This window comes from Enterococcus mundtii, assembly GCF_003957375.1.
In the GTDB taxonomy this organism is placed as follows: Bacteria; Bacillota; Bacilli; order Lactobacillales; family Enterococcaceae; genus Enterococcus_B; species Enterococcus_B spodopteracolus.
This window is the reverse complement of the sequence record NZ_CP025473.1, coordinates 1,399,557-1,514,899: the sequence shown is the minus strand read 5'-3', so window position 1 is coordinate 1,514,899 and position 115,343 is coordinate 1,399,557. Positions and strand designations below refer to the sequence as shown.

Genomic DNA, 115,343 nt, shown 5'->3' with positions numbered 1-115,343 from the left:
CCAGCAGCTGGAATGGATGTTTTTAGTATTCAATTCATCTTGCTTCTTGTAGCCATTGTAACAATCAGCTCATTCGGAGTAGCTGGTGTCGGTGGTGGGGCAACCTTTGCCTCATTGATCGTATTAGGTTCAATGAACTTACCAGTAGCAATCGTTGGTTTAGTTATCTCCGTTGAACCATTGATCGACATGGCTCGTACAGCTGTCAACGTAAGTGGTAGTATGGTAGCAGGTATTGTTACAAGTGCACGTATCAATGATCTTGATCGAGATGTGATCAAAGATGAAGCAAAAGTCGTTGACGTGAATGCTTAATAAAAAAAAACGAAAAGCGAGAGCGAAATGCTCTCGCTTTTTTTACTCTGTAAATATATTCCGAAAAGTGAAAACGTAAAATAATTGATACAAAAATCTATAAAAATATAAGGTAACAAAAACTATCTAATACAATTCTCATCCACCGAAGGGTTATGTATTGCTATAATGAATGTGTAAGCGTTCTATACAGCCTATATTATTCGAGGAGGAACATTCAGCAATGATTCTTCGCAAGTCCAACAGTCCACTTCAAGAATCACCAGTGCAACCACCCCTTAAACCAAGTATCATCGATTCAAAATGACACACGTCCCACGCTTATTGGAAATCTAGAGATTCAAAGTAATCTGACATCCGTCAAAAACTCAGCCAGACAAATCGCTTCAGCCATCTCAGGCGCTGCTGATCATTTGTAAACTGTTGCTCAAGGGTTTTCTACGTTAAATGCTCAATTAAGTTGATAACTTTTTAAGGAGAGACGCTAATGGATCAATGAATCCGAACTCGGCCAAGTCTTAATGGTCTTAGACTTTACGTATGCGTCTTACAAAGTATTGACGACCACTGGTGTGAAGCAGGTGGAGAGTGGTAAGATTGAGGAGGTAGGTGGGGCGATATCAGATGTTAAAATAAAAAAACCTCTTAGTAAAATTAATCAATCACATATAAATAAACATAATATTAATTCTCTCAAGAAACACTCACTGTTTTTAACTGAAAATTAATTAACTGAAAGTTAGATGGAACTAGCTTTTTCAATTCTAATTGGACTAGTGAAGATATAAAAAATATACAGAAATTGCTTATAATGATTTATTGTGATAAGGAAAGAAGGAAGATACTTTTCTATATAAGATAAATTATGCTAAACTAGCTAGGACGAAAAAAGTGGAGGAATGAATAGATGTTTACAAATGAAATGAAAATCATGTTATACGTAGATGACGTTGAAAAAAGTGCAGATTTCTGGCAACAGATCGGTTTTGTTGTGTTGGATCGTCAAGAAATGGATGGTACATTGATCATTGAGGTTGCTCAATCAAAAGATGCAGGTACTGCGTTTGTTTTATATGATCGTGAATTTATCGAACAGCATTCACCAGGTACAGCGAGTGGGGCACCTTCTTTGATGTTTTATAGTGAGGATATTTTTGATTTATACAAAAAGATGCAACAATTAGCAGTGACATTAGGTGATTTAGTCCATGTAGGTGAAGAATATGTATTCAATTTTGCAGATCCCGATGGCAATTACTTTGCTGTGACAGGAAAATAATTTACTTACTAATAATGAAGCAAGAACTCCGACTGAAATTTTAGTCGGTTTTTTTGTGTCTTCAAATACATAAATTACAATATTTATATTATGTAAACTATACTTGCGCAAAAATACACAAGCAGAAATATCGTCATTTCATCTATACTTCTTTATACTGTTATGGAATGAATTGAAGGAAGGAAGTAACTAAATGGATTACCAAGTACTACTATATTATAAATATACAACAATCACAGATCCTGAACTTTTTGCGAAAGAGCATCTTGCTTTTTGTCAATCACTAAATTTAAAAGGGCGTATCCTTGTCGCAGAAGAGGGGATCAATGGGACAGTTTCTGGAACAATCGCAGAAACTGAGGCATATATGGAAGCGATGTTGGCAGATGAACGTTTTGCTGACACATTTTTCAAAATTGATCCTAGTGAGGGTCATGCATTCAAAAAAATGTTTGTTCGTGCGCGTCCTGAATTAGTTTCACTAAAACTAGAAGATGACATTGATCCAAAAGAAATGACCGGCGCTTATTTGTCGCCTAAAGAGTTTAAAGAAGCGATTCTTGATGAAGATACGGTTGTGATCGATGCACGAAATGACTATGAATATGATCTAGGGCATTTTAGAGGAGCAGTTCGTCCTGATATCCGTAGTTTTAGAGAACTGCCACAATGGATTCGTGATCATAAAGAAGAATTTATGGAAAAACGGGTCGTGACTTATTGTACAGGTGGGATTCGCTGTGAGAAATTTTCTGGGTGGTTAGTGAGAGAAGGATTCAAAGATGTCGGTCAATTGCATGGGGGGATTGCGACATATGGTAAAGATCCAGAAGTCCAAGGAGAACTATGGGATGGCAAAATGTACGTTTTTGACGAGCGTATCGCTGTCGATATCAATCGCGTAGATAAGCAGATCGTTGGGAAAGACTGGTTTGATGGTACTCCTTGTGAACGTTACATCAACTGTGGAAATCCAGAGTGCAATCGTCAAATGTTAGCCTCAGTGGAAAACGAAGAAAAACATTTAGGCTCATGTTCAGTAGCATGTGCTAAACATCCGCATAATCGCTATGTTAAAGAAAGAAATCTATCTGCGGAAGAAATCGACGCTCATTTAGCAGCATTTGTATAATTTTTCTAAAAATCAAAGCAGACGTAGTTAGTGTTTATAAATAAAATGAGAGTCATGAAATTTGTTCTTCAAATTTTCGTGGCTCTCATTTTCATCTGAAATCAGGAGATTTTTCTCTTAACTATTCGGAAATTGTTGCTACCTATGAGGATAAAATTGCGATATAATCAAATGAAAAGGTGGTGGTGTCATGAATAAACCATTTGTCTATGCAATCGGTGATGTCCATGGAAGTTATAATCTTTTTCAAAAGCTATTAACACATTATGATCCACATATTCATCAATTAGTCTTGATTGGTGATTTGAATGATCGTGGACCAAAAACAAAAGATTGCTTATTACTAGGAATGAAGTTAGTGAAAGAAACTGGTGCGGTCTACTTACGAGGCAATCATGAAGAGTATTTCTTACAGTTTCTCCAAGAACCAGAAGACTGGTATCCGTCTTACTTAAGAAACGGTGGAAGAGAAACAATGGAAAGTCTTTTGCATCCAGGTGCAGCAGAAGAATATTCACCAACTGAGATTGCCATGATGATTCGTTCAAGATATCGTGAATTGGTCGATTTTTTATGTAATTTGCCTTTATATTATGAATGGGAAAACTATCTTTTTGTCCATGCGGGTGTTGATCTAACTAAAAAAGATTGGCGTGATACTAGCCCTGGAGATTTTTTATGGATTAGAGAGCCTTTTCATGAGCATAAGAATCGGACTGATAAGACGATCGTATTTGGTCATACGATCACGCCGTTACTCCATGGAGATATGCAGACAACTGATTTGTGGATACAAGATCAGAAAATCGGGATCGACGGTGGGGCTGTCTTTGGCGGATCGATGCATGGTGTCGTTTTTGAACCAACTGGAATCATCCAAGATATCGAGTATCAAAACAATCAAGGACCATGGCAACCACGTGATTGATCAGAAAAAGTTTTTGATAAAAGTGTATAGTTCTGATAAATAAGCCGAGAAACCCGAAATTTGTTCTTCAAATTTTTGGGCTTTTTAGCTTAGTCCTGAAGGTCAGTTTTTGGAAAACCGATTATACATTTTCAAATTAAAAACAAAAATGAATTTTATTTTTGTTCTAGACACTGTTTAGTTACATTTAGAATTACCAGAATCTATGCTAAAATAAATCAGTATGATTTTTTGATTCTTGCTTTTTAATGAATAAACCGTAGTAGGAATCGATTTCGACTTAGAAAAGAGGCTATTTAATGACAGACAAAGTAAATCCAACGATTCTAGATCTTGTAAAGAAAGAATTGGCAGATTATCAAGCAAAACAGTTGACGACTGTTTTAAATCTATTAGCAGAAGGAAATACGGTGCCTTTTATTGCTCGTTACCGTAAAGAAATGACCGGAAGCTTGGACGAAGTACAAATCCGTGAAATTGAAGAGCGCTATGCTTATTTAGAAAATTTGGAAAAACGTAAAACCGAAGTCTTGCGTTTGATTGATGAACAAGGAAAATTGACTCCAGAATTACAACAAAGTATTACACAATCTGTAAAGATGCAACAAGTAGAGGATTTGTATCGTCCATACAAACAAAAACGAAGAACGAAAGCGACGATTGCGAAAGAAAAAGGGTTAGAACCTTTAGCAACTTGGTTATTGACCTTTTCATCTGAAGATGTTTTGACCGAAGCAACTAAATACGTCACTGAAGAAGTTCCGTCTCCTGAAGAAGCCTTACAGGGTGCCCATGAGATCATTGCAGAGCAGGTAAGTGACAATGCAAAATTCAGAACATGGGTCCGCTCATATACGTACAATAAGGGGCTATACGAAAGTACCGTCAAAAACAAAGAAAATGATGAAAAAGGCGTATATGAAATGTATTACGAGTTTTCTGAACCAATTCATAAAATTGTTTCTCATCGCATCTTAGCAACCAATCGTGGAGAAAAAGAAGAAGTGTTGAAAGTCAATCTTACAGTTGATGAAGCTGCGATTTTAACTTATTTGGAGAAACAATTGATTCCTGATACAGCTTCGCCTTCTGTTAGTTCTGTTCGTTTAGCGATTCACGATAGTTACAAACGATTCATCCAACCTGCGATTGAGCGGGAGGTCCGTAATGAATTGACCGAAAAAGCGGACGAGCAAGCCATCGCTATATTTGGTGAAAATCTGCGTAACTTGTTATTACAACCACCTTTAAAAGGGAAAGTTGTCTTAGGATTTGACCCAGCTTATCGTACCGGCTGTAAATTAGCAGTGGTGGATGCGACTGGTAAGGTTTTAGCGATCGAAGTGATTTACCCGCATAAACCGGCAAATCAAGCAAAAAGAGCCGAAGCAGGTCCTGCATTTGTGAAATTGATTGATCAGTACCACGTGGATATGGTTGCAATCGGTAATGGGACGGCGAGCCGTGAATCGGAGTTATTTGTGGCAGAACAGTTGAAGTTAGCCAAACATCAAGCGTTTTATGCCATCGTCAATGAAGCCGGAGCTTCTGTCTATTCCGCAAGTGATATTGCCCGTAAAGAATTTCCTGAGTTACAAGTCGAAGAACGGAGTGCAGTTTCGATTGCTCGAAGATTACAAGACCCGTTGGCTGAACTAGTGAAAATCGATCCGAAGGCTGTTGGCGTGGGACAATATCAACATGATGTTTCACAAAAAAGATTAGCAGAACAGTTGGATTTTGTTGTTGAAACGGCAGTGAACCAAGTAGGGGTCGATGTCAATACAGCGAGTCCTCAGTTGTTGCAACATATTTCTGGTCTAAATAAGACGACTGCTCAAAATATCGTAACGTATCGTGAAGAAAATGGTGCATTTGCTTCTCGAACGCAATTGAAGAAGGTCCCACGTTTAGGGCCAAAAGCATATGAACAAGCAATCGGTTTCCTACGTGTGCCTGGTGGCAAACATGTACTGGACAACACCGCGATCCATCCAGAGAGTTATGCAGTAGCAAAAGAGATCATACAGGCAAACCAATTATCTGAAAAGGATTTAGGAACGAAAGAAGCAATTGAAACATTAAGTCAGATTTCTCTACAACGCTTGGCACAACAAGTGCAAGTAGGTGAAGAAACATTAAAAGATATTCTTGAGGGGTTGACCCAACCAGGACGAGATATGCGAGATGAAATGCCTGCGCCACTTTTACGTTCAGATGTATTGAGTATGGAAGATTTAAAACCCGGCATGGAATTAAAAGGAACAGTTCGCAATGTCATCGATTTTGGCGCATTCGTCGATATTGGTGTGAAACAAGATGGTTTAGTCCACATTTCTAAATTAAGCAATAAATTCGTCAAACATCCAACTGACGTGGTTTCCGTTGGTGATGTCGTCACTGTTTGGATCGAACAAGTGGATACGAACAAAGGGCGTATCAGTCTGACGATGCTTTCGCCTTACGAGGATCAAGCGTGACACAAGAAGAATTGCAACAGTTAGTCGAAGAGATTTCTTGGACAAGCTTCCAGCGTCCGTTCATGCACCAAGCAATGTTCAACAAACGTTTGAAAACAACAGGTGGTAGGTATCATTTGAATGATCACCATTTGGATTTTAATCCGACGATGTTTGCAGTAGCCGATCAAGCAACGATCATCGGGATAATCAAGCATGAGCTGTGTCATTATCATCTTCACTTGACCGGAAAAGGCTATCGTCATCGTGATTCAGATTTCAAACATTTATTGATAAAAACGGGTGGCTTACGTTATGCACCTGCTATTCCTTCAAATAGAAAGCAAAAAATCGAAGGATATCAATGCCAAAAGTGTGCTGAATGGATTTATCGTAAAAGGAAAATCAATACAGATCGCTATTTGTGTGGGCGTTGTAGAGGACGATTGGTATGGAAAGAAACCACGTACGTGGATGTTGAATAATTGTATGAGGAGAGGACCAGAATGACAGGTGAACCATCAAGAATTGCAGACTGGAATTGCTTATTGGATTTTTTAGCAGACCCTGACCCACAGGAGTGTTCGGAACTAAAAGCACCAACACTGATTCTGGCTGGGAATTGTCTGCCGATCCTATTAGATGAAGTAGCAAAGGCTTACTTGAGCCAGCAGGTCGCGCAAATCGTTTTAGTTGGTGGGATCGGACATGCGACAAAGTATCTCTATAAAAATTTTGAAAAACAAGGATTCTTATTTGAACAAGGTTTAAGTGAAAGTGAGATTTGTGCCCACTATTTGCTTGAAAAATATAGGTTACCTGAACAGGCACTATTGTCAGAAACGAAGTCAACCAATTGTGGCGAGAATGCTTCATTTTCTTACAATTTATTAAAAGCACAGGGCCCATTACCTGAACGTGTTCTTTTGATGAATGATCCCACCTTGCAACGACGAACAAAGGCGACTTTTGAGAAGGAATGGGGCAATGAGTCTGTCCATTTTTATAACTATGTACCGATACTTCCACAAGTGACAGAAAGTACCAAGGGATTTAACTTCTCTGATCAAAGACTAAATGACTTGTGGCCCTCTGATTATTTCCAAGCCTTAGTATTTGGAGAAATGGTTCGTTTGAAAGATGATGCCCAAGGTTATGGACCTAATGGAACGGGATTTATCGGTCATGTCGACATCCCAGATGAGGTGTGGTCTGCTTATTTACGTCTTTTAGCAACCAATGAAAAAATTTCTCTAAAAAGGTAGTCAGGATACTAATATTCAAGGAACGAAAAATCATCCGAATAAATTTGGTTGAAATTTTTTATTGTTTATAAGATAATGGGTTTCGTGTTGAATGTATGAATAAAATAATGGATGATAGTTAAGAGAAGAGGATTCAAATGAAAAATCAAGAAAATTTGTACCACTTTGTTGGTATTAAAGGCTCCGGCATGAGCTCTTTGGCACTTGTATTACATGAAAAAGGATTAAACGTTCAAGGATCAGATATCGAAAAATATTTCTTTACCCAAAGAGATTTAGAAAAAGCCAATATCCCGATCTTGCCGTTTGATGCAGAAAACGTCAAACCAGGAATGATCGTGATCGCCGGCAATGCTTTTCCAGATTCACACGAAGAGATCCAACGTGCAAAAGAGCTTGGATTAGAAGTGATCCGTTACCATGATTTTATTGCAGATTTTATCCAAAATTATACTAGTATCGCTGTCACTGGTTCCCATGGGAAAACAAGTACAACAGGATTATTATCACATGTATTGACGGGGATTCGTCCGACAAGTTACTTGATTGGTGACGGCACTGGTCATGGTGATCCAGAGGCTGAGTTCTTTGCTTTTGAAGCATGTGAATATCGTCGCCACTTTTTAGCTTACTCTCCTGATTATGTGATCATGACGAATATCGATTTTGATCATCCTGATTATTATACAAGTATCGATGATGTTTTTTCAGCTTTCCAAACGATGGCAAAACAAGTCAAAAAAGCGATCTTTGCTTACGGAGATGACGACTATTTAAGAAAGTTAGAAGCGGATGTGCCAATCTATTATTACGGTATGAATGAAGATGACGATATCCAAGCACGTAATATTGAACGAACGACAACTGGTTCAGCTTTTGATGTGTTCCATGGCGAAGAATTTGTCGGACACTTTACAGTTCCAGCATTTGGAAAACATAATATTTTGAATGCACTTGGTGTTATCGCAGTTGCCTACTTCGAGAAGTTAGACGTGAAAGAAGTTGCTGACGAAATGTTGACATTCCCTGGAGTGAAACGTCGTTTTAGTGAGAAAATCGTGGCTGATATGACAGTCGTTGATGACTATGCTCACCATCCAGCTGAAATCAAAGCAACTATTGATGGCGCACGTCAAAAATATCCAGACAAAGAAATCATTGCAGTCTTCCAACCACATACATTTACTCGTACGATTGCCTTGATGGATGAATTTGCCGAGGCCTTAGATTTAGCTGACCGTGTGTATCTATGTGATATTTTTGGTTCTGCCCGTGAAGAACAAGGGGACGTTAAAATCGAAGACCTAGGAGCAAAAATCAAAAAAGGTGGTCAAGTAATCAAAGAAGATAACGTTTCGCCGTTATTAGACTACCACGAAGCAGTGATTATTTTTATGGGGGCTGGTGATGTTCAAAAATTTGAACAAGCCTATGAAAAATTATTGAGCAGTACAACGAAAAACGTTCTGTGATCAGTTAAGTGAATAAAAAAAGTTAGCGTCAAAAGGGATTGTCATGTGACAGCCCTTTTGACGTTTATTTGTGGGTGATGGGTAGTTCTTTTTCAGTAATGTTTCGCCTGCTTATAGTGACCCTACGTCTTCGATCGAATTAAGAAATCCTAAAGTATCCAGACAAAATACGAACGGTTTTTATTAAACTATGCTATAGTCTTCAATAAATAATGTACGATCATCGAAGGGATTGCTTACATAAGTGAAAGTCCAAAGCATGTTCTGTAACTTGCGTTTTTTGTATGATTTGGTACAATTGGTACGAATGAATAAATAAACTGGAGGGTTTAAACTTGAACATAAGTAAACCGCGTAAATTAGGAAAAACAATCAATGAAATCGAGGAAGGTGACTCGTTATCTTTAACAGAATCAATTGAAGATAATCAGTTATTATTATACTTAGGGTTAACAAATGATGCCAATCCTTTATATATCCAACATGATTTTGCACAGAAAACGGAATATCATCAACCCATTGTTCCAACTGTGATGTTAATGGGAATCATTACAAGTGCAGTGTCAAAACACTTGCCTGGTCCAGGTTCTCATGTGGTGAATTTTTCAGCTAATTTTGTCGAGCCGGTTTTTCATTATGAAACATTGACTTTTCAGTTTGAAGTCATTCGAGTGGATAAGATGAAAAATGTTGTGACTATTTCAGTGGAGGCCACGAATACACAAGATAATCGTGTATTAGATGCAGTAGTCATGGTACAACCACCAGAATTAGAACAAGAATTAACTCTTGAAAGTGAAGGTGAATAAGATGAACAATCAAATCATATCAAATAGTATCAACCGCTTTTATGCGAAAGTCTACGGATTTTTAGGAATCGGTCTAGCGTTGAGTGCGATCACTTCCTATTTAGCGATCCAAGTCTTTCCTTATCAAGTAGCAAGCTTCATCAATAATTTTCCATTAGGTTTTATGGGATTATGGATCGTCCAAATCATTTTGGTTTTAGTTTTAGGAGCAAAAGCACAAAAAAATCCAAGCTTAGCAATCGGTGGATTTATCGCATATTCCTTGTTGAATGGTATAGTTTTAGCTGTTACATTAGCTTTTTATGATATCGGAACAATCACAACTGCCTTTATTTCAGCCACTGGGATGTTCATTGGGATGTCAGCAATCGGGATGTTCACTAAAAAAGATCTAACAGGTGTGGGTCGTGCCGGAATGGCAGCGTTGATCGGTGTGATCATTGCGATGGTCTTGAATGTTTTTATTTTAAGAAGTAGTGCAGTTGAACTGTTCATCTCATTACTACTTGTCGTGATTTTTGCAGGTATCACTGCTTATGATAACCAAAAGATTGCAAACGTATATGTCCAATCAAATGGACAAGCAAATAGTGGGATTGCCGTATTCCTAGCACTTCAACTATATCTAGATTTCATCAACTTATTCTTAGCATTCTTACGAATCTTTGGACGTAATAACTAAGTAATAACCGAAGAGCAAGATAAAATATCTCTCATATGAAAAGAAAGAATCCACAGAATTTGATCGTCAAATTCTAGTGGGTTCTTTTTTGGTCATCGATACCAGTAATCTCTGTTTTTTTATTTTTATCCTAAATTACTTTATTCGTAATCTAGTATAAACGGCGTTCAAAAAGTAACACTGGTGTCTTACGCCTTAGTACGGACCGCTTTTCTAATAACCTTTTGCCTGTCCGTTTTTTCTTTTCGCATTCTTTGGCATTCTTTGTTAGAATGAGAAAGAACTTTATAGTAAGGAGTTAAGCGGATGACTAAAAATAAATTATTACTCGTTGACGGAAATAGTGTGGCCTTTCGTGCATTCTTTGCGTTGCACAATTCGTTGGAACGTTTTAAAAATCGTAATGGGTTGCATACAAATGCAATCTATGCGTTTCATAATATGTTTGAAAATGTCATGCAAAAAGAACAACCAACGCATGTTTTGGTTGCTTTTGATGCGGGGAAGACAACATTCCGAACAGAAATGTACGCAGAATACAAAGGGGGTCGTTCAAAGACACCGGGAGAATTCAAAGAACAAATGCCCTATATCCGTGAGCTTCTAACCGGTCTAGGAGTGAAGTATTACGAGTTGCCGAACTATGAGGCAGACGATATCATCGGTACTTTAGCAAAAAAAGTGGATAAAGAAACATTCGATGTAGTTGTTTTGTCAGGTGACCGAGATTTAACACAATTGGCATCAAAAGAAATCAAAGTCGATATCACTGTGAAAGGTGTAAGTGATATTGAAAGTTATACGCCAGAACATGTGGCGGAAAAATATGATGGCCTTACACCGAAACAAATCATCGATATGAAGGGACTAGCAGGAGATGCTTCTGATAATATCCCTGGAGTAACTAAGATTGGCGAAAAAACAGCGATTAAATTATTGAAACAATATGGTTCCGTTGAAGGGATCTATGAACATATCGACGAAATGAAACAAAGTAAGATGAAAGAAAATCTGATCAATGACAAAGAGCAAGCTTTCTTGTCTAAAAAATTAGCAACGATCGATACCAATGCGCCAGTAGAAGTTGATATTGACTCCCTTGCCTATCAAGGGAAAGACTTAGACAAATTGGTGCCTTTCTTCAAGGAAATGGATTTCAAACAATTTCTTGCTAAATTAGATGTGGTCGAAGAACAAGTCGAAATGAAAGATATTTTGTTTGAAGTGGTCCATGAATACGATGAGAGCATGTTCCAGACAAATATGGCTTTATATGTCGAGATGATGGGCGACAATTATCATACAGAAGACATCGTAGGTGTGGCTTGGGGAACACCAGAGAAAATCTATGTGACAAATGACTTAGCGATTTTTGAAAATGAGGCCTTTCTTTCATGGCTCGGGGACAAGACTCGTCTGAAAAATGTATATGATGCTAAGCGTACGTATGTGGCATTGAATCGCTATGCAACGAAATTACAAGGGATCGACTTTGATGTCTTACTAGGTGCCTATTTATTGGATACGAACGAGAAAAGTGAGGACATCGAAGGGATAGCAACACATTATGGGTATCACGATATCCAATCGGATGAAGCAATCTACGGAAAAGGCGCGAAGAAAGGTCTACCTGAAGATGAAGAAGTTTTCTTTGCCCACCTTGCACGAAAAGTTTCAGCAATCAATGGCTTGACGCCTAAACTAAGTCAAGAATTAGCTGAAAAAAATCAAGAAGATCTTTTCCGAAAAATGGAATTACCTTTGTCGATCATCTTGGCTGAAATGGAAATTACTGGGATCAAAGTGGATGCGACTCGTCTTCAAGAAATGAAGATCGAATTTTCAGATCGATTGAGAGAGATCGAACAAAAAATCTATGAAGAGGCTGGAGAAGAATTCAATCTAAATTCACCTAAACAATTAGGTGTGATCCTTTTTGAAAAGATGGGTCTCCCAGTGATCAAAAAAACCAAAACAGGGTACTCGACTGCGGTTGACGTCTTAGAACAATTACGTGAGCAAGCACCGATCGTTGATGATATTTTGATCTATCGTCAAATCGCTAAAATCCAATCGACCTATGTCGAAGGTTTACTGAAAGTGATCCAATCGGACGGGAAAGTCCATACTCGCTATGTTCAAACATTGACGCAGACAGGCCGTTTGAGTTCAGTTGATCCCAACTTACAAAATATTCCGATCCGTTTAGATGAAGGTCGTAAGATCCGTCAAGCATTCGTTCCTAGAAACAAAGATTGGTTGATTTATTCTTCTGACTATTCTCAGATCGAACTACGTGTATTGGCGCATATCTCAGATGACGAGCATTTAAAAGCTGCCTTTTTAGAAGGACAAGATATCCATTCAAGTACAGCAATGCGTGTGTTCGGCATTGAAAAAGCCGAAGACGTCACACCAAATATGCGTCGTCAAGCGAAAGCAGTCAATTTTGGAATCGTTTATGGGATTTCTGATTATGGATTATCACAAAACTTAGGCATTACTCGTAAAGCGGCTCAACAATATATCGATACGTACTTTGAAAAATATCCAGGTGTCAAAGAATACATGGAGCGTATCGTTCGTGAAGCGAAAGATCAAGGTTTTGTAGAAACGTTATATCATCGTCGTCGTTATTTACCCGATATCAATTCAAGAAACTATAATATTCGTTCATTTGCCGAACGGACAGCGATCAATACACCGATTCAAGGAAGTGCGGCGGATATCCTGAAAATCGCCATGATCGAATTGGACAAACGCTTGAAAGAATCGGACTTGCAAGCGACGATATTGCTTCAAGTGCACGATGAATTAGTATTTGAAGTGCCAGAAAGTGAATTAGAGATGTTAGATAAATTAGTCAGCGAAGTAATGGAACAGGCGGTTGCTTTACATGTTCCACTGATCACAGACAGCAGCTGGGGCAAAACATGGTATGAAGCCAAATAATTCTTAACTTTTATACCGATGGACAAACATCGAGGAAAGATCATGGATCGGGTTCGTTCGATGCAGGGTTAGATTGTAACAGAGATGTCCAGCTCTGAGAATAAGGCGAGAAACCCGAAAATTGTTTTTCAAATTTTGGGGTTTCTTGGCTTATTTCTGAAGTAGTTGCTTGTGGAACACCGTTTATTCTATTTTAAGTTCAAGGACAAATATAGTTTTTATTTTTGTCTCAGATAAGTTCGATTCAAAATCAAATAAGTGAAAATTGTAGGTGAGAAAAAGGATGCCCGAATTACCAGAAGTTGAAACTGTCCGTAGAGGATTAGAGAAATTAGTGAAAAACAAAAAAATCAATAACGTCCAAGTGCTATGGCCGAGAATCATTGAACAACCGGAGGTACCGATTTTTGAAGCAACGTTAATTGGTGAAACCATCGAATCGATCGGTCGCAGAGGGAAATTTTTGATTTTTCACTTGAGTCATTATGAAATGATCTCTCATTTACGGATGGAGGGGAAATATCAATATTTTAAAAAAGAAGAACCGATCGATAAACACACACATGTGATTTTTTCTTTTGAAGATGGCAGCCAATTACGATACCACGATGTACGAAAATTCGGCCGTATGACGATCGTTGAAAAAGGAGCGAGCAATACCTATAAAGGAATTTTGAAATTAGGTCCAGAGCCTTTACCAGATTTATTCTTATTAAAAGACTTTACCTTAGGGCTACAAAAGTCACACAAAGCCATCAAACCTTTGTTACTTGATCAAAAGTTGGTCACAGGACTAGGAAATATCTACGTAGATGAAGCATTATGGGAAGCGAAGATCCATCCAGAGCAACCAGCTGATTCTTTACGCCCAAAAGAAATCAAATTACTCCGTCAAGCAATCATTGATGTGTTGTCACGAGCAGTTGAAGCAGGGGGAACAACGATCCGAAGTTATCTCAATGCGTTAGGTGAATCAGGGAGTTTCCAAGTGGCTTTACATGTCTATGGGCAGACAGGAGAAGCATGTGTTCGTTGCCAAACACCAATCGTGAAAACGAAAGTTGCGCAAAGGGGGACGCACTATTGTCCAACATGTCAGAAATTAAGAATATCCAAGTAGGATTTGTTTTAGGTTTGACTGGGGGAATTGCGACAGGCAAGAGTACTGCCGCTGCTATTTTCCAACAATATGGCTTTCCAGTGATTGATGCCGATCAAGTGGCAAGAGAAGTCGTTGAACCGGATACGCCAGGACTTCATGCGTTGATTCAAGCATTTGGGAAAGAGATCCTCCAACAGGACGGCCACTTAGATCGGGCAAAACTTGGACAATTGATTTTCGGCTCTGTCACTGCACGTGAGCAATTGAATCAAGTATTAGATCCATTTATCCGTGGGAGAATCACTGAAGAAATCATAGAGAAGAAAGCACAATATCCGCTAATCGTCGTCGATATTCCTTTATTGTATGAAGGACAGTATGATACACAGATGGATGCCGTCGCAGTTGTCTATATTCCTGAATCTCAGCAAATCGAACGCTTGATGGTACGCAATCAATTATCGAAACAAGAAGCAGAACAACGAGTGAAAAGCCAACTGTCAATCGAGGAAAAGAAACGACGTGCGGATATCGTATTTGATAATCGCCAAACCAAGGAAGATTTATCCGCTGTAATTAAAAAATGGTTGTTGCTTAATCGCTTTCTTTGAGTAAATCGCAACATTTTGCTATGCTATTTATATAAAGAAAGAGGGGGAGATGATACGATGGGTACATTCAAAAACCAAAAAGATAAAGTAGTAGGTTCTGCGAAAGAAAAAATTGGTGAGATTCTCCACAAAGAAGATTTACAGGAAAAGGGCCAGATCCAAGCAGAAGAAGGTAAAATTCGTGAAGATGAATATCGGGCGAGAATTGCTGAGTTAGAAGACCAACATGTCGAAAAAGAATCCAAGCGACAGGACTTAACCACAGAACGCAAAGATCCAGAAACAAGCCCTGAAGTAAACCAAGACCCCCAAGTCGATCATCGTTCAACAGAACAAAAAATCGAAGAAGAACGAATGAAACATTACACGGGAATCGAAGATAAACTATAGGGATTACCCAAGCATTTAGTAAAATAGAAAATCAAAAAGAAACAGGCTGGTGCTAAACACCAGTCTGTTTTCGTTCGTTGAGATAAAAACACAACAAATCTTTCATTTCAAGCGATTTTTTAACTGGGACAGTCGCATTGCTTAATTGTTTCATGTTATACTAAAGTTAGTAATAAGAAAACGTTTATTACGATCCACTTGAATTAGTTCAATAAAAAATCAGTGGAAAAAAATCTAAAACAATAAGCAGTGAAGTTGTGAAAATCACTTTGAACTGAGTAATAAGATATAAATTGAAAAAATCCTTTTCATATTTTATAATTTTTAAGCTTAGTGTTGAAAACCAGTCTTCTTAAGACCAATGATCCATAATTGGTGGAAAGAGTTGACTGATAGAACAACTTCATTTGGTACATTCAAATAAGCGATTAAACTACACCAAGAGAGGTGAAATTACGATGAGATGTCCTAGATGTCAACATAACAACTCAAGAGTGATCGATAGTCGTCAAGCTGACGATGGTCGTGCGATAAGAAGACGCCGTGAGTGCGAAAAATGTTCCTTCCGTTTTACGACCTTTGAGCGAATTGAAGCGGCACCTTTATTAGTCATCAAGAAAAATGGTGAACGAGAAGAATTCAATCGTGACAAGATTTTACGTGGATTGATCCGTTCTGCCGAAAAACGTCCAGTAGCGATGGAACAAATGGAACAGATCGTCAACCATGTTGAAAATCGTGTAAGAAGTCTTGGCGAAAATGAGGTTTCAACTAATCTGATCGGTGAATACGTCATGGAAGATTTAGTGAACTTAGATGAAATCGCCTATATTCGCTTTGCGAGTGTCTATCGTCAATTCAAAGATATGTCTGTCTTTTTGAAAGAATTACAAGATATTGTTGATAAAGCAAAAGATACGGGTAATAGTGAAAATGATGCGTAATTAATAAAGGAGGGAGTATTCCTTGGAAAATGCGTGGAAAGAATTACAACCGAAAAATATTTACCAAGGAAGAAAGAGCAGTCCTTTAAAAGAAGAAGGAAAGTCTGCCTTGTTATCCCTTTACCAACCATTGATCGGGGGAGAAGCGTTGAGTCTTTACTTGACGCTGTATTCGGAGATCTCGTTAGAAACTGGCGTAGGTCCTGAAGGACTACACGCCGATTTATTGAGTAGTCTAAGTTGTGGCTTACCGCAATTTTATGAGGCACGAAAAAAATTAGAAGGAATCGGTCTTTTAGAAGTCTATTTCAAAAAAGATGAAAATTTGGGTAATTGTTTTCTTTATGAGTTGTTAGAACCGATGGACGTTCCTACGTTTTTCAATGATACGTTACTTTCTTTTTTACTTCTAGAAAAAGTTGGCGAACGTCGATTCAACCAATTGACAGAATTATTTAAGCCAAAAAATCTTTCGCATGAAGGCTATCAAAAAATCACTAAGAAGTTTTTGGAAGTCTATCGGTTCAATGAAACAGTCTATGCAGCAAACCAAGAACAAGTGGAATCGATCCAGCAAAAATTCACACCTGTTGAACCCAAATCATTGATCGCAGATTCAGACTCGTTTGACTGGACGTTTTTAACCGATTGGTTGAAGAAACAACACATCAATCAGTTGACAGAACCAGTTCTGCAACAAGCGAAAACATACCAACAACTCTATGGCTTCGATGAACTGACTTTAGGAGAGTTGATTCTACAGTCATTTGATTTTACGACAGAAGAAGTATCTTTAAAAGAACTCCAACGGATCGTCTTGTTACGGCAGCAACAGCAGAATACGTTGCGACAATCGAGCAACACTCTGGTTACCGATCAGTCTGCTGAAACAGGTGTCCCTGTCAATCAGGCGTTGCCTAGTGCTGCACAACAATTGATCCAAGTCGCACGCCAAACCCCACCGATGCGTTATCTCGAAGCGATAAAAAAAGAAAAAGGCGGGTATGTTTCCAAACAGGAAAATTGGTTGTTGCAAGATTTGGTCACCCAATCTGGTCTGTCTAGCAGTGTCATCAACATTTTGATCAACTATGTGTTAGTCATAAAAAACCATGCGAGCTTAAATGCGAGCTTCGTGAATACGATCGCTAATGAGTGGGCGCAAAAAAAAATCAGTATGCCAGAAGAAGCGATTGAGCATCTCCATACATTGAGTACGAAAGCGAAGCAACCGAAAGCGTCAAAACAGAACAACACGTCCAATTATCGACGAAATGTAAGGCGAGAAAAATTGCCTGATTGGGTCAATCAACCAAAAGACGAAACACAAATCAGTACAGAGAAAAAAGCCGAGATCGATCGTCGCTTCAAAGAGTATCTGGCTAAAAAGGAAGGTGAGAGCTAATGGAAGATGTGGGAAAAGAACTGAAGAAAATCATCAGTAAACGCAACTACCAAGAAAAGTATTCCGAGATGATTGCTGAAGTTTTGAATGATGCGGACGTTCAAGCCTTTCTGTCAGCCCATCAAGACCGACTGACGCAAGCGGATATCGAAAAAAGTTATGCCAAACTCTATGAGTATGTCCAAGAAAAAAGAAAATATCAAACGAATGATCCAACCATGATCGCTCCCGGATATGAACCAAAATTGACATTGAACTTCCACTATGTCGACGTCACCTACGTGCCGACAGAAGCGCTCTTAGCTCGTCAAAAACAAGAAGAGATCAAGAGTCGTGTGAAAGCAATGGATATGCCCAAAGACATCCAATCTGCTTCCTTTGAAAATTTCGAACGAACAGATGGACGTGGCTATGCAAGCTTAGAAGCATTAGACTTCGTTGAACAATATTCAGCTGATCCTAAAAGCTTTCACAAAGGGTTGTACTTGGTCGGAAGTTTTGGTATCGGGAAAACCTATCTTTTAGGTGCAACAGCGAAAGAACTGGCAATCAAAGGATTCACCACAACGTTGGTTCATTTTCCAACATTTGCAGTTGAAATGAAGCAGGCCATCGGTAAAGATCAAGTGGCTGAGAAGTTAGATGCGGTGAAGAAATCGCCGATCTTGATGATCGATGATATTGGAGCGGATGCGATGAGTAGTTGGATCCGTGACGAAGTATTTGGTGTCATCTTACAGTTTCGAATGCAAGAACAATTGCCAACGTTCTTTTCTTCAAACTTCACGATGAACGAATTAGAACAGCATTTGACGGTGACACAACGAGGCGATGAGGAACCGTTGAAAGCCAAACGGATCATGGAACGAATCCGCTATTTGACAAAAGAAATCGAAATGACAGGCCGAAATCGCCGAAATGGCTAATGGTATTAAATGATTTTTACAGAAACAGGTTGGAGTATCTACTCAACTGTCACTGTTTTTCACCTTTTCAATAAAAATTCATAAAATGAACAAAGTTAAGATGAAACGAATCCATGGACTTGAGGAAATAACCGGATGGAATCATCAAAGCAGTAACGCAAGAAATTACACGGAGGATGTATGATGAAAGCTATTTTAACTGGTCTAGTTGCTGCCGGTCTCTTGTTTGCATTGGCAGGCTGCGGCAACGAAGAAGGAAGTACAGGTTCAATCGATTCGATCAATGCAGAATCGACAGTGGAAACAGATAGTTCTACCGAACAAAAGCAAAGTGTGTTTACAGGTACGATCGAAAGCTTCGGCGAAGCGGAAGGTGATGTATACCAAATCACCGTCAAAGATGTAGAAGAAATAAAAGATCCAGCAAATATCGGTACATCCTTCAGCAATGATGGAGTGATCTTAAATGCTTCAGTGGATCAAATCACTGGTGGTGTCGATTCCTTGAAAGAAGGAGAAAAGATCGAATTTAAATTGGTAGAAATGGCGGTCATGACGATGTCGATCCCTCCACAAGTTCCTGGAAATTCGATCATTGAGATCACTGCCCAATAAAAAAAAGAATCAATCGAGATCTTTTGATTAATTGTTAAAAAAAGACTGGGATATTTTCCCAGTTCTTTTTTCTATTGAACATAAACTAATGTTATGATAGGAATAAGAACAATAGTTATCATAAAAGCGTAAATAAGTAGGATAACTTTGATAAGTAAGTGTTTGTCCAAAGGCGTGACAAATTGGATGACATCCAAACATTCAGTAGTTAAGGAGTGGAACAATGAATCACACAGAGTTATCGAAACGTCTTGAAACTGTCGGACGTTTTGTACCAGAAGCTGCTCGTTTAGCAGATATCGGTTCAGATCATGCGTACTTACCCGTCGCATTGATGCTAAAAGGGAAAATCGACTTTGCTGTAGCTGGAGAAGTCGTTAAAGGACCCTATGAATCGGCAAAACGACAGGTGATGAAAAATGGACTGTCTGAGCGAATAGAGGTACGCTTGGCTAATGGATTAGATGCCATCGAAAAGCACGATCAAATCAGCGCGATCACGATTGCTGGCATGGGAGGCTCTTTGATTCGCGACATTTTAGAATCTGGTCGGCAAAACCAGCGCTTATCGGGAGAAGAACGTTTGATTCTACAGCCCAATATTGGCGAAAAAACGCTAAGAATGTGGCTAAAAGAAAATAACTATCAGATCATTGCAGAAGAAATCATCGAAGAAAACAAAAAAATCTATGAGATCATCGTAGCTGAAAAGAAAGAACAGCCCATCGATTATTCTGAAAAAGAGCTGATGTTTGGGCCATTCTTACTCGAAGAGAAAAACGCTACTTTTTCGGCAAAATGGCAACGTGAGCTTAAACAACGTGAAGTGATCTTAGAGCAATTAAAAAATGCGAGTGAACAAAACAGATATGAGACAATCCAACAAGAGGTGGAATGGATCAAGGAGGTTTTATGACATGTCCATTAAAGCACAAGATTTCATCAAAAAATTTGAAAGCTATTGCCCGCAATGGTTAGCAGAAGAAGGCGATCCAGTTGGGTTGCATATCGGCACCTTGGACAAACCGATCCAACGTGTGATGATGACTTTAGATGTCCGACCAGAAGTGGTGGCAGAAGCCATTGAGAAAAAAATCGATCTTTTGATTGCAAAACATCCCCCTATTTTTAGACCAGTCAAACGCTTGATCACTGATTCTCCACAAGAAAAAATGTACGCTGATTTGTTGAAACATGACATTGCAGTCTATGCAGCTCACACAAACATGGATATCATTGAAGATGGGTTGAACGATTGGTTTTGTGAGCAATTAGGAATTGAGGTCACAGGTCATCTTGTTCAAACACATGAACGTGGCTATAAAAAATTGATCAGTTACCTTCCAGTGGAGGATGCTCCGCGTTTAAGAGCTGCCTTAGCAAAAGCGGGGCCGGAGAACAAGGAGAGTATGATAGTACAAGTTTTACCTCTATCGGCCAAGGTCGATTCCGTCCAAAAGCTGGGGCGAATCCAACAATTGGTGAAGTCGGCCGTGCTGAACAAGTCCAAGAAGCCAAAGTCGAAGTGATCTTCCCAGAAAATATAGAAAAGAAAGTCTTACAAGCGATGTTTACAGCACATCCTTACGAAGAACCAGCATTTGATTTGTTCTCGATCGATGCACCAGTTAAAACCTGGGGATTAGGTCGTATTGGGGAACTAGCAAAAGAACAGAGCTTGGATGATTTCGCAGCCCATGTAAAAGAAGTTTTTCAATTGGAAGGTTTACGTGTGGTTCGCCCAACGACAAGTCCACAAAAAATGATCAAACGAGTCGCTATTTGTGGTGGGAGTGGTGAGAAGTTTTATCCCGCTGCCTTGGCTCAAGGAGCGGATGTCTATATTACTGGCGATATTTATTTCCATACAGCGCAAGATATGCAAAGTGCAGGATTAGCTGCAATTGATCCTGGCCATTATATCGAATCATTGTGCAAGGAAAAATTTGTAGAGAAGTTTGAAAAGTGGAAAAACGAAGAGAATTGGACGGTTGACTTTTTTGTTTCAGAAACATCGACCAATCCATTTGAATTTAAATAAAAAGGAGAGTCATTTATGTACGAGAACTTATTACCGCGATTTTTAAGATATGTCAAAACGGAAACACAATCCGATCCAACAAGTCATACTACGCCATCTACGCAAACGCAAGTAGAGTTTGCGCAAGTTTTGAAAAAAGAATTAGAAGATCTAGGCTTGTCTGATGTAACATACAATACAGAAAATGGTTTTGTGATTGCTACACTACCTAGTAATATCGATCATGACGTACGTTCGATTGGTTTTATTGCTCACATGGATACCGCTGATTTCAATGCTGTAGGCGTAAATCCTCAGATCATTGAAAATTATGATGGCGAATCAACGATCGTTCTAGATAAAGAAGGGCGCTTTACCTTGAATGTCAAAGATTTCCCTAATTTAAAAAATTATGATGGCCATACGTTGATCACCACTGATGGTACGACATTATTAGGCGCAGATGACAAAGCAGGTATTGCAGAAATTATGACAGCTATGGAGATTTTGTTGAAAAATCCTTCAATTCCTCATGGGGAGATCAAAGTTGCTTTTGGTCCAGACGAAGAAATCGGAGTTGGTGCGGATAAATTTGACGTAGAACAGTTCAACGTGGATTTTGCTTACACGATCGATGGTGGACCTTTAGGAGAATTACAATACGAAACGTTTAGTGCAGCGCAAGCAAACATCACGATCCAAGGGAAAAATGTCCATCCTGGTACAGCGAAGAATACAATGATCAATGCTTTACAATTAGCGATCGACTTCCACAATGAATTACCAGCTGATGAAGTTCCTGAAAAAACAGATGGTTACGAAGGATTCTTCCATTTGATGGCATTGAATGGTAGTCCAGAAGAGGCGAAAATGAGCTATATCATCCGTGACCATAAACGTGAGTCATTTGAAGCAAGAAAAGCAATGATCACAAGCATGCAAGAAAAAATGAATCAACGGTTTGACCAAGAGCGTATTCAAGTAGAAATGTATGATCAATACTACAACATGCGTGAAATCATCGAAAAGGATATGAGTATCGTTGATCTAGCTGAAAAAGCAATGATCGATTTAGATATCAAGCCAGTGATCGAACCGGTACGTGGTGGGACAGATGGCTCAAAAATCTCTTATCTGGGGATACCAACACCAAATCTATTTGCGGGTGGCGAAAACATGCACGGACGTTTTGAATTTGTGTCCCTACAAGTCATGGAAAAAGCGACAGATGTGATTGTTAAAATCGCGGAGTTGAATACGCAGGTGTAATCGATCCGTTTCATTGGTAAAAAAGATTAAATTTCAACCAATAATCTCACATTATTGGTTGATTGCTACACTGCGTTGACATATGATTGATTCGAGGCTATTTTAGTCAGTGCTCGAATCACTGTTCATGGGGGAGGGTGAGCGTTTATTTCGCATCCACTCCCTTTGTTTTTTGCAGGAAAGTAGGAGGAATATGGTTTATGAAGAAGTTACTGGTATTTTATAACAAAAGTTCAGGAAAGGATGAAGGGGAACAATTAGCTGAATGGTTCAAAGAGTATGTCGCAAAACACCGACCAGAACTAGAGGTTTATCTAACGGAAACTGGACCGTCGATCAAAGATGCAACATTGAGGGAAAAAGCAAAAGAACATGAGGTAGATACACTAGTCATCATTGGTGGTGATGGCACGATCCATCATATCATCCAAGCATTCCAAGATGAATTAGACCATTACCATGTTGGCTTATTGCCTGGTGGAACGATCAATAACTTAGCGAAAGTGTTAGGCATTCCTTTTGAGAAAGAAGAAGCCGCAGCGATGATGTTAGAGGAAACGATCCGCAAAATCGATTATGGGAAAGTGAATGATAAAGTAGTCATTTCTACTTTAACTATTGGCATATTAGCAGACACAGCGGTCTGGATCAGCCAAAAAGAAAAGCAAAAATATGGTTCATGGATCTTTATCAAACGTTTCGTGAAATTATTGCTAAAAAAGAAAAAATATCATTTGGATATCAAGACGGATGAAGAGCATTGGAAGGGCAAAGCACAGTTGTTGACGATCACGATGTCTAACTCAGTAGGTGGTTTTACTGGTTTCGACGATTCTGCTGCACCTGATGATGGCAAGTTCCACATCACCATCGTTCCTTCATTAGATTTTTTCCGGTTTGCATTTTATCTCCCACGTATGATCAAAGGTAAGATCTATTCTGTTCCTGGAATCAAATATCTGACAGCTAGTCAAGTCAATATCCAGGCACGAGAAAAGAAAGTGACGACTCGGACGGATGGTGATACTACAGATGACTTACCGATCGAATTAAAAGTCATCCCAGAAGGTATAACGATCTATGTACCAAAAGATGAGCAATAATTGGAGGAAGTTGATGGAAGTATTGATGCATAATCCCTTATGGTTTTATTTATTCATTGTGAATGTTTATCTATTTGGCTTGATGGGTTATGATAAACGTCAAGCAAAAAAAGGTGCTTGGCGTGTACCAGAAAGTAATTTGTTGTTTGTTAGCTTGTTAGGCGGTGGTTTGGGCGGTTTGTTCGCACAACGCATATTTCGTCACAAAACTAAAAAAAAGAAGTTCACGATCGTTTTCATGTTAGGAATCATGATTGATCTCGTCTTGATCTATTTTTTCCATTAAGGAGTCGTACATGTCTACTAAAGGAACAAAAATCAAAATCATCATTAATTTATTATTATTGACTATTATTCTCGCTATTATTTATTATTTGATCAACCAATCTTTTGCGGATATTTTCAAGGAGTTGCTTTCAACAAGTGTCCAAGTGCTTCTGGCGATGTTTTTTTTCGGTACACTTTATCAAATTGTAGAAGGTCGCTCAATCAAAGAGATCGCCAAGCCGTTTTCCAAATCCTTCAGTACAAGTGATGGATTCTGGACGTCTTGTTATATTGCCTTTTATCGGATTGTCTCATTTGGAACGGGTACACTGATCTCAGAAATTTATTTTTACAATAAAAAAGGGATGAAGTTTTCTCAAGGAGCAGGAGTCACTGCCCTGCATATGATCATGTATAAATTAGCGGTGATCACTTATGCAGTCATTGGCTTGATTGTTCAATTTTCTTTGTTCTACGAAAAGGCACCCAATATGATTTGGTTTATCATTGCTGGTATCATTTTGACGGCTTTGATCATATTATTTCTTGTGACCGTCTCCGTCAGTTTGAATCTTCAAGTTTTTTTCGTCAAAGTGTCCAATCGGTTATTCAAAACTGAACGTTTACGTCACTGGGTCGATACGTGCAACAGCCAGATCTATTCACTTAGAGAAACGGTGCAAACGATCATCCAAGATCGCACCGCATTGATCAGGATCTATTGTTGGAACCTGCTAAAACTACTCTGTTGGTATGTGATGCCTTATCTGTTTTTAGTAGGAAATCATCCAAATCTTGATTTTCTTTTGACATTTTCATTTATCAGCTTTGCAGTGGTGTTATCAGGAGTCTTGCCAACACCCGCAGGCATTGGCTCGTTTGAATTTGTTTATCTATTGCTCTTTCGTCCTGTAGTTGGAACGGTAGATGCTGTTTCTTCCTTATTGCTTTATCGATTTGGCTCGTTCATCTTGCCATTCATTTATGGCTTTTTCTACGTGATTGCAGAAAGACGGAATATCTTACGTCAAGAGATCCATGAGGTAAAGGCAGAAAAAAAGCGTACAAAGGGGAAAATTTAAATAATTTGAACAACTTTCAAGGAGAATTTAAATGGAGGATCAGTCTGAGCTGAAAATGCTTAGATTGATTCTTTTTTGTTTATTGAAAAATATCTGTTCAACGATTGCTTTCACGTAGAATAAGGTAGACGTTGCTATCTCTCAAACAAGACAGTCGCCCGAAATGTATGGAAGAAACAATCAGCACCAGTAGGGTAAAATTAAAATTCCTTCATTAGTTGCTGAAAGACTATACTTAATGGTATATACTATATATAAAAATTAATAGAAAGCTTAGCTTTTGACAAGAAATATTTTCTTGATTTTCCTCATCCTACAAACAGGATAAAGGACGATAAAAGTTGCTCTTTCATTTTTGGACCGTTCAACTTTTAGACGTATGACTTTTGATGTCAGAATGAATCGACTGTTTGATGAATGATATGTAGTTAGAAAGTAGGTAATAAAATGAAAAATAAGGGTTTTTCCAAGATATAGCTGGAAAAATTGCACAACGAATCAATGATGGAACTTACGTGACCAGTCAAAAGTTGCCTTCAGAAGCAAACCTAACCTCATATGGTCATTTACAAGAAATACTATTTAAGTTCTTACAAACTCCTTTACTTAGCTTAGGAAATACTCTAGGTGCGATGATCATAGCCTACTTATTCTTGCACTTTTTTTGGTTTTTCGGTATCAACGGTTCGAGTGTGGTTGGGGCAGTATTCAATCCGATTTTACGAGCACTATCCGTTGAAAATTTAGATGCCTTCAAAAATGGCGCAGATATACCAAATATTATCACAGGTCAATTTCAAGATATGTTTGCTACTTTTGGTGGTGGAGGATCTACGCTTTCATTGATTTTAATTATGATTCTAGTATACAAAAGCCAACGAGTAAAAAACTGTCGGAATTGTCACTAGTACCAGGGATTTTTGGGATCAATGAACCGATTATTTTTGGATTACCGATTGTCTTAAATCCAGTCTTACTAATTCCATTTGCACTTGTACCCACGATCAATATTATCATTTCCTATTTTTGTATGGAGTTAGGATTAGTTAATTATACGAATGGTATTCAACTACCATGGACAACACCACCGATCATTTCTGGTTTTTTAGTTAGTGGTTGGCAGTCATCTGTTTTGCAAGCATTACTGATCTACTAGGAATGGCTATTTATTATCCTTTAATTCAAGTGCTAGATAATCAGCATTTAAAAGAAGAAGCAGAAGCGGTACGGGAAGAAGAAGAAATCGATTTTGACGAATTCGATTTTGATGATTTATAGGAAAAGAGGCCGTAGGAAAAAAAGTCTTGATTCTCAATCATTTGACTGCAGGCTTGGGCAGTGATGAAAATGCCCAGCTACCTCCTGGAGGCAAAAAAACAGCCCTTGGACCAGGTCGTCGTACCTTAAATACACTTTTTCATGGACATGATACAGAAATCATTGCTACTTTGTATTGTGGTGCTCAGTATTATCTCGCTCACCAAGAAGAGGTAAACAAAAAATTTATAGGTTTTGCCAAAAAAATCGTTGCAGATGCTGTTCTTTGTGGCCCCGCAATGCATTATGCTAATTTTGGCATGATGGCGGCCCAATTATCCTTAGTCTTCGGTGTACAAGGAATCCCAAGTGTAGTTGCGATGTCTGAAGAAAATCCTGCCTTTGGACGCTATGCTAAAGAGATCAATATAATAAAAATGCCTAAAAAAGGCGGAATTGGTTTAAATGATTCATATAAAAATATCAGCTCCTTTATTTCAGCGCTCGCTCATCAAAATCAATCATCATGACTTGATTTTGATGGATCAACTAGTTTGTCCCAAGCACTCATCAGAAATAAATACCTTTAGGACGGAATAGGACCAGCCTCTAGAATTAAAGGTAACAACCACGAAATTATTCTGTAAATAATTGCGGTTGTTGCCCTTATTTTTATAGAGTTTTCTTTTGTTTCTGCCGTTTATTTGGTATAGAGTGACGGACAACATTTCCTGTAACTTTTGTCTCAAATTTTTTTGATGATCGCGAGTATAATCTTTGACCAAAGCTGACCAAATGAGTATAATAATCTTGTAAAGGTTAAAGAAAACGAGACTTTAGACGGATGTTATAGACGTTAGAGAAAGTTATAGTTGACTTTGACCAAACAACTTCTACTACAGGAGGGAAATAGATGAATAGTGAAAAAATGACAACTACGCTCCAAGAAGCGATTGCAGAAGCACAACAAGTAGCGATGACAAGAAAACATCAAGAAATCGACATCGTTCATTTATGGAAGATCTTTTTACAACCAAATCATTTTGGCCGTAATCTATATACAGATGCAGGTATCGATGCAGATGCGTTTGAACAAGAGATTGATCGAGTGTTAGATGAGTATCCAACAGTCTCAGGCAGTAATGTTCAATACGGACAAAATCTTAGTCAAAATCTTTTTCATTTATTGAATGAAGCGGATCAATTGAGAGAAAGCTTTGGTGATGAATTCTTATCCACTGAGATCGTGCTATTAGCTTTAATGAAATTAAAAAATTATCCACTGACTGTTTATTTGACAAAACAGGGACTGAATGAAAAAGAATTGCGTAAGAATATCGAAGACATGAGGGGAGGAGAGCGTGTGACTTCTAAAAATCAAGAAGAACAGTATAAAGCGTTAGAAAAATATGGTATCGATCTCGTCCAACAAGTTCGTAGTGGCAAAATGGACCCGATTATTGGCCGAGATGAAGAGATTCGTGATGTGATTCGAATCTTGTCACGTAAAACTAAAAACAACCCTGTGTTGATCGGGGAACCTGGTGTTGGTAAAACAGCGATTGTTGAAGGATTAGCTCAACGAATCGTTCGCAAAGATGTACCAGAAAACTTAAAAAATAAAACCATTTTTTCTTTAGATATGGGTGCCTTGATTGCCGGAGCAAAATTCCGTGGGGAGTTTGAAGAACGCTTAAAAGCAGTCTTGAAAGAAGTGAAGAAAAGCGATGGACGGATCATCTTGTTCATCGATGAGATCCACAACATCGTCGGGGCAGGAAAAACGGAAGGTAGTATGGATGCCGGTAACTTACTTAAACCGATGTTAGCTCGTGGGGAACTTCATTTGATCGGTGCGACTACTTTAGATGAATACCGCCAATACATGGAAAAGGACAAAGCGTTAGAGCGTCGTTTCCAAAAAGTATTAGTGAAGGAACCAACTGTTGAAGATACGATCAGTATTCTTCGAGGATTGAAAGAGCGTTTTGAGATCCACCATAGCGTCAATATCCATGATAATGCTTTGGTTGCGGCAGCTACATTATCCGATCGCTATATCACAGATCGCTTTTTACCTGATAAAGCCATTGATTTGATCGATGAGGCAAGTGCTACGATCCGAGTGGAAATGAATTCCATGCCAACGGAATTAGATCAGGTGACTCGTCGCTTGATGCAGTTGGAGATCGAAGAAGCAGCTTTGAAGAAAGAATCTGATGATGCAAGTAAAAAACGTTTGAAGAACTTACAAGAAGAACTAGCCGATCTTCGAGAAGAAGCCAATGCGATGAAGATGCAGTGGGAAACTGAAAAAGAAGAAGTAAATACCGTTTCTTCTAAACGTGCAGAAATCGATAAGGCAAAACACGAATTAGAAGACGCAGAAAACAATTATGATCTTGAGCGTGCCGCTGTTTTGCGTCATGGTACGATTCCACAATTAGAGAAAGAATTAGCAGAACTAGAAGCAAAAACAAAAGACAGTGACATCAAGATGGTACAAGAATCTGTCACTGAAAATGAGATTGCTCAAGTTGTCGGTCGTTTAACAGGGATTCCAGTAACGAAACTCGTGGAAGGTGAACGCGAAAAACTAATCAAGTTGAATGAAACACTTCATAAACGTGTCATTGGGCAAGATGAAGCGGTAGATGCAGTGAGTGATGCGGTCATTCGTTCTCGTGCAGGATTACAAGATCCAAATCGACCATTAGGTTCTTTCCTATTCTTAGGACCAACTGGTGTCGGTAAAACCGAGCTGGCAAAAGCTTTAGCAGAAAACTTATTTGATTCTGAAGAGCATATGGTGCGGATCGATATGAGTGAATACATGGAAAAACATGCCGTTTCTCGTTTAGTTGGTGCGCCTCCAGGTTACATTGGCTACGAAGAAGGTGGACAGTTAACAGAAGCTGTGCGACGAAACCCATATACGATCGTTTTGCTGGATGAAATTGAAAAGGCACATCCAGATGTCTTCAATATTTTATTACAAGTATTAGACGATGGACGTTTGACGGATTCAAAAGGTCGAGTCGTTGACTTTAAAAATACGGTGATGATCATGACAAGCAATATCGGTTCTCAATTATTGTTGGAAGGTGTTACCGCGGAAGGTACGATACCAGAAGAAGTCGAAGAACAAGTGAGAACGATTCTTCGTGGTCATTTCAAACCAGAATTTTTGAATCGTATTGATGACACGATTCTATTTACACCATTAAGTCTAAACAATGTCAAAGGGATCGTTGACAAGATGGTTTCTCAATTAGCACATCGTTTAGAACATCAAGAAATCATTTTGGAAATCAGTGACGAAGCAAAAACATGGATTGCAGAAAATGCGTATGAGCCTGCGTATGGCGCACGCCCATTGAAACGATTCATTACAAAAGAAGTCGAAACGCCTTTGGCTAAAGAAATAGTCGCTGGTAAAATCATGCCAAAATCGAAAGTAACAATCACTTTGTTTGATCACCACTTGGCATTTGCAAGTGAAAACTTACCCGAAGATGAATCATAAGAAACGCTTGTACCACCCTTATACATGACAGTAGGGAAAAGCATTACCTGTCAAAGTAGTGGACTATTACTGATAGTCTGCACTTTGACAGGTATTTTTTTCGTCTATACTTAATAAAATAATCAGTGGGATCATTGAATGGACAACTACTGAAAAGTGAATGGTGATAGCTAGATCAGAAACTAATCCTATGATTTACTGTATTCAAAACAGTAAAAGCAAGTGTTCTCATAAAGCGACTGACAAGCTAAGATAGAAGATGTAGATGAGGTGATAGTGTGATGATCAAGGAATGAGAGAACGCAATCATTCAATATATTTTGATGGATGAACATACGACGGGCACAAAAATAGCGAAACACATGAATTTATTGAATAAAACAGTTTCACAATCATTAAAATTGATCGATGAACTATTTAGCGGAACAACCATCGAATTAATTAAAAAACCACGAGTCAGTGTCTCGATCAATAATTATCCAAATGAAGTACTAAGTGAGCTTGATACGACGACAATGGTAATAGTTCCAGCTTCTAAAAAAAACGTATTCAATTCCTCTGTTTTGAACTCTTGAAAAAAAGACCTATTTCACTTGCCTGCGTTTTTGATGATATATGTAACGAGCACAAGTTATTTTGATATTCATGGACCGAAAGTGTTTCTACCTCAATCCATCGGCATGTTTGTTGGAGGGATGATCCTCTCAATGAAGAAGATCAGACAATTGAAAGTCAATGCAATTGATCGAAATATCGTCACCGGTTATTCTTGGTTGATCGCTAATACGACGTTATTTGCTGTGTCTGTGTCTTTAGGTGTATCCCTTTTCGCAAATGAGTTTACTTGTCTCAACTTAAGGAAGCATCATTCTTTTGAGAGAGAAGAAGACATCATTAGAAAAACGCTCAATCTATTTGGGTACATAGGTGTATGTAGTGGGTGTGGTTGGAATGAGGTTTTTTAAATAAAGAATTAAAAAAATTGACAAAGGATTGAACAAAATCCCTTGCCAATTTTTTTATTTATCATATTTACTACGATTGATCAGTGATCTAATTTTTGTAGTCGGTAACTCTCAAAATGTGCTGGGTCTTTTTTCACTTGGACCCACGCATAAATACCCATGATAAAGGCGCCGACTGTATTTGTTAGTAAATCTCCCATTGTATCCATCAATGCTTCTCGTCCGACGAAGAGAGTACCATCAGATGCAGCAAACCGTTGCAAGTTCATCCCTAAGAATTGATCGCATAAAAATTCCCAGAATTCCCAGAAAACTCCGCACAACCCAGCAAAAGCAAATCCAAATAAAAGAAATAGCCAAGGACTTGTTTTCTCGATTGGTGCATCTTTCAGCAAGAAGCCGATCAAACCGTAACCTAAGGCAGTCAGAACCATCGGGCTGACTGCGTGTAAGATTTTATCCCAAAATGAAATAATACTAATCAAATGCATACCTGTTCCTAAAAAGACCGAGATGAACAAGAAAAACCAATAAAATAAAACAATTGCATCAGGAACATGGATCTTGAACAATCGGCGAGTGATCTGTGGCAAATAAATCAATAAGATACCTGCCAAAGATTCGACGATAAAGGTGATTCCTTGTGTGGTCGAATATTTGTTTGTTACAAATTCGAAAATGTTATAACCAACAACAAATAGACCGAAAATCGTTAATGCAATCTGAACTTTTTTTACTGTCTTACTCACTAATATTTCCTCCAGCTAGATATGATTTCAATGCTTCGAACAATGCCTTTTCAGAAGATACGATCGTTCCGTTCAACTTGATCAAGCCGACCGTATAAAGATTTAAATAATGGAACTGATTTTCACCAGCCTGTTGCAAGGCAGCGACTTTTTTTGGATGAGTCGCTCCTTGTTGGCGGCTGTCTGTATATAAACCAATGATCGGGATGCCTTTTGCATAGGCGACACCGATTTCAGAAGCAACTCCGGCATCGATCGTTAATCCGTCTAAAAGAGCAATCATCAAGTCACTTTCTAGTACTTTTTCAGTATCAGCCAAGGCAATCATTTTGCTGTCTGCATAGGCAGTCTTATCATTGATTGCTTCGTTTTCTTGTGGGAGATAGATCGACAAATCAGAAGAAATCTCTCTGATTTTTTTAACAAGAGATTCGTTATAAAGCAAATCTCCTTTTGCAAAAAGTGGTGCTGCAAAATAAATATTCATTCGTTTCAACATCCTTTGTATTAGAAATAGTCACTAAAATAAGCTTCCATGTTTGGGATGAGTCGCTCTAACGTCTTGACCATCTCCTCATCCGTGGTTATGCGCTCGATTCGAGCAAGGTAAGAAGCACGACGATAATTCATCATTAGACACGTCAATGTTTGGATATCTAAACGAACCATTTTACCAATCGGTTCGTTAACGATCGACAGGCGACCATCTCGCCACGTCAAGCCAAATACGCCATTATTCCAAGGTGCCACGGAATCTTCCACGATGAAATGGAAGTCTTCTGCTGTACCAGAAAAAGGGAAGTGTTGGATAAATTCTTTGACATCAACGATCCTTGCCATAAAGTAGGGTTCGATCTGTTCTTTGATTTGGCTATCTTCTAATAAGAAAGCAAGGGGTTCATTTTTGTAGATATCACCATGTACCCAGTAAACCATTGAGAAATGCGCAGAGATGAAGTTCCACAATCTGTTACGCGCCTCTTGATTCAGATAAAACATCTCTTTTACATGGAATATTTCTTCTGCGACCCAATAAAACAGTACACCAATTGGTTCATTGTTGCTATTATAATAGATCGCCGCAGTTCGTTCTTCTTCATTCTCGAAACGCCAGTATTCTTCCCAGTGAAACGCACTACGGAACAATGCCCCATGATTTTTATTGGCAAATTGCTGGTACACTCGGAAAACATCTTCGTGATCGACAGGTAGTCGCTCGACAATACCTGAAACGGGCACTTGTTTAGGTAGCTGTGTATCACGTATTTTAAAGGATAGCTTATCTGACATAATTTCCCAACCTTTACGCCTGTAGTAGGGAATATTGTAAGGATAGAGATAAGAGATCCACTGTTTATTTTTACGCATGTTATCTAAAGCTACGATGATCAAGTCTTGCATCAGTCCATGATTCGCATATTCGGGATAGGTGCCAACTCCAGTGACACCACCCATTTGATAATGCGTCCCGTGGATATTGACTTCACAAGGATAGATCGCGATTTGAGAAATCAGTTTTTCTTTATGAAACCAGCCGAATACATTTGATAATTCTAGAATCGGTCGCTTAGAACGTACAAATTCTCTTTTGTTTTCGAATCCACTTTCTTCAATATCCGAGTCAGTGACTTGAAACACATAGGAAAGTAATTCATTGAACTGATCAACATGTTCCTCCGTGACAGGCTTCAACTCAAAATTTTCTCTAAAATCTGTTTGGTCCATTTTTTCAACTCCAATTTAGTTACTTGTTCACAGTATAACAAAAGTTTCCAAAAAAAACTTCTAAAGTCCTTAGAAGGAAAAAGTCTTTAAATTCCTCCTTTTCGTTGGTATAATGAAAAGTGCTGATTATATGAAAAGAGGAGACGCTATGGATATAAAGAAAATGAAACAACGCCAAGAGCAAATTCGGAATTTTTCGATCATTGCTCATATCGACCATGGGAAATCAACTTTGGCCGATCGGATTTTGGAAAAGACGAACACTGTGACGTCTCGCGAAATGCAAGATCAGTTATTAGACTCCATGGATCTAGAACGTGAACGTGGGATCACGATCAAACTTAATGCCGTAGAATTGAACTATACGGCAAAAAATGGGGAGACATACATCTTCCATTTGATCGATACCCCTGGGCACGTCGATTTTACCTATGAAGTATCCCGAAGTTTAGCTGCCTGTGAAGGCGCAGTCTTAGTCGTGGATGCCGCTCAAGGGATTGAAGCACAAACATTAGCCAATGTTTATTTGGCATTAGATAATGACCTAGAGATTTTACCAGTCATCAATAAGATCGATTTACCGGCCGCAGATCCAGAGCGTGTGCGTAATGAAATCGAAGAAGTGATCGGCATCGATGCCAGTGAAGCGGTATTAGCAAGTGCGAAGTCTGGGATCGGTATCGAAGAAATACTAGAACAAGTAGTGGAATATGTCCCAGCACCTTCTGGTGATATCGAAGCGCCTTTGAAAGCATTGATTTTTGATTCGATCTATGACAGCTACCGCGGAGTTATTTTAAACGTACGTATCACCGATGGTGTTGTTAAAGCAGGGGATAAAATCAAATTGATGAGTAATGGCAAGACCTTCGATGTGACCGAAGTCGGCGTTTTCTCACCAAAAACGATTGCTCGTGACTTCTTGATGGTCGGTGATGTTGGTTATATCACAGCAAGCATCAAGACAGTCCAAGATACAAGCGTCGGGGATACAGTGACACTAGCGGACAATCCAGCTGCAGAAGCTTTACCAGGTTATCGTAAAATGAATCCAATGGTCTATTGTGGTTTATACCCGATCGACACATCACGATATAATGACCTACGTGAAGCATTGGAAAAACTTCAACTGAACGATGCAGCATTGCAGTTTGAACCAGAAACGTCACAAGCACTTGGTTTTGGCTTCCGTTGTGGTTTTTTAGGGTTGCTTCACATGGATGTTGTTCAAGAACGTTTGGAACGTGAATTCAATCTTGAATTGATCACAACAGCACCATCTGTAATCTATCATGTCAATAAAACAGACGGTTCGATGGTCGTCGTTGATAATCCTGCTGATTTTCCTGAACCAGTCACGATCCAAGATGTCGAAGAACCTTTTGTGAAAGCACAGATCATGGTACCTAATGAATACGTTGGTGCAGTCATGGAACTTTCTCAACGCAAACGTGGTGACTTTATCACGATGGACTATTTAGATGATTACCGTGTCAACGTCGTTTATAACTTGCCATTGTCAGAGATTGTTTTTGACTTCTTCGACAAACTAAAATCAAGCACGAAAGGCTACGCCTCACTTGATTACGAAATGTCAGGTTATCAAAAGAGTAAGCTAGTCAAAATGGATATCTTGCTGAATGGTGAAAAAGTCGACGCATTAAGTTTCATCGTTCACCGTGATTTTGCGTATGAACGCGGAAAAGCAATCGTAGAAAAACTGAAAAAACTAATCCCTCGTCAACAATTCGAGGTACCAATCCAAGCAGCAATCGGCCAAAAAATCGTTGCACGTTCAGACATCAAAGCCTTACGTAAAAATGTATTGGCAAAATGTTACGGGGGTGACGTTTCCCGTAAACGTAAACTACTTGAAAAACAAAAAGAAGGTAAGAAACGAATGAAACAAATCGGTAACGTCGAAGTCCCTCAAGAAGCCTTCATGGCAGTTCTGAAAATGGATGAGGATGAACCGAAGAAATAGTAAGGGGTCTAGCCGTTGGGCTAGACTTTTTTTTGTTGAATTTTCCCACGGATTTATGGGAAAATTCAATTTATACTGTCTGTTAACATTTTCTTTTATATTTTCCAACATGATAGGAATCTTAACTACTGAGTAATCACTAGGATTATTTTAGCTAAAGATACTTTAAGTATGTTGAAGGTCTTTGTTTTTTATGGGATAGCTATTTTCTGGAAGATTATCTTAACCATTTTTCAGATAACGCACTAATTTTGTCGGCTTATTTGTCTAGTTTATTGATTTCAACAACGATGTTTTCTCGAACTTTTTCTTCTTTTTTTTCTAGGTTTGGCAGTTATCTTCACGTCCTCTTTCTTTAATCATTTTGAATATAGAGCTTTACTATTAGTTATACAATTTGAACCACTTTTTTTGAACATGATGTTCTTTTTTTTTTGATATATGAAAGTGTTAGGAGTAATATGAGGATGAACAAACTATTATTTTAGGAGGAATAATTTATGTGTACGTCTATTACTTATGTAACAAGTGATCATTATTTTGGAAGAAATTTTGATTATGAGATATCTTACAATGAAGTAGTCACTGTTACTCCAAAAAATTATGAATTAGTTTTTCGAAAGGTGAACAATTTGGATACTCATTATGCGATGATTGGTATTGCTGCTGGTGTAGCTGACTATCCTCTTTATTATGATGCAACGAATGAAAAAGGATTAAGTATGGCTGGTCTAAACTTTTCTGGATATGCTGATTATAAAGAAATACAAGAAGGGAAAGATAATGTATCTCCGTTTGAATTCATCCCTTGGATTTTGGGCCAATGTTCAACTGTAGATGAAGCAGAAAAATTGTTAGAAAATATCAACTTAGCAAATATAAATTATAGTGATGAGCTTCCATTGTCTCCTTTACATTGGTTATTAGCTGATAAAGAAAGATCAATTGTAATCGAAAGTATGAAAGATGGCCTTCATATATATGATAATCCTGTGGGCGTTCTTACTAATAATCCATCATTTGATTATCAATTATTCAATTTAAATAATTATCGTGTCTTATCGAGTGAAACTCCAAAAAATAATTTTTCAGATCAAATTAATTTGAATGCTTACAGTCGCGGTATGGGTGGGATAGGATTACCTGGAGATTTATCCTCAGTTTCTCGTTTTGTTAAAGCAACTTTTACGAAACTGAACTCAGTATCCGGTAGTTCAGAATCAGAAAGTGTCAGTCAATTTTTCCATATCTTAGGTTCAGTAGAACAACAAAAAGGTTTATGTGATGTGGGTGATGGAAAATATGAATATACAATTTATTCTTCCTGTTGCAATGTTGATAAAGGAATCTATTATTATCGAACCTATGAAGACAGTCAAATCACTGCAGTTGATATGAATAAAGAAGACTTAGATAGTCACAAGTTAATTAGCTATCCAATTATAGAACAACAACAATTTAAATATATGAATTAGTTAATGTTTTGTGGTTAGATCTTCAATATAAATGTAATACGAAAAGACAAGGTATTTCAAAAAGCATTCGTCTTTAAATGTAATATTCTTGTCTTTTTGTTGTCTCTTCAACACTGTGGTTATAATATTTTTAGAGAATATCTTATGTAAAATCTATTGCTATTTTTTGTTCATTTATGAGGAGGAAAAAGATGAAAAGGGGATTTATTTCTAAGGGGATTTTTGGGTTCACGATACTTGCGATTTTAGCGAGTTCGTTTGGTGTGAATCAAGTTTTTGCAGAGGATTCGTCTACAATGGATACATCGACTGAATCGACTCAAACTTCAGTAGCTCCACAGATAAAAAGTATAGAAACAAATGAAGTCAGTCAAGAGACAGAAACAGAGATACCCGCGCAAGAGACACAACAAACACCACCAGTACAAGCGAGGGAAGCAAAAGAAGCTCAACCAGAGCAACCACAAACTGCAATCATCGATGGAGTAGAAGTAGTTTTGCAAGCGCCGGAAAAAGCTGGTAAAAACGAAGCTGATATCACGCAAGCGCCAAAAGAGGAATTGATCGAAGGCTCTCCAAGATTATTTCGAGCAACTGTGCAAACGATTCCAATGTATCGTTTATTCAATCCACATAGTGGGGAGCATTTTTACACGAGAGATACTGGTGAACGAGATAATTTAAGAAGGATTGGCTGGAATTACGAAGGTGTCGGTTGGCAGGCGCCGACAAGTGGCGATCCAGTTTATCGTTTATACAATCGCTATAATGGTGAACATTTTTATACGTTGAATGCAAAAGAAAGAGATAGTATTACGAAACAAGGCTGGACATACGAAGGAATCGGTTGGTATTCTTATAAAGGAGCGAATGCCATTCCTGTCAGTCGTTTATATAGTAAACGAGTGAACTGGCACCATTATACATTAGATGAAAACGAGAAAAAAGTAATCACGAAACAAGGATGGGTCTATGAAGGTGTTGGTTGGTACGCAGTTGGCAGTGGTCAACAAAATCAAGAGGACTATAAGCTATTGGGTGTGAAAAATTACAACCAATATGCGTTGGGTGCGCCAAGTGGATGTGAAGGGGCTTCTTTATTACAGGCACTTCAATATAAAGGAAAGATCACCAACTGGAGTTTGACTCAATTTTTGAATACAATTCCTAAATCTCCGAATGGTAATCCAAACAGCGGTTTTGTCGGCAGCCCATTTGTCGAAAACTCATGGACTTATTCTGCAATTTATCCTACACCTTTGACGGCGTGGGGCAAGAAGTACGGAAATGTCCAAAATATTTCAGGTAGCTCGATGAGTACGTTGTTAAACGACGTCAAAAATGGCCATCCGGTTGTTGCTTGGGTGACGATCAACTTTCAGCCAATCCGTTGGGGAAATTGGAATTTTGGTACCGCAACGAATAATAATCATGCGGTCACTCTTGATGGATATAATAAAGGAAGTAATCAAGTCCATGTATCTGATCCTATCAGTGGTTCTTATTGGATGAATCGGGCAACATTTGAGAATATTTATAATGCACGTAAATATGCGGTAGTTGTAAGGTAGACCAAAGCTTAACAAAAAATTTGTTGTAGTAATTTTTTTTCTATATCCTGTAAATTCCGAGAATAGTTTTGGAGTTTACGGGTTATTTTTATTGCGTTATTCTTGCCAAGTCAAAATCAATCGCTAGATGAAAATTTTATTACGTTAAATGATGCAGCTCAATAGTAGAACATATCTTGACTCATGTAGATATATCATATGGTTTCGACAAAAAGTAAAAAAATAAGGAAGTGGAAATGGGTACGAGAAACGATTAAATGGATAGTTAGCAATTGCGCTTATTTAGGAATCGGTCCATTTTTTATTGAATCAAAGACAAAAGGCTTTCAAGCATTAACGGACAATTTTTTATCTGATAAAGAAGTGAAAGAATACTATATCAAAACAAGTAGTGGTGATAAAAAAAGGGAAGGATTATCTCTAGACGTTTGAAGGATACGATGAAGATGGCACTCAACAAACAGTAAATAAAATTAGCGGATCACAAATTAAAGTAAGGTCGATACTTGTAAAATCGATGCAAAAGGTTTACAAGGAAAGCGCTGGAGTGCAGGACCAGAAAACGAAGTGCCTACGAAAGCATTGCAAAAAATCAATATATAATGCTGAATTGTTTAATTACATTTGAGGTAGTTAATAATAGTAAAAAAAGTTACTGTGATGGATGTGATACATATCATGGGTGCTTTTTCAATGTTCTCAAAAACACACGCTCAGTACAAGGTCGATCAGCCATATTTTTTATTAGTGTTACTTTTTTGACAAACAAATAAATACATGGTATTGTTGTTCTACCCAAAACGTAATAGTTACGATTTGAATAATATAAAGTGAAATAAAGGAGCAGATTATTAGTGGCAAAAAAATCAAAAATTGCAAAAATGAATAAGCAAGTAGCTTTGATCAATAAATATAGTGAACAACGTCAAGAGTTGAAAGCAGCAAATGATTATGAAGGACTAGCTAAGTTGCCCAAAGAGTCTAATCCTAATCGTTTAAAACTTAGAGATCAAACAGATGGACGTCCTCGAGGCTACATGAGAAAATTTGGCATGTCTCGAATCACTTTTAGAGAACTGGCACATCAAGGATTGATCCCAGGAGTTAAAAAAGCAAGTTGGTAAAATAGGAGGAAAAAGTTATGGCAGTACCAGCAAGAAAAACATCGAAAGCAAAAAAACATTTGCGACGAACACACCAAAGTTTGACGAAACCAGAGATTTCTTTTGACGAGTTGACTGGTGATTATCGTCGAAGCCATCATGTCTCTTTAAAAGGCTACTATAAAGGACGCAAAGTGACAGAATAACCGATTGGAAGATGTAAGGGGGGCAAGAAATGGAAATTATTTATCCGCCATTAGTCGAACAAGGAATCAAATATTATTCTGAAACGGTGAAAGAACCTGTAGACAAAGGGGAATTCTATCGTGCGATGGTCGATAAGAAACTGATCACAGAAACTGGCCTTCCTACAGAACATGCGATAGAGCAAGGCTTTGTCAAAGACTATTACGAAAAACAAAACTTGTCCTTTGAAGAATTTTTGGACATTTATCCTATTTTTCAAAAGTATGACGCCGATTTGTTCAAATCTATTGACGGCTTCTGGGAGATTCCTGTAGACTTGAAAATAGAATTAATGGAAATGCTTGAAACTGATCAACTGGATTATGATGACGAACAACAAATCAACATCTATTTAGAAGATCGATAAAAGGATAGAATAAGAAAATCCAAAAGGACAATCAATATGCACAACTTTCGTAAATCAGGTATAAAACCTTGGGATATCATCATTATTAGTATTCTGATAGTTGCTTCTTTCGTTCCGACAATTGTCTTTGCTTTGTCATTTGATAACGCAGAAAGCGGTAATAGTGTGAAGTATGCAGTAGTCAAAATCGACGGAAAAGAAGTCGAACGATTTGATTTAGATGAAATCAGTAGCAAGATGGTGACTTACTATCCATCTGATACCCAATACAATATTGTCGAAATCCATGAAGGCAAGATCAGAGTTAAAGAAGATAATAGTCCCGATCAAATCGCTGTCAGAACTGGCTGGATCTCGGAAGCTGGACAGACAAGTATCTGTTTGCCGCATCGACTAGTCATTACAATTGAACAAGAAGGACAGTCGGATTATCATATCTATTAAGTAAGAGAAAACTGCTACTATCAGCTTAGATAAAGTTGATGGTGGTAGTTTTTTTAGTTGTCTCAAAAATGAGAAGATTCGGAATTATTATATCTTTATCTAATGAATCATTGAAATTCTGTTAATGGTTCATTTGTTTTTTATATATAACTAAAATAAAGATGAATTTAAAACGTTATAAATATAGCTGTTTATCAAAATTTATGGATGAAAAATATTAAATAAAGGAATCTATGTGAATGGTTTTAGATTAAAAAATAACGATAAAATATAATATGTAAAAATAGTTTATGATATAATCAGTATCTGAACGCTTGATATTAAAGATCATTATCATGTAGGAGAATTATAATGAGAGAAATGGACAAAAGAAGTGAATTGTTGAGTATCGGGGAATTGGCGAAAATAACCGGTGTCAATATTAAATCGTTAAGATATTATGAACAAGTCGGAGTATTATTACCGGTATACATCAATCCAGATTCTGGCTATCGCTATTATTCCTTAGCGCAAGTGAGTGCGGTCGAGCTGATTCAAGCATGTGTAGAGATTGGGTTGCCTTTAAAGGAATTGCATCGCTTCAGTGATCCGAATAATTCCATCGATTATCTATCTTTTTTATCATATAGCGAAGAATTAATGAAACAAAAAATCGATTCGCTCCAACAAAATTTAAAAGGAATGCAAGAGGTAAAAGAAGAAATCAATTTGTTAAAAACATATCGACATTCTAAAAAGCAACATATTCGGCAATTGTCAGAAAAGTACTTATATGTTTTTCCTTATCAACCGACTGATAACAAAAAGACACTTTATACAGAAGCAGCCAATTTGTTTGATCGCTCGATGGAAGCAGGGTATGAGCCTTTATATGATTTTGGTATTCTCTATGAATTTATTGATAAAAACGTGCACCAGTATATGTATATAGAAATCAAGCCTACAAAAAATGTCGGTAACAATATCAAGATTTTACCTAGTGGAGAATACGCATGCCGATTTAGTCCTGAAAGTTATGGTGAGCGCCTTCCAGAGTTGTTTCCAGAAATATTTGAAAACAAGTCGACTATTTTTGCGATTGAAGCAGAAGCTTCCACTGGAACATTAGAAGAAATCGTTTATGAGATTCGTGTTTTCAGCGATGGAATGAATGATGGAAAAATCCGTCATCACTGAACAAACGATGAAAAGTCAAAATGTTGAAGTAACTAATCATGCTGACCTACAATACAAGTTTTATTATATTTGATTGGTTTCATGAGGGGTTCGAATAAAATGTATCGTAAAAGGGCATAATAGCGAATCAACAATAAAAAAACTGATTTCGATCGACGATCAAAATCAGTTTTTTTGTTCAGGTTACCTATAATTTGTTGTGAAAGTTCTATGATTTGTTCATATACCCAAAATAAAGAAAGCGTTATCATTTTTATGAACCAATTAAATTTAGGAGGAGCGGAGATGAAGGATAAGAAAAAAATGGCGGTCGGACTCTTTAGTGCAGTAGTAATAGTAGGTGCAATTGGTAGTGGGACAACGTATCACGCAGAGACTAAAACGTTTGATTACAAAGAAACAGAAGCAGCAACTTATCAACGAGGAATGGATAATCAACCGGAATCGTCTTACTGGTTTCCAGAAGATTTGCTAGAATGGGAATTTTCTAAAGATCCAGATGCACCTTACAATGTTAGCCAAGTGCCTTTGGCAAAGCGGATCGATAAAAACACACTGGCAACTTCAAATGATACGCAGACACCAGAAATGAAAGTTGTCGCTTTGTCGATCATGAATAGCAGTACAAGTGGGAATGCGCCTAGAGGTATCAATACTTTTGATGCCAATGTATTTTCCAATTGGCAATATATCGACCAACTTGTGTATTGGGGTGGTTCGTCTGGTGAAGGGATTATTGTACCGCCAAGTCCTGATGTCATTGATGCGGCCCATAAAAATGGTGTGCCAGTATTAGGGACAGTTTTCTTTCCACAGTCTGCTCATGGCGGTAAAATCGAATGGTTGGATACATTCTTGCAAAAAGATGAGGATGGTACCTTTCCTTTAGTCGATCAATTGATCGAAGTAGCTACTCGATATGGGTTTGATGGCTGGTTTATCAATCAGGAAACGGACACAGTAGTCACAAGTTTTGATGATACAAACAATCAAAAAAAGGTACAAGGGGCGAATACGACAGAAGGATTGAGTAAAAAACATGCGGATTTGATGCAAGAATTCATCAAACAATTCAAACAAAAAGAAGCAGCATTAGAAATCATGTGGTATGATTCGATGACTTCGGAAGGGAAGATGGATTGGCAAAATGCACTGACAGATAAAAACAAAGCTTTTTTAATCGATGCGGAGATGAATCCTTTAGCAGATAGCATGTTTTTGAATTTCTGGTGGAATACCGATCGTTTAGCTAGTCAAGAGCTATTGAAAGCTTCTAAAAAGAAAGCAAATGAATTAGGAATTGATCCTTATCAATTATATGCTGGTATCGATGTCCAACAAAATGGTTATGATACCCCAGTGAATTGGCGGCTGTTCACAGATGAAACTGGCACTCCTTATACTTCATTAGGGCTGTATGTCCCAAGTTGGACGTACATATCAGCAAGTAATCCTGCTGATTTTCAACGTCGTGAAATGCGTTTTTGGATAAATGAACAAGGTGATCCAACCAAAGGCAAGGCACCGATAGAAAAAGAATGGCCTGGGATCTCTACGTATGCAGTAGAGCAGAGCGCTATTACCAGCTTGCCTTTTGTGACGAATTTTAGTATGGGGAATGGGTATGGATACTTTATCAATGGAAAAAAAGTATCCGATCTAGAGTGGAATAATCGCAGTATGCAAGACGTGATGCCAACGTATCGTTGGATTTTTGACCATCAAGGAGAAAATCAATTAGCAGTTGAGATGGATTATGATGAGGCGTTTCGTGGCGGAAATTCTTTGCTTCTTAAAGGGAGTATAGTGGACGAGGCAACAAGCACAATCAAACTGTATCGAATGGATGAAATCATTTCCGATAAAACTTTTGTCACAACAACGGCAAAAGCAACGAGCATTAGCCAACTTGACTTAGTGTTAGAAATGGCTGACGGACGAAAAGAAATCATCTCGGCAAGTGAACCAATCGGTCGGGATTGGACAACTGTCAGCTATGATGTCAGTCAGTTGGGAGGAGAAAAAATTAACACACTCTCTTATCAGCTTGTTGCTTCAGAGACTCAGTCCGATTATGCGCTACACCTGGGTCAATTAGCCCTGACAGATGGAAAGGAACTTCCAACCACGAAAGTTTCGGGACTGACGCTGGAAGATGTTGCATTTGATGAAGAGGAAGGTCGATACGCTGGCATACGACTTGCTTGGGATGAGACGGAAAGTCAAGTAAGCTACTATGAGATCTACCGGTTGAATCCTGACAACTCAAAATCTTTCTTAGGAGCAACACCAGCTACGAATCATTATATCAATGCCCTTGAACGAACCTTAGACACCACGCAAACAAAATTGATTGTCGTGCCTGTTGATGCGCTGGGTAATCAAGGTGAACCTTCAGAGGCCGTTTCGTTTGATTGGCCGGATAATAAAGTGCCGAGAGCTGATTTTACTGCGTCAAGAACGTTAGCTGCTCCAGGATCAGCGATTACTTTTACAAACACGTCATCCTTAAACACTGAAACGGTTACTTGGGAATTTGAAGGTGGGGATATTACGACAAGTCATGAACATTCGCCAGTTGTCACTTACCACAAAGAAGGTGTTTATAAAGTCAAATTAACGGCAAGCAATCAAGCAGGGGAGACACCTGTCGAAAAAAACGGTTTGATTACAATTTCTAATAAAGTACCAATGGAGTTACCGCTGTTATCACGAAAAGCGAAAGCGACCGCTTCCTCTTATACTAATGAAGCGGAAGCCCCTCATTTTGCAATCGATGGCGACTTGACGACTAAATGGTGTGCAACGGGTACGCCGCCACACGAATTGACGCTTGATTTAGGGAATGTTCACACCATTAGCGAAGTTCGCATAGACCATGCGCAAGCAGGTGGAGAAAGTCCTGACATGAATACAAAAGCATACGCGATCGAAATAAGTGAAGATGGAGCGATATATAAAGAAGTTGCCAAAACTACCAATAATACGGCGAGTAGCTCCGTCGAGACTTTTGCGGTACAATCTGCACGATATGTCCGATTACGTATTGACAAACCAACACAAGGATCAGACACTGCAGCAAGAATCTATGGATTTGAAGTATTTGGATTACCAGAATTATTACACTAACTTAGTGGGGAAAAAGTGTATTTGTCATCCCATCAGTTCTATCATTTAATATACTTGAGATGTTTAAAATCCACATCATAATAAATAAGCGTCACCCTTTTCGAAACCATGAAAATGATTTTTGAGGGGTGGCGCTTATTTTGACAATGCATTTCATTTCTAATGCAGTTTTCGTTGCCTTTATATAATCAAAAGAGTTTTACTTATTAGGGTTTGAGCGTCGCTTTTTTTCAAAGAACGTCAATCCAGCAATAATTGATACCACAACAAAGTATGTTGTCCAACTGATCACATTAAAAAGTAATAAGGCTAGTCCAATGATCAAACATAATAATAAAGTCCATACGGTTAGATTCTTTTCCATAGCATATTGAAAACATCGAAGCGTCAATTTCTGGTGTCACATAAAGAACGAGCTATCGCTGTTTTCACTTCCAAACCTCCTTGTAAACGGCTTATAAAGACAAAAATATTTTCATCTTGAAAAAGAAATTTTAGCACAAAGCAAAAAAGATTGTAAGGACTAGTTGAAGAGTAGTAAAAATCAGGTACTTTTTCAAGTTGCTGAAAATAGGATCAAATAATTGAAAAAGAGAATATTCCTAAGAATAAGCTGCAATCATTCGATCATCATATGTAAAATAAGAGAAGAGTTTCATCACACATATAAAATTTAAGACACCTACTTTGACCTTTCAAGTAGGTGTCTTATTGTGAACTAGAGTTGCAATCGTCCATTCGAGGTTTTCACTCCTATGCAGATTTTTTAAGTTCTTGCACTGCTTGTTCGATCGTTACACCAGTCGCTACACGATTGCTATCTTCTTTGTCGAACACGACGAAAAGATTTAAATCGGTATTAAGAGTGACACGATATTGTAATTCTTTGTTATAGAATGTCATAGTCATTCTCCTTTCTTATTGTTCTGTTGAAAGGCAACGATACGTTGATAACGAAATTCCATAACTATTATAGCACAGATAGTTGGATTGAATCAACTGTATTTTTATTAAATAATAATGATTATAAAAAGAAAGAAGGGTATAACCCTTCTTTCATAAAAATAGTTTAATTATTGTAAAGGAGCACGAAAACCGGCAGCTTCAGCTTCACTTATAGTTTTAAACCAAGCAACAGGATTAGTTGTGCGATCATAATAACGGCTTCCTGGTGTATGATAAATTCCGTTTCTAGAACCTTTAATTAATCCTTGTCCATTGGCATCGACATATTGGGGACCATTAGCAGAGGCCTGTTGTGCTTGAGCTGCGGCTGCTTGTTCTTGTGCCACGCGTTGGGTTTCTGCTTGTTCAGCAGCTACACGAGCTTCTTCAGCGATACGCGCTTGTTCCGCTGCTTGTGCTTGAGCTGCCTGTTCTGCTTCGAGGCGAGCTTGTTCTTCCTGTGCTTTCTTTTCCGCTTCAAGTCTTGCTTGTTCTTCTTGTACTTTCTTTTCTGCTTCACGTTTCGCTTGTTCTTCTTGCGTTTTCTTTTCCGCTTCAAGTCTTGCTTGTTCTTCTTGCGCTTTTTTCTCAGCTGCTAATTTTTCTTCTTTCTTTTTCTCTTCTAATTCTTTTTTTTCCGCCGCTTCTCGTTGGGCTTTTTCTTCACTGGATGTTGAAGTTGTTTCCGAAGTAGCGGTATCTGCTTTTGACGCTTGATTGGTACCAGATCCGCAAGCGCTACTGATCAGTAGCAAACCGAATAAAGCACTAAATAAAACGAGATGGCGCTGCCAAGCTTTTCCATTTCTATTACTTGATCGACTAAATAGATGTAGACCAAGCATCAAACTGATTAATCCTAACAATAACAATAATAAATTCATTTTTTCCTCCTGTTTCTACAAAAAAATAGATCGCTTTCATAAAAAGATTCCCCTAATAAAAGCGATTGGTTTTATTTACGGCGATTGACCGTATTCTCTATGTCGGAATCGAACCGACGAAAGCCAGTTAGAGAGTATAGATAAATCAAAAAAGATTAGTAGTAGAAGAAAGCACAACGTTATAAATATATAAAGAAATAATAACAAACAAACTTTATTTTATCATTAAGATGAACATAATGACAGAGAGTTTTGATGGACGATGGTTTTTTTAATATTTGTTTTTTTTATGTAAAAAATGTTATATTTAATGAAGAAAAGTATCGTTTTGATATCATAATCGTTCGAATTTAAATAATCTAAGAGTTCATAAGAAAAAGAGAGTCTGGACGAAAAACTGGGTAGAGGAGGAGATAATATGCGCATGTTGTTTATTAATGCTAGCCCCAACAAAGAGGGGATGACCGTTAAATGGGGAGAAAAAATCTTAAAGGATATCGACTATACGGTCCTGCATTTAGTTGATTATTCGATCAATCAGTTAGGACAGATGACTGAAGAGGATGAATTTGACAAAGTCATGGGAGTAATCAACCAAGCTGATGTCTTGGTTATTGGTACACCCATCTACTGGTGGGATGTGACCGGTTTGTTAAAAACATTTATTGATCGCTGGACGGATCTATTTGAGTATGGGTTAGACACACCAGAGGCTCCTTTGTATCAAAAATCGGTTTTCTGGTTTGTTCAAGGATCTGCTCCAGAGGAAGCTATCAGCGGAATTAGGCAAATGCTGTCTAATGTGAGTGAACGCTTTTTCATGCAGAAGTTAGGGATGATTTATCAGAAGAAAGACATTGCTTCATCTAATGAACAAATCAAACAAATGAGATGAATAGAGAAATTGAAAGTACTAAAGGTTTATAGTTGTGTTTTCTAAAAAGGCATGCTATAGTATAAAAGTAATCTATTTTGAAACGTAATTTGAGCTATAAGTTAAACATTATAAGACTCCTTTTGCCTATCAAATATTTATTGCACTATAAACGTACATTGATACGTATCAGGAGGAAATATACATGAATAACGGTACAGTAAAATGGTTTAACGCAGATAAAGGTTTTGGATTTATCACTGGGGAAGATGGAAATGATGTATTCGCTCATTTTTCAGCTATCCAAGGTGACGGTTTCAAAACATTAGACGAAGGTCAAGCTGTGACTTTTGATGTTGAAGATGGACAACGTGGCCCTCAAGCAATCAACATCGTTAAAGCATAATCAAACGATTGATATCTTACTGCTCTTTCTTATGAAGGAGCAGTTTTTTTATGTCCAATTTCAATAAAAGCCTCTCGATTCAGCAATCGAGAGGCTTGTTAGAACAATAAGTCATTACTTGTTTACAAAATTATCCCTTTCTGTTCTAGGTTTGCTACACATTCGGCTAAGTAGATTTGATCATGTTCTGAATAAAGTGGTGAGGTCCATTCAATAGGGGAAAGGGTAGGATAAGGTTCGCAAATTTTTCCACGATACAAGGGATCAAACCATTCCTCACCAGGGTTATAATTTTGTTTTTTCATTTCTTCCATTACTAACAAATGATACTGAAATAATTTGTAAGGCGAATGTGTAAAAACGTAATCGACAGTCGCATGTTTTCGTCCCCAACCATTGCCTCTCAGAGCACAACATTCGCGATGCTGTCCTAATAATTGTTGGCGCGGAAGTGATTGCAAGAGGCTTTGATGCCATAAGCGCATATAAGATTTCCTTCTTTCTAAAACAGTGAATTAAGTGTTTAGGATGCTTCCGTTCGACCAATCAAATAATCGATAGTCGTGTCGTAAAAATCTGCGATAAAGATCAATTCGATGATACTAGGTATATTTTTTCCATCTTCATAGTTTTTATATGTCTCAATCGGTATGTTCACTTTTTCAGCAACCTGTGGTGTAGTTAAATGCTTTTTATCTTTGAGGAAGTTTAAACGGCAATGCAGTGTATCCAGTAAAATCGCTTCTTCAATCGTCATTTTACCTCACCTTTCTCTAAATAATTATCTATGAAAGTTAACGTGTATTTTTTCTGTTTAGATAAAATAAATACCCAATGACAAAGAGTATGGAGAAAATGAAGCCAACTAAATTAAAAATGAAAATATGTGAAGGTTCAAAAAACTGATAATTCAATATTTTGTACATGAAATAGATCGCAGGAAAACTAGCAAGTGCGATCTTTTTTCGTTCTTTTGTCCACTTGATAAACGAAAAGACGATGGGGACAAATATAAAAACAGGAAAAAGAAAAGCAAGTCGGCTCAATTCCAGCATAATAAATAAACTCCCATAGCTATATTTTATTTGTGTATAAATTGTATTTTGAGTTATTCTATTTGTGAATATACTAGATTTATATTCACTAGATAAAAGATAGCATGTTATGCGATTATGAACAAATATTTCGATAAAAAACATGATTCTTCTGTAGACGTATAATTTGAAAAAAACATAAAAAAGGTGGAACCTTCATTCCACCTTTTTATGTTTTTAGATTGGTTTCGAACATTTACTCTTTGACATAGACATTAAAGTCTTTTAGAAGTTTAAGTGCTTGTGGCTCGTGAACACGGCTGCTGACTAGTGACGAATCAATGATAAAGTCAGCTTCTGGAAAAGCACTTTGTAAAGCGATCGTGTTGGATAAGACACATAAATTAGTTTCGATCCCGACCACTTCAATTGTCTTTTGTTCTTCTTTACGTTCAAAAAGGGAATGCTTGATCTCTGTTAACGTTTCTGGAGGCAGAGTAAAGTAGTATTTTTTTATTTCCTGCTCATTTGGTAGAGGAGAGAGCGTGGGAATAATTTTAAGATCTTCACTCTCTGCCTCATCTTTCCGTTCGATAGGGATATCTCGAGTGAATAGTACGTATTCATTCGCTGCACGTGCTTGGTTTAAACGTGTGTTTACTCGCTCAACTAATGCTTCAGCATCTTCGATATAAAATTCACTAGTTGGATCTAAAATATGATTTTGCATATCGATAACGACTAACATCTATCATCTCTCCTTATAAAAAGTGATCATTCAAAAAGTTTGCGACACCGGCTTCATCATTGGTTTCTGTCACCTCATCTGCTAAATCCTTCACATGTTCTTGCGCATTGCCCATAGCCACGCTTAACCCACTGAACTCAAGCATTGCCAAATCATTTTCTTGATCACCAAACGCCATGACGTCTTCTGAAGATAACCCTAAGTACTCAGTTAGAAATAAGAGTGAGTGTGCCTTTGTAATATTTTTAGGAGTGATTTCTAGGAAATGTGGGTCTGAAAAAACAGAATCAATTCCTTCTTTCTTCATCTCTGCTTGGATTTTTTGTAGTTTTTCCTCATTTTTATCCGTCAGAGCTAATTTCAAATAGCTTAAGGAAGGATCGTCCAACTGTTTTGTGATCTCATCAAAGGAATGATTTTGCAAGTTGAAGTGTTGATAATAAGGATCGTCTTTTACTAAGGTAGTTTCATCAAAAGTGATTTGATCATCTTGTGTTTCTCGGCTTGCGATGATCGATATTTTTGCTTCTTTTGCTAAATAAAAGGCCTTTTTAAGTATGGATACTTCGATTTTTGAACGTCTTAATACATGATCAATCTTGCCGTCTTTCATTTCGGAAATCAATGCACCGTTAGAAGAAATCAAATAGCCGCTGACTCCTAATTGTGCAAAGACATCCTTGGCAGAAATACTATTTCTTCCTGTTGCAATCGTTACGATTCCTCCATTAGAGGAGAAAGCTTTTAATGCTCGAATATTTTCTTGTGGGACAACTCCTTGGGAATCAAGCAAGGTCCCGTCTAGATCAATAGCTGCTAATTTCATCTTTTTACGCTCCCTTAGTCTTTTTTCTTTCACCAATAGCTTAAATGAGAAACTTCTAAAATAAAAATAAAATGCTTTAACTCTTTGTATTTTTTCAAAAAAGATTTTTCATAAATAGTGAAAAAGATATTAGTAAGAAAATGGTTAAGACCGCTGTATAAAAAAGCATAACAATCTTAATGTTTTCGTTTTCATTTTCATAAAAAAGGGAAAAATTTGGGTAATATTCATATAAAACAAAGCATATCTTTTGCTTTCAGGAAAAAGTAGGCATATTGTAGATGTAGAACAGGTTAGAAAAAGATTAAAAAAAGGAGTGATTTTGATGGAGATTAAGTATGGGACTGTACCGGTTGTGACTGCTTCAGATGAAAATTATGCTCCTTATCTAAGCGTAATGATTGCAACGGCACTGGAAAATGCGAATAAGATGAGACATATATATTTTTATGTGATTGATGATGGCCTATCAGAATATAGTAAAGAAGGATTGCGTCAGACAGTTGCACAACATTCAGAACATGCAAACATCCAATTCTTGACAGTGGAGAAAGATGTATATGAAGATTTCTTAGTCAGTGACCACATTACAACAACGGCGTATTTAAGAATTTCTCTACCTAAGATCTTAGCAAAATACAATTATAAAAAAGTGTTGTATCTAGATGCAGACGTTTTAGTGTTAGATGATATCGTTGCATTATATGACGAATCATTGAACGGTAAAACAATTGGGGCAGTAATTGATCCAGGACAAACGAAAGCGTTGAAGCGCCTGGGGATCGATTCAGAAGAATATTATTTTAACTCAGGTGTCATGGTGATCGATATTGATCAATGGAATGAAAAAGACATTACAGATAAAACGATCCAATTCCTAAAAGAAAATGGTGAACAGATTATCTATCATGATCAAGACGCATTGAATGGTGTCTTATATGGAGATTGGGAACAACTTCATCCAAAATGGAACATGCAATGTTCATTGATTTTTGAACGCCATCCAGCTCCAGATAAGAAATATGAAGAGTTATATAAGAGTGGGAATGAAGCTCCTTCAATCGTTCACTTCACAGGGCATGATAAACCTTGGAATACATTGGAGGATCATCCTTATACACAAATCTATCTAAAAAATCTAGCGCATAGCGTATTAATGAAAGTAGGCGAGGTAAATGAATAGAAGAAAAGAAGTAGCAGTTGTCTCTAGTTGTAATACAAAATTTGTGCCTCATCTAGCAGCACTGTTTGTGTCAATTTTAGAAAATAGTGACCCGAAAGTGTTTGTACGTTTCTACGTGATTGATGATGATATTGAATTAGAAAGTAAAAATCTTTTACGTTACTCAGTGAAAAATTCACGAATGAATACAGATGTTGAATTTTTGAAAATCAACAAAAAATTCTTCAAAAACTTAGTGACTAGTGATCGTATCCCTGAAACAGCATATTATCGTATTGCGATTCCTGAGTTATTTAGAGGGAAAAATGTCGAACGTATCCTTTATATGGACTGTGACATGATTGCATTGAACGATATCAGTAAACTATGGGATCTAGAGTTTAATGGCGCAGTGATGGCAGCAGTTGAAGATGCTGGTTTCCACCAACGTCTTGAAAAAATGGAGATTGAAGCAGATTCAATGCGTTACTTTAACTCTGGTTTGATGCTGATTAATGTTGAAAAATGGTTAGAACAAAACATCACGAAAAACGTTCTAAAATTCATCGAAGAAAACCCAGAAAAACTTCGATTCCATGACCAAGATGCTTTGAATGCTATCTTACACGATCGTTGGATTGCTTTGCATCCAAAATGGAATGCGCAAGGTTACATCATGGCGAAAGCAAAAAAACATCCAACAGCTCAAGGAGAAAAAGAGTATGAAGAAGCACGTCGTAAGCCTTATATCATCCATTACTCTGGGCATATCAAACCATGGAGTGAAGAGTTTAAAGGTGCTAGTAAAAAATACTATGAAAAGTATGCAAATATGACCGCTTTTCGTTGTGTTAAATCATTCCCTAAATATCCATTGTACGCTCGTGTTCAACGAAATACTGAATTGAGTCATTGATCGATAATAGAAAAAACTTACTATTATAATAGAGGAGATGATCGATATGGAAATCACGCTGACAAGAAATGCGATGGACATCTTAAAGAAAAAAGCAGGCGAACAATCAAAACTAGCACTTGCATTGATCAATAGTAAAGATCCTTTCCTTAGAGACAAAGGAGCGTGTGCGAAAGGTAGCTTTTTCCAAATTATCCCTTTTGTTACTGAGTTTGGACTATACGTCACAAAAATTAATCATCCTTCGCTAGAAATCTATACATCACAAAGTGAACAATGCTATTTAGGCAAATATTTAACGATGGATTATGATCATGTATTAAATAGTTTCTCATTGGAAAATGAGATTGCTGTACTAGATCATAACATCAAACTAACTAATTGTTTCTTTAGTTGATTGCATACTGGAAAGGACGATTCACTATGCTGGAATATTACTTGATTGATGAAAACAAGAAAGTAATAGCCGCAGATGAAGAACATTTTAATTGGCTTGTTATTGATACGAGCGATACTGAGGAAATCGAACAGGTTACTCGAACCTATCAACTTCCTGAAGATATATTTGTCGGTATGACTTATCCAGAAGAGGTCTCCCGCTTAGAACATCTATCAGGAACAAGTTTGAACAACCCGATTTCCTTAGTACTGCTCAACCTTTCAAGTGAAAAAGAAAAAATCGAACGTCGTTTGACACCATTATCTTTCGTCATATCAAATGACTTATTGATTACTTGTCGAGACGAAAAAACTAATTTTATCGATCGGCTGATTGAACATCATGGTAATAAAATCGATTCTTTCGAAAAAGTGATTGTTTATGCGGCATTAGATATCTATACCCATTTTGTCAAAGAACTTCGTGAAATGAAAACGCGTATTGATTCGCTAGATCAAGAAGCACGAAAAACGACAGAAAATGAAGAGTTGTACAAGCAGGCTGATTTAGAAAGAGACATTGTTTACATCGATCATACGTTGCGGGATCAAAAAGAGACAATGGACCTCCTATGGGAAACACCTAAATTCAAAGAACGTGTCAATGACGAACAACTACTTTATGACGTTCGTTTAAGACAACGTCAAACAGAGAAGATGATTTTGATTTATCGCGATCTGTTAGAAAGTATCGGTGATCTGTTCAATGGAATGATGGACAACAATTTGAATCATCTGATGAAATATCTGGATTCTACCGCATTGATCATCTCTGTCCCTGCGATGATTGCAGGTATTTGGGGGATGAATACAGGTGGTTTACCAGGAGAAGATTCAGCAACTGGTTTCCTCTTAGTATTAGGGGGTTCGATTGTTGCTGCTGCTGCTTTAGGGTATCACTTATTTAGAAAAGATTACACAAAATAATCAATACGGGCTTATACGCCCAAATTTATAACGTCAGTTATGACTAAAAAATAGGAGGATCAACATGACAGAACCCAATTTAATCGACCCAAGAAAACTATATCACACAGAAGAATTTCCAAAACAGGATCAAGAAACTCCGGCTTTACAAAAGGATATGAAACCAGTACCTGATTGCGGTGAAGAAAGTTATAAAGGTACGGAGCAATTAGCAAATCGCCGTGTCTTGATCACAGGTGCAGACTCTGGTATTGGCCGTGCCGCTGCCATTGCTTTTGCACGAGAAGGTGCAGATGTAGCCATTCAATTTTTCCCAGGTGAGGAAGAAGATGCGCAACAAGTGGCGCATTATATCGAGGAAGCTGGACGTAAAGCATTGCTATTACCTTATGATTTGCGAGATGAAGCTGCACCAAAAGAAATCATCCAAAAAACAGTGGATGCATTTGGTGGATTAGACACACTTGTTCTCAATGCGGCGCAACAAATTTCGTCTCCTTCAATTGCAGAAATCCCATTGGAACAAGTAAAAGATACTTTTGCTGTAAATATTATTGCCATGTTTGCACTTGTGAAAGAAGCAATTCCACATATTCCAGCAGGAGGAGCAATCCTTACAACGACTTCAGTCCAAGCATTCAATCCAAGTGAACACTTGTTAGATTATGCAGCTACTAAAGCTTCGATTGCAAACTTCACCATTGGTTTAGCAAAACAATTAGCACCAAAAGGAATTCGTGTCAACGGCGTAGCACCAGGACCAATTTGGACACCATTACAACTAGATGCAGGTCAACCAAAAGAAGATCTACCTGAGTTTGGTCAACAAGCATTGTTGGAACGTGCAGGACAACCAGCTGAGTTAGCGCCTGTTTATGTCTTTCTTGCATCTAACAAAGCAAGCTATGTCACAGCACAGATTTACGGTATCACTGGTGGAGAAGCCATTAATCTATAATCAGTGACAAGAAGCTAGGAGGGCGAGACAATGAACAAAGGAGCCAAAACGATAGGAGCAATCTTACTGATTCTTCTGCTGTCTGTTTTAATATTTGCAATGTTGCTAAGCTCAGTTTATCCATTGCCGTTTAAGTTAGAAGAATTTCGGTTTTTATCATTAACTAACTTTTACGTACAACAATATGTTTTTTGGGTAACCGCAGCTTTTGCTGTGTTAACGCTGATATTGATTCTAGTCTTATTATTCTACCCAAAAACTTACCGTTCATTCTTACTAAAAAAAGGTGATGGTGAGTTAACATTAGACAAAAAAGCAATCGAAGGAATGGTTCATTCACGATTGACGAAAGAAGAGTTTGTTTCTTCCCCAAAAGTAACGATCAAAGCAACAAAGAATAAAATTGACGTAAAAGTAAAAGGCGAGTTGAAACGTACGTCATCATTAATCGGTAAAACAGGAGCGCTAATGACAGATATTGAGCGTGATGTAAAACAAATCATTGGTACAGATGAACCAGTGAATGTCCTGATCGATTATACTGGTTTTGACTCACCACAATCAAAAAGAGTCGAACATTCTCGAGTACAGTAAGGGGGAGAGAAAATGAACGAGATCTTTTCGACATACAAGCTCCCAATTATTTGTGGCGCGCTTGGATTGATATTAGCTATTTTACTAGTAGCTGTCGGATTTTTTAAAACATTGCTGATCGTGATCATGGTTGCGCTCGGTGTAGCCATCGGTATGTATTTAAAAAGAACCGGAATTTTAGAACATTACTTTAAATCTTAGGAGGCTTTACCATGGAAAACAATCATTCAAATCAAAAGGGAAATACACCGAAATCAGCACATCCAGATCCAACAACACCGAATCAAGTACAAGGGATCAAAGATGAAAAAAATAAAACTGCGCCAGTGTCTGCACATCCAGATCCAGTGGTGCCGCATGTAGAAGAAAAAGTAGCGCATGATAAAAAAGAACACCACGATCATCCACATCATGAAGCGAAAACTCCTGATGTGCATACTCCAACTCATGAGGCAAACAAACAGACAAATGAAGTGAAGGGCAGTGAAGAATCAATGAACGGTGAAGTAACTTATGATGACAAAGTCATTCAAAAAATTATTGCAATCGCATTAGAACGTATCGACGGACTATTGACAGTAGACGGAGGATTTTTCTCTAATGTAGCTGGAAAATTAGTCAATACTGACAATGAAACAGCTGGGATCGAAACAGAAGTAGGTAAGAAACAAGTTGCTGTTGATATGTCGATCGTCGTTGAATACGGCAAAGACATTGAAGATATCTTTAAACAAATGAAAGAGATCATCGGTGAAGAAGTAGCGAATATGACACACTTAGATGTCATCGAAGTGAATGTCAATGTAACAGATATCAAATCAAAAGAAGAATTTGAACAAGATCAAGTCACCGTACAAGATAAAGTGACGGATGCTGCAAAAGCAACTGGAGAATTTGCTTCAGAACAAACAGATAAAGCAAAACATGCAGCAAGCAAAGGAACGGAAAAAGTAAAAGAAAATAACGAGCCAAGAGTACAATAAAATATCTTAGTGAGTCAAAACTTTTAATCAAAATAAATGAGTTGTCGCATTGAAAAAAATCGGCTAGACACTATAGGAGGAAATACAGATGGGTTTTATTTGGTCATTAATCGTAGGTGGGGTTATCGGAGCAATTGCAGGAGCAATCACAAATAAGGGTTCTTCAATGGGTATCATTGCTAACGTCATTGCAGGACTTGTTGGTTCAGCAATCGGACAAGCAATATTAGGATCATGGGGACCAGTCATTGGTGGTATGGCAATCGTACCTTCACTGATCGGAGCGATCATTTTAGTATTGATCGTGTCATTCTTTGCCCGTAAATTATAAGAATAAAGAAGAAAATTTGCGATAGATGCAAACATTCTTTTACTTTAATATAATCGGTAACATTTAATTATCTGGAATTTGATTGAAGGATCTTTACAAGTTGACTTGTTCAACGAAGTGAAGATCTTTCTTTTTTGTTGTCCTTTCGGGGTTCATACAAGTAGATGATTAGAAAATTATTTTCTCACAAAAATTCTTCTTTCAATCACTCCCGATTGAAAGGAAAAAATAACGTTACACAAGGCATTGATGACCGATAAACTTGGAAAAATAAAGATTTTCAATACTTTTATAAATGATTTGAAAAAGGAGTGAATAGTAAAAAGACGATTAAGAAACTGAAAATACATAACCTTTTCATAAAAGTGTCATTTAAATTACTACGAACATCCTTTAAGAAAAAAAGAAACGACTATCAACAGAGAATGAACCAGACGAAAAAGTTTTTCTCTGATTGTTTGATAAAGGGGGGACAATTTGAGAACAAGAAGAAAACTGTTGAACAGTGCTTTGATCCTAGGTTTGACTTTAGGTAATCTCAATGACATAGTCGTTCAAGCAGTGACCGCATTCCATGAACTAGGTCCGATTCAAAGTAGACAGGCAAGAACGACTACTAATGAGAGGGAAAAAAGAATGGGGAAAAAGTAAAAAAAGAAACAAATGAAAAAGTGAAACAACCAGAGAAAGAGCAAAATGACTCGAAAGAAAGAAATGAACTAAGCAAAGTGGAGTTAAAGAATTTAAGTAAAGAAGAGATAATAGAACGGAGTGATTCGTTAGATCAACTATTAAATCCCATCCACGCACAAGATTTACCTTCATGGATTCCGTATGTAAATAACCTACGGGGTAGGCAATTAGGGGACATGTTGACGGGGCATTTAAGAGCTGGGATCAGAAGCAACCTAGATCTAACACAAGATAATTTTAACATAGGTGATAAAGTTATTTTAAGAAATGTCACACCTATGTACTACCGAACACCGGATTTTGGTTATAATGATTTTATTCGATATATCGTCGAAGATCTAAGCCCTTTGCGCCGAAATGATCATACTCAACGAGCAGTTTATACGGTGATTTCTGATCCAAAGAGTGGGAACTTGGCCAATGCAAGTCACACCTTCATTAAGCGCCTTACATAATACTCGAACAGACGGGGAAATGAATGTGGTCTTTACCCGTTTAAAAATAGCACTACCTCAAGAAGAAGAATTCGAAATCCGCAGATTCCCATTTTCCCATTTTCTTACTGGGGACATTCCCAGTGAATAAATAATGGATGTTGGAGATTGGAGAGTAGCTCAACTAGTTTCATTGTCGATTTCTCTGGAACTGACATTGGCAGTATTCGCCTTACTCCAAAATCTGAGTCATTGATTCTGGAACATCAACAGAGTATTCCTGATCCAGAAAATTTTGTGGATGCCCACAATACGAGGGGAACGGTAGACTATGAATGGGTAACGCAATCTGATACAAGTCAATTAGAGGTAAGTAAAGCATTGAAATTAGAGTTAGTGATCAAACCGTAGACCTGCTGTCACGCTTCCTATTGAAATCGAAATAAAACCATTGATTTTTACGACCAATCCTCAAGTTACGATACGTCAAAATGATTCGAATCCTATGTCGCAAGAGCTATTTACGATCGCGGATGATGGCAGTTATCAACTTACGTGGATAAATACTATCAGTACCACTAATTTAGGCAATTTCATTTGGCATGCGAGAGTGCGTATCCAAGATGGCAGAGAAGCAACAGAAAGTATGGATGTGACGATTGTTCCAGATGAAGGAGTGTAGTTAGAATTGAATCCTGCGAGTGTTCAAGGAAGATACTCAGTGGACGAACAAGGTGCAGAAGATAAACCAGGTGCTAGCGAAGAGGGTGCTGGAAGTGAGAGCTGTGAAAATGGAGAAAGTGGACAAGATGACAGAAGTGATTTTGAAGCAACAGGAAACATGCCACAGACAAATGCCACTCGAAACACACTTCTCTCTGTGTTAGGGACTATGTTACTTGCCTTGTTTGGCGGTATCTTCTTCTGGGAAAAACGATCGACTAAAAAGTTGGAAGAAGAGTCCAATAAATAAAGTCATTTTTTATCCACTTTTTTATTCATAGTAGAAAAAATAGTTTTTAGAGAAGAAAAAAAACCTCTAAAATTAAATATGGGAAACACTCAAAAGGGGGAAGACCCAAATTTGAGTGTTTTTTATTTGTTTGTGAGGTGAATAGAAATGTTGAAGATTTTGTCAAAAAAATTAAAAAGACAATTGAAGTTACTGGAGTACTTATTTGAAGGCGATGCCTATCGCTTTAACGACTTAGAAAATTTACTTGGTTGTTCAGCCAAAACTTTAAGAAATGACTTGTTTGATATTCATTCTTATGCCAGCGATATCAAAATCCAAATGACTCGAGAAGAGGGGGTTAAAGCAACAATTCTACCTCATGTCACGGAAGATTATATCTATCAAGTGATCAAGCAAGAGTCGATTGAATATCGCTACTTAGAAGCTATTTTATTACATAAATTCAAGAATTATCTTGAATTAGCAGACTATTTATTTATTTCTGAAAGTACCTTGCGGCGAATTGTCGATAAAATCAATCCAATGTTACAGAGTTATGATCTGAAAGTACAAGCACTGATCAAACTTGTTGGAAACGATCAAGTCATTACTGAAATGACTGTTCAGTTCTTAATGGAAAAATATCATTATTTTGAAGATGCATTTCCTGCATCCTTTCGGTTGATTGTTACTCAACTTGCGCAGGATTTTGTTGAAGAAAACAGCTTGCAGCAAGGGCTGATTAGTTTGGAACCGCAAGAAGAAAAAATATTTCATTTTTGGATTGCTGGTCGAATATTATTGTTCCAAAATGATAAGGGGGTAGTTTCGGTTAGTAAAAAACAAAAGAAATTCAAGTACGAAATACTATCAAATAAACGTTTGCGTCTACCAAAGAGCAACGAATTGATTAATGAACACTTGGCAAGTTTTATATTCGATCAAGCATTTATTTTTCAATTATTCGACAGAGGTTCTTTGAATCAAAAAAATCCAATTCTATTTGCAATTGATAGTTTTATCAAAGAAGTGGAAGAAAAATATGGAATTGTGTGCGAAGATAAAAAAAAGATCTTTCGTAAAGCAACTATTTTATTGCAACAAAGCACGGTGCCTTTCTCTATAAGTTATCAAAAAAACTCTCTTTTTTTTAAAAATAGTCACTCAGAAATGAATAAAATCCAGCTTCGATTATGGAATAAGTTAAAATATTATGTACATACACATCATATCCTACTAAATGATTTCGAAGAATTTGCGACAACTATGTTTACAGAAATATTATTGTATTGGCCAGATTTAATAAAAAAATTCGAAGATAATAAGCAAGTTCGGGCGTTAGTTATCACCAATTCTACACTAAAATATGACGCCTATTTACTCAGTAAGCTAGACCAACAATTGGGTAATCATTTTGAATTTGTTGCTAGAAATAATCAAACCTTGTCCCAAGATTTGATCAATTATGAGAATTTTGATTGTATTATTTCAAATATTACGATTGATAAAACCTATAATATCCCTATATTTGGTATATCCGTCTTTCCAAAGGCAAGAGAGATCCATAATCTGATCAACTTTTATCAAGAATTATTGGCTTGATAACGAATAAAAAAATGCAAGTCCTCCAAATCTTGAGATTACGGGGCTTGCATTTTTATAACACCAAAAATATTTAGATTTCTTGATCTTTTTCAAAGACAAGAAGGTCTCCAGGCTGACAATTCAAAACTTCACAGATTTTATCTAATGTGGTGAAGCGAATCGCTTTCGCTTTTCCAGTTTTTAAAATAGAAAGATTAGCCATGGTAATACCCACTTTTTCACTTAATTCCGTTACTGACATTTTCCGCTTTGCTAACATTACGTCTAAATTAACAATGATCGCCATCTCACACCTCACACGGTCAATTCGTCATTTTTCTTCAAACGAATTGCTTCTTCCAATATTTTGATCAAGACATTCATTAATACTAATCCCGCAAAAGGTAAGAAAACTAGTGCAAGGCCTAATAGCATCAATCCAGGCGCGTCATCCGCATCTGCCATTTGATAGAATTTTGGTAAAATACCAAAAGTACTGAGTGATAAGAAAATCATTACTTTTCGGATATAGCTAACTAAACGATGTGAATGATCAGAAAATGTTTGGTCTTTAAAGATGATTGTTAATAATTTAAAAATGATACCGCCAATAATGATACCTGATAGTAGAGTTGTGAAAATGACTAAACTCAATAGGGTGGTTTGCCAATCTAAGGGGGCATTTGATTCTTTGGTCAGTAACTGAGTACCCAACAACAGACCAAAGAGTCCGAAAACAACACATATTCCGATAGTCGTTGTTTTTAAAAAGCGTGAATGATTTTTCATTTATTTAACCTCCTAATAGAATGTATATATTGATATTCAACTATAATATATCGTTTTTCGATAAAAAAATGGTTGAACGATTGCCTTTTCCGAAGAAAAGGCAATCTAACGAAGCATTGGTGTTACTTAAAACCTCTAAAGAGGCGATTACTCTATATTAACTCTTTCTCATTTAAACAATGTATTCCCTAACCACTAATACATCCTTGTAACCCTTTAGTTACGCCAGTGGGATTAAATTTCATAAAAACAAATTAAGATGTCGTATAACATATGATTCGCAATATATCTATTATAGCACAACATACAATTGATGTAAATAGACTATTACTTCCAGAAAAAATCCTTGGCTGCACCGAAAAAATGAAAAGTTCTACGCAGTTTATTAATCAACATGTAATCCAAAAGACTAGTGAAATGTGCTACAATCTTTTTTGGTGAAAAGGATTAAATCGTTTTTGTTATCGAAAGGTACATAAAATGAAGAAATTAGTCTTTGTCTAAGAGAAATGGGTAATGAAGCAATTCTTTGTTGTTTTTGGTTTGTTGTGCACGTGAGGACTTACTTAAATTAGGGGGATATTTTGTGAATTTAGACACGCTGGAAAGCTTGTTGATTGTCATCGTTCAAACGGCTTGCATCTTTTGGGTGACTAGCTATTTGGAAACGCATTTAAAAAATCGGTATTACGTCATTTTGTCAATCATTGGAATCATTTGCTATATGGCACTTTATTTTTTGATGAATTTTTTTGCAACTGCAGTTTTATGGGCTAGTTTATGTGCCGTAACCTATTACTTCCGGCGAAATATTTATATTGCGCTATTTATCCCTTCTGTCACATTCTGTTTATATATTTTTTCCGATTATATCATCAATTTTAGTTATACGATTCTTCATTTGGTTCTAAACATAAGATTAACTGTGATTCTAGGAACCCTTCTTTTTTTCTTCTTTGCATATATTTTCAAAACATGGTTATTAGAAAAGTGCTACAAAGATCTCTTGACGATGAAAATCAGCGGAATCATCGCAACAGCGACGATTTGTGTCTATTTTTGTCTGGTGGTCATTGAAAGATTTCCAAATTTGCGAATTTATTTGATCGATGCACATGAGCTATTCATGATATTGTATGGGCTGTTGTCAGCGATCATTTGTTTTTCTTTTATTTTCATAAAAAGAACGGAATATGAAAATAGAGAGCAAAAACGTCAAATGAGTTACTTGATCGAATACAGTGAACAAGCTGAAAAAAATTATTTAGAGATTCTAAAATTTAAACACGATTACAAAAATATTCTAATTTCATTGGAAGATTATATCGAAACTGAAGATCTAACAGGTCTAAAGGATTATTTTAGAAATAGTATCAAAGCGACCGGATCGATTTTTGACCAAGAAATTTTTAGGATGTCTTCGATTTCAAATATAAAAATTCGAGAAATCAAAAGTGTGATCATGAGTAAGTTATATATGGCACATGAGAAAGGAATCCATGTAAGCATTTCTGTTCCTGAGGTGGTCAATCATTTGGAAGTGTCAACGATGGTACTCGTAAGAATGCTGGGGATCATCTTGGACAATGCAATTGAAGCCTCAGAAGAAATTGAACATCCAGAAATTGAACTAGCAATCGTGGCAGACCATAAAGACTGTACATTTATGTTGATCAATAACTGTCCACATGATTTGCCTAAATTACATGATTTAAAGAAAGCAAGTTTTACGACAAAACCCGGTAATTCTGGGATAGGTTTGACAAATCTGGATGAGTTAGTCCGCTTGAATACAAATGTGTTTTTAGATACAAAGATCCAAAATAATAAGTTTATACAAATCATAACTATATGTGAGGTAGAGGGGTAACTATGTTAAAAATTTTTATTTGTGATGATGAAGAGATCCATCGTAACCGTATCACCAACATTATTAAAAATTACGTGATGATGATGGACTATGATATTGAGTTCCAACTAGCTGCAGATAACCCGTATGATATTTTATCCTACGTATCAACTAACAAAACAGAGGGTATCTATTTTTTAGATATCGACTTAAATTCAGATATCAATGGCGTGGAACTAGGAAAGCAGATCCGACAGTATGATCCAACAGCCAAAATCATTTTTGTTACGACCTATACCGATTTTGTCTATCTTACTTTTCTTTATAAGGTAGAGGCGTTGGATTATATAATCAAAGATAATGAAGAACAATTACAACAAAAAATCATCAGTTGTATCGATATTGCGATCGAACGATATATGAATACTGCGTTGTCTACCAGGGATCAGATCTGGCTAAAAAGCGGTGCCATCGATGTAAAATTATATGTTGATGAAATTCTCTTTTTTAGTTCAAGTCCAACACCACATAAATTGATTGTACACTTGGATAATCGCATGATTGAGTATGCAGGGAAAATCAAAGAAATCGAAAAATTAAATGATTCTTTGTGTCGGTGTCACCAATCGTTTGTCGTCAATTTGGCTAACATAGCAGAAATCAATAAAAAAAAGCGAAAAGTGATCATGACTAACGGGGAAGAATGTTTAGTCTCTACTAGATATTTAAAAAAATTAGCCACTCGCTTTGAAAATGAGTTTTCGCCCAAAGCATAAATGTATCGGTTTTGCGCTTTTGATAAAAAAAGAAACACTTTTGATAAAATAATCCATAGATTTGTAAAATAGGTATAATAAACTGCGAAGGAGCGTGAAAGATGACTGAAGAGTACATTTCAATAGAGGAAAAATTATCAAAGAAAATAAGTGGACATTTCGCTTCACAATTAGGACTTTCACCGATTGATCAAGCAAAGGTGGAATATGGGTTATCGATCCTATTTGTTGATCTGTTCAAGATGATCGTGATGTATGGGATTGCGTTTCTCTTACATACTGTGGGAGCAGTATTCATCACACACCTTGTATTCATCTCAGTTCGTTTTACGACAAAAGGATTTCATGCAAGTAACAGTGCAGTTTGTACAATACTTAGTGTGCTTTTCTTGGTTGTTTTGCCTTGGATCATTGCTTCGATTGGTTTTGAATCGACTCGTCCTGTGTTTGTTCTCGGAATTCTATTCGTTGGTTTAGGAATATTCGTAAAAGAGCGGACGATCAATCAAGCAAAAGAACCTTTCCAATTAAAAAAAACGGTTCTTATTATTTTGTTCATCACAACGATCGGCTTGCTTTTACCTAGTGACAATATTCGTACATATCTTTTGTCAGGTCTAGCAATTGCTACATTGTTGATGTTTATTAAAAATAAAGGGGTAGAGTAAATATGTTCACAAGTCTAAAAACAAAGAAATTACAAATGATGCAGGTTATTTCAACAATGGCGATTGCTATCGCAACTTACGCGATGGGAACGATCGGTGCAGATTGCACATTCGTTATCTACGAACCCAAAATGCCTGAAGCATTAAAAAATGAAATGAATAAATAAAAATAAACAAGCGATTTAGAAAAAATCTAAATCGCTTTTTATTTTTTTTATTCATACCCATTCATTTCTTTCGATAATTTTGTAGTAAGAGAATGAATAAAAAGAAAAACAATGATTCCCACAGAGTAGTTGTCCAACTAAATTCTTTAGACACCCCAAAAAATAGATTACCAGCATTGGAAACAAACAAGTAAATAATCGTTATTATAAATGCATATATGGTTTTTTTTAGCATATGACACCTCTTTCCAAGAGTAATAGTTTTACTAAATTGAATAACTATTATTCTACCATTTTTCTTTTACTTATTATAAAATATTTTAATGATTTTTGAAAAGGGTATCATCCTTTATAATAAAAGATTAAAACATTTGGTTTAAAAGTGGGAAATGATCGTTTCTTGCTGTATTTTGTCATTTTTATTTTTTTTTTTGTAATATAAATGAGCATTATCTTTGCAATTTTTAATCTTGAATACTATCCTTGTAGTATAGCCAGCAAGAAACAATAGAAGTTATATAATAATTGTTACTGTTATTTAAGATTTCTATACAGGAGGGAGTACCAAAGTTATTTTGAGCCTGTACTTTTTGGTAGCGCTTACTTTAAGTAGGTATTTCTATGGGTTCCTCAAGCGATATACTTGTTGGTCATGTGTTGAAAAATAAAAAAATAAGATACTTAGGAGGTGGAAAATGAATAAGGGGGTAAAGATCATCGGTGTAATTGTAAGCATAATTTTACTTTCAGTACTTTTGATCATCGCTCTAGTTAATGCACCATATATCTTACCTGAACAATTGGAACGTTTTCGCTTTTTTACGATAACAAATTATTATATGCAACAATTTATTTTCTGGGCTGCAGTCGTTTTTGCAATTGTTGTCGTTCTCATCTTATTATTTGTTCTTTTCTATCCAAAATCGAAAGGAACCTTCGTATTAAAGCACAAAGATGGAAAATTGACGTTGGATAAAAAAGCAATTGAAGGACTGACTCGTTCGTATCTACACGAAGAAGAGTTCATTCAATCACCAAAAGTCAAAGTACGATCAACAAAACAGAAAATCAATATTCATGTAAAAGGCGATTTAAAACGTACTTCTTCTCTTATTGGTAAAACAGAAATGTTGATGCAAGAAGTGAGAGATCAAGTTGCCAATGTCCTTGGTTCAGAACAAGAGATCAAAGTAGCTGTCAATTATAGTAGTTATCAAGAAGAAAAAGATTATGAAGACAAGCAGCACTCACGAGTAGAATAGGAGGGCACACAAATGAAAGAATTTTTTTCACTATATAAGCTCCCTATTATCTTTGGGGGTCTTGGCTTACTATTAGCCGTTTTATGGTTAACAGTTGGATTTTTTAAAACTCTTTTAATATTGATCATGACCGCTATTGGTGTGGGCCTTGGTTTTTATTTAAAAGAAACAAAATTATTAGATGAATATTTCAAATCATAGGAGGAATTTAATATGGAAAACAAAGATTTCAAAAACGTGAACACTACTACAGGTACAAATTCAGTTGTTGATACTACAGCAAAAGGTGAATTGACTTATGAAGACAAAGTCATTCAAAAAATCATTGGTTACGCATTGAAAGACGTTGACGGTTTGTTGACTCTTGATGGCGGATTTTTCTCAAACATTGCTGAGAAATTAGTCAATACAGATAACGTGACTGCTGGAATCAATGCAGAAGTTGGTAAAAAACAAGTAGCTGTTGATTTAGATGTAGTTGTTGAATATGGAAAAGATATCGAAAATATTTACGATCAAATCAAAGAATTGATCAGCACAGAAGTAAATGAAATGACTCATCTTGATGTGATCGAAGTTAACGTAAATGTTGTTGACATCAAAACACAAGCAGAATACGAAAAAGATCAAGAAACAGTACAAGACAAAGTAACTGATGCAGCAAAATCAACTGGTCAATTTGCTTCAAAACAAACTGACAAAGCAAAATCAGCTGTTGGCAAAGGTGCGCAAAAAGTAAAAGAAAATAATGAACCACGCGTACAATAAAGTTAATTTTATAGAATTTTAGGAGGAAACAATCATGGGATTTATTTGGTCATTAATCGTTGGTGGTATTATCGGAGCAATTGCAGGAGCAATCACAAATAAAGGTTCTTCAATGGGAATCATTGCGAATGTGATTGCAGGTCTAGTTGGATCAGCTATTGGTCAAGCACTTTTAGGTACTTGGGGTCCAGTGATCGGTGGAATGGCAATCGTACCATCACTTATCGGAGCAATCATTTTAGTATTGATCGTTTCATTCTTTGCACGTAAGCTTTAAGCAAAGGACACTTACTCAGATGTAATGATTTGAGATCAAAAAAGAGATCGACTAAACATTCTAACAGACCACAAAGAGTAGTTTTTATCCCTACTCTTTGTGGTCTGTTTGTTTGTCCATATTGTCGAATATCCATTTTTTGTCTTTTATAAATCGGTTAAGTAACTTGAACATGAAATTGTCCATAATAATAATATGCAAACTCTGTTATTTTGATATTAAAAAAATAAAAAAATGCTTAATCCATAGCGATCTTCGAGGTTTAACTGCTAGATAATTGTTATTTCTTGTCTTAACGTTAAAAGTTGCTATAGATAAGTTTTTTTTCTTTGTTATCCTTTTATTGAAATATTTTATGAAGAGTTTTCATAAGCATCATTTTATAACGTTGATTTCAATTTTTTATAATGAAACAAACAAAAAAACTAGGAGTTAAGAATATTTTCAAGATATTTACAAATAATATATGTAATCAAAATATTCGAACGTTAAGATGCAGATATGAAAGAAAACAACTGTCATAAAAAATATAAGGAAGAGCGGAGGGTCACTTATGATTAAGGTGATCGGATTACAGAAAACTTTTGATAATGGCTTTGAAGCATTGAAGAAAGTAGATTTTGCGATTGAAAGAGGAGAACTTGTTTGTCTTTTAGGTCCTAGTGGCTGTGGTAAATCAACAATGTTGAACCTCATCGCAGGACTATTACAACCGACAGATGGCGATATTCGTTTTAATGGACAGTCGGTCATAAAAACAGAACCTAAAGATCGTAATATTGGCTTTGTTTTTCAAAATTACGCGTTGTATCCACACATGACTGTCTTAGAGAACATCATGTTTTCTTTATTAGTTGGGGATAATAAAAAGAAAAAAGGGGAAGCAAAAGCGATTGCTGAAAAATATATGGATTTAACTAATATCAAAGAGTTGCAGAACAAGAAACCTGGAACTTTATCTGGTGGGCAACAACAACGAGTAGCCATCACGAGAGCCTTAGTACAAGAACCAGAAGTCTTATTATTGGATGAACCTTTAAGTAATCTCGATGCTCGACTACGCTTGAGGATCCGTGAAGAAATTCGCAGGTTAGTGAAAGAAGTGGGGATCACGACGATTTTTGTCACCCACGATCAAGAAGAAGCTCTATCGATCAGTGACAAAATCATCTTATTGGAAGATGGTAAGATACAACAAGATGATGATCCTCAAAATCTCTATTTAGAGCCGGAAAATTTATTCGTTGCGAAATTCATTGGTAATCCAATTATTAATTTTTTACCGATTGAAGTCGTCGATGTGCGGGTGAAACATGCGTCATTCAAAAAGTAAGATAACAAGTTTATCATCTTAGACCACTCGTGTAAACTTTATCCAATGAACGAGGCTTCTCCCAATCGTAGTGTTCTTGAACAAGTTGGACGAGTCTCAAAAGCCTTAGATGTGTGGCTAGACCAACCAGTAGGAGAAGTGCGGGGCCGATCTAGGGATTATTGATCCGATGGCAGCTAGAGTCAATGAGCATCCATATATTGAATTGATCAATCGAATACAGATGGATGCGACTGGAGCAGAGATTTCAGGAACAGCCTTATTCAATAATGAAGTGACTGGTTTGCCACAATCTGTTAGTATGCGTCATATTCTTACGAATTATATTTATCCGAATACTCTGGCTGTTGTACGAGTGACGGGACAAGAACTGAAAGCAGCACTCGAACAAACTGCTAGTTACTTAATGGCAACCGATGAAGGAATTACGTTTGATCCGAAGTATATTCACCCCAAACCTCAATATTATAACTATGATATGTATGAAGGTATCAATTACACAATTGATTTAAATCAACCCATCGGGCACCGTGTAACGCGCTTTGAGAAAGAAGGAGTACCGATTCCTTTAAATAAACCAATAGAAGTGGTGATCAATCAATATCGAGCAGTTGGTGGTGGAAATTATAAGATGTTTTCAGCGGAGAAGATCGTGAAAGAATATCTAATCGATATGACCGAATTGATTGCCGACTATTTCAAACGAAAAAAAGTGATAGATGCAAAAGTGAATCATAATTTCAACGTGATCGGCAAATAAAAATAGGATGAAAATCTCCCACAAATGCGTATACACCGCATTTGAGGGAGATTTTTCAGCGTTTATATTTATATTATGATTGAGACAGTTGTGCCAACAGCTCAGTATATCCCAATTCTCTTGCGTAATCTTCCGCAGTTTTCCCTTGATTGTCACGTAACGTTTTGTCTGCGCCATGATTCAACAGTTCTTGAACGATTTGTTGATAGATTTCAGAGCCATCACGTAAAGCAACTGCTTCAATCAACGCGGTATAACCATAATTATTTTGATGGTCGATGTCCACACGTGCGTCGGTTAACAGGAGTTTCACATTATCTAAATGCCCCTTTTCAGCTGCTGGAATCAAGGCGTTACCGCCAAAACGATTGACGATTGCTTGATTTGGTTCACGCTGTTCCAACATATAAGATAGAATCTCTGTTTTTCCTTGTGCTCCAGCGTAAAGGTAAGGGCTGTCTTGGATCGCATCTTGGATGTCGATTGACGCACCATGATCGATTAGAAGTTTGGCAATCTCGAAAAAATCATGATGGGTTGCCATCAGTAAAGGTGTCTCACCTTTGTCATTTTGTTCATCAATTGAATACTCTGTTTTTAAAATATCCTCTACTTTCATTCGATCGTTGTCTTCGACTGCGGCTAATAAACTGCCAGATGGGTAACTCATAAGCGATTCCTCCGTTTCCTCGATTAAATGCTTGGTTTCTTCAGTGGTTGCTTGGACGTCAGTAGAAGTAGTCCTTTTCGTTTGATCAGGAACAGTCATCTGCTGTGGCTCTTCACAACCCGTTAATGAAAACAATAAAACGGCAAAGGGCATAATCAGCCAAGCTTTCATAAATACTCCCCCTTTGTATCATCATATGATGAAGCAAACGATAGCGCAAATGAATGAACTTACACTAGCAAAAGCGTAAGGAGTTAATTGCTATTATAGTTAGATTTTTTTACAAATAATAAATTAGGCTCAAGTATTTTATTTGGAGCGAGTTTAGCAATTGGTGGGAATGAACCATCTGCACATGGATAGGTACAGTCTCCTATCAGTCGTGGGAACCAAGGACATTTAGACAGAGACACAAACTAGACTGCTGCTTTCCAAAAATATGGGGCGGTTATCAACGAACCTTAATCTTTAGAAGAATTAAAAGGATACCCACAAGCTGGACCAGCCGATGGACAAATTGCATCAGCAGGTGGTTCACTTGGTGATTTCAATCTTGATTAACAAACTTCACCACTTTGGACAAAATAATCGATCAAGGAGCAAACTTTTTTACATGGCGCTATACTGTTGGACATTCAACAACAAAATGGCATTATTACATGACAAAAGCAGATTGGAATCCAAACGATAAATTAGAACGTTCTGATTTTGAATTGAGCGGTACGATCAACCATAATGTAACACTAGCAACAACGACACCACACGCGATCAACGTACCAAGTGATCGTTTAGGTTACCATGTGATTTTAGCTGTTTGGGATGTAGCGGATACAGCTAATGCATTCTACAACGTGATTGATGTTGATGTAAAAAGTGATTCAGCTATTCCTGTGAAACCTCAAGCCCCTCAAAATATACGTGCTGAAAACGTGACTGCTTCTTCTGTAGAATTAGCATGGAATGGTCAAGCCAATACTGTATCATACAACGTTTACTGTGACGGTGAATTAGTTGGCAATACAAATGATCCGGAATTTAAAGACGCAGGACTAAATGAAGAAACAACCTACAACTATGCGATCGAAGCAGTTAGTCAAACTGGATTGACATCTGACAAAACAGCAAGTTCAGTAACAACTAGAGCGACAACTGCTGAAGAAAAACCAACTGCTCCTAAAAACTTACATTCAATGGGTGAAACGACTTCAAGCGTGTCATTGATGTGGGGAGCTTCAACCCATACACAAGGTATCAAACAATATGATATCTATCGTAATGGTCAGTTAGTGGCTTCAACGCCATCTACTAGCTACACAGATGAAAACTTGGCTTCTGGCACAACCTACTCATACGTGGTACGTGCAATCAGTACAACAGACGAAGTTTCAGATGCAAGTAACACTTTATCAGTGACAACGAAACAAGGTGAAACAATCAAAGGAATCCGTGAATGGAGAGTAGGTTCAATGGCTTCACCAGAACGTTATTCTATGAATGAAGAAGTAAGACACAATGGAAGAGTCTACATCACTATTGTTCCACATTTCAACTTTGGTGATGTTGCTTGGGCACCTGACCAAGCACCAACATTATTCCGCTTGAAATAATCAAATTCACACTCCGTGCATTTGACTGAACTGCGTGTTTTTGTATGAAGAAAAATAATCGTAAGAATGTTTAGTTGACAATGCTTCAGGTTGTCCGATACCATGACTATCATCAGGAATGATCATTCAACCAGAAAGTAGGAAAGCAAATGTTCAAACGAGTACCTTCAGAGTTAACAGAAAGAGAAAATTATAAACTATTGATTGGTTCAGTTATCCCTCGCCCGGTGGCAGTGGTTGCGACAAGATCTTCAAAAGGAGTGACCAATGTAGCACCATTTAGTTACTTCAATATCGTCAGTTCCAATCCGCCGATACTTTCTTTAGCTATCCAAAGAAAAAATGGAGAGTGGAAAGATACAGCTAAACATCTTATCGATACAAAAGAGGCCGTGCTCCATGTTCTAGACGAAAGAATACTTGTAGATGCGAATCAGACAGCTGCTAGCTTACCAAACGAAGAAAGTGAATTGTCGTTGACCTCTTTCACTACTTCCGAATCCGATACGATCAGCGTCCCAAGGATCAATGAAGCAAGTATTGCCTTTGAAACGACACTATACCAACATGTGCCGATCAAAAAAGGCCAAGAAACAACCGCTGATTTATTTTTACTGCAAATTTCTACTTATCAAATAAGTGAAGCTGTTTATGATGAACAAACAGGCTATATCGATCCGAAACAGTTACAACCAATCAGCCGCTTAGCAGGAAACGACTACGGTAAATTAGGTGAGATCATTCGCTTGTTACGTCCGGAATAAATATCCGGCTGATAACGCAGTTTTTTCTAGTGTAAAAATGATTTAAGAATCAAACGTTAGCTCTACATTTATTAAATAAAGTTTAATTTAGTTATTTTAATCTTTTTTTTATTGATTATCAATGGGAAGAGGAATATGATAAATTTTGTGAAAATCAAATAAGTACTAACCTTGTTAGGTGAGGCTCCTATACAAACATAGGCTATTGCCCAGAAACGTCGAAAGACGCCAATGGGTCAAACAGGAATTGTCGGATTAAGGCTTTTTCCAATAGCTAAGAATACGTTCTTTACGTTGTATAGTGCTAAAACTCGGACGATGAGATGATGCTAGGTCAGAAATCTTGTTCGAAAAGGTTTCTGACCTTTTCTTATGCTTTCTTTTCCTTTTTTGCTCGCTTTGCCTAACTTGTGTCTGGACAAGAAAGGGGATGCGCTGGAACAAGCTATTTGATTTTATCAATAAAGGTATTCGTCTCACTCCAAAGAATACCGAACGAAATAAAACAGAGAGACAAACAAAAAAGGTCGACGAGTTGCAGCTCAATCGACCCAAAGACATGTAAGAGAATAAACTCTTTACTTGATTCATCATAATAGACAAAGGTCCTCGTTTCAAGTAGAAGAGTTTGAAAGGAAGAGGCAACTGAATGAAACCATTTCAGAAAATCATATTAAGTATCTTGTTAGTACTTGCAATGGTCATTGGCTTTTTTTCTTTTGAATTTATCCAAGGGTTCTCCTCAGTGAAACAATCTGCAACAGTTGAGAAAGTCAATGCACAAGATGTCCCATCGATCATCAATGTAGCATTGATTGGTTCTGATGCACGATCAAAAGAAGAAAATGGTCGTTCGGATTCTTTGATGGTCGCCCAATATGATCAAAAGACCAAACAAGCCAAATTGATTTCTATCATGAGAGATTCTTACGTCTCTATTCCTGGTTATGGAATGAATAAGATCAATGCCGCCTATTCATATGGAGGTATCGACTTATTAAACCAAACCTTACAAGATAATTTCAAATTAGAGACCCCTTACTATGCAAGTATTACTTTTCAAGATTTTATTGATTGTATCGATGAATTGTTTCCAGATGGCGTAACGATCGATGCAGAAAAAGATTTGGATTTAGATGGGGTAGCTATCAAAAAAGGAAAGCAAGCAATGGACGGAAATACCTTGTTGCAATATGCTCGTTTTCGTGAAGACGAAGAAGGTGATTTTGGACGGATCCGTAGACAACAACAAGTCGTTGAGGCGGTGGCCAGTCAATTGAAAGATGTCACATCGATCATCAAATTACCCAAGGCGATCGGCAAACTTTTAGGCAGTATCCAAACCAATCTACCGGAAAGTGTCCTGTTAGATTGTGGGTTAGATTTCCTAGATGACGAGAAGAAAATCAATACATTGTCCGTGCCCGTTGATAAAAGTTGGGACTTCAATGATAATACACCAGCTGGTAGTGTCTTGGAAATCGACTTGACTAAAAATCAGCAAGCGATACACGATTTTTTGGATAAATAACCATATTGATAAACCAGTTCCTAAAACGAACTGGTTTATTTTGATTAAAAAAAGTTAATATAAGAACAGTACTGGTTAAGAATCATTTGGGCTGCTGTTCTATTTCCTCTTCTATGTGTTAAAATATCTTTGATTCGTATTTTTAATAAAGAGAGGTATTCAAAACATGAAGAGGAGTGGCAGACAAAAGAAAAAATCGACCGGCATCTATATCGGAGCGGGAATCGTCTTCTTACTTGCGGCAGCTGGTGGTGGCTTCTTTTATTATCAACACGTTCAGGAACAACAAGCAGTAAAAGCTGGAGAACAAACGATTGAAGGATTTATTGACTCCCTGAATCAGGAAAATTATGAAGAAGCAGTAAAATCACTTCAAGTAGAGAAGGGTAGTGATCTTACTGAACAAGATATTTTAGAAAAATATCAAAATATTTATGGTGCAGCAGAGATCAGAGGGATCAAACTCTCAGACTTATCCGTGACAAAAAAAGAGAATGATACGTATGAGTTTACGTATAAAGCTAAAATGAATACGACGTTAGGTGAATTGAAAGATTTAGCATATGAAGGAACTCTGTCCAAAGAGGGGGACCAAACCAAAATCAATTGGCAGCCTAATTTGATTTTTCCGCAAATGGAAGGGCAAGATAAAGTTAGCTTGAGCACAGATGTAGCGTCGCGTGGCGAAATCTTGGACCGTAATAAACAGCCGTTAGCGACAACTGGGAAATTAAAACAATTAGGCGTCGTACCTGCGAAATTAGGTGAGGGTGAGGAAAAATCAGCGAATATCAAAGCAATCGCTGAAGCATTCGATTTGACGGAAGCCAGTATAGAACAGGCGATTTCTCAAGGTTGGGTCCAACCGGATTACTTTGTTCCTTTAAAAATCATTGATGGGGAAACACCAGAACTTCCCAATGGAGCAACGATCCAAGAAGTTGACGGTCGTTATTATCCGTTAGGGGAAGCCGCTGCCCAATTGATTGGCTACGTAGGAGATATCACCGCAGAAGACATTGAGAAAAATCCTGAGTTGAGTAGTACAGGAAAAATCGGGCGTTCAGGTTTAGAAATGGCTTACGACAAAGAATTAAGAGGCACGAACGGTGGGAAATTAAGTGTCACAGATGAAGAAGGAAATGAAAAAGCTGTATTACTCCAACATGAAGTAAAAAATGGACAGGATATCCAGTTGACAATCGACGCCAATGCGCAAAAAACGGCATTCGACAGCTTAAATGGGAAACCAGGTTCTACTGTGGCGACAGCTCCTAAAACTGGAGATTTGTTGGCCCTTGTCAGTTCACCTAGTTATGACCCAAATAAAATGACGAACGGTATTTCCCAAGATGATTACAGAGCATATGAAGAAGACCCAAATCGTCCATTTATCAGTCGTTTTGCCACAGGTTATGCGCCAGGCTCAACATTCAAGATGATCACCGCAGCCATCGGCTTAGATAATGGGACATTGAATCCAGATGAAGTCTTAACGATCAATGGATTGAAGTGGCAAAAAGATAGCTCTTGGGGTTCTTACCAAGTGACACGTGTCAGTGACGTACCACAAGTCAACTTGAAAAATGCTTTAGTTTATTCTGATAATATCTATATGGCACAAGAAACATTGAAAATGGGGGAAGAAGCCTTTAGAAACGGACTTAATCAATTTATTTTTGGTGAAGATCTTGATTTACCGATCCCAATGAATCCTGCGCAGATCTCAAATGAAGACTCATTCAATTCGGAGATTTTGTTGGCAGATACAGGCTATGGACAAGGACAATTGTTGATCAATCCAATCCAACAAGCTGCGATGTATAGTGTTTTTGCAAATAATGGCAGTTTAGTTTATCCACGATTAGTCATGGATCAGGAAACTAAAAATAAGAAAAATGTGATCAGTGAATCAAGTGTCCAAACGATTTTGCCAGATTTAGTCGATGTTGTGCAAGATCCTAACGGAACTGCACATTCTTTAGCTACTCTAGGAATTCCGCTTGCCGCGAAAACAGGAACAGCTGAAATCAAAGAAAAGCAGGATGAAAAAGGACAAGAAAACAGTTTCCTTTATGCGATAAATCCTGAAACAAATGGCTACTTGGTGATCAGCATGTTAGAAAACAGAGAAGAAGGCGATTCTGCTACTAATCGAGCGCCTGCTTTATTGCAGTATTTGAATCAAACTTACCAATAAACACAGAGTGTAAAATCGGATACAAAACCATCGGTTATTTTACTTTCTAGTGATACACTAGTCTATAGAAACGAGTGTAAATAACATTAGGAGGAGATAAGATGACTGATGTCCCAAGAGCAGTAAAAGCGGAGATGGCAGCAAGCATATTGAAGATCCAATTTGATAATGGGGAAACAAGATATTTAAAATCACATTTAGCAAAAGAACATGCAGAAGCTTTTTCGATGAAAAATGGCAAGAGAAAGAATAGTTTATTGGCTTCACAAACAACCTGGGTAGGATCGACCATTGAAATTCAACCAGATGGCACCCTTGTTCTGAATGAAAATGATTATTACTCACCAGAAGAGTTATGGAACGATAGCAAAGAGCATATGATTGGATCAAAAATAGAGCTCTTCTATTAGATTCGAGAAATCTAATAGAAAGGCTCTATTTATCTGAGAACGAATCACCCATGATACACTTTTCTAGTAAAGTATTTAAGAATCAATGGAGAGATCAAGGTACTTAATAAGATTACGATCACAAGTGGGGAATAATATTTTGCTTCGATTAATTGGCTTTGTTGTCCAATTTGCAAGATGATCAGCGCCATTTCACCACGTGAGATCATACCAGCTCCTACCATAAAGGCACTATTCGTTGAAAAGCCGGCTACTTTCGCACCTAGGTAACCACCACCAAGTTTAGTCATGACTGCAACAGTCGTTAGGATCAAGATAAAAATCAATTGTTCTCCAAAGTTAGAGAAATCGACTTCTAGTCCAACACTGACAAAAAAGACTGGAATAAATACGGCATAACCTAATGCCTCGACATTATGATACACTTCTTCTTTGACCGATGTTTGACTCACCGCGATTCCTGCAAAAAATGCACCAATAACTGAACTTAGTCCGATCAAATCAGCGATGTAGGACATACCTAGACATAAAACCAAGGAAACAATGATAATCGCAGAGTTGGCATAGATTTTTCCAGCTAGTGACATCAAAAATGGGGCAATCCATTTGACTAATAAAAATATAAAAATAAAGTAGATCACTTGCTCCAATAAAAGAAGCGGTAAAGGGAGGCTGCTACCAGATTCTCCTGTCAAAAATGATAAGCTGAAACTTAACACCAACACGACAAGAATGTCATCAACTACTGAAGCACCTAAGATAGTCGAACCTTCTTTTGTGTTGACTACATGAAGTTCTTTCAATACCTCAACAGAGATACTAACAGAAGTTGCTGCGAGGATGATTCCAAAGAAAATAGCTTCATTCCTTGTGACTTGGAAAATTTCACCCGTCAACCAACCAAATAATACGGGGAGTATGATCCCTAATAAAGCAACGAACATTCCTGGTCGAAAGTATTTTTTCAAAAGAGAAAGATCGCTTTCCAGTCCAGCTAAAAACATCAATAAAATGACACCTATTTCTGAAAAATCGTGGACGAGAATATTTGGATGCACCCATCCCAGACCAGCACCACCAAGCAAGACGCCAACGAGTAGTTGACCAATCACCGCAGGTACACCAAACCTCCGTGAAAGGTGAGAGCCAATGGTTGTCGCTAACAAGATCAAACAGAGAATACCTATAAATTCCATTCTTTTCATCCTTCCTTTCTCAAAAAAGAATTTATTTTATTCGTGTCAAATGACCTCCTACACAGGATAACATAAATAACGTTATTTATATAGTGTCGTCCATTGTATGGATATATGAAAGCGCAGGACAAAAAAGGCTAGGCAATTAAGCCCAACCTCGAATTTAAATAACTAATCAATTGACATACATATTTCTTACTTTAAAGTAGTTGATGATTTCAGAAATCCCCATAAAGATCAAGATACCGCCAAAGATTTGGAAAAGTACCATCAAGCTTTGGAATGGATTAAATAGTAAAATCAATCCGCCAATCAGTAAAATCACGCTGTATAATGACCATCCTTTTGATTTTGTATTCAAACTGATGAACAATTGAAATGCGCCATTTGCTAAAATCATCAAGCCTAAAAGAATTGGCAAGATCGAAACGATTGCTGATGCAAATAAGAACACGATCAGTCCGAAAACCAGAAAAGCAATTGCACTGAAAAGTCCAAATCCCCAAACACCCGTTTTTTGCTTGTTTTTATAGGCTTCAAATAAATTGATCAGACCTAATAAAACAAAATAAGCAGTGATCAGATAGCCGACAAAATTAAACACGGCAGTTGGGTTGATGACTATGGCGATACCAGCAATGATATAAATCGCTGCTCGTAAAATAGCATGTCTTTGAAAATTACTTCGAATAAGTTCATACATTATTATAACCTCCTTTTTTTTATTTTAACGGTTATTGATGCTTAAACCAACTAATAACTAGTGATTCCATTATTTTCTTAGAATTTTTTCTATATTCTTTCCTTTAGCTAACTCATCGATCAACTTATCCAAATAACGAATTTCTTGCATCAATGACTCTTCAATATTTTCTACTCTAACCCCACAGATGACTCCAGTGATCAATTTACGATCAGGATTTAATCTCGGTGCCTCAGCAAAGAAAGTTTTGAAGTCCTTTTCCAGTTTGATCTGTTCCTCTAATTCAGCTTGTTCATAGCCGGTCATCCAATAAATGATTTGGTCAACTTCCTCTTTTGTACGATTTTTTCGTTCTGCTTTTTTTAGATAAAGAAGATAGACAGAAGAAAAGGGCATAGTAAAAATTCGATGTTCAGTCATAAAGAAGCTCCTTTTTCCATTATTATATAATGAACTGTTCGAAAAGAATAGCTATAGTGTCAAGTCTCATGAAAGTTCAGGAAACAGGGGATAGATAGTAAGGACGTTACAGGATACTGAGTAAATTGTATCTATGATGATCAATCAAAATCAGCGTAGTCACGTTCTTGTTTGATCTCAAAAATATAGGTAGCTAACTGAGCAATCATCTTTTTCCAATCATCTGGACGAACGATGCCGTTTAACAAATAAATCTTTTTGATACTCTCGGGTAGCTGGTTTAGTGGACAATCACTAATGACGATATCGCAACGCTCCATATAGTAACGTTGGATGACGATCGCTTCTTTTGAAAAGATTTGTTCAATTTTAACAATTAAATCTTTGCTGATATAAAAGTCTTTCGTATGATTCACACCGATAATGATCGGCGGTTGCTTTTTGAATCGGTCGTAGAAATGTAGTAATTCTTCGACTACCCATGAAATATTTTCTTTTTCTAGAAAATCTGGTAAGTAATGCCAATTTTCTTGCCGGAAGTTCTCATAAAATTCAGCGACCACGTTTCTTAAGTGTTCATAGTTTTTCTGATCCTTATAAAGCAAAAAAGTTGGTAAAGGTGTATTCGGCTGTTCGCTATCCAAAAAGGTATTGTGAAGTTTATTGATCGTAAAGGACAGTGCATATAACTTTTTTTGTTTTTCAGGTAGCTCTAAAGCGAAATGCTGACTGAATGTTTCGACTAAGTTCTTGGAATAAATCAAATAAGGAAAATCGATCGCTAACAGTCTTTGATAGTGCGTCAAACTTTGTTCTTCACTATCCAATTGAGAAATCGTTAGGCGTGCTAATAAATTGAGTAGGATTCGTTGTTCCCGACAAATCGGTAAATCAGGATTTAAAATATCCACATCAGGTTCAATTAGAAGATCAATATACTTAAACTGACTTAATTCTTTTTGAACATTTTCTAAAGAAGTCATGGGAAAATTATCCTGGCAAAGTTTTAAAAGAAGATACAACTTATCCAAGACGCCACCATTCATCCCATCCAATAACTCTTTCTTGAAGAAGACATGAAGAGTGTAATCGATTTTTTTTGGCTCTTCCTTGTGATAGGGAAGGGACGTATTAGCAAAAATCGTCCAATAAACATCTAGAAAACAATATTGGATTTGAACTTCACTACCAGTGATTATTTTTTTCCCTTTACTTGAAAACTTGAAGGAGATTCCATATAAAGCTAAAAATTGGTTGATTGCTTTCATTTTAGAATAGAGATAGGAAGGGCTGTAATTTGTCATTTGGCTGATCGTGACCATTGAGTTGACTTTTTGTCGAAGTAAAGCAGCGATGATTTGAAAATTAGTTGATTCAAAACAATATTTACCAAATAATTCGTAATAGCACGTCGCAAGATCATCATCATTCAAAGAAATTTTGATAAATTTCTTGTTTTTCACTACTTCAACACTATTTAAGCTTAAAGAATGAAAATCCTGTTCGATTTCATGGAGGTATAAAAGAAAATTTGAATCAGACATTTTAAAATAATCTGCTAGGTAGTGAGTAGTAATAAAGAACTGATGCTCCGCTAAAAAAAGGAAAATCTCAAGCTTTGTTACATTTTTCTTCTTTAATAAAAACTTTTTTATTGCTTCTTGTGTTTGCATTGAAATTCCTCCAATTGAAAATTTTATTGAAAATTTCTTTGTTTTCAACAAAAAAACAGTAAATCTTCCGTATCAATCTATATTATCTTATGTTTAACATGATAATGATATTAAATAGGAGGAATTCTCATGAAATATTTAAGTCTTCTCTTTGCTTCAGTACTACTGAGTAGTGTTTCTTTACCAGTGGAAGCTGCACAGACAGATGAACAACCTAGCAATGATGTCGCTCAACTAGCTTCTCATTCCGTCTGGGCAAATGTGAATCAAATCAAATTTTTAGAAGAACATGCTTTAGAAAACTCTGGTATCATAAGACTTAAACTAGGAGAGACAATCACGGTGAAAGCACTGGTGACTTATTCAGGGGATATCCAACCAATTTTACAGTCTGTTGTCCGATTTGAAAACGTTGATCCAGCTTTGAAGATCGAACACGATCCAGCTTCACTGGTATTCAACAACAAACTAGCAACTTTCACGTTTAATATTACATTAACACAACCAATCAATAGACCTGCTTTGTTTACCGTAAAAGTAGCAGATGGTCAACCTGAGGATAGACATCATTTGACACCATATAGTCAACGTCAAACAGTTGAACAAACAACTGGAGGAACAGGGGGCGTGACTGATCCAGATCCTAAACCGGATAATCCAGATGGAAATCCCGATGTGACACCGGATAATCCAGATGGAAATCCCGATGTGACACCGGATAATCCAAATGAGAACCCAGATGTGACACCGGATAATCCAGACGAGAACCCAGATGTGACACCGGATAATCCGGATGAAAATCCAGACGAGACACCGGATAATCCGGATGAGAACCCAGATGTGACACCGGATAATCCGGATGAGAACCCAGATGTGACACCGGATAATCCGGATGAGAACCCAGATGTGACACCGGATAATCCGGATGAGAACCCAGATGTGACACCGGATAATCCGGATGAGAACCCAGATGTGACACCGGATAATCCGGATGAGAACCCAGATGTGACACCGGATAATCCGGATGAAAATCCCGATGTGACACCGGATAATCCGGATGAAAATCCCGATGTGACACCGGATAATCCAGACGAGAACCCAGATGTGACACCGGATAATCCGGATGAGAACCCAGATGTGACACCGGATAATCCAGACGAGAACCCAGATGTGACACCGGATAATCCAGACGAGAACCCAGATGTGACACCGGATAATCCAGATGAGAATCCAGATGCAAAACCGGATAAACCAGAGGGGAACAATGGAAACTATGAAGGAGATAACGGGGAAGATGGACATGGTGGTGAAGAAGTGATCAAACCACAAATCCATCCTGAAGGCAACAATCCAACGCTCCCAATACCTGAGCAAGTAAAACCATTGTCTCAAATTCGAAGACAATCAAGTCTATCTATTGGTACGACAGATGGACTAGTAAATAAAAAATCGTTTGAAAGTGAGAAAGAAATTCTACCAATGACAAAAATAGCTCACTCTTCAAATCAAGTAGCTAATGATAAAAATTCTGCAACATCAACAGAGGAAGCAATGAAGCAATTCCCTAAAACAGGAGAGCATAATCGCTTCTTTCCATGGGTATTTGGTCTGTTGATCTCAGGAATGAGCATCGTTACTTTTAGGAAAATCAACTAATGATTCTAATAGGTAAAAAAATGCCTTGAAACATTCCGTTTCAAGGCATTTTTGCGTAGAAAATGATTAATAATCAGTTAACATAGTGGATTTGTTCTTCTTCAATCAATGGCTAGGTGAGTCATTTTGTACTATCCAAATCTTCTTTCGTCATTTCTACTGCATTAATTTGGCTATTTGTGTAAGTCGTGTAGTAATAGATTCCTTTATCCACATTGCAACAAGAAGAATAGATCGTATACTCAAATTTACCATTCCCAACATCACATAAGCTTTTTGTTGTTCGACCGATTTTAGGATATGGAAGAATTGACTAACACTTTCCTGTTCAGTTGTTGCTTTGACAGAATTTAATTTTGTAAATGCAACTTTGATAAAACGAGAAGCAGATGATAACTCTCTAGGTAAACCTAATCCGCCCATACCGCGAGAATAGACCGATAAATCAAGTTCATCGGAGAAATAGTTTTTAAGGGTAGTCGATGAGACTGACCGATAGTTATTCAAATTAAATAATTGATAGTCAAAGGTTGAATTAATTATTAGTACACTGATTGGATTATCATAAATTTTTAAACCTTCGGCAACTGATCAATAACAACCGATGTTTCTTGATCTGCTAATAACCAATGAAGAGGAGATAACGGTAGTTCTTCACTGAAATTGATATTGACTAAATTGATATCTGTTAATAACGTACGAGCTTCTTCCACGTTTTTACATTGACTCAATATCCAAGGAATAAATTCAAATGGTTTGATATTGGTCTTTTCGGCATCTTCGTCAAACAAATGGGCATTTGCAGGGAAATTCAGACCAGCCATACTCAAACCTTTTTCATTTGTTGCATCATAATAGAGGGGGGATTGTCTACAACTGCTGCTATATCGATGATCGCATCGTGAGACTTTTGTTTTGGGGCTTTCCGATAAACAAAAGGGAAATTTCTTGGAGTGCTCGTCACCTGTTCATTATAAGAAATCTCTAAATCCAAATTCCGTCCAAAATAATGATCGTTTGGTGTGTAAGTAATAGATGTACACATTATAATAACCTCCTTTGTTTCATTCTATAGAAAGACAGACGATAAAAAAATACTAATAAAATGATTTTCGTTTTTTATAAATTGTAAAATTAAGAAAAAAAACTCGGTAATGTGATTACCGAGCGTGTTGTTCTTTATTAAAATTTTTAAGCATTTTTTTAGTCAAATAAAGTAGCATAGATAATTCTTCTTCATCTAAAGGTAAAAAATCAAGGATCTTTTCTGGAATGTCTTTTGCTTGTTCTTCCAACAAATGTCCTTGTTCAGTTAGAGATAGGATAGATACTCGTTCATCCGAATCATCTCTTTTACGAGTGATATACTGCTTATTAGTTAATTTCTTTATTACAGGAGTCAAAGTGCCTGAATCCAAACACAAGATCTTTCCTAATTCCTTCATGGTGATTTGTTTTCTCTCCCATAAAACAAGTAATACAAGATACTGCGTATAAGTAAGATCCAGTGGCTTCAACAAGGGCGTATAGTAGCGAGTAATTTCTTTAGAGGTGGCATATAAAGGAAAGCATAATTGATTTTTAAGTAATAACTCCTCCAAATAGACCACCTCCTAATGTGTTCCTTTATAGCATACTTGTTTTTTCTAAAAAAATCTAGTTCTCTACGGCTGTCAAAGTAACTTCAATATTGCCAGCTGTTGCTTTTGAATAAGGACAAACTTTATGTGCAGCTTCTAGTAATTCTTGTGTTTCTTCGATTGATAAACCTTCAACTGAACCTTCGATCTCAACGCCTAACACAAAACTCATTTCACTTTCTGCATATAGAGACACTTGAGCGCTGATTGTTGATGCACCGTCAATATTTTTTTGTGTTTTGATCAAGTCTAGTGCGCTATTGAAACATGCGCTAAAGCCAGCGGCAAACAATTGTTCCGGATTTGTTGCATCTTCTACACGTTTACCTGGAGCTGCAATGTTAAGCTCGAATGAGTGATCTGGACTGTGTACTTCCCCAGAACGTCCGCCAGTGTTTATCATTTTTGTTGAATACATTTTTTTCATTAAAAATCACTCCTCTTTTTATATTTGATACAATTAAATTGTACACAATTTAATTAGGTAGAGCAACTAACTTGCTTTGAAAAAGTCTACTCCTGATTTATAAATAAAAACCAAGAGTAGACTTTTTTATAGGGATAGGTCCGTTCATTTTAATTGTGACATCATTCGATCGGATGGTACGTAAATCCACTACCCATGACTTCTGCTACACTATTGACGATGACAAAAGCATTCGGATCGATTTCTTCAATTATCGGTTTGACTTTTGAAAATTCTTGGTCAGTTACAACCATCAATAACACTTCTTTTGATAGATTACTATAACCGCCTCTAGCTTCTAGGATCGTGAATCCACGTCCAATCTCCTGACGTAAACGTGTATGGATTTCTAAAAGATGATTCTCGCTTAGAACCATGATCGATTTTTGACGATTTGTTCCTGTTTCAATGTAATTCATCACAATGGATGTAATTACGATCGATAGGATCGCATAGAGAAATTCATCAAATCCAAAAACAAATAAGGTTAAGGAAACAACGACAGCATCGGTCATCAAAAGTCCAATGGAAGTACTTAAATTGAAGTATTTTTTGAAGATAAGGGGAGGGATCGTGGTACCGCCGCTAGAAGAATTATTTTTGTATAAGATAGCTACACCCAAAGCAAAGATCGCACTGCCGAAAATGACTGATAAGAGACGATCAGGCGTGACCATATACTCTGGGACGATCTCAATGATCGCTGGGAAGACTAAACTACCAAATAATACTTTGAAGAAAGGTTTCTTGCCTAAAAAAATCAAGGCCAAGATCAACATGATGACATTCAAAACCAGTATAACTGTTGCTCGGTTCAAACCTAAAGCTGATTCAAGTAAAATACCAAGTCCACTTACGCCACCAGCTGCAATGTGATGCGGGCCTAAAAACATATTTATACTGATAGCTAAAATAGTTAAAGCAAACACTATCTTAATGTATGTCCAAATTATATTTCTACCGTATTTCATTTATCCACTTCCTACTATACATTTATTTCCAACTATTCTCATTATACATTAATTTTGTATAAAAGTTAACAAAGTTGAAAAAGAAAGTTAGATAAACCTAATTTTATAAGGTATCGTTAAAAGATATAATGGTCGAAATGGTGGACATCAATCAATAAAAACAATTATGAAATGGAACAAAGCGTGTATTTTTTACTTCATGCTGACTCGATATTTATAGAAACTATTTATAAAAGCTAATTGACCATCAATGTGCATTGCCCTGTAGCGATTTTCAAATCATTATCTAAATAAATCGTTGCCTGCCAAAAATGAATATTTTTCCCAACTTTTTCAGGGTGTGCAACCACTCTCAAGTTACCTGTAGAGGCTTTATTCAAATGTTGGACTTGCAGATCGATACCTACAGCAAAGTGGGGGGCTGGTAAATATTCGTTAGCCCCAATGCTACAAGCCGTTTCAATCAACACAGCATTGATTCCTCCATGCAAATAGCCATAAGGTTGATGATGCTTTTCTTCAATTGCTAAAGTCAATTGGACTTCTTTAGGTGAAACAATACACGTTTCAATCCCAAGATGATCTAATAAATTCATCCTGTTACTCCTCATCTCTTATTCTTTATTGCTACTGTCATAATAAAACTCTATTTTTATCATTCAAACTCTATTTGCGAACTATTAAGATATTAAATTAAAAATATTTATACTAATGAATGGAAGGACTGTCAGTTAAAATTTAATCATTTAGTTTGAATGAAACACTCGTTCTAAATCTTTTACCAGAAAAAATGCCAAAGTTCATAAAAACAAATAATGGTCTGCTTTTTTTAGTTTTTTCATTAATTCACGGATTTCTTTTATTTCATTAGGCGTATAGCCACCAATTATCCCTTTAACCAAAGCTTTTTCTTTTTCTACTCCTGCCTTTTTATGATGAAGTCTTTTTTCAAAATCAACTATTTCTTTTGAAAAATCATTTTTTTTAGGCAATCAGAAAAAAAACACCCCCTATATATACGGTTATATAACAATTATATTATTATTATTCTAAAATTGTAACCGTTCGTTTAAAAAGGGGAGAGGGATTTAGCTGATATTTTTATTTTGTTCTTTTTGCCTTTTACTGGTAATTACTTTATGTAAATTTTCAAAGGCCTCGAATCCATATTCCTCTACGAATTCATCAATTTCTTTGAGAAGTTCTTCATTATCAAGTTTTGTTTCTAACTGTTGTTCTTCTAATTTTTTTCCTGCAAAACAGATGACTGATTTTTGTCTTTCGCTATCTAGTTTTTCAAAAATAGAGAGTAGACGACGAGAATTTTCTTCCTCACCTTCAATAATATAACCTTTTGTCACATGAAATAACTCAGCAATTTTTTGAATAGCACCCATACGAGGTGTTTTTAATCCAGTTTCCCAATTAGAAATAGTTTGCTTGCTAACTCCGACTTTTATTGCCAATTCTTCTTGCGTCATTTGTTGTTTATGCCTTAGTTCACTAATCTTCTGTCCAATAATATTTTTATCCATAATAATCCTCCGAGTTCTTACTCCAATAATATACCAGAAACTGGTCTAAATCAACATTAAGTTATACATAGTTATATAAAATTATTTACTATAACTTTAAGTTATATTAAAATATACAAATAGGAGGTGTTTTATATGTTGCAAATATCTTTGAAAGCAGCAAGAGTAAATTCAGATTTGAATCAGACTGAAGTAGTTGACATTCTGCAAAATAGTTATGGTCTAAATCTTACTAAGGAACAGCTTGCTGAGTACGAGGATGATGCCACTGATGTACCGATTTCTTTAGCAAAGAAATTTTCGGAAATTTATGGTATTTCCGATGACTATATATTTTTTGGCAACAAATCAACTTTAAGTTATATTTCACGTGGATCAAACCAAAATAATCTTTAGTGATTCATGTGATAAACATTAAGATAACTTCTTAAAATTGATGAACAGCATATGACCTATTAATTAATGTGACGAATAAAATCATTTAAACCAAACGATGGTCTTTCAATGTTTTAGCGTCCTTGTAATAGGTACTAACATAAGCAAACATATTTAATTTTTAATGAGGAGTGAGTAAGAATGCCATTGGACTGTCGGTCTTAAAAAAAGAAGAAAAAACTCGGACATAAAAATCTTCGGTTTATCCAACCAAATTTTGAAGGAATAGAAGCATTAATGAGGTAATTGAAGGGAAAACCACGTTGGAAAAGAGGAGTAAAAATGGGGTCTGGATTACGTAATCTCAAAAAGCAGATTAAACAGGTCAATCATACTAAATACACACGAAAAGAAATAAAATGAAAACTCTGTGCAATTTAGTTTGTGGTTTGACTAGTAGAAGCCAAATACTTTATATCAGTAAATCTAAAAGATGATTTTTTAAAGGAGTGATTTTTTGTGATGTACCCCAAAAGAATAGATATGAAACAAACAAGATGTAATGTGAGAGAAGTTTTAAAAAATTTTCGTAAACTTGATCGGATGGTAGGACGTGTCACAGTCGACATTCAATCTCCTCATAGAATCAATAGCTTAAAAGCAACTCTTTCTGATCAATCTTCAGAAAGGGCATCTATGCAAATGATAGCGATTGAAGCAGAAAGGAATGCAATCTTAAATGCTTTGATGGTTTTGAGTCTAACGAATCGAATGATCCTTTATTATTCTTATTTTGTTCCTGAAAGTTTTTCGAATTATAAGATTAGTCTTGAAATTGGTTATTCCGAAAGAACGATTCAGAGAAAAAAAGCAGAAGCATTGATTGAATTTGCTGAAGCATATAAGACTGGAAAACTGATTGCGTATAAATAATTTGGCGTTTTTTTGGCAGATGATTGGCGGTTCCCATCTCTTCTTTGATGCTAGTATGAATGTAAGCTTAGGAAATGGCAGAAAATAATGAGTATTTGTTTTTCTATGTAATAACACGGGGATAAGTGTATCTACATTTTCGAGATGAACATAGCACATATAGTGGGATATAGAAAATAGAGGATCAACTTAAGTCACTATAAGAAACGAAAGAAGAATCAAATGATGAAAGATACAAATACTCTCACAGAAACAAAAACATCAAATATAACGGAGGTAGAGAATGACAGAAGTATCAATTGGTGAATGGATGGCTGTCATAACACTTGGTGGAACGTTGATTGTAGGCGTAGCAAAATTCTATGCAATGTTTACAAAGCTCGATCATACATTGGGGAAATTAGAGAATACTATTGTTCGAGTAGAAAAAAGCCAAATCGAGTATGGCAATCGTCTCTCAATTATTGAAGAACAAATCAAATCTATTTTCAAACAAATTGGAAAGGAGGTGAAGTAGGTTGACCGAAATCTTAACGATTTCAAGTATTATCACACCACTGGTCGTCGGTGTGACAGAACTGGTGAAAGGACAAATAGGACGCAGTAAACTTTTGCCTATCAGCAACGTGGTTACTGGAATTTTGCTTAGTGGGCTGTATTCCTTCTCATTCGTTCCACAGGATCTCATTCTTTATTTATGGGCAGGAGCGATTGCTGGTTTGGCCGCAGGTGGATTATTTGATTTAGGAGATCATGTAATGAAGTTACAGGAGTCTAATAAAAGCAATTGATCGTCCAAGTTTCTTTTACCAGTAAAGGAGGTGAGGAAGATAAGACTGGAGGATCTACGAGGAGATGGACGTATTTTAGGACCGACCAATGCCAAAAGAAAGGCATCAGAAATAACTAAAATTGCGCGTCATCATTCGGCAACAACCACAGGAGATGTATGGGCGTTTCAAAACTATTGGAAGAACACATTGGGGTGGGGAACTGGTGGCTATCATGAGATTATCCTAAGAGATGGCACGGTACAATGGTGTTACTTTGATGAAGATATCACAAATGGTGTGGGGGGACATAACACACCAACCTACCATATTTGTCTTGTTGGAAATGGCTCGTTCACTAAAGAACAGGAAAAAGCATTTGACACGCGAGCAAAAGCGGCGATGCAACGTTTTGACCTATCAGTGAAGGATGTTTTGGGGCACAATGAGTTCATTGGACACTCTTCGACTATCTGTCCGGGTATTAACATGAGGATGCTTCGTGATCGCTTAGGTGATGCTGAGGACTTGACACATGATGAAATCATTTTAGCTAGTCCACCCAAGATAGTCGGAAACTATCGAGGAAAATTAGAAATATTTAATGAGCTATCTTTAGGTATATTTCGGATAGCAGGATGGTTAATACCCCAAAATGGAGCAGCCTTTTTGGATCTAGGCTATGTTTTTTGGATAGATGCCGATAATCCCTCTGTAGAAATTGGTCGTTGTCGGTCAGCAGGCATTATACGAGACGATGTGAATGCTGCTTACGGCTTACCAACTGGTCTACGATTTGGTTTGGACGGCACACTTGACATTCAAAAACATGCAGGAAAAAAGGTATTTCCGATGTTAAGACGAACAAATGAACCAAATGGAAATATGATCAGTGGACAAACAGTTGATATTACTTTTCCAGAATATACTTTGACCATTCCTAAACGATAATAAAGTTTGTTTCATTGTTCATATTATAATTAAACAAAAACAATACAACAATAAATAAAATATCAAAATTTAATGAAAAAATGATTTTGTAAAATAATAAAATCAGAGGAAGGAAGATTATTATGACAATCAAAATTGAGGATTTACGAGGAGATTCACGGATTTTAGGGCCGACAAATGCGAAACGAGACGTTTCAGTGGTCAAAAACATTGCACGTCACCATTCAGCAACTGAAACAGGAGATGTTTTTATCTTTCAACAATATTGGAATGGAGAACTAGGCTGGGGAACTGGCGGCTATCATGAGATTATCTTACGTGATGGAACTGTACAATGGTGCTACTTTGATGAGGATGTGACTAATGGTGTTGGTGGACACAATACACCAACCTATCATATCTGTTTAGTAGGAAATGGTTCATTTACGGAAGCTCAAGAAGAAGCTTTCAATCAGCGTGCGAAAGCCGCAATGGAACGATTTGGTTTATCCGTTGAAAACGTCTTAGGTCATAATGAGTTTAGTGGACATGCGTCAAATATTTGTCCAGGAACAAATATGGATGCTGTCAGAGATATCCTTAGTGGTGGTGATGGAAACGTTCCAGAACCAGACTATATCATGCATGATTGGAATAAAGAAATGGTTGTAGCAGCAGATGTTTTAAATGTCCGCCAAGAGCCAAACACACGATCAGCAATCTTACGTCAATTAACTAGAAGTCAAGTCTTCCATTCTGCACGAGTGACAATCAACGGGGAGTTAGTGAATGGTATCAGACACTGGTATGAAGTGGATGGTAACGGCTGGGTTTCAGGATCATTAGTAGCAGAAGCGTCATCTGACAATGAATGGATTGAACGAAAAGGTGAGGTGACTGTCGCTATCTCAGGAGGGATCAACTTACGAGGTCCTTCAACTGACAATGTAACAAATCCAACTAGTCTGCCAATTTTACGCCGCGTGGATCTGGGGGAAACGTTCGAGTATGACAAAATACTCGTACAGAAGAACGGTCATGCCTTTGTAAGACAGTCGATCAGTGAAGGTTATACTTGGTTGGCTATTGGTTCAACTGCTAATGGAATCGTTACTTCATACTGGGTTACTGGCATTGAAATCTAATCGATATAATAATTACGCACAGTTTTGAGAAAAGCCGAAAACTAGCATAAAAAAGAAAAAAACGAAAATTTATTTTCAAATTTTCGTTTTTTTCTTGTTTTCTAAAGATTTGCTTTTGAAACTACAGCGATAACCACTATTTCTCTTAGTCAAACATAGTGAGAGTTAAGGGAAGCTTAAACATAGACTAATGGACCTTGAGTCCCGAATCAAAAAAATGAGCTACTTCACTGCCATTCTAGAATCTGTTTTAAGTAGGTTGGGATTTCTAGTCCGTGTAAAGGAAAGTCGAATCGGAATGAATAAGTGAAGGATGTTCGATCAAATAATAAGGAGGCAGTCGCATGTCCTTTATTTTTGCTTTTGACGTATCTAAAGGTGAAAGTTACAAAGTACTTTACCATAATCAACAATGTCTAACAGAAGGGAAAGTCTCTCACCATCAAGAAGAGTTCCGCCAGTTACTAGAAGAAATCACCGTACTTCCAGAAACGCCTAAAATTATTTTTGAAGCAATCGTTGTTTCCTCTCGTCTATTAAAAAAATGCTATCAAAATAACCGGTTAGCCAATTGTCTATTAAAGTCTTTGGAGAGAGGAATATTAGCCCTCTCATATCACCTGAAACCGAATAAACGGCGAGAACAGAATTAACCTCTTCATTATTTATATAAAAGAGCTGTACTGGCTGTGAAAGTATTTCTGTCTAGGAAAAAGCTACTAAAATAGTAAGCGAAATAGAAGAGTTTGAAAATATTCATTTGCTTGTGCTGCAATTGTTTTATTATGAGTATGGCTGGTAAAAGCAAAAAAATTGAGTATTGGGTATATGGTAGATTATGAACATACCCACGGACTAATAAGAGAATACATTTGAAGCAATCAATTCCAATGAATATATAGAAACAATAAATTCACTGGAAAAATCAAAAATCATTTATTTGAAAGTTAGATTATAAAGCTTTTCTTGCGCTTAACTCATTCAATATTCTTTGTACAGTAATTTGTAAAGAAATTATCATTAAATGCTTAAAACTTGTGTATAATAAATTTAATGAATTTTAGGAGGAGATAGAAATGAGAGAATGGAAAACGATAAAAGAATACGACGAGATCTTATTTGAACAGTATGGGAAGATTGCTAAAATAACAATCAATCGTCCAGAGGTCCATAATGCTTTTACACCAAAAACAGTCTTTGAGATGATCGAAGCTTTTACAATCAGTCGTGATCGTCAAGATATCGGTGTTATCATTTTGACAGGAGCTGGTGACAAATCATTCTGTTCAGGTGGCGATCAGAAAGTTCGAGGAAATGGTGGGTATGTTGGTGAAGACCAAATTCCGCGTCTGAATGTACTAGATTTGCAACGATTGATCCGAGTCATTCCTAAGCCAGTGATAGCAATGGTAAAAGGTTGGTCGATCGGTGGTGGAAATGTCTTACAACTTGTGTGTGATATCACAATCGCAGCTGAAAATGCGAAATTCGGACAAACAGGGCCTAACGTTGGGAGCTTCGATGGTGGCTATGGTTCGGGTTACCTGGCTCGTGTCGTAGGGCATAAAAAAGCAAAAGAAGTTTGGTTTATGACGAAGCAATATAGTGCTGAAGAAGCGTTGGCAATGAATTGGATCAATACAGTCGTACCGCTCGAACAAGTAGAAGACGTGACGATTGAGTGGGCAGAAGAGATGCTGAAGAAAAGCCCGCTAGCTCTACGAATGATCAAAGCGGCAATGAACGCAGATACAGATGGTTTAGCAGGTATCCAACAATTGGCAGGGGATGCGACGCTTTTATATTACACCATGGATGAAGCACAAGAAGGACGCGACGCATTTAAAGAAAAAAGAGAACCCGATTTTGACCAATTTCCTAAGTTCCCTTAAACCTCAACCTAATAGCTGGTTGCAAAAACAAGCAATGCTTCATCCAGATGCACCAGCTTGTCAGTGGAACGATCATCATTTATCTTTTCGCGAACTGACATTACACGTTCAGAGTTTTGCAGAGTATTATCATCGAATATTACCCAAAGTGAGTGAAAGAATTGCCTTGTACTGTGAAAATGATTTAGATGCCTATTTCTCGATCTTAGCATTATGGGAGTTAGGAAAAGAAATCCAGTTTGTCAATACACGCCTGACGACGAACGAGATCAGTGAACAGATGGCAGATGCAGGGACCTCGATTCTTATTTCTGCCAACAAATTAGCACTCAACGAGCGCATCACTTGGTATTCATTTCCCAATCCTTCGGAATTACACGTCATACAGCCGAAGGATTGGTTTGATGAAGGGTATCGAGAAGAGGCAATCGCGTCAATCATGTATACGTCCGGAACGACAGGTAAACCAAAAGGCGTACCGCAAACATTCGCCAATCACTATGCGAGTAGCCAAGCGACTGCGTTAAGTTTAGAAGTAGACCGTTCAGATTGCTGGATCTGCTGTGTGCCACTCTATCACATTAGTGGCTTGTCTATTTTATTACGCTCACTTGCTTTAGGCATCCAAGTAATTCTATTGCAGGGATTCTCTCCTCAACAAGTCCATCAACTTTTAGCAAATGGAAGGGGCAACTATATTTCTTTGGTCAGCAAAATGTTGAAAGATCTTGAACCGTTGATCCCAGAAGGTGGTTATGGCCCTCATTCAAAAAAGTATTATTAGGGGGAGGGCCGGGGGAAGGACGAGTCATGCAAGCATGTATGGAAAAACAGGTGCCTGTGATGTTTTCTTACGGCATGACAGAAACCTGTTCACAGATCGTCGCCCTTTCTCCGGAGTCATTCGAAGTAAAAACCGGTTCTTCTGGTAAAGCTTTGTCTGAGGTATCGATCCGTATCCAAAAAGATAAGAAGTCAGATCAAATGGGAGAGATTTTAGTCAAAGGACCATCGATCATCGACCACTACTTGAATCGCGTCAATCCGGATTCTTGGACAGAGGATGGCTGGTTTCACACTGGCGATTGGGGGTACATTGATGAAGAGGATTATCTTTATATTGTTAGTCGCATGAGTGAACGCATCATTTCGGGGGGAGAGAATATTTTCCCAGTTGAAATCGAGCAAGTACTCTTAACTTGCAATAAAATTACGGAGGTCGCTGTCGTAGGGGCTTGGGATGAAATATGGGGGCAAACTCCTGTTGCTTATGTGCGATTAGATGAACCACTTACTAATAGAGAAATCACGGAGCTATTGGCGCCATTAGCACGTTACAAGCATCCAACTAAAATCTACTGTATCTCTGAAATGCCTAAAACGGCGACTGGAAAACCAATCAAACGTCTTTTAATGACAGAAGAAAGAGTGAATTACATTGAATATCAAATTAGATAGCTCAATCGATGATCAGCTTTTGGAAAATCATCTTTATTTTACTTATAGCTACGAGCTTAGTGAACAAACGGTAAAAAAACTCTTGCCTCTTGTCCCATCTAAAGGAGATCGCTTTTATTGGTGTCCTCCTGATGAGGATTGTGAGCTATTAGGCATAGGAGAAAATTTATTTGATGCGCAATATGATGATATGTCAAGTGCTATCAAAGGATTTTCTTTTGAGTTTTCTAAAAGTTTTTTAAACGTATCGAGTCAGAAGGGGGGACCTTTGCTTTTTGGAGGTTTTCCATTTGATCCCAACAACCTAAAAGAAAAGAATTGGAGTAAGCTTGAATCTGGCTTTTTCATTTTACCCAGTATTCTTTTCAAGCGTATAGGTTCAAAGACTCAAGTTATTTTGACAATCAGAAAAGAAGCTGCAACAACTGAAAGTCTTTTAAAAGATTTTTCATATCTGGATAGTCTCGTGAGTGAATTGTTAGAAGGCGAAGAACAAGAACAATCAGCAAATGTTCTTGTGTCGACCGAAGAACTGGAAGTTCCAACTTTTCTTCAAAATGTAGACGATGCGCGGAAGGAAATCATACAAAAAGCTACTTCGCTTAAAAAGGTCGTCTTAGCAAGACAATTGGCAATATACGGATCTTTCCAGTCAATCACTCAAATTCTTCATCGTTTAGCTGAACAACAACCACAGACTTATTTATTTCTTTTAGCATCCGATCAACTTGCTTTCATTGGTGCTACTCCAGAACGATTGATTCAAGGAACGAAAAGTCAATTTATGACTGCTGGGATAGCTGGTTCGGCACCTAGAGGATCTACTATGCAGGAAGACGATGAAATCGGCAAAGAACTTTTAAAAGACTCTAAAAATACACAAGAACACGGAATTGTTGCCCAGCGATTAGAGGATCAATTAGCAGATATTGTCGCAGGTGATGTCGTTGTTTCTTCCCGTCATTTATTGAAAAACCGTGATATTCAACATTTAGCAATGACTTTCTCTGGAGAACGTAAGCAGGGAGTTTCATTGATCGATGCGCTTGAACTGATCCATCCTTCACCGGCTTTAGGTGGTGAACCTCAAGGACTGGCATTGCAATGGATCAAAGATCATGAACCTTTCGGCAGAGGGTTATACGGGGCACCGATCGGATGGGTGGACCCGATCGAGGATGTCGGTGAGTTTGCTGTAGGTATCCGATCAGGCATCTTGTCTGAAACCGAAGGAATATTATATGCAGGTTGTGGTATTGTTGCGGATTCTGATCCTGAGGCAGAACGCCAAGAAACATTGCTAAAATTCCAACCAATGCTTAGAGGAGTGAAAGGATGACGAGACAACAAGAGATGACTGCCTATTTATTGGCATTCATCAAAGGGATGAAAGAAGGCGGGCTTAAAAATGTCGTGATCAGTCCTGGTTCACGATCGACCCCACTTGCCTTGTTACTTCATAGAGATCCAGAGATTAATACAACAGTCAACGTTGATGAGCGATCGGCGGCATTCTTTGCATTAGGTATGGCGAAAGCATTGAAGCAACCAGTAGGAGTTCTTTGTACTTCTGGTACTGCCACAGCGAACTTCTTTCCAGCGGTTTGTGAAGCAAAAGCAACAAATATACCTTTACTATTGCTAACAGCAGATCGTCCACCAGAAGCACGTGGCGTTGGTTCGCCACAAACGATGGACCAGCAAAAGTTATTTGGTTCGCATATCAAGAAGTTTATCGAATTAGCACTTCCTGAAGCCAGTTCGGAAATGATACGCTATAGCTACTGGCATGGTGCCAATAGTGCCCATGAAGCAACGCGTGTGCCGGCTGGCCCTATTCAGATCAATTTGCCTTTTAGAGAACCATTATTGCCTGATTTAACTTTTTCTCTTGATGGATCTTTTCATTCAAAAAAACTGGTTACTCAAATTGTGTCGAAGCAAATGCCAGAGCTTGTTCCTTGGCTATCAAAAAAAGGGATGATGATCGTCGGTAAAGAATTGACACCTGATGAAGCAAAAGCGTTGCTTACTTTAGCAACATCTTTACAATGGCCAATCATTGGCGATCCCTTAGCAAATCTAGGTGCTTGTCAACAAAAGAGCGATGTCTATCTTCCGCATGCAGATTTGATTTTTTCTGGACAGGTTCCTGAAAGTCCTGAAGTCATTTGGCAATTTGGTAATCTTCCTGTAGCTAAAAATGTGATGCTTTATTTAAAAAAACATCATGAAGCTATTTCTGACTATGTCTTGATTGATGAGGAAGAATGGCGTGATCCGTTACATTTAGGAACAAGTTTTATCCAAATCGGTGTACTTGATTTCTGTAAACTAGTTCCGGAAACTTTGGATGCAATACCTAGTTCGCCAACCTCTGACGAATGGTTGGCGCAATGGAAAAAAGCTTATCAAAAAGCGAGAGAAGTCATCACTAAAGAATTGTCTATCGATGAATGGAGCGAAAGTAATGCAAGTTGCCAGTTATTGCAAGCGATAAAATCAGAGGAAGCTTTATTTTTAGCAAATAGTAACGCGATCCGCTTTGTTGATCGTTTTGCTTCGCCTACTGGAGAATCATTTCCAATCTATGGGAATCGAGGGGTCAACGGAATCGACGGGTTGATTTCTACAGCAGCAGGAATAGCTTTGGTAAGGAACAAGCGGATGTTTGTCTTGATCGGCGATCTTGCGCTGTTTCATGACATGAACGCGTTGGAGCTAATTCGACGTTATCACTTACCTGTTACTCTAGTCGTATTAAACAACAATGGTGGGGGAATCTTTTCTTTTCTTCCTCAAAATCAACTTTCAGAGACTGATTTTGAACCATTATTTGGTACACCACTTGATTTAGAATTAGAGAAGGTAGCAGATTTATATAATGGTCATTATATACAACCAACTTCAAGTAAAGAGTTTGAGCAAGCGATTGAAAAAAGCCGGAATCAAGGGGATTGGACAATGATTGAAATCAGAGGGCAACAACAAGAACCTGTCCAATTATGGGAGCAGATGAAGCGTCGTTATCAGGAGGAAATAGACTGATGCCAGTTAAGACTGTACGTGGGGTGGCTTACTATTACCGTTGGTTACACCAAACTGATCCAAAACAGCCAACGGTTATTTGTTTGCATGGCTTTACCGGTAGTACACAAACGTTTATGTTTGAGAATCCTCAGTTTAATTACTTAGCCATTGATTTGATCGGTCATGGAAAAACAGCGGTTTACCTTCATCCTTACCGTTACCAACTTACGTCATTGGTAACTGATTTGGCGAGTTTAGTCTCATTATTAAAAATTCCTTCTTTTTATGTATTAGGCTACTCGATGGGGGCTCGAGTAGCACTTGCTTGGGCGCTCGAACGGCCACAAGGGATCAAAGGCCTCATTTTAGAAGGCGGAACTGCAGGAATTGCAGATGAACTGCAACGAAACCATCGAAAAAAAGCTGATCGAAAACTTGCTTTACGTTTATTGAGAAAGCCTTTGAGTGATTTTGTTGATGATTGGGAGAAGTTGCCATTATTCGCTTCACAACAGGCGCTATCTTTGGAACAAAAAAGCAGAGTAAGAAACGAACGACTTGCTCAAAATAAACTAGGTTTAGCATTATGTCTTTACTATATGGGAACTGGCGCGCAAAAAAATTATTGGCCAGATTTAGCGAGTATCGAATGCCCACTATTGTATCTTGTTGGTCAAAAGGATGAGAAGTTCCAAAAGATCGGTAAACAAATGACAAACGTTAAAGAGATTTTTTGTTGCCACGTCCTTGCGGATTGTGGGCACTGTTGTCACATCGAGCAACCTGAGCTATTTGAGACAACTGTCACTACTTGGATCAGTGAAATGGAAAGGGAGTGGACGCCATCAAAATAGTCAACATCCAACAGTACTGTTTGCGACTACCCTTAGTAACACCTTTCAGAACGAGTTATGGTCGATTAGAAACAAAAGCTTTTGATTTGTTGATCGTGGAAGATGAGTTAGGGAATCAGGGGATCGGCGAGTTGGTCGCTTTTGAACGTGCAGATTACATTGAAGAAACGATTGATATGAGTCGATCGGTATTACAAAAAGAGCTGATTCCTTGCTTATTCGAACTTGACTTCTCACACCCAGAAGAAATTTGGTCAGCTTTCAAACATACGCAAGGGAATTTTATGGCAAAATCAGCTGTCGAAACAGCAGTTTGGGATCTTTATGCTCGTCGAATAGGGCGTCCATTACAAAAGTTGTTTTCCGCCGAACGATCAGCGATTCCCGTAGGTGTCAGTATTGGTGTCCATGACAACCCGATAGATTTACTTGCGACTGCAAAAACTTATGTTGATCAAGGGTACCAACGAATCAAGTTGAAAATCACTCCTGGCAATGACTTAGTGCCACTGCAAGTGTTGCGTGAGCAATATCCAGAGATCCAATTGATGGCTGATGCGAATTCTGCTTATACGATCAGCGATTTGTCGTTATTGAAGAAAATGGATGCCTTGAAGCTTGCGCTGATCGAACAACCTTTTCACCCTCGTGACTATGTTGACCATGCCATACTTCAAAAGGAAATCAAAACAGCAGTTTGTCTCGATGAGAATATTCGAACACTGGAAGACGTGAAAACAGCTCATGCACTGGGAAGTTGTCGAGCAATCAATTTAAAGATTCCCAGAGTCGGAGGGATCACTGAGGCTTTAAGGATCGTCAATTTTTGTCAGGAAAATGACTTGCTCGTTTGGTTAGGTGGGATGTTTGAATCCGGAGTCGGTCGAGCGATGAATCTGCATTTTGCAAGTCAAGATTGCTTTACTTTTCCAGGAGACTTGTCTGCTTTTGATCGCTATTTCTATGATGATATCGTCGAACCCAAAGCACGAATCACAAATGGACATTTAAGGATTCCTGGTCAATCAGGGATTGGTGTCACATGGCAAGAAGAGCAGTTGTTAAAGTATGCATATGATCAGAAAACCTATGTAAATAAATAGCGTCAAGAAGATGAATCACGCATGTTTTGTAAACAGTGTGCCATTCATCTTTTTTTTGCTAAAAAATCTTGTTACCGATAACAACAATGTAAGCGTTGTCTTTCGGTTGGTTATCTTTTATAGTTGTTTTTGTTAACTGAAAAACAAGGGAGGACTGAAATGAATACTGCAGCAATTTATCATCGACCCGAAAGTGAATTTGCTTATTTATACAGTGACACAACGATGCGGATTCGCTTACGAACAAGTAAAGATGATGTCAAACAAGTTTCTGTGATCAGCGGAGATCCATATACGATTTTCTCAGAAAATTGGTATTTAAAAGAACAACCAATGAAAAAAGGGTTAAGTACACTTCTTCATGATTACTGGGAAATCGAGTTGACGAGTGATACCAGACGATTGCAATACGGTTTTCACATCGTGGGAATTGATGGGATGGATTGTTTTTACGGAGACCAAGGAATATTCCCTTACCAGGAAGAAACATTGGCGAATGCAAACTATTATTTCCGTATGCCATATTTTCAACAAATCGATCGCTTCAAAGTACCTGAATGGGCAAAACAGACGATTTGGTATCAAATATTTCCTGAACGCTTTGCGAATGGTGATCCAACGAATGATCCTAAAGGTACGTTGCCTTGGGGAAGTAAAGAACCTGATCGAGAAGATTTCTTTGGAGGAGATCTTCAAGGGGTGATCGATCATCTTGATTACCTAGCCGACTTAGGGATCACAGGAATTTATTTCTGTCCTATTTTTGAAGCAACCTCGAATCATAAATATGACACGATCGATTACTATGCGGTCGATCCACAATTTGGTGATAAAGAGTTATTGAAAGAGTTGATCACAAAAGCGCATGATAAAGGAATCCGAATCATGCTGGATGCCGTGTTCAATCATATGGGGAGTCATGCACCACAATGGCAAGATGTCATCGAAAATGGCGAGAAATCCCGCTACAAAAACTGGTTCCACATCCATTCATTTCCAGTGGATGCCTATCAAATGACAGATGTTCCTGAAACAGCCGAAAATCTGGCATATGACACCTTTGCTTTTACGCCATTTATGCCTAAGCTCAATACAGCAAATCAAGAAGTACAAGATTATTTATTAGACATTGCCACGTATTGGGTCAAGGAATTTGATATCGATGGATGGCGATTAGATGTGGCGAATGAAGTGGATCATCATTTTTGGAAGAAATTCAGAGAAGCCGTCACTACGATCAAACCTGATATTTATATTTTAGGCGAAATTTGGCATTCTTCTCAAGCTTGGTTACAGGGCGATGAATTCCATGCGGTGATGAACTACGCCTTTATGGATTCGATCAAAGACTATTTCGTCCATAAAAAAATCACACCTACTCAAATGGTCAGTGGCATGAATCATCAGCAAATGCTTTATCGTGATCAAGTCAATGAAGGGACATTCAATTTATTGGATTCTCATGATACAGCAAGAATCTTGACTTTGTGTAAAGAGGACAAGGAACTGATGAAATCAGTGTTAGCTTTCATGTTCTTACAAAAAGGGGCGCCTTGTATCTACTACGGAACAGAAATCGGCATGACAGGTCATGATGATCCTGATTGTCGAAAATGTATGGTCTGGGAAAAGGACCAGCAAGATCTTGAATTGAAGGGGTTCGTCAAAGAATTGATCTGTGTGCGTAAACAAGTGCAACAAGTGTTGATTGAAGGGGATCTGACTTGGCGATTGATCGACGACAAAAACGAACAAATTCACTTGACTCGTCATCTCGATCAGCAAACCATTCATGCTTATTTCAATCAAGGAACAGAATCGTATTTGGTCGATTTAGAAAATGATGTGTTGTTCAGCCAAAATTGTGACATCTTAAAAGACGGCAAAGCTGAAGTCCAAACGAATGGATTTTTGATCCTTTGTTAAGTTGTTATCGGTAACATAGAGAAAGCGTTTGCAAATCGAGCTTTTGTAAACATATAATCAAATTGTAAGAGGAATAGAATAGAATCGGAGGAAAAAAAATGAGTAAACAGTTGCTAAAAAAATTCGGGTTAGGCGCATTATCTTTAGGGTTTATCGGGGGACTTGCTGCCTGTGGTAATGGTGGTTCATCAACTGCAGCAAATGAAGAAGATGGAAAAACATTAACGATTTCTGTCGATTCTGGCTACAAAGATTATGTCAATGAGATCAAAACAAAATTTGAAGAAGACAATGACGTTAAAATCAAGTTAGTCGAAAAAGACATGTTCGAACAATTGGAATCGCTTGCGTTGGACGGTCCCGCAGGAAAAGCACCAGATGTCATGATGGCAGCCTATGACCGGATCGGAGCATTAGGACAACAAGGGCATTTGGCAGAAGTGAAATTGGGGAACGAAGCAGATTACAATGATACGGATAAAGCTCAAGTAACGTATGAGGATAAAATCTATGGGGCACCGGCAGTTATCGAGACACTAGTTTTATACTATAACAAAGATCTAGTTGACACTGCACCGACAACTTTCAAAGATTTGGAAGCGTTAGCAAAAGATGAACGTTTCAATTTTGAATCTGAAGAAGGAACGAATACAGGATTTTTAGCAAAATGGACTGATTTTTATTATTCATATGGCTTGATTTCTGGTTACGGTGGCTATGTATTTGGTGAAGATGGAACAGACCCATCTGAAATTGGGTTAAACAATGCAGGAGCAGTAGAAGGAATCACTTATGCTACAGATTGGTTCCAAAATGTTTGGCCTAAAGGAATGCAAGATATCAAGAGTGCTGGCGACTTTGTCAACCAACAGTTCATGTCAAACAAGGCAGCAGCGATTATCGATGGCCCATGGCAAGCACAAACTTATCAAGAAAACGACATCAATTATGGCGTATCAAAAATCCCAACATTGAATAATGGTGAATCTTATCAACCATTTGGTGGAGGAAAAGGTTGGGTCGTAAGTAACTACTCTAAGAATAAAGAAGTGGCTCAAAAATGGTTAGATTATGTAACCAATACAGAAAATCAAGAAAAATTCTTTGAAATGGTCAACGAAGTACCAGCCAATCAAGCGGCTCGTGAAACAGCAAAAGGCACAAATGATGAATTGACGACTGCAGTTATTGAACAATATGAAACAGCACAAGCAATGCCAAATATTCCAGAGATGGCAGAAGTTTGGACAGGCGCAGAAAACTTGATGTTCGATGCTGGTTCAGGCAGAAAAACACCAAAAGAATCGGCTGACGACGCAGTGAAGACGATCAGCGAAGCAATTGAGCAAAAATATTAATTAGATCATAAAAAAGGTTGGAGCTGTGAAGGAAATTGCTTCTCAGCTCCATGTTTTACCTTTGATGAACATGAGATGATTTTATAGAAAAGGCGCTTCAACATACAGCACCTGTTTTTAGTATCAAGAGGGGGGAACAACACCATGCAACACGAAGATACAGCGGTCAATGTCAAAGGCACGATGTTACGTTCGATCATTCCAGGACTGGGCCAATTTGCAAATGGTCAAGTATTTAAAGGGGTCGTATTTTTAGCACTATTTATCGGATTTATCATCCAAATGGTTTTAGGTGGTTTTCAATCCTTAATAGGTTTAGTTACTTTAGGGAGTGTACCAATGGAAGATCACTCATTATTTATGTTGATCCAAGGAACTTTGCAATTGATTGTGACAGCCTTGTTTTTATTTTTTTATTTCATCAATCTAGTAGATGCAAAACGTGTCGCAGTCATGAGAAAAGAAGGGAAAAAGATCAATCGAACAATGAAGGAAGTCATACATAATGTGGGTGATGAAGGCTTTCCTTATCTCTTGACGCTTCCAGCGTATCTATTGATGATTTTCACGATCATCTTTCCGGTGCTAGTGACGTTATTTACAGCATTTACAAACTATGATTTCCAACACATCCCACCAGCAAGTTTGATCGACTGGGTGGGAGCAGAAAACTTTTTCAGTATTTTCTTTTTAAGTTCATATCGAAATACATTTGTTGCCGTGTTCTCTTGGACCGTCATCTGGACGCTTTGTGCAACTACTTTACAAATCACGTTAGGCGTATTTACAGCAGTGATCGCGCACCAAAAATTCATCAAATTCAAACGTGTTTTTGGAATTATTTTCCTTTTACCATGGGCAGTCCCAGCATTTATCACGATCATGAGTTTTTCAAATATCTTTAACGATAGTGTGGGAGCAATCAACACGCAAGTTATTCCATTCTTGAATAATATCCCCTTTGTAGATATTGCCTCCGTTCCTTGGAAAACTGATCCGAACTGGACAAAAGTCGCAATCATCTTGATACAAGGTTGGTTAGGTTTTCCTTATATCTATGTGATGGTCACAGGTATCTTACAATCGATTTCTGAAGATCTTTACGAAGCAGCGAAAATCGATGGTGCGAATGCTTGGCAGCGTTTTTCAAGTATCACATTACCAGCAATCTTTCTTGTAGCAGCACCAACGTTCATCACACAGTATACAGGGAACTTCAATAACTTCTCCATGATCTACCTCTTCAATAATGGGGGACCGGGAAGTGTCGGTGGTGGTGCAGGATCAACGGATATCTTGATTTCGTGGATCTATAAATTGACCACTGGGACCTCGCCACAGTATTCGATGGCTTCTGCGATCACGCTGATCATTTCGATGATCGTCATTGCCGTTTCTCTGTTGGTATTCAAGAAAACTAATGCGTTCAAAATGGAGGACTAGTCATGAAAAAATTTAGTACAAGTGCTAAGTTCCAACGGAGACTTTCGCATTTCTTTACTTATGTGTTTTTGATCCTATTGTCGATCATTATCATCTATCCGTTATTGATCACAGCTAGTACTGCTTTCAAACCCGGGAATATCGCTGCTTTTAGTTTGGATTTCTCCGGTGATTGGACCTTAAATAATTTTTCTCGCTTATTCAATGAAACCTTGTATGGTACGTGGTATAAAAATACGTTGATCATTTCTGTTTTAACGATGGTCATTCAAGTAACTGTTGTGACACTTGCCGGTTATACCTATAGTCGTTATCGTTTCATCGGAAGAAAATCAAGTTTGATGTTCTTTCTAGTGATCCAAATGGTACCAACAATGGCAGCATTGACCGCTTTTTATGTTATGGCCTTTCTATTAGGTGCATTGGATCGTTATTGGTTCCTGACAATGATTTATATCGGTGGCGGAATCCCAATGAACACTTGGTTGATGAAAGGATACTTCGATACAGTCCCAATCGATTTAGATGAATCTGCTAAATTGGATGGTGCAGGACACTTTAGAATTTTCTTACAAATCGTCTTGCCATTAGTCAAACCAATGATCGCAGTCCAAGCGCTTTGGGCATTTATGGGGCCATTTGGTGACTTCATGTTGGCACGTTTCCTACTTCGTACACCTGAAAATCAAACAGTCGCAGTCGGATTACAAACCTTTATTTCTGATGTAACCAACCAACGCGTTTCTCTGTTTGCGGCGGGAGCGATCTTGATTGCTGTACCAATATGTTTATTGTTCTTCTTTTTACAAAAAAACTTTGTGACCGGACTGACATCAGGCGGGACCAAAGGTTAGGAGTCGTTTGCTATGGATAAATTCCCACTCAATTACTTTTCAAGCTTAAGAAGTCCAAAACAGTTGTTTTTAGGTAGAAAACAACTCTCTTGGCCAAAATTTATCATGATTTTTCTGTTTCTGATTTCTTTTATGGTCATGCCGATTACTTTATTTTATACGAATCAAGTCTCGGCAATCCCGATGGAACAATTCTTATCGGTGAATACGTTGATCAATCAGGAAGGGGTGGCACGCTTACGTGAACTACAACTTACGAATGGTCGATTAACTGCTGACTCTGAGATCATCAGTGTAACAAACGATGTCATCATCGGAACAGCACTAACGACAGAAGAAATGGCAGAAAGAGGAGCCGCAATCAATTTTGAAGAGACCAGCTGGACGATCCGTCAAGAAGAGGATGGACAAACACGAGAATACAATATGGCGTATCCCTCCTCATTTGATTTTATGAGAATAACAAGTCCTAAAGAGTTTGAACAGTTTTTAGAGAATGAATTTTATGCGAGTAATCGACCGATGATTATTTTATCTTACAGTTTGACGTTAGGTATTTTATTGTTTATCATGACTGGATTGATTTTGTTCGGCGCTGCCTTCTTTTTATGGCTAACAAGAAAAAGCAAATTTTCTTCTATAAAAAACTTTAAAGAGAGCGCAAATTTGATGTTGAATGTTCTAGGTGTGAGTTCGATAATTGCTGGTTTTGTCGGTTTTATCCATTTTGATTTTGTCTTGATGATGGGAATCCAGTCGACTATAGCCGTTTTATTGTTACTATGGATTTTCGCTAAAACTGGCTTCAAAGATTCAAAAGCGATCCAAGTCTGATCGAATCGAAAAATAAAGAATGTAAGAGGGGAAGCAGAAATGTCTTCCTCCTTACATTCTTTATTTTGGTGTTTCTGAGATTTTCAAAAAGCTTTGATTTATTCCCTGTAATCTGTTGATTCTTTGACGAAATAGGTATAACGTAATAGTGTAATTTTTGTTTAGGAGGATTATTATGTTAGAAAAAACAATTTATCATCAACTATTTTCGCACTCTTTTTCACTTCCTGTAGAAGTCACTTATTGGGATGGAACGACGAAGCAGTATGGGGATACTGATAACCCTCCGCAAATCAAAATCACGTTCAATGAAGAGATCCCAATCAAAGAGTTGACAAAAAATGCTTCTCTTTCTTTAGGGGAAGCTTATATGGATCATCGCATTGAAATCGAAGGGAATATCCAATCATTGATCAATGATGCTTACAGTCATACCGATAGTTTCTTGCGTAGCAAAGATTATCTGAAGTGGTTACCAAAAAAAGAGAAACACACAAAGCAACAAAATAAAGCGGATATCCATGCTCATTATGACCTAGGCAATGATTTTTATCGCTTATGGCTTGATTCAACATTGACGTACTCTTGTGCTTATTTCAAAACTCCAGAAGATAGTCTAGAACAAGCACAGATCAATAAAGTCCATCATATTTTAGATAAGCTATTTATCAAAGAAGGGGAATCCCTCTTGGATATCGGTTGTGGCTGGGGAACGTTACTATTTACTGCTGTAAAAGAATATCATGTCAAAGCGACTGGTATTACCCTCAGTGAAGAACAGTATAACTTCATCACCAATAAAATCAAAGAAGAGCATCTAGAAGACCAATGTCGTGTATTTCTAATGGATTACCGCGAGTTGAAAGGGGAGACTTTCGATCATATCACCAGTGTTGGGATGTTCGAACACGTAGGGTCAGAGAATCTACCTGAATATTTCAAAGTAGTCAAAGATTTATTGAAACCTAAAGGAACTGCTTTAATTCATGGAATCAGCCGACAACAAGGTGGTGCAACAAATGCGTGGATCAATAAATATATTTTCCCTGGCGGTTATGTACCCGGTGTGATGGAACTGATTAAGGATATCACGGAAAACGATCTACAAGTGATCGACTTAGAAAGTTTACGTCGTGATTACCAATGGACATTACAACATTGGACGCAACGTTTCCATGCGGTTCAAGAGCGGGTGACTCAGGAGATGGGTGATCGGTTCTATCGTATGTGGGATCTTTATTTACAAGCCTGTGCCGCATCTTTTGAATCGAGCAATATCGATGTGATCCAGTACTTGTTAGTCCATCCCGGAAACAATTCGATCCCAATGCATCGAAAATAATTTATTGAGTTTTGTTTTTTTAGTTGTAAAATCAGACTGTAGACTGATTTTTCATGGTATCTGCTGACAGGTTTCACTCTTTTCGTTATACTGAGAACAGATACCTAATAAAAAGGAGAATTGTTATGAAATCAAAGGTTATTTTTACAGGCTTATTTTCTTTACTACTTTTGGCGGGGTGCCAGCCAAACCAAACAACTACCCCATCAAGTACGACCAATCAGTCATCAGAAACAACTGTAACTTCTACGAACAAGTCAGAAGACTCTAGCACATTCGCTGGTTCTACTGATTCATCCTCTTCACAAACAGCAACCCCTGATATTCAAGTTTCTGCGGATCGCGCGATTGAATTATTCCTAAACAAATACCCAGATGCAGCAATCACTAGCTTAGAACTCGATAGTGATTGGGGAAGCTACTTCTACAAAATTGAAGGTGTCGATGATCAAAACGAATATTCAGTGAAAATCAATGCGATGGATGAAAAACTTGAGGCAGAAAATCCAGAACAATTAGATCGTGACGAACAAAACGGCCAGAAAAAATCAGAAGACGGCTTAGATGTCAGCAATCTGATCTCGATCGAAGAGGCTGGAAAAATCGCTGTTGAAAAAGTCGGCGCTGGAACTGCCACAGATTGGGACCTTGATAAAGAATTAGGAACTACTTACTGGGATGTCAAAGTGAAAAATGGCAACCAAACGACAAATGTAAAAATCAATAGTCAAACAGGAGAAGTATTGTCTTCAGAAATCGATGATTGATCGAACATTCGATAAATTTTTGTTGATTTTGTTCGCTTAAATGATACACTAGAAAAAACGCTTTATTAAAAGGAGAGAATAACTTGAGCTTAACGACTACTTTCTTAAATCATTCTTTTGAAAATCCCTTGATGAACGCTTCTGGTGTCCATTGCATGACTACAGCGGAATTAGATGAACTTGCACATTCGAATGCGGGGGCGTTCATTACAAAAAGCTGTACCATCAATGAGCGAGCAGGAAACCCTGAACCTCGTTATTATGATGTGCCATTGGGGAGTATCAATTCGATGGGCTTACCAAACTTAGGTTTTTCCTATTATCTGGATTATGCATTGGCCTACGAGAAAGAGCATGGACAAGAACAACCATTGTTTTTCTCGATTGCCGGGATGAGTGCAGAGGAAAATCTGGAAATGTTGAAGTTGATCGAACAAAGTGATTACCAAGGGATCACTGAGCTGAATCTTTCATGCCCGAACGTTCCAGGAAAACCGCAGCTAGCTTACGATTTCGAGGCAACAGCAGCTTTATTGAAAGAAGTCTTTCAAGTGTTCTCAAAACCTTTGGGGATCAAACTTCCTCCTTATTTTGATTTCGCCCACTTTGATCAAATGGCAGAAATCTTGAATCAGTACCCGATCGCCTATGTGAACTCGATCAACAGTGTAGGAAATGGTCTTTATATCGATACTGAGAGTGAAACAGTCGTCATCAAACCAAAAGATGGTTTTGGTGGACTTGGAGGCGAATATATCAAACCTACTGCGTTAGCGAATGTCCGGGCGTTTTATACCCGCTTGAAACCAGAGATCAAAATCATTGGTACTGGCGGTATCCGCAATGGACAAGATGCTTTTGAACATTTATTATGCGGCGCAAGTATGTTACAGATCGGCACGGAACTTCACAAAGAGGGAGTAGCTATTTTTGATCGTATCAGTAAGGAATTAGAGACGATCATGGCGGAAAAAGGTTACCATTCAATCGACGAATTTAGAGGGAAATTACGCTCGATGTCTTAATGCCTCTTTCGTTCTTAACATTAGAGTAGAACACTTGAAGCAGCTGAATGCTTCAAGTGTTTTTCTATTAGAATGAGAGACTAAGCGTAAACATTGTTGCTTTTTCTGTCATATGAGAAAATAACCGTAACTGAGGAGGGAGAGCATGAAAGATGCAACATATCTTGCGAATGGTTTAAGAACAAAGCAATTCAGCTTGGAAGAACTTTTTACAGAAACAAAGCGGAAAATCGAAAAGTTCAATCCAGAAATCAACGCATTTGTCACACTTGAAGCACTTGATTTCCAATCATATGTAAAACGACCACAACTGGAGAGTGATTCGCTACTAGCAGGAATACCATTTCCTTTAAAAATGCTAGGACAAGAAAAAAAAGGCTGGTTGGCAACTTCTGGTTCAAGGATTTTCGAAGAACACCGAGCATCCAAAAATTCAAATTATGTTCAGGCGGTAGAAAAAGCTGGCCTAGTTCCATTTGGTCAAACGAATGCACCTGAGTTTGGCTTTAAGAATATTACCGATCCACAATTATATGGCCCAGCACGAAATCCATGGAACTTGGCATACTCTCCAGGAGGGTCAAGTGGCGGAGCTGCGGCGGCTGTTGCGGCTGGGATCGTTCCTATGGCAGGTGCCAGTGACGGGGGAGGTTCGATCCGTATTCCAGCCTCATTTTCTGGCTTGATCGGTTTGAAGCCATCAAGAGGAACAATGCCTGTTGGTCCAAATGCTTGGCGAGGCTGGCAAGGAGCGGCAATTGATTTCGGACTAACGATTTCCATGAGAGATACAAAAGTGTTGTTCCAAGCATTACAAGGAATCAATAGTGGGGCACCTTATCAAGTGACACCAGCCTTTTGGCAACAGCATCCAGTGAAGGAACGGTTGAAAATCGCTGTCTGTGTTGATTCACCAATCGGGTCGAAGGTAAGTGTAGATGCTCAAATTGCTGTTCAAAAAGCACTGCATTTTCTAGAACAATCAGGACATGAAATCGTTGAGATTCCTTATCCTTTAGATGGACGTACATTGATCAACTCGTATTATCAAATGAATGGTGCTGAAACGGCAGCAATGATCGAGTCGATCGAAAATGGGTTGCAGCGGAGGATAGAAAGCAACGAACTAGAACCAATCTCATGGACATTATGGCAATACGGTAAAAAACTTACTGCAGCAGACTATGTGCATTCCTTGCATGTATGGGATCATGCAGCTGTCACGATGGAAAGCTTATTTGAGTCCTTTGATTTGTTCCTTTCGCCAACCACTGCGGATACTGCGCCTAAAATCACAGCTGACTTACAAAGTGACTTGATCCGTCAGCAGATGGCTGATGTCTCTCATTTATCGGCAGATGAAGGGTTGGCAGTCGTGTCAGCGATGTTTGAAGAGAGCTTGACGATCACTCCTTATACACAACTAGCGAACTTAACTGGGCAACCTGCAATCAGTCTACCTACACATGTCAGTGAACAAGGATTGCCACTAGGAATTCAGTTTATGGCTGCCAGAGGAAGAGAAGACTTACTCTTTCAGATTGGTGAATTATTTGAAAAACATGGTTTATTTTATCTTCCGCCAGGAATCGAGAAAGCGTAAGAGATCAATAGAACAAATGAATCGTGTGATTTTTTAATACGGAATTGCAAACAGGTAGAAGAATTTACTATTAAGTCGATCAATCAATAAAAAACGAGTGCAATTGAAAAGACGAAAAATGTGATGTTTTAGCTGCATTTTTCGTCTTTTCTATGTTGCTTTTTATTGTTAGACAAGTAGCATACAAAAAAATTAAATGGTAGTTGGATTATGTTGGCTTTTCAGGTAGAATAAAAAGCGAAAATATGTTCGGAGGTGAAGTGTATGAAAACACCTTTAACGATTGAGCTGGAATCATCGTTGTATCATTATTGTATCGAACAGGGAGGGATCGTGGTCGAGGAAGTAACAATGCCTGAGGATCATGGAATCGTGGATACTTTAAGTTGTTTGATGAAAATTGACGGAACAAGAGAATGGCGCTGTTATGAATTGAAAGTCACAAAAGCTGATTTTCGCTCAACTGCTAAATTGTCCTTTGTTGGCCACTATAATTATTTTGTTTTACCAAAATATTTATATGAAGAAGTTAAAAGTGAGATCCCACCAGAAATTGGTGTATTAGTTTATCGTTCGTATGCAATAGCAGAGGAAATGCCTGTTCCTGGAACTTTTATTATTGCAAAAAAAGCAATGCGCCGTGAGTTAGGTGTAGCAGAAGAGGCATTGACTAATCGTTTTATGGCTTCTTTGTTTAGAGAAGTCAGAAAAGCCAAACAAATGGAAAGGGGAGTGAAATATTTCCCTTCAGATCAGCTGTACAAAGAATTAAAAAAACGCTCAGAAACACAAGATCCCTTCTCAAAAGAACGCTACTATGAACGCTTTATCGAAGAAATCGAAAGTCAAGCAATCCATGATCTACAAGAAGAAAATCGTGCCTTGCGACAAGAACAGGACTGGTTGCGCCAGCAACGTCATATTCGACGTCTGCCAACAGAACCATTGGAGTGAATAATATATGTATTATCCTTATTTACGTGGAAAACAATTCGATCTACTTGCATTAAAGGAAAGTTTGATTCGCGGACTTTTATCCACTAAAATTCAGCCAATCATCGAGCCAGTACGTGATTCGGCGACGCTAAAAAATGTTGTCGAGTTGTTTCAAAAAAAGAATCATCCGCTGATTATCATAAAGAATCCTCAAGTGGGTCAGTTCAAACTGTTCGATCAACCGATCCACACATGGGTGACCAGTGAAGGTAGCTCGTTAGTAGAGGCAGAGATCATTACGCTGAGCAATTATGAAAGAATGATTGAATCACCACCGCCATTCATTATTTTTGATGGACAACATCAACCTAGAGAAAATGCGATTTGGCAAGCTTTGATCAAAACTAATGCGACTTTTTTCATTCCTGATTCTAGTCGCTTGCGTATGCAACTGCCTGAGAATAAAATCATTATCCGTGATCATTTTCAAACTAGACGACATGTGGAGAATTATGCAGAAAAAAATGATGATTTCTTTAGCGATGATCATCTTTTCTATCAAATGGATGGCTATCATGGGTTTTCCGATTTTACGATTGAAGGCAGTCGTTACTTTGATAAAGGATTTCCCAGTCGAGCGTTGGCCTTGCATATTACATACGTCGATGCTTATGGGAATATGCGAATCAAACACTTCGTTTCAAATACCAATGATTCCGCAAAAGATCAAGCATTGAAATTTATGGAAGCAGCCAATAAAATGTATGGTTGGTTGATGAGGAACCATCAACAAATTTATATCACGGAAGGATTACTTGAGCTTGTCAGCTTGTATCGCCAACAAAAATTCCCAGGTCTGGGAGTTTTGAAGAAATGGACATTATTACATCATCTTGAATTAGTTAGTCAGCTTTTAGATCATCCGACAGACTGGTTACGTAGTGGTTCAAGAATAGACAAGCTATACAAATTAATCACAGATCAATAAAAGGAGCAGAGATATGTACCTTAGAAAAACTACATTAGATGATTTGCCGAGAGTGCTACAAATCATTGATCAAGCCGCAGCATATCTTGCTGAGCAAGGATTGCCTCAATGGCAAGGAGATCAAAAACCATCAAAAGAACGAATCATCGAAGACATTGACAGGCAGGAAAGCTTCGCCTTGATTGACGAAGAAAACATCGTTGGCACTGCGGCGCTTGTTGCGGGCATTGATCCGGTCTATACAGCAATTGCAGGAAATTGGGAGGGGAGAGAGCCTTATCTTTCCATCCATCGAGTTGCTCTTGATCAAAACGTAAGAGGAAAAAGACTTGGAAAACAATTATTAGAACATTTATTGACCGTTGCCACATGTCAAGGAATCAAGGACGTTCGGATCGATACGTTTCCCACCAATCAACCAATGGAAAAAACGATATACTCGGCAGGTTTTCATTATTGTGGCATGATTGAATTTCCATTCCCACACGGAGAAAGAAAAGCCTATCAAAAATTATTGTAAATCGCTCAAAATCCAAAGCAAGCCAACTGTTCAGCGATGATCCGCTGCATGGATGGCTTGCTTTAAATTTTTTGTTTCGATTTCTAACGTCTGATTATTTTCGAATGAGATTAAGGTAGGAATAACTGTTAATTTTTCTAGTTCTTTTTGATCTTTTTCAAAGAGAGCGAGCCGTTGACTGATTTTATCTGGTGAGTCTCCGCGAAGTACAAATCGTTCATTCAACTTTTCTTTTGCTACTGTGATGAAGACAGGAACGATACAACGACCAAATTGTTCATACAAGTGCCAAAAACCTGGTGCTGTAAGGACAGTGTAGCAGTCACCCTGTGCAAGCTTCGTTGAGATCTCTTGTTTGCTTGAGCCATAATAGTGATCGGCGTACCGATCCCATTCAGCAAATTCCTGATGGGCGATCATTTCTTCGAAGGTCTCTTGAGAAACAAAATGGTAATCAAAGTGATTTTTTTCATTTTTTCGTGGGGGCGAGTCGTATACGTAATGATCTTTTGCTGTGGAGAAAAAATTGCATGAGCTAGTGTCGTCTTTCCTGAACCAGAAGGACCAATAAATACGTAACATTTATTCATAGGAAATATTCCTTTCTATAGTTATATGATCAAATACATGTACATAACTAATATATACCGAAAAGTGGAAATCTGTCATTTAAAATAAAAAAACTTAACCAATTTAAACAGGTGATCTGTTCAAACCAGCTAAGTTCAATCTACTTAAAACTCTAGATGAAAAATAGCTTTATACCAGTATTCCAGTAACAATTGCGCTTAAAAAGCTGACTAATGAAGCGGTGAACAAAATTTTCAATCCATGTTTTGCCACAAGATTACCTTTTTCTTCATTCAACCCTTTCATTGCCCCTGAAATGATCCCAATCGAAGAGAAGTTTGCAAATGATACTAAGAAGACTGATAAGATAGCTGTAGTCCGTTCTGTAAATTCAAAAGTCCCAGTCGATAATTCAGTCATTGCTACAAACTCATTTGTCACTAGTTTTGTTGCCATGATACTACCGGCATCAACCGCTTCTTTCCATGGAATCCCACTAATAAATGCAAATGGCGCAAAAATATATCCTAAAATCTGTTGGAATGTAATCCCAAAAATCCCGCTGAACAAGGCATTGATCATAGCAATCAAAGCAACAAAACCGATCAACATTGCAGCCACTGTGATTGCGACATGGAAACCATCTAAAATATATTCGCCTAACATTTGGAAAAATGTTTGTTCTTTGTCTTCTTCAATCACTAATTCATCTTCTTTTTCGTCTAACTCATAAGGATTAACGATCGAAGCAAGAATATATCCACCAAAAAGATTCAACACTAAAGCAGTGATCACGTATTTTGAATCAATCAATGCCATATAGGAACCAACGATGGACATCGAAACCGTGGACATTGCGGAAACACTCATCGAGAACAGACGCTTTTCGGTTAAGAAAGGCAGTTCCTTTTTGATGGAGATAAAAACTTCTGATTGACCTAAAATCGCTGAAGCAACACCATTATAAGATTCTAATTTTCCCATTCCGTTGATTTTACTCAATCCTAAACCGACTGCTTTCATAAATAAAGGAAGAATCTTGATGTAACGCAAAATTCCAATAATTGCAGAAATAAAGACGATTGGCATCAACACATTTAAGAAGAATGGAGCACTTCCAACGTTTGCTACACCCCCAAAGACGAAATTGACACCTTCACCGGCAAATGCCAATAAGTGATCAAATAATTTGGCTAGCATCGCAACAACCGCTGTACCAAAAGTCGTACGTAGTAAAACAAACCCAAACGCAAATTGCAAAACGAGCATGATGATCAATGGTTTGCGTTTGATGGCTTTTCGATCGCTACTGATCAAAATCGCCAACCCAAAAATTAAAAGTAAACCTATTATTCCAATAAACTGACTCAAAAAAATCACTCCTTACCAAATTCCGTTTAATTCTACATGTTATTTTTAAAGAATACGAATCTTTTGAGAGAAATTTCATGAGATTTTTAGACTAAAGCGTATACATGCAAGAGAGCAGAATGCTAGGTGTCTTTTAATGAAAAACAGTAGCTAAAAAAAAGGCAAAAATCATTGATTTATCTAACAGTAATGACAGATACGTGTATATATATTTGGTAGATAACTATAACCAGAACCTATTAGATAAGGAACAACTTTGCATTAAGCTTTTCTTTATAAAACAGTAAAAATCAGTAGCAGAAGTAGCTTGCAAGAAACAAAGGGTATCCACAAAAATTTGAGCAATTTTTATGGATACCACCTTATTTATCGAGACTGCTTCTGTTTTTCTCTTTTAGCCATCATCGAAAAATTATTTATTGGTAATACAAATTTTCTGAAGGGTAAACAGGCGCACTAGTGATGTCGATACCTAATTGTTTCAGGTTTTGTTCATCATTCTTATTGATCATCACAGTTGAATGTGCTTGCGCACCTTCAAGTTCTGCTAATTTTTCATAAGCAACTTGTGCGATTGGATTAGTCACTGCACTGATTGATAAAGCAATCAATACTTCATTAAGATTGAGTGTATCGATCGAAGAGTGCAATGCCTTGCTTTTAAGTCCTTGGATCGTTTCCAAGACAAGAGGCGATAACAACGGAATATCATCAGAGATGTGGGCGAGATATTTGATCGCATTCAATACAACAGCAGCCGAAGCATCCATTAGTTGACTTGTCCGACCT

118 protein-coding genes, 6 pseudogenes and 1 riboswitch (2 of these 125 cut by a window edge) are annotated in these 115,343 nt (G+C 37.6%); of the genes and pseudogenes, 98 read left to right on the top strand and 26 right to left on the bottom strand.

Annotated features, from left to right (window positions below; all coding sequences use genetic code 11):
- The 30 genes and pseudogenes from CYK55_RS07540 to CYK55_RS07395 form a co-directional block, all read left to right on the top strand.
- Positions 1–315, top strand: the 3' portion of a protein-coding gene (locus CYK55_RS07540; protein ID WP_019724480.1) for an L-cystine transporter. It extends 1,077 nt beyond the left edge of the window; 315 of the gene's 1,392 nt are visible here — the last part of the coding sequence; its start codon lies off the left edge, out of view; it ends in the stop codon at positions 313–315.
- A gap of 907 nt (positions 316–1,222) precedes the next feature.
- Positions 1,223–1,594 (top strand): VOC family protein, encoded by a 372-nt coding sequence (locus CYK55_RS07530; RefSeq protein WP_126134130.1) that lies wholly within the window; start codon positions 1,223–1,225, stop codon positions 1,592–1,594.
- Positions 1,595–1,787: 193 nt separating this feature from the next.
- Positions 1,788–2,726, top strand: coding sequence for a rhodanese-related sulfurtransferase (locus CYK55_RS07525; protein ID WP_034688784.1), 939 nt, complete (start codon positions 1,788–1,790; stop codon positions 2,724–2,726).
- A 190-nt stretch (positions 2,727–2,916) separates the two neighbouring features.
- Complete coding sequence (locus tag CYK55_RS07520; RefSeq protein WP_010735302.1) at positions 2,917–3,654, top strand: metallophosphoesterase; 738 nt, start codon at positions 2,917–2,919, stop codon at positions 3,652–3,654.
- Positions 3,655–3,953: 299 nt separating this feature from the next.
- The gene (locus CYK55_RS07515; RefSeq protein ID WP_126134129.1) at positions 3,954–6,134 is read left to right on the top strand and encodes a Tex family protein; all 2,181 of its coding nucleotides are present in this window, start codon (positions 3,954–3,956) and stop codon (positions 6,132–6,134) included.
- Entirely contained in the window at positions 6,131–6,598 is a 468-nt protein-coding gene (locus tag CYK55_RS07510; protein WP_126134128.1) for a SprT family protein, read from the top strand. The genes CYK55_RS07515 and CYK55_RS07510 overlap by 4 nt, the downstream gene beginning before the upstream one ends.
- Positions 6,599–6,619: 21 nt before the next feature.
- Positions 6,620–7,378, top strand: a complete 759-nt coding sequence (locus CYK55_RS07505) for a YdcF family protein (RefSeq protein WP_126134127.1) — start codon at positions 6,620–6,622, stop codon at positions 7,376–7,378.
- A gap of 137 nt (positions 7,379–7,515) precedes the next feature.
- On the top strand, positions 7,516–8,850 hold the full coding sequence (gene murC, locus CYK55_RS07500; RefSeq protein ID WP_034688780.1) for a UDP-N-acetylmuramate--L-alanine ligase: 1,335 nt from the start codon (positions 7,516–7,518) through the stop codon (positions 8,848–8,850).
- Between the two features lie 335 nt (positions 8,851–9,185).
- Positions 9,186–9,659 (top strand): MaoC/PaaZ C-terminal domain-containing protein, encoded by a 474-nt coding sequence (locus CYK55_RS07495; RefSeq protein WP_019722649.1) that lies wholly within the window; start codon positions 9,186–9,188, stop codon positions 9,657–9,659.
- Position 9,660: 1 nt separating this feature from the next.
- Positions 9,661–10,341 (top strand): Bax inhibitor-1/YccA family protein, encoded by a 681-nt coding sequence (locus CYK55_RS07490; RefSeq protein ID WP_034688779.1) that lies wholly within the window; start codon positions 9,661–9,663, stop codon positions 10,339–10,341.
- 306 nt (positions 10,342–10,647) lie between these two features.
- Positions 10,648–13,293: a DNA polymerase I gene (polA, locus tag CYK55_RS07485; protein ID WP_126134126.1), complete on the top strand. Its 2,646-nt coding sequence runs from the start codon at positions 10,648–10,650 to the stop codon at positions 13,291–13,293.
- 283 nt (positions 13,294–13,576) lie between these two features.
- Positions 13,577–14,413, top strand: coding sequence for a DNA-formamidopyrimidine glycosylase (gene mutM / locus CYK55_RS07480; protein WP_034688774.1), 837 nt, complete (start codon positions 13,577–13,579; stop codon positions 14,411–14,413).
- Positions 14,386–15,006 (top strand): dephospho-CoA kinase, encoded by a 621-nt coding sequence (coaE, locus tag CYK55_RS07475; protein ID WP_152538784.1) that lies wholly within the window; start codon positions 14,386–14,388, stop codon positions 15,004–15,006. Before mutM ends, coaE begins: the two co-directional genes overlap by 28 nt.
- 57 nt (positions 15,007–15,063) lie before the next feature.
- Positions 15,064–15,396: a hypothetical protein gene (locus CYK55_RS07470; RefSeq protein WP_010735312.1), complete on the top strand. Its 333-nt coding sequence runs from the start codon at positions 15,064–15,066 to the stop codon at positions 15,394–15,396.
- A 458-nt stretch (positions 15,397–15,854) separates the two neighbouring features.
- Entirely contained in the window at positions 15,855–16,340 is a 486-nt protein-coding gene (nrdR, locus tag CYK55_RS07465) for a transcriptional regulator NrdR (protein WP_034688768.1), read from the top strand.
- 22 nt (positions 16,341–16,362) lie between these two features.
- On the top strand, positions 16,363–17,745 hold the full coding sequence (locus CYK55_RS07460) for a replication initiation and membrane attachment family protein (protein WP_034688765.1): 1,383 nt from the start codon (positions 16,363–16,365) through the stop codon (positions 17,743–17,745).
- Entirely contained in the window at positions 17,745–18,671 is a 927-nt protein-coding gene (gene dnaI, locus CYK55_RS07455; protein ID WP_034688763.1) for a primosomal protein DnaI, read from the top strand. Before CYK55_RS07460 ends, dnaI begins: the two co-directional genes overlap by 1 nt.
- A gap of 183 nt (positions 18,672–18,854) precedes the next feature.
- Complete coding sequence (locus CYK55_RS07450; RefSeq protein WP_034688761.1) at positions 18,855–19,286, top strand: hypothetical protein; 432 nt, start codon at positions 18,855–18,857, stop codon at positions 19,284–19,286.
- A gap of 223 nt (positions 19,287–19,509) precedes the next feature.
- Positions 19,510–20,202, top strand: a complete 693-nt coding sequence (locus CYK55_RS07445; protein ID WP_034688760.1) for a tRNA (adenine(22)-N(1))-methyltransferase — start codon at positions 19,510–19,512, stop codon at positions 20,200–20,202.
- 1 nt (position 20,203) lies between these two features.
- Positions 20,204–20,815 (top strand): Nif3-like dinuclear metal center hexameric protein, encoded by a 612-nt coding sequence (locus CYK55_RS13780; protein ID WP_241234759.1) that lies wholly within the window; start codon positions 20,204–20,206, stop codon positions 20,813–20,815.
- Complete coding sequence (locus CYK55_RS13775; protein ID WP_241234758.1) at positions 20,812–21,327, top strand: Nif3-like dinuclear metal center hexameric protein; 516 nt, start codon at positions 20,812–20,814, stop codon at positions 21,325–21,327. Before CYK55_RS13780 ends, CYK55_RS13775 begins: the two co-directional genes overlap by 4 nt.
- 15 nt (positions 21,328–21,342) lie before the next feature.
- Complete coding sequence (pepT, locus tag CYK55_RS07435; RefSeq protein WP_034688758.1) at positions 21,343–22,575, top strand: peptidase T; 1,233 nt, start codon at positions 21,343–21,345, stop codon at positions 22,573–22,575.
- Between the two features lie 200 nt (positions 22,576–22,775).
- Positions 22,776–23,678, top strand: coding sequence for a diacylglycerol/lipid kinase family protein (locus CYK55_RS07430; protein ID WP_034688757.1), 903 nt, complete (start codon positions 22,776–22,778; stop codon positions 23,676–23,678).
- A 13-nt stretch (positions 23,679–23,691) separates the two neighbouring features.
- Entirely contained in the window at positions 23,692–23,964 is a 273-nt protein-coding gene (locus CYK55_RS07425; protein ID WP_010735321.1) for a DUF1294 domain-containing protein, read from the top strand.
- A 10-nt stretch (positions 23,965–23,974) separates the two neighbouring features.
- Complete coding sequence (locus tag CYK55_RS07420; protein WP_034688756.1) at positions 23,975–25,027, top strand: lysylphosphatidylglycerol synthase transmembrane domain-containing protein; 1,053 nt, start codon at positions 23,975–23,977, stop codon at positions 25,025–25,027.
- Positions 25,028–25,569: 542 nt separating this feature from the next.
- A pseudogene (locus tag CYK55_RS07415) lies at positions 25,570–26,305 on the top strand (PTS sugar transporter subunit IIC); the annotation flags it as partial.
- A 26-nt stretch (positions 26,306–26,331) separates the two neighbouring features.
- Entirely contained in the window at positions 26,332–26,814 is a 483-nt protein-coding gene (locus tag CYK55_RS07410) for a GrdB-related putative oxidoreductase (protein WP_241234757.1), read from the top strand.
- A 383-nt stretch (positions 26,815–27,197) separates the two neighbouring features.
- Positions 27,198–29,810 carry an ATP-dependent chaperone ClpB gene (gene clpB, locus CYK55_RS07405; protein ID WP_034688754.1) on the top strand — a complete coding sequence of 871 codons (2,613 nt, stop codon included), beginning with the start codon at positions 27,198–27,200 and terminating at the stop codon, positions 29,808–29,810.
- Positions 29,811–30,172: 362 nt separating this feature from the next.
- Complete coding sequence (locus CYK55_RS07400; RefSeq protein ID WP_241234756.1) at positions 30,173–30,385, top strand: hypothetical protein; 213 nt, start codon at positions 30,173–30,175, stop codon at positions 30,383–30,385.
- Between the two features lie 33 nt (positions 30,386–30,418).
- On the top strand, positions 30,419–30,775 hold the full coding sequence (locus CYK55_RS07395; RefSeq protein WP_126134124.1) for a GRP family sugar transporter: 357 nt from the start codon (positions 30,419–30,421) through the stop codon (positions 30,773–30,775).
- Between the two features lie 80 nt (positions 30,776–30,855).
- On the opposite strand, the gene CYK55_RS07390 is transcribed toward CYK55_RS07395, so the two are convergent.
- The 3 genes from CYK55_RS07390 to CYK55_RS07380 are packed head-to-tail and all read right to left on the bottom strand — an operon-like array spanning position 30,856 to position 33,249.
- Positions 30,856–31,524: a hypothetical protein gene (locus tag CYK55_RS07390; RefSeq protein WP_126134123.1), complete on the bottom strand. Its 669-nt coding sequence runs from the start codon at positions 31,522–31,524 to the stop codon at positions 30,856–30,858.
- The gene (locus CYK55_RS07385; protein ID WP_126134122.1) at positions 31,517–32,011 is read right to left on the bottom strand and encodes a nucleoside 2-deoxyribosyltransferase; all 495 of its coding nucleotides are present in this window, start codon (positions 32,009–32,011) and stop codon (positions 31,517–31,519) included. The genes CYK55_RS07390 and CYK55_RS07385 overlap by 8 nt, the downstream gene beginning before the upstream one ends.
- A gap of 20 nt (positions 32,012–32,031) precedes the next feature.
- The gene (locus tag CYK55_RS07380; RefSeq protein ID WP_126134121.1) at positions 32,032–33,249 is read right to left on the bottom strand and encodes a GNAT family N-acetyltransferase; all 1,218 of its coding nucleotides are present in this window, start codon (positions 33,247–33,249) and stop codon (positions 32,032–32,034) included.
- Between the two features lie 148 nt (positions 33,250–33,397).
- Between CYK55_RS07380 and lepA the strand changes: the two genes are divergently transcribed.
- The 10 genes from lepA to CYK55_RS07330 all read left to right on the top strand — a co-directional run bounded on the left by lepA (position 33,398) and on the right by CYK55_RS07330 (position 44,744).
- Positions 33,398–35,233, top strand: coding sequence for a translation elongation factor 4 (lepA, locus tag CYK55_RS07375; RefSeq protein WP_034688749.1), 1,836 nt, complete (start codon positions 33,398–33,400; stop codon positions 35,231–35,233).
- A 500-nt stretch (positions 35,234–35,733) separates the two neighbouring features.
- Positions 35,734–36,708: a choloylglycine hydrolase gene (gene bsh, locus CYK55_RS07370; protein ID WP_034688747.1), complete on the top strand. Its 975-nt coding sequence runs from the start codon at positions 35,734–35,736 to the stop codon at positions 36,706–36,708.
- A gap of 191 nt (positions 36,709–36,899) precedes the next feature.
- A complete protein-coding gene (locus tag CYK55_RS07365; RefSeq protein WP_034688746.1) occupies positions 36,900–38,279 on the top strand; it encodes a C39 family peptidase in 1,380 nt (459 codons plus the stop codon).
- Between the two features lie 198 nt (positions 38,280–38,477).
- Positions 38,478–38,711, top strand: a complete 234-nt coding sequence (locus tag CYK55_RS13770) for a hypothetical protein (protein ID WP_241234755.1) — start codon at positions 38,478–38,480, stop codon at positions 38,709–38,711.
- A 422-nt stretch (positions 38,712–39,133) separates the two neighbouring features.
- The gene (rpsN, locus tag CYK55_RS07355; RefSeq protein WP_010735346.1) at positions 39,134–39,403 is read left to right on the top strand and encodes a 30S ribosomal protein S14; all 270 of its coding nucleotides are present in this window, start codon (positions 39,134–39,136) and stop codon (positions 39,401–39,403) included.
- Positions 39,404–39,420: 17 nt separating this feature from the next.
- Positions 39,421–39,588, top strand: coding sequence for a 50S ribosomal protein L32 (gene rpmF, locus CYK55_RS07350; protein ID WP_034688745.1), 168 nt, complete (start codon positions 39,421–39,423; stop codon positions 39,586–39,588).
- Positions 39,589–39,617: 29 nt separating this feature from the next.
- Entirely contained in the window at positions 39,618–39,995 is a 378-nt protein-coding gene (locus CYK55_RS07345) for a hypothetical protein (protein WP_010735348.1), read from the top strand.
- Positions 39,996–40,031: 36 nt separating this feature from the next.
- Positions 40,032–40,439, top strand: coding sequence for a NusG domain II-containing protein (locus CYK55_RS07340; RefSeq protein WP_034688744.1), 408 nt, complete (start codon positions 40,032–40,034; stop codon positions 40,437–40,439).
- Positions 40,440–40,790: 351 nt separating this feature from the next.
- Complete coding sequence (locus CYK55_RS07335; protein ID WP_126134120.1) at positions 40,791–41,615, top strand: MerR family transcriptional regulator; 825 nt, start codon at positions 40,791–40,793, stop codon at positions 41,613–41,615.
- Between the two features lie 285 nt (positions 41,616–41,900).
- A complete protein-coding gene (locus tag CYK55_RS07330) occupies positions 41,901–44,744 on the top strand; it encodes an endo-beta-N-acetylglucosaminidase (protein ID WP_206437462.1) in 2,844 nt (947 codons plus the stop codon).
- A gap of 753 nt (positions 44,745–45,497) precedes the next feature.
- Here CYK55_RS07330 and CYK55_RS13475 read toward each other — a convergent pair.
- Complete coding sequence (locus CYK55_RS13475) at positions 45,498–45,647, bottom strand: hypothetical protein (protein WP_010735353.1); 150 nt, start codon at positions 45,645–45,647, stop codon at positions 45,498–45,500.
- Positions 45,648–45,817: 170 nt separating this feature from the next.
- A complete protein-coding gene (locus CYK55_RS07325) occupies positions 45,818–46,573 on the bottom strand; it encodes a hypothetical protein (RefSeq protein WP_126134118.1) in 756 nt (251 codons plus the stop codon).
- 418 nt (positions 46,574–46,991) lie between these two features.
- Between CYK55_RS07325 and CYK55_RS07320 the strand changes: the two genes are divergently transcribed.
- Both CYK55_RS07320 and CYK55_RS07315 read left to right on the top strand, forming a co-directional pair.
- Positions 46,992–47,468: a flavodoxin family protein gene (locus CYK55_RS07320; protein WP_034688742.1), complete on the top strand. Its 477-nt coding sequence runs from the start codon at positions 46,992–46,994 to the stop codon at positions 47,466–47,468.
- A gap of 184 nt (positions 47,469–47,652) precedes the next feature.
- Positions 47,653–47,853: a cold-shock protein gene (locus CYK55_RS07315; protein WP_010735357.1), complete on the top strand. Its 201-nt coding sequence runs from the start codon at positions 47,653–47,655 to the stop codon at positions 47,851–47,853.
- Positions 47,854–47,975: 122 nt separating this feature from the next.
- On the opposite strand, the gene CYK55_RS07310 is transcribed toward CYK55_RS07315, so the two are convergent.
- From CYK55_RS07310 to CYK55_RS07290, 4 genes are all read right to left on the bottom strand, one after another.
- Positions 47,976–48,338 (bottom strand): TIGR02328 family protein, encoded by a 363-nt coding sequence (locus CYK55_RS07310; RefSeq protein ID WP_126134117.1) that lies wholly within the window; start codon positions 48,336–48,338, stop codon positions 47,976–47,978.
- A 38-nt stretch (positions 48,339–48,376) separates the two neighbouring features.
- Positions 48,377–48,610: a helix-turn-helix domain-containing protein gene (locus tag CYK55_RS07305; RefSeq protein ID WP_126134116.1), complete on the bottom strand. Its 234-nt coding sequence runs from the start codon at positions 48,608–48,610 to the stop codon at positions 48,377–48,379.
- Positions 48,611–49,143: 533 nt separating this feature from the next.
- The gene (locus CYK55_RS07295; protein WP_034688735.1) at positions 49,144–49,635 is read right to left on the bottom strand and encodes an isochorismatase family cysteine hydrolase; all 492 of its coding nucleotides are present in this window, start codon (positions 49,633–49,635) and stop codon (positions 49,144–49,146) included.
- Positions 49,636–49,648: 13 nt separating this feature from the next.
- Positions 49,649–50,461: a Cof-type HAD-IIB family hydrolase gene (locus CYK55_RS07290; protein WP_034688733.1), complete on the bottom strand. Its 813-nt coding sequence runs from the start codon at positions 50,459–50,461 to the stop codon at positions 49,649–49,651.
- A 325-nt stretch (positions 50,462–50,786) separates the two neighbouring features.
- Here CYK55_RS07290 and CYK55_RS07285 point away from each other — a divergent pair, with 325 nt between their 5' ends.
- From CYK55_RS07285 to CYK55_RS07225, 15 genes are all read left to right on the top strand, one after another.
- Positions 50,787–51,644, top strand: coding sequence for a glycosyltransferase family 8 protein (locus tag CYK55_RS07285; protein ID WP_034688732.1), 858 nt, complete (start codon positions 50,787–50,789; stop codon positions 51,642–51,644).
- Entirely contained in the window at positions 51,637–52,539 is a 903-nt protein-coding gene (locus tag CYK55_RS07280; protein WP_034688731.1) for a glycosyltransferase family 8 protein, read from the top strand. The genes CYK55_RS07285 and CYK55_RS07280 overlap by 8 nt, the downstream gene beginning before the upstream one ends.
- Before the next feature lie 46 nt (positions 52,540–52,585).
- A complete protein-coding gene (locus CYK55_RS07275) occupies positions 52,586–52,936 on the top strand; it encodes an iron-sulfur cluster biosynthesis family protein (RefSeq protein ID WP_126134115.1) in 351 nt (116 codons plus the stop codon).
- A 26-nt stretch (positions 52,937–52,962) separates the two neighbouring features.
- A complete protein-coding gene (locus CYK55_RS07270) occupies positions 52,963–53,904 on the top strand; it encodes a magnesium transporter CorA family protein (RefSeq protein WP_126134114.1) in 942 nt (313 codons plus the stop codon).
- Positions 53,905–53,968: 64 nt separating this feature from the next.
- A complete protein-coding gene (locus CYK55_RS07265) occupies positions 53,969–54,862 on the top strand; it encodes an SDR family oxidoreductase (RefSeq protein WP_023519734.1) in 894 nt (297 codons plus the stop codon).
- Positions 54,863–54,892: 30 nt separating this feature from the next.
- A complete protein-coding gene (gene amaP / locus CYK55_RS07260) occupies positions 54,893–55,456 on the top strand; it encodes an alkaline shock response membrane anchor protein AmaP (protein ID WP_126134113.1) in 564 nt (187 codons plus the stop codon).
- A gap of 12 nt (positions 55,457–55,468) precedes the next feature.
- The gene (locus tag CYK55_RS07255; RefSeq protein ID WP_010735369.1) at positions 55,469–55,657 is read left to right on the top strand and encodes a DUF2273 domain-containing protein; all 189 of its coding nucleotides are present in this window, start codon (positions 55,469–55,471) and stop codon (positions 55,655–55,657) included.
- A gap of 11 nt (positions 55,658–55,668) precedes the next feature.
- Positions 55,669–56,439: an Asp23/Gls24 family envelope stress response protein gene (locus tag CYK55_RS07250; protein ID WP_126134112.1), complete on the top strand. Its 771-nt coding sequence runs from the start codon at positions 55,669–55,671 to the stop codon at positions 56,437–56,439.
- An 88-nt stretch (positions 56,440–56,527) separates the two neighbouring features.
- Entirely contained in the window at positions 56,528–56,770 is a 243-nt protein-coding gene (locus tag CYK55_RS07245; RefSeq protein ID WP_010735371.1) for a GlsB/YeaQ/YmgE family stress response membrane protein, read from the top strand.
- Between the two features lie 477 nt (positions 56,771–57,247).
- A complete protein-coding gene (locus tag CYK55_RS13470; RefSeq protein WP_164546241.1) occupies positions 57,248–57,421 on the top strand; it encodes a hypothetical protein in 174 nt (57 codons plus the stop codon).
- Positions 57,422–57,441: 20 nt separating this feature from the next.
- Positions 57,442–57,918: a hypothetical protein gene (locus CYK55_RS07240; protein WP_126134111.1), complete on the top strand. Its 477-nt coding sequence runs from the start codon at positions 57,442–57,444 to the stop codon at positions 57,916–57,918.
- Positions 57,919–58,065: 147 nt separating this feature from the next.
- Positions 58,066–58,308: a hypothetical protein gene (locus tag CYK55_RS07235; RefSeq protein ID WP_126134110.1), complete on the top strand. Its 243-nt coding sequence runs from the start codon at positions 58,066–58,068 to the stop codon at positions 58,306–58,308.
- A gap of 94 nt (positions 58,309–58,402) precedes the next feature.
- Entirely contained in the window at positions 58,403–58,579 is a 177-nt protein-coding gene (locus CYK55_RS13465) for a hypothetical protein (RefSeq protein WP_161633739.1), read from the top strand.
- A 39-nt stretch (positions 58,580–58,618) separates the two neighbouring features.
- Positions 58,619–58,870 carry an LPXTG cell wall anchor domain-containing protein gene (locus tag CYK55_RS07230; protein WP_126134109.1) on the top strand — a complete coding sequence of 84 codons (252 nt, stop codon included), beginning with the start codon at positions 58,619–58,621 and terminating at the stop codon, positions 58,868–58,870.
- 147 nt (positions 58,871–59,017) lie between these two features.
- The gene (locus tag CYK55_RS07225) at positions 59,018–60,454 is read left to right on the top strand and encodes a helix-turn-helix domain-containing protein (protein WP_034688720.1); all 1,437 of its coding nucleotides are present in this window, start codon (positions 59,018–59,020) and stop codon (positions 60,452–60,454) included.
- A gap of 73 nt (positions 60,455–60,527) precedes the next feature.
- Here CYK55_RS07225 and CYK55_RS07220 read toward each other — a convergent pair whose 3' ends face one another.
- Both CYK55_RS07220 and CYK55_RS07215 read right to left on the bottom strand, forming a co-directional pair.
- On the bottom strand, positions 60,528–60,743 hold the full coding sequence (locus CYK55_RS07220; protein ID WP_010735376.1) for a helix-turn-helix domain-containing protein: 216 nt from the start codon (positions 60,741–60,743) through the stop codon (positions 60,528–60,530).
- A gap of 8 nt (positions 60,744–60,751) precedes the next feature.
- Positions 60,752–61,225 (bottom strand): DUF2975 domain-containing protein, encoded by a 474-nt coding sequence (locus CYK55_RS07215; protein WP_034688719.1) that lies wholly within the window; start codon positions 61,223–61,225, stop codon positions 60,752–60,754.
- A 586-nt stretch (positions 61,226–61,811) separates the two neighbouring features.
- Here CYK55_RS07215 and CYK55_RS13460 point away from each other — a divergent pair.
- From CYK55_RS13460 to CYK55_RS07165, 10 genes and pseudogenes are all read left to right on the top strand, one after another.
- The gene (locus CYK55_RS13460; protein WP_034688716.1) at positions 61,812–63,095 is read left to right on the top strand and encodes a sensor histidine kinase; all 1,284 of its coding nucleotides are present in this window, start codon (positions 61,812–61,814) and stop codon (positions 63,093–63,095) included.
- Between the two features lie 2 nt (positions 63,096–63,097).
- The gene (locus CYK55_RS07205) at positions 63,098–63,850 is read left to right on the top strand and encodes a LytR/AlgR family response regulator transcription factor (protein WP_126134108.1); all 753 of its coding nucleotides are present in this window, start codon (positions 63,098–63,100) and stop codon (positions 63,848–63,850) included.
- 101 nt (positions 63,851–63,951) lie between these two features.
- Complete coding sequence (locus CYK55_RS07200; RefSeq protein ID WP_034688713.1) at positions 63,952–64,518, top strand: accessory gene regulator B family protein; 567 nt, start codon at positions 63,952–63,954, stop codon at positions 64,516–64,518.
- Between the two features lie 2 nt (positions 64,519–64,520).
- Positions 64,521–64,685 carry a cyclic lactone autoinducer peptide gene (locus CYK55_RS07195; protein ID WP_034688711.1) on the top strand — a complete coding sequence of 55 codons (165 nt, stop codon included), beginning with the start codon at positions 64,521–64,523 and terminating at the stop codon, positions 64,683–64,685.
- Positions 64,686–65,380: 695 nt separating this feature from the next.
- The gene (amaP, locus tag CYK55_RS07190; RefSeq protein ID WP_034688710.1) at positions 65,381–65,947 is read left to right on the top strand and encodes an alkaline shock response membrane anchor protein AmaP; all 567 of its coding nucleotides are present in this window, start codon (positions 65,381–65,383) and stop codon (positions 65,945–65,947) included.
- 12 nt (positions 65,948–65,959) lie between these two features.
- Complete coding sequence (locus CYK55_RS07185; protein WP_034688709.1) at positions 65,960–66,148, top strand: DUF2273 domain-containing protein; 189 nt, start codon at positions 65,960–65,962, stop codon at positions 66,146–66,148.
- Between the two features lie 12 nt (positions 66,149–66,160).
- Positions 66,161–66,715: an Asp23/Gls24 family envelope stress response protein gene (locus CYK55_RS07180; protein ID WP_034688708.1), complete on the top strand. Its 555-nt coding sequence runs from the start codon at positions 66,161–66,163 to the stop codon at positions 66,713–66,715.
- A gap of 34 nt (positions 66,716–66,749) precedes the next feature.
- On the top strand, positions 66,750–66,992 hold the full coding sequence (locus CYK55_RS07175) for a GlsB/YeaQ/YmgE family stress response membrane protein (protein WP_010735387.1): 243 nt from the start codon (positions 66,750–66,752) through the stop codon (positions 66,990–66,992).
- Between the two features lie 553 nt (positions 66,993–67,545).
- Positions 67,546–68,316 (top strand): annotated as a pseudogene (locus CYK55_RS07170) (ABC transporter ATP-binding protein); the annotation flags it as partial.
- 178 nt (positions 68,317–68,494) lie between these two features.
- On the top strand, positions 68,495–69,085 hold the full coding sequence (locus CYK55_RS07165; protein ID WP_404830961.1) for a 5'-nucleotidase C-terminal domain-containing protein: 591 nt from the start codon (positions 68,495–68,497) through the stop codon (positions 69,083–69,085).
- A gap of 73 nt (positions 69,086–69,158) precedes the next feature.
- On the opposite strand, the gene CYK55_RS07160 is transcribed toward CYK55_RS07165, so the two are convergent.
- The gene (locus CYK55_RS07160) at positions 69,159–69,926 is read right to left on the bottom strand and encodes an ankyrin repeat domain-containing protein (RefSeq protein WP_034688707.1); all 768 of its coding nucleotides are present in this window, start codon (positions 69,924–69,926) and stop codon (positions 69,159–69,161) included.
- A gap of 204 nt (positions 69,927–70,130) precedes the next feature.
- On the opposite strand from CYK55_RS07160, the pseudogene CYK55_RS07155 reads away from it, so the two are divergent.
- The 5 genes and pseudogenes from CYK55_RS07155 (at position 70,131) to CYK55_RS07135 (ending at position 76,267) form a co-directional block, all read left to right on the top strand.
- Positions 70,131–71,362 (top strand): annotated as a pseudogene (locus tag CYK55_RS07155) (lytic polysaccharide monooxygenase).
- A 149-nt stretch (positions 71,363–71,511) separates the two neighbouring features.
- The gene (locus tag CYK55_RS07150) at positions 71,512–72,126 is read left to right on the top strand and encodes a flavin reductase family protein (RefSeq protein ID WP_034688706.1); all 615 of its coding nucleotides are present in this window, start codon (positions 71,512–71,514) and stop codon (positions 72,124–72,126) included.
- A gap of 163 nt (positions 72,127–72,289) precedes the next feature.
- Positions 72,290–72,456, top strand: a riboswitch (M-box (ykoK) riboswitch).
- Positions 72,457–72,775: 319 nt separating this feature from the next.
- The gene (locus CYK55_RS07145; protein WP_126134107.1) at positions 72,776–73,657 is read left to right on the top strand and encodes an LCP family protein; all 882 of its coding nucleotides are present in this window, start codon (positions 72,776–72,778) and stop codon (positions 73,655–73,657) included.
- Positions 73,658–73,823: 166 nt separating this feature from the next.
- Positions 73,824–75,857 (top strand): penicillin-binding transpeptidase domain-containing protein, encoded by a 2,034-nt coding sequence (locus CYK55_RS07140; RefSeq protein ID WP_126134106.1) that lies wholly within the window; start codon positions 73,824–73,826, stop codon positions 75,855–75,857.
- A gap of 101 nt (positions 75,858–75,958) precedes the next feature.
- Positions 75,959–76,267 carry a hypothetical protein gene (locus CYK55_RS07135; RefSeq protein WP_126134105.1) on the top strand — a complete coding sequence of 103 codons (309 nt, stop codon included), beginning with the start codon at positions 75,959–75,961 and terminating at the stop codon, positions 76,265–76,267.
- 44 nt (positions 76,268–76,311) lie between these two features.
- Here the strand turns inward: CYK55_RS07135 and CYK55_RS07130 are convergent, their stop codons facing one another.
- The 4 genes from CYK55_RS07130 to CYK55_RS07115 form a co-directional block, all read right to left on the bottom strand.
- Entirely contained in the window at positions 76,312–77,463 is a 1,152-nt protein-coding gene (locus CYK55_RS07130) for a cation:proton antiporter (protein WP_034688702.1), read from the bottom strand.
- Between the two features lie 175 nt (positions 77,464–77,638).
- The gene (locus tag CYK55_RS07125) at positions 77,639–78,166 is read right to left on the bottom strand and encodes a DUF308 domain-containing protein (protein WP_034688701.1); all 528 of its coding nucleotides are present in this window, start codon (positions 78,164–78,166) and stop codon (positions 77,639–77,641) included.
- A 69-nt stretch (positions 78,167–78,235) separates the two neighbouring features.
- Positions 78,236–78,586: a DUF2200 domain-containing protein gene (locus CYK55_RS07120; RefSeq protein ID WP_034688699.1), complete on the bottom strand. Its 351-nt coding sequence runs from the start codon at positions 78,584–78,586 to the stop codon at positions 78,236–78,238.
- A 140-nt stretch (positions 78,587–78,726) separates the two neighbouring features.
- On the bottom strand, positions 78,727–80,259 hold the full coding sequence (locus tag CYK55_RS07115) for a helix-turn-helix domain-containing protein (RefSeq protein ID WP_034688697.1): 1,533 nt from the start codon (positions 80,257–80,259) through the stop codon (positions 78,727–78,729).
- A 129-nt stretch (positions 80,260–80,388) separates the two neighbouring features.
- Between CYK55_RS07115 and CYK55_RS13950 the strand changes: the two genes are divergently transcribed.
- Complete coding sequence (locus CYK55_RS13950; RefSeq protein ID WP_164546240.1) at positions 80,389–81,915, top strand: hypothetical protein; 1,527 nt, start codon at positions 80,389–80,391, stop codon at positions 81,913–81,915.
- Between the two features lie 121 nt (positions 81,916–82,036).
- On the opposite strand, the pseudogene bsh (CYK55_RS07105) reads toward CYK55_RS13950, so the two are convergent.
- The 7 genes and pseudogenes from bsh (CYK55_RS07105) to CYK55_RS07075 form a co-directional block, all read right to left on the bottom strand.
- Positions 82,037–82,960 (bottom strand): annotated as a pseudogene (gene bsh / locus CYK55_RS07105) (choloylglycine hydrolase).
- 115 nt (positions 82,961–83,075) lie between these two features.
- Positions 83,076–83,516, bottom strand: a complete 441-nt coding sequence (locus CYK55_RS07100) for a MarR family winged helix-turn-helix transcriptional regulator (RefSeq protein WP_034688695.1) — start codon at positions 83,514–83,516, stop codon at positions 83,076–83,078.
- A 55-nt stretch (positions 83,517–83,571) separates the two neighbouring features.
- Positions 83,572–83,982, bottom strand: a complete 411-nt coding sequence (locus tag CYK55_RS07095) for an organic hydroperoxide resistance protein (RefSeq protein ID WP_010735406.1) — start codon at positions 83,980–83,982, stop codon at positions 83,572–83,574.
- Positions 83,983–84,143: 161 nt separating this feature from the next.
- Positions 84,144–84,992 carry a YitT family protein gene (locus CYK55_RS07090; RefSeq protein WP_034688693.1) on the bottom strand — a complete coding sequence of 283 codons (849 nt, stop codon included), beginning with the start codon at positions 84,990–84,992 and terminating at the stop codon, positions 84,144–84,146.
- A 236-nt stretch (positions 84,993–85,228) separates the two neighbouring features.
- Positions 85,229–85,588: a PaaI family thioesterase gene (locus tag CYK55_RS07085; protein ID WP_034688691.1), complete on the bottom strand. Its 360-nt coding sequence runs from the start codon at positions 85,586–85,588 to the stop codon at positions 85,229–85,231.
- A gap of 204 nt (positions 85,589–85,792) precedes the next feature.
- Positions 85,793–85,984, bottom strand: coding sequence for a hypothetical protein (locus CYK55_RS07080; protein ID WP_034688689.1), 192 nt, complete (start codon positions 85,982–85,984; stop codon positions 85,793–85,795).
- A gap of 96 nt (positions 85,985–86,080) precedes the next feature.
- Entirely contained in the window at positions 86,081–86,527 is a 447-nt protein-coding gene (locus CYK55_RS07075) for a helix-turn-helix domain-containing protein (protein WP_051536183.1), read from the bottom strand.
- A gap of 135 nt (positions 86,528–86,662) precedes the next feature.
- Here CYK55_RS07075 and CYK55_RS07070 point away from each other — a divergent pair, with 135 nt between their 5' ends.
- From CYK55_RS07070 to CYK55_RS06950, 25 genes and pseudogenes are all read left to right on the top strand, one after another.
- Positions 86,663–86,923 (top strand): helix-turn-helix domain-containing protein, encoded by a 261-nt coding sequence (locus CYK55_RS07070; RefSeq protein ID WP_034688688.1) that lies wholly within the window; start codon positions 86,663–86,665, stop codon positions 86,921–86,923.
- A 498-nt stretch (positions 86,924–87,421) separates the two neighbouring features.
- Positions 87,422–87,835 carry an ArpU family phage packaging/lysis transcriptional regulator gene (locus CYK55_RS07065; RefSeq protein WP_126134104.1) on the top strand — a complete coding sequence of 138 codons (414 nt, stop codon included), beginning with the start codon at positions 87,422–87,424 and terminating at the stop codon, positions 87,833–87,835.
- A gap of 283 nt (positions 87,836–88,118) precedes the next feature.
- On the top strand, positions 88,119–88,352 hold the full coding sequence (locus CYK55_RS07060) for a hypothetical protein (RefSeq protein ID WP_023519700.1): 234 nt from the start codon (positions 88,119–88,121) through the stop codon (positions 88,350–88,352).
- Between the two features lies 1 nt (position 88,353).
- Positions 88,354–88,626 (top strand): holin, encoded by a 273-nt coding sequence (locus CYK55_RS07055; RefSeq protein ID WP_010735413.1) that lies wholly within the window; start codon positions 88,354–88,356, stop codon positions 88,624–88,626.
- A 30-nt stretch (positions 88,627–88,656) separates the two neighbouring features.
- Positions 88,657–89,556 (top strand): peptidoglycan recognition protein family protein, encoded by a 900-nt coding sequence (locus tag CYK55_RS07050; RefSeq protein WP_241234754.1) that lies wholly within the window; start codon positions 88,657–88,659, stop codon positions 89,554–89,556.
- A 122-nt stretch (positions 89,557–89,678) separates the two neighbouring features.
- On the top strand, positions 89,679–90,680 hold the full coding sequence (locus tag CYK55_RS07045) for an N-acetylmuramoyl-L-alanine amidase (RefSeq protein WP_126134103.1): 1,002 nt from the start codon (positions 89,679–89,681) through the stop codon (positions 90,678–90,680).
- A gap of 344 nt (positions 90,681–91,024) precedes the next feature.
- A complete protein-coding gene (locus CYK55_RS07040; protein WP_126134102.1) occupies positions 91,025–91,333 on the top strand; it encodes a hypothetical protein in 309 nt (102 codons plus the stop codon).
- Between the two features lie 423 nt (positions 91,334–91,756).
- Positions 91,757–92,572: a 1,4-dihydroxy-2-naphthoyl-CoA synthase gene (gene menB, locus CYK55_RS07035; RefSeq protein ID WP_034688361.1), complete on the top strand. Its 816-nt coding sequence runs from the start codon at positions 91,757–91,759 to the stop codon at positions 92,570–92,572.
- Positions 92,547–94,030, top strand: a pseudogene (gene menE / locus CYK55_RS07030) (o-succinylbenzoate--CoA ligase). Before menB ends, menE begins: the two are co-directional and overlap by 26 nt.
- Entirely contained in the window at positions 94,011–95,369 is a 1,359-nt protein-coding gene (locus CYK55_RS07025) for an isochorismate synthase (RefSeq protein WP_241234753.1), read from the top strand. The pseudogene menE and the gene CYK55_RS07025 overlap by 20 nt, the downstream one beginning before the upstream one ends.
- Positions 95,366–97,078 carry a 2-succinyl-5-enolpyruvyl-6-hydroxy-3-cyclohexene-1-carboxylic-acid synthase gene (menD, locus tag CYK55_RS07020; RefSeq protein WP_034688357.1) on the top strand — a complete coding sequence of 571 codons (1,713 nt, stop codon included), beginning with the start codon at positions 95,366–95,368 and terminating at the stop codon, positions 97,076–97,078. The genes CYK55_RS07025 and menD overlap by 4 nt, the downstream gene beginning before the upstream one ends.
- A complete protein-coding gene (gene menH, locus CYK55_RS07015; protein ID WP_126134101.1) occupies positions 97,078–97,914 on the top strand; it encodes a 2-succinyl-6-hydroxy-2,4-cyclohexadiene-1-carboxylate synthase in 837 nt (278 codons plus the stop codon). Before menD ends, menH begins: the two co-directional genes overlap by 1 nt.
- Positions 97,905–99,017 (top strand): o-succinylbenzoate synthase, encoded by a 1,113-nt coding sequence (gene menC, locus CYK55_RS07010; protein ID WP_034688368.1) that lies wholly within the window; start codon positions 97,905–97,907, stop codon positions 99,015–99,017. Before menH ends, menC begins: the two co-directional genes overlap by 10 nt.
- 159 nt (positions 99,018–99,176) lie before the next feature.
- Entirely contained in the window at positions 99,177–100,943 is a 1,767-nt protein-coding gene (locus tag CYK55_RS07005; protein ID WP_034688353.1) for a glycoside hydrolase family 13 protein, read from the top strand.
- 98 nt (positions 100,944–101,041) lie between these two features.
- Entirely contained in the window at positions 101,042–102,301 is a 1,260-nt protein-coding gene (locus tag CYK55_RS07000) for an extracellular solute-binding protein (RefSeq protein ID WP_034688351.1), read from the top strand.
- 144 nt (positions 102,302–102,445) lie between these two features.
- Entirely contained in the window at positions 102,446–103,744 is a 1,299-nt protein-coding gene (locus CYK55_RS06995; protein ID WP_034688349.1) for a carbohydrate ABC transporter permease, read from the top strand.
- 2 nt (positions 103,745–103,746) lie between these two features.
- Positions 103,747–104,598, top strand: coding sequence for a sugar ABC transporter permease (locus CYK55_RS06990; RefSeq protein ID WP_010735425.1), 852 nt, complete (start codon positions 103,747–103,749; stop codon positions 104,596–104,598).
- Between the two features lie 12 nt (positions 104,599–104,610).
- Positions 104,611–105,432, top strand: coding sequence for a maltodextrose utilization protein MalA (locus CYK55_RS06985; RefSeq protein ID WP_126134099.1), 822 nt, complete (start codon positions 104,611–104,613; stop codon positions 105,430–105,432).
- 175 nt (positions 105,433–105,607) lie between these two features.
- Positions 105,608–106,774, top strand: coding sequence for an SAM-dependent methyltransferase (locus CYK55_RS06980; protein WP_034688345.1), 1,167 nt, complete (start codon positions 105,608–105,610; stop codon positions 106,772–106,774).
- A 125-nt stretch (positions 106,775–106,899) separates the two neighbouring features.
- A complete protein-coding gene (locus tag CYK55_RS06975; RefSeq protein WP_126134098.1) occupies positions 106,900–107,541 on the top strand; it encodes a PepSY domain-containing protein in 642 nt (213 codons plus the stop codon).
- Positions 107,542–107,624: 83 nt separating this feature from the next.
- Positions 107,625–108,566 carry a dihydroorotate oxidase gene (locus CYK55_RS06970; RefSeq protein WP_034688340.1) on the top strand — a complete coding sequence of 314 codons (942 nt, stop codon included), beginning with the start codon at positions 107,625–107,627 and terminating at the stop codon, positions 108,564–108,566.
- A gap of 145 nt (positions 108,567–108,711) precedes the next feature.
- A complete protein-coding gene (locus CYK55_RS06965; protein WP_034688337.1) occupies positions 108,712–110,169 on the top strand; it encodes an amidase in 1,458 nt (485 codons plus the stop codon).
- Between the two features lie 264 nt (positions 110,170–110,433).
- Positions 110,434–111,123, top strand: a complete 690-nt coding sequence (locus CYK55_RS06960) for a hypothetical protein (protein WP_034688333.1) — start codon at positions 110,434–110,436, stop codon at positions 111,121–111,123.
- 7 nt (positions 111,124–111,130) lie between these two features.
- A complete protein-coding gene (locus CYK55_RS06955) occupies positions 111,131–112,093 on the top strand; it encodes a sce7725 family protein (protein WP_126134097.1) in 963 nt (320 codons plus the stop codon).
- Positions 112,094–112,106: 13 nt separating this feature from the next.
- Entirely contained in the window at positions 112,107–112,613 is a 507-nt protein-coding gene (locus tag CYK55_RS06950) for a GNAT family N-acetyltransferase (protein ID WP_034688328.1), read from the top strand.
- Between the two features lie 30 nt (positions 112,614–112,643).
- Here the strand turns inward: CYK55_RS06950 and CYK55_RS06945 are convergent.
- The 3 genes and pseudogenes from CYK55_RS06945 to CYK55_RS06935 form a co-directional block, all read right to left on the bottom strand.
- Positions 112,644–113,203, bottom strand: a pseudogene (locus CYK55_RS06945) (guanylate kinase).
- Positions 113,204–113,372: 169 nt separating this feature from the next.
- A complete protein-coding gene (locus CYK55_RS06940; RefSeq protein ID WP_034688322.1) occupies positions 113,373–114,554 on the bottom strand; it encodes a NupC/NupG family nucleoside CNT transporter in 1,182 nt (393 codons plus the stop codon).
- Positions 114,555–114,970: 416 nt separating this feature from the next.
- Positions 114,971–115,343, bottom strand: partial view of a DUF1846 domain-containing protein gene (locus CYK55_RS06935; protein ID WP_126134096.1) — the 3' end only. Its footprint extends 1,130 nt past the window's final position; the window shows 373 of its 1,503 coding nt (coding positions 1,131–1,503); its start codon lies beyond the right edge, outside the window; its stop codon occupies positions 114,971–114,973.

Excerpts from the sequence above, each read along its gene's own strand:
- CYK55_RS07525 (WP_034688784.1), top strand. The coding sequence starts at position 1,788 with ATGGATTACCAAGTACTACTATATTATAAATATACAACAATCACAGAT.
- CYK55_RS07450 (WP_034688761.1), top strand. The coding sequence starts at position 18,855 with ATGAAAGCTATTTTAACTGGTCTAGTTGCTGCCGGTCTCTTGTTTGCA.
- CYK55_RS07385 (WP_126134122.1), bottom strand. The coding sequence starts at position 32,011 with ATGAATATTTATTTTGCAGCACCACTTTTTGCAAAAGGAGATTTGCTT.
- murC (WP_034688780.1), top strand. The coding sequence starts at position 7,516 with ATGAAAAATCAAGAAAATTTGTACCACTTTGTTGGTATTAAAGGCTCC.
- CYK55_RS07090 (WP_034688693.1), bottom strand. The coding sequence starts at position 84,992 with ATGAAATACGGTAGAAATATAATTTGGACATACATTAAGATAGTGTTT.
- CYK55_RS07505 (WP_126134127.1), top strand. The coding sequence starts at position 6,620 with ATGACAGGTGAACCATCAAGAATTGCAGACTGGAATTGCTTATTGGAT.
- CYK55_RS07125 (WP_034688701.1), bottom strand. The coding sequence starts at position 78,166 with ATGTATGAACTTATTCGAAGTAATTTTCAAAGACATGCTATTTTACGA.
- polA (WP_126134126.1), top strand. The coding sequence starts at position 10,648 with ATGACTAAAAATAAATTATTACTCGTTGACGGAAATAGTGTGGCCTTT.
- dnaI (WP_034688763.1), top strand. The coding sequence starts at position 17,745 with ATGGAAGATGTGGGAAAAGAACTGAAGAAAATCATCAGTAAACGCAAC.
- CYK55_RS07325 (WP_126134118.1), bottom strand. The coding sequence starts at position 46,573 with ATGAATTTATTATTGTTATTGTTAGGATTAATCAGTTTGATGCTTGGT.
- CYK55_RS07280 (WP_034688731.1), top strand. The coding sequence starts at position 51,637 with ATGAATAGAAGAAAAGAAGTAGCAGTTGTCTCTAGTTGTAATACAAAA.
- CYK55_RS06995 (WP_034688349.1), top strand. The coding sequence starts at position 102,446 with ATGCAACACGAAGATACAGCGGTCAATGTCAAAGGCACGATGTTACGT.
- CYK55_RS07255 (WP_010735369.1), top strand. The coding sequence starts at position 55,469 with ATGAACGAGATCTTTTCGACATACAAGCTCCCAATTATTTGTGGCGCG.
- CYK55_RS07195 (WP_034688711.1), top strand. The coding sequence starts at position 64,521 with ATGTTCACAAGTCTAAAAACAAAGAAATTACAAATGATGCAGGTTATT.
- CYK55_RS07060 (WP_023519700.1), top strand. The coding sequence starts at position 88,119 with ATGACAGAAGTATCAATTGGTGAATGGATGGCTGTCATAACACTTGGT.
- CYK55_RS07140 (WP_126134106.1), top strand. The coding sequence starts at position 73,824 with ATGAAGAGGAGTGGCAGACAAAAGAAAAAATCGACCGGCATCTATATC.
- CYK55_RS07520 (WP_010735302.1), top strand. The coding sequence starts at position 2,917 with ATGAATAAACCATTTGTCTATGCAATCGGTGATGTCCATGGAAGTTAT.
- CYK55_RS07305 (WP_126134116.1), bottom strand. The coding sequence starts at position 48,610 with ATGACGATTGAAGAAGCGATTTTACTGGATACACTGCATTGCCGTTTA.
- CYK55_RS06960 (WP_034688333.1), top strand. The coding sequence starts at position 110,434 with ATGAAAACACCTTTAACGATTGAGCTGGAATCATCGTTGTATCATTAT.
- menH (WP_126134101.1), top strand. The coding sequence starts at position 97,078 with ATGCCAGTTAAGACTGTACGTGGGGTGGCTTACTATTACCGTTGGTTA.
- CYK55_RS07320 (WP_034688742.1), top strand. The coding sequence starts at position 46,992 with ATGCGCATGTTGTTTATTAATGCTAGCCCCAACAAAGAGGGGATGACC.
- lepA (WP_034688749.1), top strand. The coding sequence starts at position 33,398 with ATGGATATAAAGAAAATGAAACAACGCCAAGAGCAAATTCGGAATTTT.
- CYK55_RS07000 (WP_034688351.1), top strand. The coding sequence starts at position 101,042 with ATGAGTAAACAGTTGCTAAAAAAATTCGGGTTAGGCGCATTATCTTTA.
- CYK55_RS06975 (WP_126134098.1), top strand. The coding sequence starts at position 106,900 with ATGAAATCAAAGGTTATTTTTACAGGCTTATTTTCTTTACTACTTTTG.
- CYK55_RS07515 (WP_126134129.1), top strand. The coding sequence starts at position 3,954 with ATGACAGACAAAGTAAATCCAACGATTCTAGATCTTGTAAAGAAAGAA.
- CYK55_RS07340 (WP_034688744.1), top strand. The coding sequence starts at position 40,032 with ATGCACAACTTTCGTAAATCAGGTATAAAACCTTGGGATATCATCATT.
- CYK55_RS07290 (WP_034688733.1), bottom strand. The coding sequence starts at position 50,461 with ATGAAATTAGCAGCTATTGATCTAGACGGGACCTTGCTTGATTCCCAA.
- CYK55_RS07445 (WP_034688760.1), top strand. The coding sequence starts at position 19,510 with ATGAATCACACAGAGTTATCGAAACGTCTTGAAACTGTCGGACGTTTT.
- CYK55_RS07250 (WP_126134112.1), top strand. The coding sequence starts at position 55,669 with ATGGAAAACAATCATTCAAATCAAAAGGGAAATACACCGAAATCAGCA.
- CYK55_RS06990 (WP_010735425.1), top strand. The coding sequence starts at position 103,747 with ATGAAAAAATTTAGTACAAGTGCTAAGTTCCAACGGAGACTTTCGCAT.
- CYK55_RS06980 (WP_034688345.1), top strand. The coding sequence starts at position 105,608 with ATGTTAGAAAAAACAATTTATCATCAACTATTTTCGCACTCTTTTTCA.
- CYK55_RS07150 (WP_034688706.1), top strand. The coding sequence starts at position 71,512 with ATGTTCAAACGAGTACCTTCAGAGTTAACAGAAAGAGAAAATTATAAA.
- CYK55_RS07285 (WP_034688732.1), top strand. The coding sequence starts at position 50,787 with ATGGAGATTAAGTATGGGACTGTACCGGTTGTGACTGCTTCAGATGAA.
- CYK55_RS07145 (WP_126134107.1), top strand. The coding sequence starts at position 72,776 with ATGAAACCATTTCAGAAAATCATATTAAGTATCTTGTTAGTACTTGCA.
- CYK55_RS13770 (WP_241234755.1), top strand. The coding sequence starts at position 38,478 with ATGGTTTCGACAAAAAGTAAAAAAATAAGGAAGTGGAAATGGGTACGA.
- CYK55_RS07365 (WP_034688746.1), top strand. The coding sequence starts at position 36,900 with ATGAAAAGGGGATTTATTTCTAAGGGGATTTTTGGGTTCACGATACTT.
- CYK55_RS06955 (WP_126134097.1), top strand. The coding sequence starts at position 111,131 with ATGTATTATCCTTATTTACGTGGAAAACAATTCGATCTACTTGCATTA.
- CYK55_RS06985 (WP_126134099.1), top strand. The coding sequence starts at position 104,611 with ATGGATAAATTCCCACTCAATTACTTTTCAAGCTTAAGAAGTCCAAAA.
- CYK55_RS07215 (WP_034688719.1), bottom strand. The coding sequence starts at position 61,225 with ATGAAAAATCATTCACGCTTTTTAAAAACAACGACTATCGGAATATGT.
- CYK55_RS07430 (WP_034688757.1), top strand. The coding sequence starts at position 22,776 with ATGAAGAAGTTACTGGTATTTTATAACAAAAGTTCAGGAAAGGATGAA.
- CYK55_RS07120 (WP_034688699.1), bottom strand. The coding sequence starts at position 78,586 with ATGACTGAACATCGAATTTTTACTATGCCCTTTTCTTCTGTCTATCTT.
- clpB (WP_034688754.1), top strand. The coding sequence starts at position 27,198 with ATGAATAGTGAAAAAATGACAACTACGCTCCAAGAAGCGATTGCAGAA.
- CYK55_RS07400 (WP_241234756.1), top strand. The coding sequence starts at position 30,173 with ATGAATTTATTGAATAAAACAGTTTCACAATCATTAAAATTGATCGAT.
- CYK55_RS07205 (WP_126134108.1), top strand. The coding sequence starts at position 63,098 with ATGTTAAAAATTTTTATTTGTGATGATGAAGAGATCCATCGTAACCGT.
- CYK55_RS07270 (WP_126134114.1), top strand. The coding sequence starts at position 52,963 with ATGCTGGAATATTACTTGATTGATGAAAACAAGAAAGTAATAGCCGCA.
- CYK55_RS06950 (WP_034688328.1), top strand. The coding sequence starts at position 112,107 with ATGTACCTTAGAAAAACTACATTAGATGATTTGCCGAGAGTGCTACAA.
- menD (WP_034688357.1), top strand. The coding sequence starts at position 95,366 with ATGACGAGACAACAAGAGATGACTGCCTATTTATTGGCATTCATCAAA.
- CYK55_RS07490 (WP_034688779.1), top strand. The coding sequence starts at position 9,661 with ATGAACAATCAAATCATATCAAATAGTATCAACCGCTTTTATGCGAAA.
- CYK55_RS07245 (WP_010735371.1), top strand. The coding sequence starts at position 56,528 with ATGGGTTTTATTTGGTCATTAATCGTAGGTGGGGTTATCGGAGCAATT.
- CYK55_RS13950 (WP_164546240.1), top strand. The coding sequence starts at position 80,389 with ATGAAATATTTAAGTCTTCTCTTTGCTTCAGTACTACTGAGTAGTGTT.
- CYK55_RS07220 (WP_010735376.1), bottom strand. The coding sequence starts at position 60,743 with ATGGCGATCATTGTTAATTTAGACGTAATGTTAGCAAAGCGGAAAATG.
- CYK55_RS07185 (WP_034688709.1), top strand. The coding sequence starts at position 65,960 with ATGAAAGAATTTTTTTCACTATATAAGCTCCCTATTATCTTTGGGGGT.
- pepT (WP_034688758.1), top strand. The coding sequence starts at position 21,343 with ATGTACGAGAACTTATTACCGCGATTTTTAAGATATGTCAAAACGGAA.
- CYK55_RS07165 (WP_404830961.1), top strand. The coding sequence starts at position 68,495 with ATGGCAGCTAGAGTCAATGAGCATCCATATATTGAATTGATCAATCGA.
- CYK55_RS07040 (WP_126134102.1), top strand. The coding sequence starts at position 91,025 with ATGTCCTTTATTTTTGCTTTTGACGTATCTAAAGGTGAAAGTTACAAA.
- coaE (WP_152538784.1), top strand. The coding sequence starts at position 14,386 with ATGTCAGAAATTAAGAATATCCAAGTAGGATTTGTTTTAGGTTTGACT.
- rpmF (WP_034688745.1), top strand. The coding sequence starts at position 39,421 with ATGGCAGTACCAGCAAGAAAAACATCGAAAGCAAAAAAACATTTGCGA.
- mutM (WP_034688774.1), top strand. The coding sequence starts at position 13,577 with ATGCCCGAATTACCAGAAGTTGAAACTGTCCGTAGAGGATTAGAGAAA.
- bsh (WP_034688747.1), top strand. The coding sequence starts at position 35,734 with ATGTGTACGTCTATTACTTATGTAACAAGTGATCATTATTTTGGAAGA.
- CYK55_RS07315 (WP_010735357.1), top strand. The coding sequence starts at position 47,653 with ATGAATAACGGTACAGTAAAATGGTTTAACGCAGATAAAGGTTTTGGA.
- CYK55_RS07335 (WP_126134120.1), top strand. The coding sequence starts at position 40,791 with ATGAGAGAAATGGACAAAAGAAGTGAATTGTTGAGTATCGGGGAATTG.
- CYK55_RS13475 (WP_010735353.1), bottom strand. The coding sequence starts at position 45,647 with ATGACATTCTATAACAAAGAATTACAATATCGTGTCACTCTTAATACC.
- CYK55_RS07130 (WP_034688702.1), bottom strand. The coding sequence starts at position 77,463 with ATGGAATTTATAGGTATTCTCTGTTTGATCTTGTTAGCGACAACCATT.
- CYK55_RS07420 (WP_034688756.1), top strand. The coding sequence starts at position 23,975 with ATGTCTACTAAAGGAACAAAAATCAAAATCATCATTAATTTATTATTA.
- CYK55_RS07380 (WP_126134121.1), bottom strand. The coding sequence starts at position 33,249 with ATGGACCAAACAGATTTTAGAGAAAATTTTGAGTTGAAGCCTGTCACG.
- CYK55_RS07135 (WP_126134105.1), top strand. The coding sequence starts at position 75,959 with ATGACTGATGTCCCAAGAGCAGTAAAAGCGGAGATGGCAGCAAGCATA.
- CYK55_RS07310 (WP_126134117.1), bottom strand. The coding sequence starts at position 48,338 with ATGCGCTTATGGCATCAAAGCCTCTTGCAATCACTTCCGCGCCAACAA.
- CYK55_RS07425 (WP_010735321.1), top strand. The coding sequence starts at position 23,692 with ATGGAAGTATTGATGCATAATCCCTTATGGTTTTATTTATTCATTGTG.
- CYK55_RS13465 (WP_161633739.1), top strand. The coding sequence starts at position 58,403 with ATGTCGCAAGAGCTATTTACGATCGCGGATGATGGCAGTTATCAACTT.
- CYK55_RS07175 (WP_010735387.1), top strand. The coding sequence starts at position 66,750 with ATGGGATTTATTTGGTCATTAATCGTTGGTGGTATTATCGGAGCAATT.
- nrdR (WP_034688768.1), top strand. The coding sequence starts at position 15,855 with ATGAGATGTCCTAGATGTCAACATAACAACTCAAGAGTGATCGATAGT.
- CYK55_RS07085 (WP_034688691.1), bottom strand. The coding sequence starts at position 85,588 with ATGAATTTATTAGATCATCTTGGGATTGAAACGTGTATTGTTTCACCT.
- CYK55_RS07005 (WP_034688353.1), top strand. The coding sequence starts at position 99,177 with ATGAATACTGCAGCAATTTATCATCGACCCGAAAGTGAATTTGCTTAT.
- CYK55_RS07225 (WP_034688720.1), top strand. The coding sequence starts at position 59,018 with ATGTTGAAGATTTTGTCAAAAAAATTAAAAAGACAATTGAAGTTACTG.
- amaP (WP_034688710.1), top strand. The coding sequence starts at position 65,381 with ATGAATAAGGGGGTAAAGATCATCGGTGTAATTGTAAGCATAATTTTA.
- CYK55_RS07075 (WP_051536183.1), bottom strand. The coding sequence starts at position 86,527 with ATGGATAAAAATATTATTGGACAGAAGATTAGTGAACTAAGGCATAAA.
- CYK55_RS07095 (WP_010735406.1), bottom strand. The coding sequence starts at position 83,982 with ATGAAAAAAATGTATTCAACAAAAATGATAAACACTGGCGGACGTTCT.
- CYK55_RS07045 (WP_126134103.1), top strand. The coding sequence starts at position 89,679 with ATGACAATCAAAATTGAGGATTTACGAGGAGATTCACGGATTTTAGGG.
- CYK55_RS07115 (WP_034688697.1), bottom strand. The coding sequence starts at position 80,259 with ATGCAAACACAAGAAGCAATAAAAAAGTTTTTATTAAAGAAGAAAAAT.
- CYK55_RS07070 (WP_034688688.1), top strand. The coding sequence starts at position 86,663 with ATGTTGCAAATATCTTTGAAAGCAGCAAGAGTAAATTCAGATTTGAAT.
- CYK55_RS13780 (WP_241234759.1), top strand. The coding sequence starts at position 20,204 with ATGTCCATTAAAGCACAAGATTTCATCAAAAAATTTGAAAGCTATTGC.
- CYK55_RS07470 (WP_010735312.1), top strand. The coding sequence starts at position 15,064 with ATGGGTACATTCAAAAACCAAAAAGATAAAGTAGTAGGTTCTGCGAAA.
- CYK55_RS06965 (WP_034688337.1), top strand. The coding sequence starts at position 108,712 with ATGAAAGATGCAACATATCTTGCGAATGGTTTAAGAACAAAGCAATTC.
- CYK55_RS07295 (WP_034688735.1), bottom strand. The coding sequence starts at position 49,635 with ATGTTAGTCGTTATCGATATGCAAAATCATATTTTAGATCCAACTAGT.
- menB (WP_034688361.1), top strand. The coding sequence starts at position 91,757 with ATGAGAGAATGGAAAACGATAAAAGAATACGACGAGATCTTATTTGAA.
- CYK55_RS07265 (WP_023519734.1), top strand. The coding sequence starts at position 53,969 with ATGACAGAACCCAATTTAATCGACCCAAGAAAACTATATCACACAGAA.
- CYK55_RS07345 (WP_010735348.1), top strand. The coding sequence starts at position 39,618 with ATGGAAATTATTTATCCGCCATTAGTCGAACAAGGAATCAAATATTAT.
- amaP (WP_126134113.1), top strand. The coding sequence starts at position 54,893 with ATGAACAAAGGAGCCAAAACGATAGGAGCAATCTTACTGATTCTTCTG.
- CYK55_RS07200 (WP_034688713.1), top strand. The coding sequence starts at position 63,952 with ATGACTGAAGAGTACATTTCAATAGAGGAAAAATTATCAAAGAAAATA.
- CYK55_RS07275 (WP_126134115.1), top strand. The coding sequence starts at position 52,586 with ATGGAAATCACGCTGACAAGAAATGCGATGGACATCTTAAAGAAAAAA.
- CYK55_RS07395 (WP_126134124.1), top strand. The coding sequence starts at position 30,419 with ATGATATATGTAACGAGCACAAGTTATTTTGATATTCATGGACCGAAA.
- CYK55_RS07180 (WP_034688708.1), top strand. The coding sequence starts at position 66,161 with ATGGAAAACAAAGATTTCAAAAACGTGAACACTACTACAGGTACAAAT.
- CYK55_RS07330 (WP_206437462.1), top strand. The coding sequence starts at position 41,901 with ATGAAGGATAAGAAAAAAATGGCGGTCGGACTCTTTAGTGCAGTAGTA.
- CYK55_RS07160 (WP_034688707.1), bottom strand. The coding sequence starts at position 69,926 with ATGAAAGCTTGGCTGATTATGCCCTTTGCCGTTTTATTGTTTTCATTA.
- CYK55_RS07530 (WP_126134130.1), top strand. The coding sequence starts at position 1,223 with ATGTTTACAAATGAAATGAAAATCATGTTATACGTAGATGACGTTGAA.